Here is a 115,343-nt window from a genome sequence, read left to right as displayed (position 1 = left end):
TCTACGGATGAAGTTTATGGGGAATTGGATTTTGAACCATCTACTTTTTTTACAGAAGAGACATCATTACTACCAAATAGCCCTTATAGTGCAAGTAAAGCTTCTTCTGATTGTTTAGTCCGTGCTTATTATAAAACATATGGATTACCAATGAATATTACGCGTTGTTCGAATAACTATGGACCATATCAGTTTCCAGAAAAATTAATTCCTTTAACTATTTCTCGTGTGTTAAAGGATGAAAAAATTCCTATATATGGTGACGGACAAAACATACGAGATTGGTTACATGTTTTTGATCATTGTACGGCCATTGATTTGGTGTTACATGAAGGTGTCAACGGAGAGATATATAATATTGGTGGGCATAATGAACGCACCAATTTAGAAGTTGTTCAAACAATTATCAAGACATTAGGGAAATCAGAAAAACTTATAAAGTATGTAACAGATCGTTTAGCTCATGATAAACGCTATGCCATTGACCCAACTAAAATAGAGCAATTAGGTTGGAAGCCCATATACACATTTGAAACTGGCATTGCGCAAACGATTCATTGGTATGTTGAAAACAACACATGGTGGGAGCAAATTATAAGTGGACAATATCGACAGTATTTTGAAAAGCAATATTTATGATGATGGAAGCTAGAAAAGCTCAGACGAAAATTACAATTCAAACACCTCAATTGTTGATAGCATCTAGAAAAGATTGAAGTCCAAAAAGCTTCAAAATTTAGCGAAGAGAACTTGGCTCATAATTCATGACATAAGATGAAATAAATGATTATTGCTAAATAGATATTATTTCTGTATAAAGCTTGCGGGATTCATAGACAGAGAAGAAAGAAAACGAATACTTTATTCTGTTAAAGAAAATCGATTTTTATTACAATATCGAAATAATAATAACCATATAATCACTAGTGTTTTGTGTAAAATAATAGGCTTTCGCGCAACTATGGCTATTTTCAAAGCGCGTATTATTAGTAAAAGAAAAATGAAAAGGGAGACAACCATTTGATATTAGTTATCGGTGGAGCGGGATATATAGGTAGTCATCTTGTAAAAGAGTTAGTGAAGAAAGAAGCAGTTATTGTATTGGATAATCTTTCAACTGGTCACCGGGAGTCGATTGATGAAAAGGCGATTTTTGTGCAGGGGGATTTAGGAAAAAGAAGCGATTTGGAGCACGTTTTTTCGCAATATTCCTTTAAAGCAGTAATGCACTTTGCTGCGAGTAGTCTAGTCGGTGAATCTGTAGTAAATCCGCAGAAATATTATGAGAACAACGTTATATCTACGTTAACTTTATTAAGTGTAATGTTAAAGTATAACGTGAAAAATATTATATTTTCGTCAACTGCTGCGACATATGGGGTTCCTAACCTAAACATGATTGATGAAACAATTGTGCCAAATCCAATAAATCCTTATGGAAGATCAAAGCTTATGATTGAACAAGTTCTCATGGATTATGCAACAGCCTATGATTTACGTTACGTAGTTTTAAGATATTTTAACGCAGCCGGGGCCTATGAAACAGCGGAAATTGGCGAAAGCCATAACCCAGAAACGCATCTTATTCCAATTGTATTGCAACATTTGGCTGGTGATAGGGAGAAGGTGTGTATTTATGGTACAGACTATAAAACACCCGATGGCACATGCATTCGTGATTATATACACGTTACAGATTTAGCAATAGCACATATTTTTGCCTTGAATTCATTACTTGAGAATAAAAATAAAGAGGCAATTTATAACTTAGGGAATGGTCGTGGCTATACAGTAAAAGAAGTAATAGAAACTTGCGAGGCAGTAACAGGTAAAAAGGCAAATATTGAACTCTCTGAAAGACGTGAAGGAGATCCTGCTAGACTTATTGCTTCATCTAAAAAGATTTTTGATGAACTTGGGTGGAGGGCAGAAAAAAGCTTAGTGGAAATTATTGAAGATGCTTGGAAATGGCATAACAATCAAAGATACTGAAGGGCTTAGAACTTAATTTGAAATGTGATTGACTAAAATATTCATCGTTATAACAAAAGTGCTGAATTTTACCTAAAACCAGGTGTAAAAGTTAGCACTTTTATATTTTTCACCAATTAGTCAATTTGTTTACTTTTGAATAACAATTGAAAGTTCTTCACCATGTATAAAGAGAAATTCACCTTCATATAAGTAGTAAATAGCAAAGTGTTTGTACAAACGAGGCTAAGTTTTTCATATACAAATTGAAAAGCATATTCTTATAGTTACCGGAATTTTTCCACCAATCGTGGAATTTCGCAATAGAATGATGTCAGCATTTTAATTTGATAGTTTTTGGTTTTCGTGACCAATCTTTTTAATAAGAAAGAAAAGGATAGCCATAAATTTCATCAGTGGGATCATGACTAATGGGGATGTGTATAATGAAGGATCTAATTTCAGTAATAATGAGTACTTATAATGAAAAGATGGAATGGTTAAAAGCGAGTATTGAATCGATTTTGAATCAAACATATTCAAAAATTGAATTTATTATTGTATTAGATAATCCAGATAATACTATGATTAAAAGAGTTGTATCTGATTATGCAAATAGAGATGAGCGTATAATCGTTGTTGAAAATGATAAAAACATCGGACTAACCAATAGTTTAAATAAAGCTTTAGAATATTGTAAGGGTGAATATATAGCAAGAATGGATGCGGATGACATCTCAGATAATAACAGACTAGAAAAGCAATTGCTTTATTTGAAAAAGTATAACTATGACTTAATTGGATCGAAAATTAGAAGTATTGATGAGAGTGGGAATGTTATACAAAAATCTTCTAATCATCCCGTTTCAAATAATATTATTAATAGTATTTTGAAATATGATAATTGTATTCCTCATCCAACATGGTTTGTCAAAAGAGAAGTATATACTCACTTAAATGGATATCGGAATTTACACACCTGTGAAGATTATGATTTTTTATTGCGGTGCTCCCCAAAATATCGGATTGGTAATTGTAATGATGTAACGCTTACTTATAGGCTCAATTCTATTAGTATTTCAAGATCGAATGCTTTAAAACAATTTTTATCTGCGAAGTATTTACAAAAAAACTATAAAAATATTGATCTAATTAACCAATCAGAAATTGATAAGTATGTAAATAAGAGGACTACACAAAATAAGGTGGAAAATTTTGATAAAACACAGCTCTATTTTAAGAAAGCATTAGTTTATAAAGAAGAAGGCGAATTCTTTAAAATGGTATTAAATTTAATTCTCGCCTTAAAAATCTCAAAATATTTCCTTGAAAGGTGTAAAAACATGTTATTTATCAGAACTATTAGACTATTTAAAAGGTGATAGTAATTGCCAAGTTATACACATTACGCATGCGCGGTTGATGAGAGAGGACGAGTGCTCCGAGGCAATCAAGAGCAGGTTTCGATGCTTTTTACGAAAGATTATTTGCTATGTGCTGCGTATGAAAATTGCGACGTGTTAGTCGGTTTTCAACCTACTGGCATTATAAAGAAATGGTGGCAGATTCTTGACCTGAAAAAGCACTATTAGTTTGCACTCTTAAAGAGGGGTAGTAAGGGGAGAGAAAAGTGATTTACGAAAAAAAAAGAATTTCAAATAATTATTTTCTAATATTTATTTTAGTATTCAGTGTTTTTTTAGGTAATCTGAATGTAAACATTGGTTTTTCGTTAAAACCACATATGGTATTAATGGTCGTAATTTTTATGCTTACCCTTAGTAAAATTGTTTTTCATAAGCCTCAAATTCATGAAACCTTTATGATTTTCTTCTATGTTTTCTACTGTTTTACTGGAGTATTTTCTACATATCCGTTGGCAAGTATTCGTTTGACTATTGCTATTTTAATCGGCCTTTTTTCATACTTTATATATAAATTTTTATTTTCTAATATTACATTAAAAGAATTTGAACGAATAATTGGGACAGTAGGAATACTATATAACGTAATTTCATTATTGTTTTATCTATTTGGTTTAATTTCTAATAAATTTAATTTTTATGGGAATGGCATTAGAGTTTATGGCTTAATGCTAGATAGAAATATGCCCCGATTAATCGGTATTTTATCAGACCCTAATATATTTGTTGTATCCAATTCGTTCTTCTTGTTCTTTTTCCTAGTAAATATGAAAGACAATAAAGGGAAGATTGGATTTGTTTTAGCTTTAATTACAACTTTACTAACTTTTTCAAGGGGGGGCATATTAGCAACCTTAATAGGGGTTGTGATTACTATCGCTTTTTTTACTGTAAAAACAAAAATAAAAATTTTTTTTGTCGTACCTGTAATTACATGGATAAGTTACTTTACCTTATTAAAAGTGACGCATATCGATATCTATCAGATTTTGATAAAAAGAATGGAATCTGTTGGTAAGGATGGCGGTAGTGGCAGATTTGAAATATGGAACAATGGTTTGTCACTCTTTTCAAACCATCCTGTACAAGGAATTGGTATTTATAATTTTAGGGATTATAGTGCGGAATTTTTTGGTGAAGGAATTTATATGCACAATACTTTTTTAGAAATATTAGTTGAGTCGGGTGTAATTGGCTTTGGATTATTCTTTATATTTTGGACACTTTTATTTTTTAGAATAATGTTCATTGTAAGGATGGATAAATCAAAGGTATTTCTCCTAGGGACTTATGTTTCAATTTCAATTTCTTTAATGTTCCTTTCACTAATTGCGAGTGAATATCTATTTTTATTTCTAGCGCTTATTTGGCGATACAGTATTACAGAAAAAGAATATCTGTACCGTGAACAGATTAAGTTTGAATAAAAAAATTATAAAATTGGGGGAAACTATGAAGTTAGTCAGTGTAATTATTCCAATTTATAATGTAGAGCAATACTTACAAAAATGTGTACAATCAGTTCAAAATCAAACGTATACAAATCTAGAAATATTTTTAGTCAATGATGGTTCAGCGGATAATTGTGGAAAGGTAGTGGATGAATTAGCTGTTGAAGATTCAAGGATTAAAGTAATTCATAAGCCGAACGGGGGCCTGTCTTCTGCAAGAAATGCTGCATTAGATAAGGTCAGTGGAACTTATATCATATTCGTGGATGCTGATGATTGGATAGAGTTGAATATGATTGAATCCATGGTACATGAAATGGAACAGCATGAAGCAGAATTAGTAGTATGTGATTATACGAAAGTATACGAAGAAAAAATAGAGAAGAATTTTTTAGAAATTAAGCATGAGACAATCGATATTGGGAAGTTAGGTTTAAAAGGATACCTATATGAATACTTCTTTAACTACAAACATGGGGATGAAGTTTGTAATAAATTGTATAAAAATACGATTATTAAAGAACACCATATACGATTTGAACCAAATAGTGAGATATTCTCAGAAGATAAGCTATTTAATCTATATTACTTAGTGCATATAAAAAAAATAATAAGTATCGATTCATCTTTTTATAATTATTTGCAACGAAATGGTTCGCTCATGCAACAACCTAAACCTGAAATTATAGAACAGTACTTAAACTTGGCGGAAAAGTACATCGATTATTTAAAAAGGAATAATTTGGATATGACGAGTATATACTCTATCTTAGTATTCCATTTGTTTAATAGTTCACTAAAAAACTATGTCAAATCGGGTGCAAGCATTTCACAAATAACAGCGGCTATTGATAAAACGCAAAATAGAGAAATAATGCAATTAATGGCTATTTTGAAAACAAATAAAGAAGTAATAGCATACTGTCAGAGTAATCGAACAAAATTATTGACACCTTTATTCGTCAAGATGTATGCAGTTTGTTATACATTAAAGTTTAATTTGATCCTCGCATATACATTTAAAAATATTATGAAATAGGATGGTTTATTGCATAAAAATAACTTTCTAGTTTCAATTATTATGCCTGTTTACAATGCGGATAAGTATGTTGGCCAATCCATTGAATCTGTTCTAAATCAAACGTACAAAAATTGGGAATTGATAATTATTAATGACAAGTCAACAGACAATAGTCAGCAAATACTACTAGGATATAAGGATAGTCGAATAAAAATTATTAATTTGACACAAAACGGTGGTGTTGCGAATGCTAGAAATGCTGGTATTGAAAAAGCAAAAGGACAATTTTTAGCTTTTCTTGATAGTGATGATTTATGGCATCCTGAAAAATTATCCAAACAACTCGATTTCATGCAAGAACTTGATGTGGCATTTTCCTATACACAATATCAAGAAATAACAGAAAATAATAAACGAACACGAAAAATTGTTAAGGTATGCAAAAAACCAGTGGATTATAAAAAATTATTGCGTGTTAATTACATTGGATGTTTAACAGTTGTATTAGATACACGTAAAATAGCTAAACCATTTTTCAAGGAGACTAAGCATGAAGATTATGTTCTTTGGCTAGATATTTTAAAAGATTATGAGATAAAGGCATATGGAATGGATGAAGTATTAGCTTATTATCGAATTACACCAGGTTCCATAAGCAGAAATAAATTCAAAGGTATAACGTGGAACTGGAAAATTTATAAAAATCATCTTGGTATGACGACAATTCAATCTGTCTACCGGATGTGTATTTTCTTGCTTAATATTTCGATAAAATACGTTTCAACTAGATTGACAGGTTAAGAATGGTGAAAAGGCTCTTGAACAGATATAAAAGCATTTGAGGTATAAGGCTAAATGCAATTAGAGGTAAAGAATTTTATGATTCAGAAAAATATCAAGAACATGACTTAAAGATAGAATTTATTAAACCAACGATAACCCCTTACGACCAATAAAGAAAATGATTTTATACCGAGCCTTTCCGCTATTGATGCCATGATGTTTAACGATATAAAAAGTTAGCACATACGAATTAGTAAAGTAAGTGATGAACACGTCTTAGGTATGGGGGGATATGGATGAAAGGAATTATATTAGCAGGAGGTTCAGGGACGCGGCTTTATCCGCTGACAAAGTCGGTTTCAAAACAAATATTGCCGGTTTATGACAAACCTATGATTTATTATCCACTGTCTGTATTAATGCTTGCTGGTATTACAGAGGTACTTATTATATCAACACCTCGTGATGTGACTGGATTTAGAGAGCTTTTAGGTGACGGTCAAGACTTGGGTATGTCTATTGATTATGCCATTCAAGAGTATCCGAATGGTTTAGCCGAGGCTTTCATTATCGGAGAGTCATTTATTGGAGATTCGTCGGTCGCTTTAGTGTTAGGCGATAATATTTTCTACGGTTCCAATTTCAGTGTTCTATTACAAGAAGCGGCTACATTAAAGACTGGGAGTATAATTTTTGGTTGTTATGTCAACGATCCAAGAGCCTATGGAGTCGTTGAAGTGGATGAGCAAATGAATGCTATTTCAATAGAAGAAAAACCTGCATTTCCGAAATCTTCTTATGCTGTACCGGGTTTGTATTTTTTTGATAATAATGTAGTGGCCATCGCCAAAAATGTAAAACCGTCAGCGCGAGGAGAATTAGAGATTACATCGATTATTGGAGAATATTTACTCAAAGGCGAATTAAAGGTGGAACTTACCGGACGTGGGTTGGCGTGGTTAGATACTGGAACGCATGAGTCATTACTAGAAGCATCAAATTTTGTGGAAGCTATTCAAAAAAGGCAAGGGTTGTACATTGCTTGTATAGAAGAAATTGCTTTCAGAAAAGGGTATATTACAAAACAACAGTTAATTGAACTTGCGAAACCGCTGATGAAAACAGACTATGGGAAATATTTAATGGAAGTTTCTCAATCATTTAAGCAATCTCATATTTTCGTGTAGCGGTTTTATAGTGGGAATTGTTAAAGCGAAGGTGAAATGGTGGACAAAAAATGTGCTTGTCACGGGTGAAGCGGGATTTATTGGAGGCAATGAAACTTTGCTCTGTAGCGGAAGGTGAATGTTGTTAGCTACACTGGTTAACCCTTCATTCCAATTACCCAGTATTTTAATATTAAAATATCTCTTTGCCAGATGTCATTCTCGAGTTTTGGTGACGAGCCAGTATTAATGAGAATGAAAAGTGCTATCTTTTGTAATGTTTGCTGCATAAGGTAGCACTTTTATAATTACTAACTAAAATTGGAAAAGACAATTACATATTTGAATAAAAAGTAATCGTTATTAATATATTAAAAAGTAAATTAAATCGTGATCGTGAATTAATAAATTAACAACATGCCATAGGAGAGGACAGCCTTACACGAAGGGAGATTAAATGAAAAAAATACGTAAAGCCATTATACCCGCAGCAGGATTAGGTACGCGTTTTTTGCCAGCTACCAAAGCAATGCCGAAGGAAATGTTGCCGATTGTTGATAAACCGACTATTCAATATATCGTTGAAGAGGCAGTAGCTTCAGGTATTGAGGATATCATTATTGTAACAGGTAAAAATAAAAGGGCAATTGAGGATCATTTTGATAATGCGTTTGAGCTCGAGGCAAATTTACTAGAAAAAGGGAAGTTCGATATGCTCGAGAAAGTAAAGGCCTCCTCTAAAGTAGATATACACTATATTCGTCAGAAGGAACCTCTAGGCCTTGGTCATGCGATATGGTGTGCACGTAAGTTTATTGGGGAAGAACCTTTTGCGGTACTTTTAGGGGATGATATTGTGAAAAATGAGATTCCGTGTCTGAAACAATTAATCGAGCAATATGATCAAACGTATTCGAGTATTATAGGTGTGCAAAAGGTTCCAGATGTAGATGTTCATCGTTATGGAATCATTGACCCGATTTCAACAGAAAATCGTTTGATGGAAGTAAGGGAATTTATCGAGAAGCCTGCTTTCGGAGATGCCCCCTCAAATTTTGCAATCATAGGAAGGTATATTTTAACTCCAGAAATTTTCACCTTTTTAGATGAACAAAAAAAAGGTAAGGGCGGTGAAATTCAATTAACAGATGCGATTGAAGCATTAAATAGTTGTCAGCGTGTATTTGCATTTGAAATAGAAGGAAGCCGCTATGATGTTGGAGAGCATATTGGCTTTATTAATACAATTATTGATTTTGCGTTGGATCGTGATGAGTTACATGAAGCGATTACCAATTTACTGTTGAATAAAGTGAAGCAACTTAGGGAGAGTCACTTCGAATTAAAATGATTTACGTCAGTAGGAATTCCAAATTATAGGATTGGACGAGATGATTTGACGATTCGTACTATTCAAATGAGCATTTTCAATTTTGAAATGACTAAGCAAGATTGGTCAATATATGAGGCGGAAGTAGAGTGGATTCACCGTCATTTAGCGGAGAGTAGCGAGATGTTAACGGGTTGGTTACATGTACCTCTTGAAGATCAGCGTGCTTTATTGCAACGTATTGAGGATACTAAGCGAGAAATTCATGCGTATGCAGATGTACTTGTTGTTATTGGCGTGGGGGGATCATTTTTAGGGGCACGTGCCATCCAAGATGCGTTGTCACCTTATTTTACTCGTCCTACTGATGGTATTGAAGTGATATATGTTGGACAAAATATGAGTGGTTCCTATATTGATAGTTTGCTTCAATATTTAGCGAATAAAAGTGTGTATGTGAACGTCATTTCGAAGTCTGGGGAAACGATGGAACCAGCACTCGCATTTCGTGTGTTGCGACAGTTTATGGAAAAACGTTACGGGGAAGAGGCTGTTGACAGAATTATTGTGACGACTGATGCGGAAAACGGACGTTTGAAACAGATAGCAGATCGCATAGGTTATAGACAATTTACCATTCCAGCCGATATTGGTGGTCGCTATTCGGTGTTAACTCCGGTTGGGCTATTACCAGCAGCGGTTGCGGGTGTTGATATTCGGATGCTTATGGCAGGTGCTAGGGATGCTGCGTTAACATTGCAAGATACAGCGCTAGAGCGAAATGAAGCCTATCAATATGCAGTGTTGCGACATGTGATGTTTAACCGAGGGTATAGAGTGGAGCTGCTCGCTTCATTTGAACCTGCATTATGTAAGTTCCATGAATGGTGGATGCAGTTGTTTGGTGAAAGTGAAGGGAAACAGCGAAAAGGTCTATTTCCTACGACAGTTAATTATTCAACTGATTTACATGCTATAGGTCAGTTTATTCAAGAAGGAAGTCCGATCCTATTTGAAACATTACTGCATTTTAAGGAAATAGAAAATGATTGTAAAGTGCCATATGATGTACGAGATGAGGATGGTTTGAATTATCTATCGAAACGAACATTCAATGAAATTAATGGGCTTTCCATGAATGGGACAGCACTTGCTCATGCAGAGGGTGGTGTACCTGTTATTCAATTGATGCTCCCAAAACTAGATGCCTATCACATAGGTTATTTAATCTATTTCTTTATGAAGGCATGTGCAATGAGTGCAAGTCTTCTAGGAGTGAATCCGTTTGATCAGCCAGGTGTAGAAGCGTATAAACGAAAGACGTTAGAACTATTACAAACATTTAATAATTCCATCAAGATAGATTCATTAGGCATGGAACTACCAAAAAGTAGCGTTTATATTCGAAATGAATAATCTATTGAAATTATGATTAAATGTGCTTTAGTGATAATTAAAAAAGTTGCGACTCCAGCGGGAACAGCAATGTTTTTCTACGACTATGTGTAGCGTCAGTATACAAGTTGAAAGCCCTGAAGAAAAGCGTCAACCCATAGTTGTATATACGATCCAGTACATGTTTTGGTGAAGAATCGAAGTAAATGGAACTTTTAAAGTGATGCCGAACAATATGAAAGATAAATATAATCGTTTAGTTGATTCATCGACAATGGTTTGGCGAGGGAGGGAATTTAGGTGGAAGAACTAATTGACTTGAAAAAATTATTTAAAATATTGCGTAAGCGTATATACCTTATTCTAAGTCTTACTATTGTTGCGATTGGCATTACAGCTACTCTAAGTTACTTTGTAATTACGCCTATCTATCAAGCACAAACGCAATTTTTAGTGAATCAAAAAGTTAATGATCAAGAAGCGTATGCCCAGGCACAACAGCTAGAGACGGATTTACAATTAATCAATACGTATAATGTTATTATTAAGAGTCCTGCTATTTTAAACAAAGTTATTGATAAGCTTGAACTAAACATTACAACAGAAATGTTGGCAGAGCAAATAACCGTTTCTAGCGAAAGTAACTCCAAAGTGGTTAATATTAAAGTTTTAGATACAGATTTAGAAAAAGCGGTTACCATCTCGAATACAGTTGCCACTATATTTAAAAAAGAAATACCGAAACTAATGAATGTTGATAACATAAATATTTTATCAGAGGCAAAAATAAGTAAAGATTCTAGCCCAGTGAAACCAAATAAACTACTTAATATTGTCATGGGTGCCGTAATTGGGTTTGTAATTAGTGTAGGGATTGCTCTATTGTTGGAGTTTTTAGATACAACAATAAAGACGGAGTCGGATATTGAAGATTTAGCATTGCCTATTATGGGGTTGGTTGGTGCTTTTCCCACCGAAAAAAATTATAAATCCCGTAAAGCTAGGAGGACATAGAAATGCTTCGTTCCAAAAAGAAAAAGAACCAGAAACTGTTAACAAAACCGCGTCAACTTATTACAGTTTTGGATGCGAAATCAATGATTTCTGAGCAATTTAAGACCATTCGTACGAATATTAAGTTTGCTATGCCAAAGCAAGGTCTTAAAACGATAGTAGTTACGTCTTCTATACCAGGTGAAGGAAAGTCAACAAATGCTGCCAATCTTGGTGTTGTTTTTGCACAAGAAGGAAAACGGGTATTGCTCGTAGATGCTGATATGCGTAAACCGACGTTGCATAATATATTTAATATTATCAATTTATTTGGGTTATCATCAATATTAGAAAGAAAATGTCAATATGATGAAGTATTACAGGACACATCTGTGGAAGGGTTGTTTATCATTACAAGTGGACCAATCCCAACGAATCCAGCGGAATTACTGTTATCCTATACTATGGATAGATTTTTAGAAGAGGTGAATCAAAAATTTGATCTTATCATTTTTGATACCCCTCCGCTATTACCTGTAGCTGATGCTCAAATTTTATCTAATAAATGCGATGGTTCGCTATTAATCGTCGGTGCGGGTATTGCAGAAAAAGAGGATGTAGGAAAAGCGAAAACACTCTTAGCTGCTTCGAAAGCCAATATTATTGGTGTTGTGTTAAATAAATATAGCATGCCAAAAAGCCAATATTATTATCAATATACAGATAATTAAAATTTAATAACTTTCTTAGTCGCAAATCCAGGATGGGTTTGCGTTTTATTTTGCGATTTACTAGGGGTAGATGGTAAACTAAAAGATGCTAATTAAAGAAAGAGTGGTCTTGCAAATGAAAGTACTATTTATTGGGGATATCGTCGGTTCAATCGGCCGCGATGCAGTGGAAAAATATTTACCACGCTTAAAGAGAAAATATAACACAGACGTTATTATTGCCAATGGTGAAAATGCAGCAGCAGGTCGCGGCATTACACGAAATATTTATAATGATCTATTGCAAATGGGTGTAGATGTTATCACAATGGGCAATCATACTTGGGATAATAAAGATATTTTTGATTTTATTGATGATGCAGAGTATTTAATACGCCCGGCGAACTTTTCAAATGATGCACCAGGTAAAGGAATGGTGCAAATTTCAAAAAACGGTGTAACACTATCTGTTATTAATTTACATGGACGAGTATTTTTACCTCCTCATGAGGATCCGTTTGCGATGGCAGAGAAATTAATCGAAGAAGCACATAAAACGTCACCGCTTGTATTCGTGGATTTTCATGCAGAAGCGACTAGTGAAAAAATTGCACTTGGATGGCACTTAGATGGTAAGGCCTCAGCAGTCGTTGGTACACATACGCATGTGCAAACAGCTGATGCACGTATTTATCCAAATGGAACAGCCTATATTACGGACGTTGGTATGACAGGTCCATACGATGAAATTTTAGGGATGACGAAGGAAAGTGTCATTTATAAATTCCAAACAAACATGCCATCTCGTTTTGAAGTGCCTAAAAAAGGACGCGATGTGTTAAGTGGTTTCTTTGTAGAGATTGATGATAAAACAGGAAAAGCACTACGTTGCGAGCGAATTTATATAAACGAAGATTATCCGTTCCAAGCATAAGAAGAGAAACTATTGTGTATTAATAAATGCGCAATAGTTTTTTTGTGTTGAAAAACTGTTATGTCAATGAAATTAAAGCATCTATTAAATATAATAAGGCTCTTCGGCAAAACGAGGGTTGATTTCCGTTCCGACTGGGCGCTTTCCTGGGGGCGTCCGATGAGCCGCTTCACTCGCGCTGCTCGCTCCAGGGTCTCGGGCCAACACGATGTTGGTCACGAAGGCGTTATCACAGGACGTGATGGTTTTAGCCTTCGTTCCCCTATCGCTAATCCTCAAGGAGTCGTCCAGTCTCCACTACAATCAACCACTTCACTTAGCATGTTTATCTAATTTATAGTGATAAAACAACGCCTCAACAAGATGTGTTTTTTGTGCGAAAGCGAAGCGATAGCAACAATATATATCAAACGCCTTAACTATATTTCTTTATTCTGATGTGTAACCATTACGTTCACTTTTGAAATACTTTTTTTAAAAAGTTCTACACTATTGTTGATTGGAGTGGAAGGCTACTGACTCCCGTGGGAAAGCGAGACAGGCGAGACCCTGCACGGGAAGCGGCTCGACGCTCGCCCACAGGAAGCTCTGCTCTGCGCGAAAGCGAAGCGTCAGCGGCAAATGTTTTATCTGTGCGAAAGCGAAGCGACAGCAACAAAGCGAGTAGCCTGGAACGGAAATCACCCTCACGTTTTGATGAGCCCCACTATTTTTAATATGATATCTTTATTTCATCGATCCAGTAAATTTTCCACATGAAATTTTCAGTCTTTTTTGATTGTTTCAATATATAAGAAATGAAAATAGTCTATTTCCTTCTCGCCGAGCATAAAATGACCTATCGACAATAACTTAAGGTCCAAACAAGGGGGACATGAGTTGTTGAGCGTAAACACTATTCGCGAAACGGGGAGGAATAATTGTGGATTCATTAAAAGTATCATCACGCTCTAATCCAAATTCAGTTGCAGGTGCATTAGTCGCGGTAATCAGAGAAAAAGGGCAAGCAGAAATGCAGGCAGTTGGGGCAGGGGCACTTAACCAAGCCGTGAAAGCAGTGGCCATTGCACGCGGATTTGTAGCGCCAAGTGGCACGGATTTAATTTGCGCACCGGCGTTTGCCGATATTTTAATTGCTGGTGAGGAACGTACAGCCTTAAAGCTTCTTGTGGAAAAACGTGTTCGATAAAAAGTAATAAAGTAAAATGCCTTGCACATAATAAGCTGCAAGGCATTTTTTTGTTTATAAGACAATCGGGATTTGAGGAAGAGAATCCCCCATGCTCTACATACTAATATGTTAAATGTCACTTGAAATCCGCAAATTAATTTTTTAAACTTAATTGATTTTAAAATTACAACTTTATGAACGCTATTTTCAGTCAAAGGTCTGAATTTCTTTTAAATCGAGGAATAACAATAGTGCAGACCGTTTCTTCGTGTTAAACTTATGAAGGAAAAATAATAGTATATACATTGGATCTAAGGAGTTGTTGACATGTTACATCAGCTTTCATGGAAAGTCGGTGGGCAACAGGGTGAAGGGATTGAAAGTACAGGCGAAATTTTCTCAACGGCAATGAATCGTTTAGGTTACTTCCTGTACGGTTATCGTCATTTCTCTTCTCGAATTAAAGGTGGCCATACGAATAATAAAATTACAGTTCGTCCAACAGAAGTACGTTCAATTGCGGATGATTTAGATATTTTAGTAGCGTTCGATCAAGAAACAATCGACGTCAATTATAAAGAATTAACAGAAACAGGCATTATTTTAGCGGATTCAAAATTTACTCCAGTGAAGCCAGAAGATTCAAAAGCGCCATTATTTGTAGTACCTTTTACAGAGGTAGCGGCAGAGCTTGGTACTTCGTTGATGAAAAATATGGTGGCGATCGGAGCAACAGCTTCATTGCTAAATCTAGAGGACGAAGTGTTCCAAAATGTTGTTGATGATATTTTTGGCAAAAAAGGTGAAGAAGTTGTTCAAAAAAATATGGAGGCCATTGCACGCGGTCATGAATTAATGAATGAGCTGTTAGGCGATCGTGTAGGTGACTGGGCTTTAGCACCAGCAGACGGTAAACGCCGTATGTTCATGATAGGAAACGATGCAGTAGCACTTGGTGCACTTGCAGCTGGGACACGCTTTATGGCAGCTTACCCAATTACACCAGCTTCTGAGATTATGGAATATCTTATTAAAAAATTACCGAAATTCGGTGGTGCGGTTATTCAAACAGAAGACGAAATTGCTGCAGCGACAATGGCAATTGGGGCAAACTTTGGTGGTGTTCGTGCCTTTACAGCTTCTGCTGGCCCTGGTCTTTCATTAATGATGGAAGCACTTGGTCTTTCAGGTATGACAGAGCAGCCACTAGTTGTTGTTGACACACAACGTGGTGGTCCATCTACAGGATTACCAACAAAACAAGAGCAATCAGATTTAATGGCGATGTTATATGGTACACATGGTGAAATTCCAAAAGTAGTCATTGCACCATCTACAATGGAAGAAGCATTCTTTGACACAATCCAAGCATTTAACATTGCAGAGGAATTACAATTACCAGTTATTTTAATGACTGACTTGCAATTATCTCTTGGTAAACAATCTGTAGAGCCATTCGATTACAATAAAATTGAAATTCGTCGTGGTAAAATTGTTACAGGCGACATTGAAGAAGCAGCTGATAAAGCATACTTCAAACGTTATGAAGATACGGAAGATGGTATTTCACCACGTGTGCTACCTGGTACGATGAATGGTATTCACCATGTAACAGGGGTTGAGCATGATGAAACAGGTAAACCATCTGAAGCATCAGGTAACCGTCAAGTACAAATGGATAAACGTTTCCGTAAGCTAGCGGCATTGAAATTTGATCAACCAGTATATTCAAATGCGCCACACGAAGAAGCTGATGTTTTATTAGTGGGCTTTAACTCAACACGTGGAGCTATTGAAGAAGTACAAGAACGCTTAAATGTTCAAGGTATGAAGGTGAACCATGCACATATTCGTTTAATTCACCCATTCCCATCTGCTGAGGTGGCACCACTTGTAGCAAAAGCGAAAAAAGTAATCGTTGTAGAAAATAACTACACAGGTCAATTGGCAAATATTATGAAGATGAATGTTGGTGGTCACGATAAAATCGAGACTATTACGAAATATGATGGTACACCATTCTTGCCAGGTGAATTAGAAAATCGTGTGAAGGAGTTGACTCGCTAATGGCAACATTTAAGGATTTTCGTAATACAGTGAAACCAAACTGGTGCCCAGGCTGTGGTGACTTCTCTGTACAAGCAGCGATTCAGCGCGCCGCGGCTAACGTTGGAATTGAACCAAACGAACTAGCTGTTATCTCTGGGATTGGCTGTTCTGGTCGTATTTCAGGATACATTAATTCTTACGGTTTCCACGGTATTCATGGTCGTGCATTACCGATTGCACAAGGTTTAAAAATGGCTAACCGTGAGTTAAACGTTATTGCTTCTGGTGGTGACGGGGATGGCTTTGCGATTGGTATGGGTCATACAATTCATTCCATCCGTCGTAATATTGACATCACATACGTTGTTATGGATAACCAAATTTATGGTTTAACAAAGGGGCAAACATCTCCACGTTCTGCAGCTGGATTTATTACAAAATCTACGCCAGGTGGTGCGATTGAGCCTTCATTAAAACCATTAGAAGTAGCTTTAACAAGTGGAGCTACATTTGTCGCACAAGGTTTCTCAACAGATATTAAAGAGTTAACAGCATTAATTGAAGCAGGCATTAATCATAAAGGCTTCTCATTCATCAACGTATTCTCACCTTGTGTTACGTATAACAAAGTGAACACGTACGATTGGTTTAAAGAAAACTTAACGAAGCTTGCTGATATTGAAGGCTATGACAATTCTGACCGTAGTATGGCAATGCGTACAGTGATGGAGCATGAAGGTTTAGTAACAGGTATTATTTATCAAGATACTGAAACAGCTTCATATCAAGAAAAAGTACCAGGCTATTCAGAGCTACCATTAACGGATATTGATATTAAAATGAGCGAAAATGATTTTAATGAATTAGTGAAAGAATTTATGTAAAAATGATAAAATCAAAGCATTTGGAATGATGACATTCCAAATGCTTTTTTTTGTGTAATTCGCGTGGAACGACGTAGCAGGTATTCGCTATTGAACCATGAGTAAGGCATAGCATGTAACGCTGATAGTGATCATGAAAATGACTTTGTAACGATACAAAGTAAAATATCAAAATAATTTACTTGTTTCTATAGCTTCCTGAATTAAATGAATCCCTTCGCCAATTTTATTTTCTGGGATACTAGTTGTGTTCAGCTTAAGAAATTTATGATTATGTTTATATCCAGCTATATAATTTTTTTTGTAATCATCTACTAAAACTTGTCGTTTGGCTAATTCTTCGTGAAGCTTATTCATATTTATTTGTTTCGGAAGCTTGATTACCGTATGCATTTGATGATTATCATTAAATTGATAGTCAGAAAAGTAAGTTCTTAGTACCTCACGCAGAGTGTTTGCTTTCTGTTGATGTCTGAACACGATTTTATCCTTATGGTGTGCATATAACCCACTTTCCATAAACGTCTGCATAATAACTTGACTTAAAGAATTCGTATGGATATCAATAACCTCTTTAAAGCTTCGAAAGGTCTCGATCATGTCCTCGGGCAGAACAATGATACCTAACCTCTGACCAGGAAACATAATTTTAGAAAAGCTCTTTAAATAAATTACGCACTGATTCGTATCCATTTCATAAAGTGTTTTGTAGCTATTGCTTCCTTCAAAATCACCCAAATAATCATCTTCTATTATATAAAAATGGTACTTTTTCGCATAATCTAAAAGCATACATTTTTCCTGTTCATCCATGGTAGTACCAAGTGGATTATGAAGCCGTGGCATTAAATAGACATAGTTGGGACGCTTGATTTTAATCATTTCTTCTAATTCTTTTAAATCTATCTTGTCAAAATCTCGATAGCAGGTAATATAATCCAAATGGAGACGTTCAATCAGATTTATGATCTGATGATAGGTTGGCTGCTCTATCAGAATGGATTCTTTTTTGGTCATCATTATTAAAGCCAGAATATGCAAAGCTTGCTGTGTACCGCTTGTTATCATGATTTGTTCTTTTTTAGAGAAAATCTGATCTTCTGCTAATAATTTTTGAAATAAGCTTTTCAGTTCCTCATTACCGGTTGTTGCTCCATAGGTGAATAATTCTGATTTTCCATTTTGAATAGCTGTTTCCAAACATTGCGAATAACTGTCCAATGGAAAGTCCGTCCAGGAAGTAGAGGCAGTGGAAAAGTCGTATATTCCATTAAAAGAAGCAACTTTTCCTTTTTTTGAAATAATAAAATAGCCTACATTTGGCTTAGCGTATATTCTATTCATTCCAACCAAATGTTGCAGTGCTTGTGTTATCGTGACTTGACTCACTCCAAAAGTATCCATCAATTTCCTTACAGATGGGAGACGCTCATTATATTTTCCCTGCTCAATATCTTGCAGTATGCTATTTGCAATCAGTTGATGTTTCCGCATGCTATCCCTCCCATAACAATAGATTACCATGAATTTATTCTAGCTATGCTTGATTATGCCTTGTCCGTATCGATACAGAGATAAAAAGAAATTCAATGTATACAACATTCTTCCTTTATTCTAAAAAAGAAGGAGGGAGGAAATCGTGAGAAAAAATAGTGCATTAGTGGCAGCCGTTGTTTTTTCCATTATTATTGGATTTTCCTTTATGTTTATCAAAATTGCCTTAACATATGAAGGACAATTACTAATATTAGCGCAACGATTTACATTTGCCTTTTTAGGATTGCTTCTATTACTAGCCATAAGACCGATTAACTTAAGGTTAAATCGGAAGGAAGTTATGTTGGTGTTGGTTATTTCGCTGATTTATCCGATTCTGTTTTTTAGCAGCCAGATACTTGGACTTAATCAGACAACTGTTACAGAAGCAGGAATCATCCAAGCTATTGCTCCTGCCATAACGGTTCTATTGGCACGATTATTTTTGAAAGAACAGATTCAAAGAATACAAGGAATAGGAATCTCTTTGAGCGTTGCAGGAGTCGTTTTTTTACAGCTGATGAATAACTCGGGAGGATATGAATTTCATCTAATCGGTAACCTGTTGATTATATTATCTATTTTGGCAATGGCCATTTGGCAAGTGATGTCTAGAAGCGCAACAAAAACAGTGGCTCCAATCCAAATTACGATATATATCATGTTCAGTGGCTTTCTATTCTTTAATGCCATGTACTTTATAAACGGTGGATCTGTCAATGAATATGTGGATTCCGTAAAGGAGATTCCTTATTTGTTATCGATTTTATTTTTAGGAGTTCTATCTACACTCGGTACGTCATTATTGTCTATTTACGCCGTATCCAAATTACCGGTTATTCAAGTGAGTGTGTTTAACAATGTTACTACTTTGATAACAATTCTTTCGGGCGTATTGTTTTTAAGCGAGTCGTTCCATTATTACCATGTTATCGGTGCGATGGTAATTATTTTAGGAGTTATTTTGGTGAACGCTAAGAAGAAACCGGATTGCTCTAATGCAACATAAAAATGCCATTCAAGAATTTGATGAAATAAGAAAAAACTCAATGTTTTGGAAGGAAGGATTTATGAGGATATTCAGCGCGGTGTATCATCGTATGGTTTTGAAAAATCTATTTTGCGACTACGAGAATCGCAGTAACTGTTATGCAAAAAAAGGTGGAGGGAAGTAGCTCAATCCCGCCTACTGAAAGCATTCGCCCAAAGAGGAAATTAACAGCTTTACTTCATACAAAGACTGTAGATAAACTCTCAAATTTTCTCGAGTTTATCTACAGTCTGATGCATTCGTATCGATACAAATGCATTATTTTTTAGAACACAATGTCAAAACTTCTATCATAATGAGGATTAACAGACTGATTAGGAGTGATAGATGCTTAATTGAAAAGTGCTGGAGCAGTACCAAGGATTGTATTTTGATAATAGTTTATTTACGGGAGGTATATAAATGGTTCATATTAATGGTATAAAATCAGAAGTAAAAACAATTACTGTACTTGGTACAGGAATTATAGGTGCTCCTGTGGCTGCAAATTTACAAAAACATAAGTTTGATATTACACGTGCCGAATTACAAAGGTTTCAACGTGCGGTTGATAAAGGACATGGTGACAAAGATATGGTAGCTTCCGGGTTAGCAGGGAAAAAAGGTGAATAAATCGATTAGAATAGACAATCAAGAAGCATTACACACCGAAAAACTCCCAATATGGAATCTCATCGCACTATCAGTTGCCAGTTTTCTTGCCATTATGACAGAAACGATACCTGCCGGCTTACTTCCGCAAATCAGTCAAGGGCTTGATATTTCAGAGGCATTGGCAGGTCAGTTTGTCACACTTTTTGCAATTGGATCGGTTGTAGCAGCTATCCCACTTGTTGCATTAACACAAAGATGGTACCGGAAAAAAGTGTTGTTAATGGCACTATGTATTTTGTTTTTTGCCAATACATTAACAGCACTTTCACCGTATTATGTGCTTACCTTGGTATTACGTTTTATTGCAGGAATGGCTACTGGATTGCTCTGGGGACTGGTAGCAGGATATGCGCGTCGTATGGTAGCACCGCCTTTACAAGGTCGTGCACTAGCTATCGCAGGAACAGGACAGCCGATTGCATTGTCACTGGGTGTACCAATTGGAACTTGGTTGGGGATGTATCTGGAATGGCAAGCCATCTTTTTAATTATCAGCGGGGGGACACTCCTTTTAATGATATGGATTTATACGAAAGTACCAGATTATCCTGGACAAACTACCGGACAGCGTCAATCTATTTATGAGATCCTCAGATTGCCTGGTGTACGTCCAATACTGTGTGTTGTATTGGTATGGATCTTGGGTCATAATATTCTCTACACCTATATTGCCCCATACATGACTCATGTCGGCAATCATGTAGGTTTTGCTTTATTTACTTTTGGTATTACGTCGGTAGTAGGCATTTGGATCATTGGTATATATATTGATCATCATTTACGCTTGATGACAATAATTAGTCTGGGAGCTTTTGCAATTAGTTCCTTGGTGTTAGGAATCGCAAATGGGATGACACTGCTCATTTTTCTTTCCATAGCTGCTTGGGGACTAACTTTTGGCGGAGCACCAACGTTATTGCAAACAGCCATGGCAGATGCTACCGGAGAAGGTGCAGATGTTGCACAATCTATTTTTGTAACGATATTCAACCTTTCCGTAGCTGGTGGTGGATTTGTAGGTGGATTAATGTTAAATCAAATGGGAGCAGGTTCTTTTCCTTGGATACTTTTATTATTAAGTTTAATTGGTTTATTGATAGTATACAGAAAAAAAGAACAAGCATTTAAGCCTCGTCGGCAGTAAATAGTAGTATATTAAAATTTTATTAGAGTCATTAAATGTTTATCTCAGTGAATATGTCGAAACTTTGATAAAAGAAACACCATTTACATTTCTGCTTGTTCAATGAAAATAAAACAAGCAGGAATGTTTTGTTTTTTTGTGAAATCCCACTTAATCCAAATATCATTCAGCTTCAGATTGATAAATGCTAATCGTACTTCACTAAAATTTAAAAACTAAAATAGACTGCATTAGTAAACAATCGTGCATATCTTCATCCATGCCTCAATAGGAATTTTCTTGTTCATCCCGAAGTTTTCGTATGGAAATCTCCGCTAATGGCTGGCATAGTGTTAGCCTTTGTATTTTTTCGTTTTATAACAAGAGATACACGATAAGTGAAGTGGTTGATTGGAGTGGAGACTGAGCGACTCCTTGGGGATTAGCGATAGGGGAACGAAGGCTAAAACCATCACGTCCTGTGATAACGCCTTCGTGACCAACATCGTGTTGGCCCGAGACCCTGGAGCGAGCAGCGCGAGTGAAGCGGCTCATCGGACGCCCCCAGGAAAGCGCTCAGTCGGAACGGAAATCAACCCCTCGCTTTGCCGAAGCTATAATCTATCATTGTTTTCTAAGTAATTCTCCACAAAAAATTTCGATATCCTTATAAAATCCTTATAATCATTTCCTACACTATAGTCATCGAAAGGAAGATGATTATAGATGGAAGATATTATTTTACAAACAGAAAATCTTAGTAAAAGCTTTAAGGGGCAAAAAATTGTAGAGGACTTGTCGTTAACGATACCTCGCAATACTGTTTACGGTTTACTTGGTCCAAATGGTGCTGGGAAATCAACAGCGTTAAAAATGATAACAGGGATGCTGCGTCCGAATGCAGGAAAGATTCTTTTGAATGGACGTGAATGGAATCGAAATGATTTAAAAGACATTGGTGTATTAATTGAAACACCACCGCTTTATGAAAATTTAACGGCAAGAGAAAATCTAAAGGTTCGAACGATTGCCCTCGGATTGCCACAGTCACGTATTGATGAAGTATTAAGAATTGTTGACTTAACCAATACAGGAAAAAAACGAGCAGGACAGTTTTCGTTAGGAATGAAACAACGCCTAGGAATAGCTATTGCGTTATTAAACTATCCAAAGCTTTTAATACTTGATGAGCCAACGAATGGCCTCGATCCAATCGGCATTCAAGAGCTTCGGAAACTGATTCGCTCTTTTCCAGAGCAAGGGATTACTGTCATTTTATCTAGCCATATCCTGTCAGAGGTAGAGCAGGTCGTTGATGAAATTGGCATTATAGCGGGAGGAAAATTAGGTTATCAGGGAGTTGCGCCACAAGGACAGGAATTAGAATCATTATTTATGCAAGTAGTGTCTACCAATAGAAAGGCAGGCATGTAACATGATATCAATTATGAAGGCTGAAAGATTAAAATGGAAAAAGACTTTTATTGTTAAATTAGTTTGGCTAGCACCCATAGTGGGGATAGTACTAACTGCATTATTAATGGGAGGAAGCTATTTTCAAAAGGGTGCTTATAATTGGTGGTATACAATGCTCTTACCAGGTGCTCTGACGATATGTTGTGCAATAGTGGTGGAAAAAGATGCTAAATTGAAATATCATAGTATTCTCGCAATGCCGATTGATCTGAAGAAGATTTGGTTTGGCAAAATACTTGCATGTAGTGCCTGGTTGTTATTAATTTCACTTATTTTCTTTGCAGGAATTACTGCTGGTGGAATACTTTTTGGTAATAGCTTTTCTTTCATAAATAGTCTTACAGGTAGTTTGTTAATTTTCGTAACGTTTTTATGGCAAATTCCACTTTGTTTATTCCTTACGGCAAAATTAGGAACTTATATGGCTATTTTTATAAATTTAGTCGGCAATCTTGCTGGTATGATTGCATTTGCTATTGGGGATTTTTGGTATAGTGTTCCTTACGCCATTACAGCAAGACTAATATGTCCAACATTAGAGATTTTACCAAATGGTCTGCCAGTGCCTGAGGGTAGCCCTTTATTGAGCATGTCGGTTATAGTTCCAGGTATATTAATTGCTTTAGCATGGTTTGCATTACTTAGCTTCTTTACTGCACGTTGGTTTCAAAAAAGGGAGGCGAAATAGTGTATGGTAATGTTAAGATTACTTAGAGCAGAGTTTCTTAAAACAAAAAGAACGCCATTTTTGCTCACACATCTAATTGTACCTATTATTATTTCAGGGATATTTTTAGCATACTATACTTACTCACCATGGGGTTTTACTGATAGGGTAACGGCTTATCTTCAAGGAGTTGCATGCGGGTTTCCAATTATTATTGGATTAGTTTGTGCAATGGTAGCTGAGCAAGAAGCAATTGCAGGACATTTTCAGGAGATGCTAACAGCTACTAAAACAAAAATAGTTGCCTATTTAAGCAAGTTACTATTGTTATTATTATATAGTTTTGGAGCAATATTACTGTCTGTCGGTATTTTTAGTGTTGGTTTTATTGACCTTTTGCATGAAGATACTTTTGGTTATCAATTTTATTTTATAGCTGGATGTATTCTATTTGTAAGCTTTGCATTTTTATATATTTTACATTTTTTTGTTAGTCTTCATTTTGGTAAAGGCGCCTCAATCGGGTTAGGGATTGTGGAATCACTTTTAGTAGCCTTACTGCTTACTGGACTAGGTGATGGTATTTGGTCATTTATACCTTATGGTTGGGGTGGTCACTTTGTTACATTATGGACAATGAAGGCGTCAGGGCTTGACCTATCAACGGTGGAAGTAGGACTACGGGAAGGTATTATTGCTTCAGTTTGTGGAACATTGCTAGTGTTAGTCCTATCTTGTTTATGGTTTTGGAAATGGGAAGGAAGAAAAACAGAAGGTTAGGGAAAATGATGAGGGTAGAAATATGGCAAAAATATTAGCAGTAGATGATGAAAAAGGTATTTTAGTATTGATAAAAAATGCATTACTAAAAGACGAGCATTTAGTAACGGCAGTCTCTGATGCAACAGAAGTAAGTAAAATGAATCTTGGTGCCTTTGATTTAATTTTATTGGATGTGATGATGCCCGAAATTGATGGATTTACTTTATGTGGCCAAATACGTCATGCTGTAGATTGTCCTATCCTTTTTTTAACGGCTAAATCGTTGGAGGAGGATCTAATGTATGGACTAGGTCTTGGCGCAGATGATTATATTATCAAGCCGTTTGGAATCGGAGAGCTACGTGCGAGAGTGAATGCACATTTGAGACGCGAAAAAAGAGAGAGACGTAGTATTCTTTTTGTAGATAATGTTCACTTCAATCTATCGGGCAAAGAGCTGTTTGTAAATGAAGAGAAGGTAATGCTGACAAAAAGTGAATACGAAATATGCGAATATCTAGCTCGAAATAGAGGACAGGTGTTTTCTAAAGAAAAGATTTATGAAACTATTTTTGGATTTGATGGGAAAAGTGACAGTACTGCTATTACTGAGCATATTAAAAATATTCGTTCAAAGCTACATGCTTTTAATGTTGACGCCATTGACACTGTTTGGGGGATCGGATATAAATGGAGACAATAAAGCCTACTAAAGGCACAAGACTACATACTTTTTTTCTTCGTTATCTCCTTTTCCTAAGTTTAGGCACCATTCTGTTAGTAGTACTACTAATCGGTTTAACGTTGTTTGCCCTTTCTACCAACATTGTATTACCAGCAAATTATGCAGAAACTCAAATTTCATTATCAAGGGATCGTATTGCGTCTAGTAGTTCAGTTACAGCTGATATGATCCCAGACCTTGTTGATTACGCAGTCTTCTCTAAAGAAGGTGAACTTCTTGCAGGAAATCTTTCAGAGAAGGAAGCTTTTAAAGCTTGGGATGCAATGAAAAAAGAACAATCTCAAAGTATCGCCCAATTTTACTCGTTTATAGAGCGAGAAAATGAGATTTGTATATTACGGTATGATTTAGTGCCACAGTATCGTTCGGCTATTATGAGGAAGTATTTACCTAATCCACAACTGTTAGATATTCTATTGTTTATTATAGGGGTTATAACTATAGCAACTGGCCTTGCGATCCATTTCGGAAGAAAGCTTAAGAAAAAAATGTTTGGCTTGCAGGAAGCGATTGAAAAAATACAAAATCAAAATTTGGATTTTACGATAAGCCCTTCTGGAATACGTGAAATAGATGAAATATCCATTTCTCTTGAGCAAATGAGAGAGGCTCTAAACATCTCCTTAAAACAACAATGGGAATCAGAACAGGCACGTAGAGAACAAATTTCTTCTCTTGCCCACGATCTGAAAACACCTCTTACAATTATTCGAGGGAATGCAGAGCTCTTACAGGACACTGCTCAAGATGATATACAAAGAGAATATAATGACTATATTTTAAAAAATACAATGGAAATAGAAAAATTCACGAAAGAGCTAATTGATTTATCGAAAATGGAGAAAAATATCGTTCGGGAAAAAACGAATGTTAAAACGGATGCATTGATGACAGAAGTAGAAGATCAAATGAGAGCTCTTTCGTTGGAAAAAAGGCTTCAAGTGGATGTTCAAAAGGAAATGCTTCCTGCATTTATATTGATTGATGAAGAGCGGTTCTATCGGGCGATTTTAAATGTCATTGCCAATGCTGTAGAGCACACACCTGAAAACGGAAAGGTGACATTAACTGTTCAAAGCGCTTCTGACTTTATTCAGTTTACCGTTACCGATAGCGGCCGTGGATTTTCTCCGAGAGATTTAAATGAGGCTACCAAACAATTTTATCGCGGAGATCCAAGCAGAAATGCAGGAGATCACCATGGGATGGGACTTTATATTGCCCAATCAATTGTTCAGAGTCATGGTGGAAAACTGCTAATTTCCAATAATTCATCAGCTGGTGGGGGTAAAGTGACCATAACAATCCCAATCCCGATCCTAATCAAAGAAGCGCCCAGCCAGAACGGAAATCAATCTCACTCTATGATGACGAGCCTTTAATTAATGGCTTTGTTAAATTTAAATGTTGATTTTTTTAAATAGTAATTAGGGGAACCTTCATTTGTTGAGGTTCCCCGTTTTTTTGAACGCACCTGTTAGCTTAGGTGAGTCTCTTCACAATATTATTATAAGTGACATATTTATAAAGTTCGTGTAGTCTCATCGTCAATTATTTTAAAATGAATGTCAAAGGACGTTCCTCCTTCAATATGCTTTGGAACATCTGAGACATCGAGTAATTCATTCAATTGGATAGATTTTTTATGATTCGCTTCAATAGTAATGCTATATGGTCCAGCTAAATTCATGAGTGATTCCATTCGTATTCCATCCATGAAATATGAATCTAAAAATTCTAACTCAAGTGAGACAACTTCATTGCTATGATTATGTAATACAAAATTACACTCTCCTTTTAATAAATCTTCACTAACAGAATCAAAATTGCACTTGCCATTGCCATCATATGAAATTGCGATAATGCCACTCGCTAAAGTTTCTTGGTAGAATGTAATGAGAATTTGTGGTAATAATCCATATACTATTGCAACGATTAATACAGTTCGAAAGTGGTATTTCTTTAAGCCAATAATGAGTAAAATCATGGCAATTACAAACAAAGCTGAACCAATTATACCAAGCACAATATATCCATCTTGATTGCGGATTGGAAACGTCATGAATGTAGACAATGAGCCTAACATTACATTATCAGGAAATGGGAAAAATAAATACGTACATATGCATAAAATAATAGCTGAACTAATAAGTGCTACTTTACTTCTTATCACCTTATTCATCTCCTTAAATAAGTCCTTTATCGTATTAACCTGCGTCGATAGTTTAATAAGTACTAAATAGCAAATTTCGATAAACGTAAACTCTGATACGTTTCAGTCACTTCAAAAACAAATGAAGTCAATAGAAACTCTTTGATGTTGTGCTTCGTGCTTTCGTTACTATGACTATCTGACAAATAAAAGCCAAGCATCAAGGTATTTAGTAGCCACACCTTTGAAACGGTTTATCCACTGTTTTAGTCGTGAATGAAGTCCGTTTACATTTTGGATATGGTACAAACCTCTAATAACGTATCTCCAACAATAACATTATCCGTTGACAATTTAGACCCAATCATAGAATCAACCTTAGTTTTCACAACATGTCCCATACACGCTACCTTTGAAACAGTGGATTTAGTTCGGTCTCTTGCGACAAGAACACAGACTTGTACTTTGCTTATTCCTCTATGCTTAGATTTTCCGCCTCGCTTACGAGGTTTGCGTTCCGTGATATTACGTCGTCCTTTTTCAGAGTATAGGAAAAAGTCTCGTCAATTTCAACAATACCGTCAAATTTTTCAAAATCCATTTGTTTAAGGGCTGTTAATAGCTTGTGTCTCCAATACCCAAGTAACTCCTACGATTTCCGCAGGGAATACCCTTTAAACATACATTCAACAAAAGTAATCCACTCATTTCCTTTTCGAGTTCGGAACAGAATTGTATTTGTGGTATCCGTAAACGTTTTACGACAAGCCTTACAGTGATAGCGTTGGCGACCATTAGCTTTGCCAAATCTATTAATGTGTTCAGAAGTACAATGAGGGCATTCAAAGCCTTCTTTAAAACGTGCTTCTCGCATTTCATCGATTAGACGACCACCAACAGTAGAGGAAGGTTTATTCTTTAACAGAGCCTAATTAATAAAAATGGTTGGTTAACACACCTGATAAAATATCATTCTTTTTGTTTTTGTTGGAAAGGGAAAAAATGGGGAGCGTGTTCGGGCAATAGTATTGTAAAAAATGCTACAATAAAAGAAAAAAAGAAGAGGCGATGCACGTGGATAACGTCATTGATTTTATTGCAAAGAAAAGAGAACGTGAAGAAAGACAACGTGCCCAGGAATTAGAAAGGTATGTTGCGACACAATGTAATTTTCAGCAACCAGAAAATATTGATGCACTTGTTGATGGAAAAGTAATTGAGGTCAAGGACCATACGTTGTTTTTAGGTTTTCTCTCGATCTTAAAAGATGAAAAAATTGAACCACTTGATATTTTTCAGGATGTTTTTACATTAGAACCTGCCTACTTTGAGATGTCCTACAATATGAGATGGTGGTCAGTTGTACAGCTTGCCTTTACATTTTTAACAATTTTAAAGGAAAACGAGCCGCATACATATGCAGATTTTCTTGGTTTATAAACTGAATCTAGAGTGTGTGCACGTCTTGGAAAGTTACATAAACGTGCACATACAGAACTAGATTCCTCTTACTCCTCTAAAACTTTTACAATCCCCCTTCAATTAATAATTGTTCATAGATTTTCATAATTCCTTAATAATTTTTACTGAATATTTTAACGTCCTCCATACTTGCTTAATGTTTGTTTTCTAACATAAGTGTTGTAAGGCAAATGAAAACAAACATAAACAAATGGAGGTTCCAACTCATGGCAATTCAAAAGTTGTGGAAGAAAGGTCTAATCGGAGCATTAGCAATTTCAATGTTGGCAGCTTGTTCTGACGGTTCATCTAGTGCGAATGAAGTGAAAAGTGATTTGACACTTGAAGAGATGACGAAAAAAGCACAAGAAGAAGGCACTGTAAATTCGGTCGGTATGCCAGATACTTGGGCTAACTGGGTAGAGACTTGGGATGATCTTGGTACTGAATATAGCCTTAAGCATAAGGATACAGACATGTCGAGTGCTGAAGAGCTAGCGAAGTTTGAGGCGGAAAAGGATGATGCCACTGCGGATATTGGTGACGTCGGAATTGCCTTTGGACCGATTGCTAAGGACAAAGGTTTAACATTACCGTACAAAACATCTTATTGGGATGAAATACCTGACTGGGCAAAGGATGATGAAGGACATTGGATCGTGGGTTACACTGGAACCATTTCATTTTTAACTGATAAAAACAACGTCAAAAATGCCCCGAAATCTTGGGAGGACATTAAAAACGGAGATTACACTGTCAGCATTGGTGATGCTTTAACAGCGAATCAAGCACAGTTTGCTATTTTAGCAGCTGCAATGGCATTTGGTGGCGATGAATCGAATATTCAACCTGGAATAGACTTTTTTGCAGACTTAGCAAAACAAGGGCGTTTAAAAGGAGATCCGACTGTAGCGAATTTAGAAAAAGGCGAAATTGACGTAGCCATCTTATGGGATTTTAATGCACTTGGCTATCGACACCAAATTGATGAGAAACGTTTTGATGTCGTTATTCCATCAGAAGGTTCTGTAACATCAGGCTATGCAACAATCATTAATAAATACGCTAAAAATCCTTATGCAGCAATGTTAGCTCGTGAATACATTTTATCAGATGCAGGGCAAGAAAATTTAGCGAAGGGTTATGCTCGTCCAATTCGTGACAAAGTTCAATTGTCTCAAGATGTTCAGAAGTTATTACTGCCTGAGGAAATGTACAAAAATGCACAGCCAGTAAAAGACCAAAAGAAATGGGAAGAAACAACAAAGCAAATTCCACAACTATATCAGGAGCAGGTATTAATTCATGGGAAATAATAAAGTTGTCTTAATTGTTGTCGATGCACTTCGCTTTGATACAGCCTGTACCCATATGGGATTTATGCACCATTTAGTTGAACGTAAGATTGCAGCACGCTACAAGGTTTGCTCAGAGGTCCCGTCACTATCAAGACCTTTATATGAAACGATTTTAACGGGGACACCCCCCATTGTACATGGAGTAACGAGCAATATGACAGTGCGTTTATCCACGCAAAATAGTTTATTTCATTTAGCGAAAGAAAACGGTCTAACTACAGCAGCAGCTGCCTATTATTGGGTAAGTGAGCTATATAATCGTGCACCATTTGTGCATATGGAGGACAGGCTACAATTAGATACTCAATTGCCAATTGAGAATGGACTGTTCTACTTTGAGGATCACTATCCAGACAGTCATCTATTTGCTGAAGCTGCTTGGCTAATGGATCAAAAGCAACCAGATTTCTTATATATTCATCCGATGAATGTAGATGATGACGGTCATAAATTTACGGCTGACTCTGCGCAATATCGAAATCGTGTTTTAGCAGTTGATGCATTATTATCTTTATTTATCCCAAAATGTCTTGCACAAGGCTATGAAGTGATTGTGACGGCAGATCATGGGATGACGAGTGATGGTAATCATGGAGGCACAACAGCTGAAGATCGCCATGTACCGATGTTTGTTATTTCGAATTATGTTAAAGCGGGCGTTAAGGATGAGGTTGTATCACAGTTACAAATTGCTCCGCTATGCTGTCATTTATTGAATATCGAACCATCTGATGAAATGGTTCCGCTGTTAATAGAGGGGATGCATTCTTTAAAAAAGGTTTAATTATCATTATTTATTCAAGTGTGTAATTGATTCATTATCGAAGTTTGGTAATGACATTTTTAAAACATATGCCTTGTATTAGTTGATTGGAGTGGAGACTGGGCGACTCCTTGGGGATCAGCGTCACAGATGAGACCCTGCAGCGAAGCGAAGCGGCTCACCGGACGCCCCCAGGAAAGCGTCCAGTCGGAACGGAAATTAACCCCACGCTATGGTGATAATTCTTCTAATTGATAAAAGTGATTAAATCAACATTAATCTAAATGGCCGCTATTAAATAAAGAAAGAAGTGATTGTTTTGATTTCGAAGCGGCAAACAGTTGCCTGGCTTTCTCCTTTTCTAGTACTTGTCTTGTTATTTTTCTTAGTACCGTTACTGTATATGCTCATCACAAGCTTTCAAAATAGTGATGGTTTTACACTCGCACAATATCAATCTGTACTAACGAATGATTACATTTTACAAGGCTTTACAAATAGTATTACACTGTCCGTTATTTCGGCAGTCATTGCCTTAATTGTTACCCTATTTGCTGTTTATGCGATTATGAGATTTTCTGAGCCAGTGCGCGAGAAAATTTTAATACTGACAAACTTAACATCAAATTTTTCAGGTATTCCGTTAGCTTTTGCGTTTATCGTATTACTTGGTAATAGTGGGCTTTTTACATTGCTATTCGATAAATGGGGTATCGGCACATTATCATCATTTTCTCTTTATAGCTGGGGTGGCTTGTTACTGATTTATATTTATTTTCAGCTACCATTAGCTTTAATGCTTTTATACCCAATCTATGATGGAATTCAGCAACAATGGAAGGACGCAGCAGCATTACTGGGAGCTTCTACTTGGCAGTTTTGGATGAAGATTGGGATCCCTGTTATGCTTCCAGGGATTGTTGGAACATTTAGCGTATTGTTTGCCAATGCAATGGGTGCGTATGCCTCAGCCTATGCGCTAACTAGCAGTAATTACAATTTAGTAGCCATTCGTATTGGCTCTCTTATTAAGGGAGATATTTTTGCTCAACCAGAGCTGGCAAGTGCTATTGCTGTAATACTAGCAGTAACGATGGTGACGGCGATGCTGTTAAGTGAATGGAGCATTTCAAAAACAAGGAGGAAGTTATAGTGAAAAAAAGAGGCTTTGCTGATTTATTTTTCCTCCTGTTAGTGGTGTATTTAGTGTTGCCAGTTGCTGCAACAATGCTTTACGCCTTTGCGACAAAATGGAATAAGACCATTTTGCCAGAAGGATTAACATTTAAATGGCTTGCTACATTATTTCAGGATGCAGAATTTATACAGGCGTTTGGACGTTCTGTTTTATTGTCGAGTGGGGCTGTAGTGGTTGCATTGCTCGTTATCGTACCGGCTATTTTTGTGATCGTGTTGTATTTTCCAAAATACGAAAAATGGATTCAGATGGCTGTTGTGATGGTGTATTCATTTCCTGGAATTATTTTAGCAGTTGGGCTCATTCGTGTTTACAGCAAATTTGGTGTGCCGATGATTCTCGTTGTTTTAGGGGCATATGTTATCGGTATCCTACCTTACATTTATCAGGGGACACGCAATAGTTTACGGAATGTAGATGCACGGCAGCTTTTAGATGCAGCACAATTACTGGGAGCATCGAAAGTGCAGGCATTTACTAAAATATTATTACCTACTGTTTACCCAGGCTTATTTGCAGGTGCATTATTATCGTTTTCCGTACTTTTTGGAGAATTTGTACTGATTAATCTTGTTGTCGGTTCTCGCTTTGAAACAGTACAAATTTATTTAATGAAGAAGCTTAGTACAAGTGGACATATTGCTAGTGCAGTTGTCTTTATTTATATCGTTCTTATGGGCTTATTAACGTTCGCTATTGCAACATTAACGAAACGATCGAAAGGTGCTACAAATCTATGAGTTATATTGTGATTGAAGGACTTCATAAAAAATATGGATCAACAACGGTTTTATCAAATATAAATATGAAGATTGAAAAAGGTGAATTTATAACTCTTTTAGGTCCGAGTGGCTGTGGTAAGAGTACAATCCTACGTATATTAGCGGGCTTAACAGATGCATCTGCGGGAAAAATTATCATAGAAGACAAGGATATGAATGGTGTTCAATCAAAGGATCGCCAAGTTGGTATGGTGTTTCAATCATATGCGTTATTTCCAAATATGACAGTGAAAGAAAATGTAGCCTTCGGTTTACGCATGCAAAAAGTAAATACTGCTGAAGTGGATCAACGTGTTCAAGAAATGCTTGAAATCGTGCATTTAAGTGAAAAAGCGAATGCATATCCGAAAGAATTATCTGGAGGTCAGCAACAGCGTGTTGCCCTTGCTCGAGCGCTAATTGTACGTCCAAAAGTATTGCTGTTAGATGAGCCGCTCAGTGCGTTAGATGCCCAAATTCGTAAGAAACTTCAAGCAGACTTACGAGCGATTCAACAAAAGCTAGGTATAACGATGATTTTAGTGACGCATGACCAAGAGGAAGCAATGGCTGTTTCTGACAGAATATTTGTGATGAATAATGGGATGATTGCACAAAGTGGAACACCTACTGCGATTTATACAAGCCCTGAAAGTGAATTTATCGCTAATTTTATCGGACATTACAATGTTTTTACGCGTCAAGCCCTTGAGAAAATGATTGGCGAGACATTGCCAAAAGAATACTCGAAATTTGCGATTCGACCAGAAGCCATACATCTCAATCAGAGGCAGGGGGATGTTTGTATGACTGGAGAGGCGAAGCAGTCATTAATGAGCGGCAATGTTATTCGGACAACGTTAGAGGGTGAAAGTCTCTTTACGATGGAACAGCTACACCAACGAGGGCATTCGTTTGAACTTGGTAAGCAATATGTGTGCTATGTGGCGAGGGAAGATGTGATTGCATTATCATGACATATGCAAAAATTGAACGTTTTGAATTTATTTTAAAACAATTAGAGGCTGATGAAAAAATTATTGTTGCCAATATTGCAGAAGAATTACAAGTGGCACCAGAAACGATTCGTAGGGATTTTGATGAGCTAGAGCAACAGCATTTATTAACGAGAGTACACGGAGGAGCTGTAAAGTATACGAACGTTAGAAATGAACCAGCATTTTTGCGCAAGCTTCAAATGCAAAAAGAGGCAAAGCGCGATATAGCTCGTTTAGCAGCTAGTCGTATATGTGATGGGGATACTATCGCGGTGGATACAGGGACAACGACTGTGCATATTGCAGATTTTTTATTGGCAGTCAACGATATAACTGTCGTAACCAATTCAATCGCTGCAGCTGTACAATTTAATTTGGCTATAGAAGAGCGGCGGATGACGGGGAAAGTTATATTACTTGGAGGAACGACCAATCCAAGGCAATCCTCAGTAACAGGAGCTATGACATTAGAATTATTAGGAAATATGAATTTTGATAAAGCATTTATATCGTGTGGTGGTATAAGTGATGGTATCGTGTACGATTATGATTTGGATGAATCGTTAATTTCTAAAAAAATGCTTGACCGTAGCAAGATGAACTTATTATTAGCGGATGCATCTAAAATAAATGGTAAGTCCTTTTATCAAATTTGTCACATTGAAGAGTACTCAGAAATTCTTTGTGATATATCTTGCCCATTAGAGTGGCAAATGTATGAGGGAAAGTGGACTGTATGCAATGGAGGGAAATCGGATGATTGATTATCATGTACATTTAGAGGAGGGGCCATATTCATTTCGATGGCTGGAGCGTACTTCTCAGGCAATTAGATTTTTTAATGAAGATGAAGGAGCAACAAAAGGTTCTAAAGCATTTATAGAGCTACAAATGCAGCAGTTATCAAAGCGTTTACAGAATGGGTGCTATAGTGAAGAATGGTTAGATTTATATTTACAACAAGCAAAGCAGCTTGGTTTGCGCGAGGTTGGGATTGTCGACCATCTCTATCGTTTCAAGGAGACGCGACCATACTTTGAGCGATATATGCAATTAGATGACAATGAAGTTGGTAGAATTCAGCGTTACTGGCTTGATCGTGTGATGACGGAAAGCATGGATGATTTTGTGTCAGCTATTAATCGAGCAAAGGAAAAGTGGAGTCGCCATGGTATTTCCTTAAAGCTTGGCATCGAGGTAGATTATTTTGTCGATGGTGAGGAAGAATTAGCATCATTATTAGAAGGTTACCCGTGGGATTATGTCATCGGATCTGTCCATTTTGTCGATGGCTGGGGCTTTGATAATCCTCAAACACAATACATATTTGAGGACATGGATGTAGCAGCCTTACAGGAAAACTTTGCACGATTTTTTGCTACAGTAGAAAAAATGATCATCTCGAATATGTTTGATTTTGTGGCGCATTTAGACAACTTTAAAGTGTTCGACTATCAAGTGAAGGACACGGCTTTTCTTGATTCTTGGTATGAAAGAATTGCAAAGGCACTTGTGACCACACAAACTACCACTGAAATAAATGCCGGTTTATATTATCGCTATCCAGTAAAGGAAATGTGCCCTGGCCCCCGTTTCTTGCAAATTTTAATTGAACACGGTGTAGCCTTTACAGTTTCCTCAGATGCGCATTTCCCGGACGATTTAGGCAAACATACATTTGCCAATGTAGATTTGCTTAAGAGCTTCGGCGTTCAATCGATTGTTGGATTTGATCAACGCGAAAAACAATATATAGAACTATAATAAACGTCGCCGTTGATGAATATCTTCGGTGATTTTTTGTTTTTAGGAAGGGTGGTGGATGGGCTTCGGTGAGGTGATGGATAGGTTGAGCAAAGCGACGGATATAATCATTAAAGTGAAGGATGGAGTCAGCGAAATGATGGATAGATTGATCAGAGCGACAGAAAGAACCGGCAGAGCGACGGATAGAAAAGGCAAAGCGACAGAAGGAACTGCCGAAGAGACGGATAGAAATCAAAGCGACGGAAAGAACCGGCGAAGTGACGGAAGGAATCGTCCAAGCGACGGAAAGAACTGACGAAATGACGGAAAGAACCGGTAGAGCGACGGATAGAAAAGGCAAAGTCGTGGATAGAAAGGTCAAAATCGTGGATAGAACCGTCAATAACATGGATAGAATCATTAAAATCGTGGATAGAACCGTCAAAATGATGGATAAAACCGACGAAGCAACGGTAGGAACTATAGAAGTGACGGATAGAAGTCAAAGCGACGGAAAGAACTGTCAAAGTGACGGATAGAAGTTAAAGCGACGGAAAGAACTGTCAAAGTGACGGATAGAAGTTAAAGCGACGGAAAGAACCGACGAAGCGACGGAAAGAACCGGCGAAGTGACGGAAGGAATTGTCCAAGCGACGGAAGGAACTGCCGAAGAGACGGATAGAAGTCCAAGCGACGGAAAGAACTGGCGAAGTGACGGAAGGAATCGTCCAAGCGACGGAAAGAACTGCCGAAGAGACGGATAGAAATCAAAGCGACGGAAAGAACCGGCAGAGCGACGGATAGAAAAGGCAAAGTCGTGGATAGAAAGGTCAAAATCGTGGATAGAACCGTCAATTACGTGGATAGAATCATCCAGCGACGGAAAGAACTGCCGAAGCGACGGAAGTAATCATCCAAGCGACGGAAAGAACTGCCGAAATGACGGATAGAAATCAAAGCGACGGAAAGAACCGACGAAGCGACGGAAGGAATTGTCCAAGCGACGGAAAGAACCGGCAGAGCGACGGATAGAAAAGTCAAAATCGTGGATAGAACCATCAAAATCGTGGATAGAACCATCAAAATGATGGATAGAAGCGCCAAAGCGACGGATAGCCCCTGCCCCCGCAAATCTGACGAATCCCCCTGCAACCTAACAAAAATATTCATCTAGCTAAGCGTAATTAAGTCTAAACCGCGACATTTAGTACGCAAACCTTGTAGGATGTTGCCATTATTCAGTATAATAGTAAAATGGGAATTCAAATGTATGGAATTCGTTTGAAAGGAGTTACCTGATTGCAATGAATGAAGAACAACGCTTAGCAAATCAACAAGTCAATCAACCAAAAAAAGAAGATAAGCCTGAAAAGGATTATAGTAAATATTTTGAAACGGTCTTTACGGCACCTTCATTAAAAGATGCTAAAAAACGTGGGAAAGAAGAAGTTAAGTACCATAAGGACTTTAACATTGCAGAAGAGTTTGCAGGTATGGGTACGGGGCGTACTTTTTATATTCGTACGTATGGCTGCCAAATGAACGAGCATGATACGGAAGTGATGGCTGGGATTTTTATGCAGCTAGGTTATACGCCTACAGATGTGATTGATGAAGCTGATGTAGTGCTACTGAATACGTGTGCTATCCGTGAAAATGCAGAAAACAAAGTATTTGGAGAACTGGGCTTCCTACTAAAATATAAACGTAAAAATCCAGAAATGCTTATTGGGGTTTGTGGCTGTATGTCACAGGAAGAATCCGTTGTAAATAAAATTTTAAGAAGTTATCCACATGTCGATATGGTGTTTGGTACACATAATATTCACCGTTTACCGAACATTTTAAAAGAAGCATATATGTCTAAGGAAATGGTCATTGAGGTTTGGTCTAAAGAAGGCGATGTTATTGAGAATCTGCCGAAAAAACGTCTTGGTTCCATTAAAGCTTGGGTAAATATTATGTACGGCTGTGATAAATTCTGTACGTATTGTATTGTACCTTATACGCGTGGTAAGGAGCGTAGTCGCCGTTCAGAGGAGATTATTGCTGAAGTTCGTGAATTAGCGGCTGCGGGCTATAAAGAAATTATGCTGCTGGGGCAAAATGTCAACGCTTACGGCAAGGATTTTGAGGATATTGAATATCGACTTGGTGATTTAATGGATGAATTACGAAAAATTGATATTCCACGCATTCGTTTTACAACGAGTCATCCACGTGACTTCGATGATCATTTAATCGAAGTTCTTACAAAACGTGGTAACTTAGTTGAACATATTCATTTACCAGTACAATCTGGTTCAAATGATGTGCTAAAAATTATGGCGCGTAAGTATACACGTGAGCATTTCCTTGGATTAGTAGCGAAAATTAAAGCGGCTATTCCGGAAGTAACACTAACGACTGATATTATCGTAGGCTACCCTAATGAAACAGAGGAGCAATTTGAGGAGACATTATCCTTGTACCGTGAAGTAGGCTTTGAAATGGCCTTTACTTATATTTATTCTCCTCGAGAGGGTACACCTGCTGCCAAAATGGTGGATAATGTACCTGAAGAAGTGAAAAAAGAACGTCTCCACCGTTTAAATGAAGTTGTAGGAGAATACTCTCGCAAAGCATTAGAGGGCTTGAAAGGTGAAGTAGTAGAAGTCTTAGTCGAAGGTACAAGTAAAAAACGCGAGGATGTGTTAGCTGGCTATACGCGTAAAAATCGTCTTGTAAACTTTAAAGCGCCAGCAGATCTAATTGGTCAATTAGTGAAGGTAAAAATAGTTGAGGCTACTTCTTATTCACTAAGTGGTGAGTTCGTAGAAGTAGTAAAAAATGAAAAGGTGGAAGCGTAAATGTCACAAGTATTATATACAAAAGATGATTTAATCAAGAAGTCACACGAAATTGCGCATATGATTGCCAATACGCCAGAAGTTGAATTTTTCAAAAAGGCTGAAGCGCAAATTAATGAAAACCAACAAGTACGTGAGCGTATTGCAGGCCTAAAAAGCCTACAGAAGCAAGCTGTTAACTTCCAACACTTAGGGAAAGAAAAAGCGCTTAAATTAATTGAAGATAAAATCGAAAAAATTGAAGAAGAAATCAACTCAATCCCAGTGGTTCAACAATTTAAAGAATCTCAAGTTGATGTCAATGATTTATTGCAATTAGTTTCGAACACAATTGCTAACAATGTTACAAATGAAATTGTCCGCTCAACTGGTGGGGATTTACTTCGTGGAGAAACTGGCTCATACGTAGCCAATACAACACCAGGCAGCTGCTCATAAACATAATAGAAGTAATAGCTCGAATGCTGGCATTCGGGCTATTTTTATGGGTTTAATACTCGTAGAAATTAGCGCAATTCAGACAAAAAAGTATGAAAAAGTCAGTAATTTGATTCTATAAAAATATATGTTCACCCAATAGGCGCTACCTGCATATGATGGAGTGAAAAGAGTCAAAGGAGGAATTGCGCTGAAACGTTTACGACAAATCGTGACGAGAGCAGTAGTTGCCAAAGGGAAGAAGAGAACGGAAGAACGTGTAACATTAAGTCCATCGAATAAACCGACGAGTATACTCGGGTGCTGGGTTATCAATCATACTTGCTCCGCGAAAAAAGTCGGTAAGTTTGTAGAAGTATCAGGGAAGTTTGATGTCAATGTATGGTATGCCTATAGTAGTCATTCGAAAACAGCAGTGTTTTCTGAAACGGTGCACTATAAAGACAAAGTGAAGCTTTCATTTAGAGAAGGCGAAGTGAGTACTGGTGATGATGTTCGTGTACGTGTCGTTCAAGAGCCAAACTGCATAGAGGCAATCATCTCTCCATGTGGTACGAAGTTTGAAATCGTAGTAGAACGTGAAGTTGTAGTAGAGGTAATGGGAGAAACGACGATTTGCATTAGTGTACATCCACTAGATTTCGAAGAGGAATGGAACTTTGATGAGAGCTCATCTTCGTCTTCATCTAGCTCCAGTTCCAGCTCATCGTCTAGCTCGAGTGAAGAAGGTAGGTATGTTTTAGAGTCCTCATCGTTTCCTGATGAACGACCAAGATAATACTGAAGATTTTATACATGCGAAGCGCTAGCATCTTAAAAAAAGGTGAATTAAGCGTTTCGCATGTATCTTTTGTTATAATAAAAATATCTATATGGTTAGAGCGAGGTAAATTTTAAAATGACAACATATACACCAATGATGCAACAGTATTTGCAGGTAAAGGAAGATTACAAGGATGCCTTTTTATTTTTTAGATTAGGCGATTTTTACGAGATGTTTTTTGAGGACGCTATTAATGCCTCTCAGCTTTTAGAAATTACATTAACGAGCCGGGACGCGGGTGCAAAAGAGCGTATTCCAATGTGTGGCGTTCCGCATCATTCGGCAAAAAATTATATTGAAACTCTTGTGCAAAAGGGTTATAAGGTTGCAGTTTGTGAGCAAACAGAAGATCCAAAGCAAGCAAAGGGTGTAGTGAAGCGTGAAGTTGTACAGCTTATTACACCAGGTACGATCATGGAAGGTAAGGCGCTTGATGGTAAAACCAATCATTTTATTGGTGCTGCGGAGCAATTCGACGATATGACATTTGGCTACGCTTATTTAGACTTATCTACAGGTGAAGCAGTAGCCTCCTCGATTGAGGGCGACGGTAAAGCACTTTTATTGCAAATGCAGGCATACGGTATTCGTGAACTAATTGTAACGGAAAGTTTGCAGCTTCTTTTAGCAGAGCATGCAGTAAACGCAGGTATCGTCCTTTCTATTGGAACAGATGAAATGACAATGGATAAAGCCGCGCATTATTTAGATGCGGTGCCAAATGATTTGCAAATTGCGTGCCTTCGTTTGCTCGCTTATATCGATAAAACACAAATGCGTTCTTTATCACATATTCAAGCATTTACTTACAATGAAATGAAAAATTATTTACGTATTGACTCTAGCTCAAAGCGTAATTTAGAGCTTATTCAGTCTATTCGAGGTGGCGATCAAAAGGGCACACTTTTATGGTTGTTAGATGATACAGTGACAGCAATGGGTGGACGTAAGTTAAAACAATGGTTACACCAACCTCTTGCTTCACGTGCTGCCATAGAAGAAAGACTAGCAAACGTCACTGATTTATTAGAGGAATACTTTGTAAGAACAGAGCTTCAGGCCTCTTTAAAACAAGTATATGATTTAGAGCGTTTAGCTGGGCGTGTAGCTTTTGGTAATGTTGGTGGACGAGATTTAGCGCAGCTACGTGATTCATTGCGTCAAGTACCTGCTATTCAGCAGCAATTACTTGGTACCGATAAAGAAACATTGAAAAAGCTAGGTGCAGCGCTTGATATGTGTGCAGATGTAGAGGCACTATTAGCTCGTGCTATTACAGACAATCCACCAATTACAATTAAAGAGGGTGACGTCATTCGCGATGGCTATGATGCGCGCTTAGATGAACTACGCTATGCTTCTCGTAATGGGAAAGATTGGATTGCACAGCTAGAGCAAGAGGAACGGGTGAAAACTGGCATTAAAAACTTAAAAATCGGCTACAATCGAATTTTCGGTTATTATATTGAAATTACGAAATCTAATATCCATTTAGCAGATTTAACACGTTATGAACGTAAGCAAACGTTGGCAAATGCCGAGCGTTATATTACACAAGAGCTTAAAGAAAAAGAAGCGTTAATTTTAAATGCTGAGGAAGAAAGTTTAACGTTAGAGTATAACTTATTTGTGGCAATACGTGATGAATTAAAGGTATTTATTCCACGTGTCCAAGCATTAGCGTCAAGCATTAGTGAGCTAGATGTACTATTAAGCTTTGCGAGTGTTTCAGAGAAATACCGTTTTACGAAGCCGGAGTTTCATGGCGGACGTTCGCTAGAAATTATTGAAGGGCGCCATCCGGTTGTTGAGAAAATGCTTAATAAGCAAATGTATGTACCAAATGATTGTGTACTTGAGGAAAACAACAATATGATGCTTATTACAGGTCCGAATATGTCCGGTAAAAGTACGTATATGCGTCAAGTTGCACTAATTGTTGTCATGGCGCAAATGGGCTGTTATGTGCCTGCTGAAAAAGCTAGATTACCAATTACAGATCAAATCTTTACACGCATCGGTGCAGCAGATGATTTAGCTGCGGGACAATCAACATTTATGGTGGAGATGTTAGAATCTCAGCACGCCATTACGCATGCTACAAAAAATAGTTTAATGTTGTTTGATGAAATTGGTCGTGGGACATCTACTTATGATGGTATGAGTCTTGCTCAATCCATGATGGAATACATCCATGACAAAATTGGAGCAAACACGCTGTTTTCAACTCACTATCATGAATTAACGGCACTCGAAAAGGAGCTTTCTCGACTGCAAAATGTACACGTATCGGCTACTGAAAAAAACGGCACGGTTGTCTTTTTGCATAAGGTGAAAAAGGGCGCTGCCGATAAATCTTACGGAATTCATGTAGCACAGCTTGCACAATTGCCAGAGGAAATTTTAGCAAGAGCACAAGTGCTACTTGAAAACTTCGAGGCCGGAAACGAAGCTGGAAACGAAGTCAGAAACGAAGTAGCCGTCTTACAAAAAGTTGATGAAAAGCCAGTTGTTGAACAGCCAGAGCAAATGTCACTATTTACGGAGGAAGAAGCAATCTCACCAGCAGAGACAGAGGTGCTTAAAAACCTAGAAAAAGTAAATATTCTGGGCACTTCACCGATGCAAGCGATGAATATTTTATACGAATTACAGCAGCAACTAGTAAACGCAAAAAAGTAAAGGAGTGATGCGCTATGGGAAAAATACAAATTATGGACGAGTGGCTGTCCAATAAAATCGCAGCAGGGGAAGTAGTTGAAAGACCAGCCTCTGTAGTAAAAGAGCTTGTTGAAAATGCCATTGATGCAGGAAGTACGTCCATTGATGTTTTTTTACTAGAAGCGGGCCTCACTTCAATTCAAATAATTGATAATGGTAGTGGTATGGATGAAGAGGATGCATTAATATCATTCTCTCGCCATGCGACAAGTAAAATTCATCAAGAACACGATTTATTTCGTATTCGTACCCTTGGCTTCCGTGGTGAGGCCTTAGCTTCCATTGCATCGGTGTCAAAAATGACACTAATTACATCTAATGGTGAATCAGGAACGTATTTAGAGCTTGAGGGTGGGCATATTGCTACACATAAACCTGGCCCTTTGCGCAAGGGAACAGATATTACAGTGGCACAGCTATTTTTCAATACACCTGCTCGATTAAAATATATGAAAACAATACAGACCGAGCTTGGACATACAATTGATCTGATGAACCGTCTTGCACTCGGAAATCCACAAATTGCGTTTAGATTATTGCATAATGGCCAGCAATTGTTACAAACAAATGGACGAGGAGATGTACAGCAAGTATTAGCTGCCATTTACGGTGTGCATAATGCTAAAAAAATGGTGGCATTCAATGGAGAGTCACATGATTATAAAATTTCCGGTTTCGTATCATTACCAGAGGTGACTCGTGCTTCGAAAAACTATATGTCGTTGTTTGTGAATGGTCGCTGGGTGAAGCATTATTTGGTACAAAAAGCGATTGTAGACGCTTATCATACGTATTTGCCTATTGAACGTTTTCCAATTGTAGCGCTCTATATAGAGGGGGATCCTTATTTAACAGATGTCAATGTTCATCCTGCCAAACATCAAATTCGTTTAAGTAAGGAGCCTGAGCTTCTTAAGTTAATTGAAGAAACAATACGAGAGAAAATCCGCAACGTTATTCGAGTACCGCTAATGGAAAAGAAGGAGAAAGTGGTAAAGCCTGCGACGGAGCAGTTAAATATTTGGAAACCAGCACCAAAGCTTAATGTGGAGAAAATGAATGCCATTGTAGAAAAACTTTATGATGTGCAAACAGTGCAGGAATCGAACACATTAGACCCTATAGTGCCACAACCTGAAGCCGTCCCTACTACCATTGAAGATAGCTGGCAACCGGCACCAGTGATGGAAGTGAATTTTCCTGAAGAAGTGAATCTTGTGAATCCTCCTGAAGAATTGAAGCTAGAGGAGCCAGTGGAAATTCTAGAGGATGAGCCAGCTAAAGAACCATTTCCTGCGCTTGAAGTGGTAGGGCAAATTCACGGCACGTATATTGTTGCACAAATGGAGGATGGCTTTTATTTAATTGATCAGCACGCTGCTCAGGAGCGTATTAAATATGAATTTTTCCGTGAAAAGGTCGGTCAGGTGAACCCAAATGAGCGTCAGGCTTTATTGCTTCCATTGACCTTCCATTATGCTGCTGACGAGGCTCTTATATTAAGAGAAAATAGACAGGAGTTAGAAGCTGTTGGCGTATTTTTAGAGGAATTTGGACAGGCTTCATTTGTAGTGAGAGAGCATCCTAGCTGGTTCCCTAAGGGAGAAGAACAAGAAATTATTGAGGACTTAATTGAACAGGTATTGACAACTAAAAAGGCGGACGTCAAAAAATTACGTGAGGCAGCAGCAATTATGATGAGCTGTAAAAAGTCGATAAAGGCCAATCATTATTTAACGAAAGAGCAAATGGATACGTTACTGCAAGATTTACGCAACGCCGACAATCCATTTACTTGCCCACACGGACGTCCAGTGCTGATACATTTTACAACGTATGAAGTGGAAAAAATGTTTAAACGGGTAATGTAGATGAAACGCCTGACAATAATCATGAACAACATGAATAGTCCATGCTGCATAAAGGAATTTTATAGGTAAAGCATAATACAAATGACTCATCACCAAAAGTTGTGGATGCCATTTGTTAAAACGTATGCCATAAGTTGATTGGAGTGGAGACTGGGCGACTCCTTGGGGATTAGCGATATAGAGGAACGAAGGCTAAAAGCATCACGTCCTGTGATAACGCCTTCGTGACCAACATCCTGTTGGCCCGAGACCCTGCAGCGAAGCGAAGCGGCTCATCGGACTCCCCCAGGAAGCTCTGCTCTGCGCGAAAGCGAAGCGTCAGCGGCAAATGTTTTATCTGTGCGAAAGCGAAGCGACAGCAACAATTGGTTTCTGTAGCGAAAGCAAAGCGGCAGCTACAAAGCGCCCAGTCAGAACGGAAATCAACCACACGTTATGGTGATGAACTATACAAATGACATTAGAATTTCTATGCTTAAAGTTATTGCTAGTTATACAGGCTGTCATACGCAATAGAGGTTACACATATTTTCAAATTATAGCTAATGGGGGAAAAAAGTTATGTTTTCATTTGAACATCGTCCTAAAATTATGCATTTTTTAGAGCAATATAGCTTTGATGTTTTAGTCATTGGTGGCGGCATTACTGGTGCTGGCATTGCGCTTGATGCAGCATCTAGAGGGCTATCGGTCGCTTTGATTGAGAAGCAGGATTTTTCTGCTGGCACATCAAGCCGTTCAACAAAGCTTATTCATGGTGGGCTTCGTTATTTAAAGCAACTTGAAGTTGGTGTAGTAGCCGAGGTTGGGCGTGAGCGTGAAATTGTTTATGACAATGCTGTTCACGTGACAACTCCTGAAAAAATGCTACTACCATTATATAAGAAGGGCTCACTTGGACCATTTACAACATCAATGGCACTGAAGGTATATGATCGATTAGCAGGTGTTAAAAAGCATGAACGTAGAACAATGTTAAACGCTCAGGAAACGGCAGCGCTAGAGCCTTTACTCAATCAAGATGAACTTATTGGTGGTGGCTATTACGTTGAATATCGTACGGATGATGCCCGTCTGACAATTGAAGTGCTGAAAAAAGCTGTAGAATATGGGGCGCTTTGTTTAAATTATGCGGAGATGACAGAATTTTTATATGAGAAGAAAAAGCTTGTTGGGGTACAAGTGAAGGATCATGTTACAGGGAAAACGATTGAAGTACATGCTGCGCAAATCGTTAATGCAACTGGACCTTGGGTGGACGAGGTTCGCCAAAAGGATAAAGTAGCAGACAAAAAGCAATTACGTCTCACGAAAGGAGTTCATATTGTCTTTGATCAAAAGGATTTTCCATTACGACAAGCAGTGTACTTTGATATAGTAGATGGGCGTATGGCCTTTGCAATTCCACGTGATGGTAAAGCCTATGTAGGGACAACAGATACAGTTTACGAGGGAGACCCTGTACATCCTGTCGCTACCCAAGAAGATGTTGACTATTTAATTGCTGCTGCAAAAACTGTCTTTCCAACGGCAAATATTTCAAGAGATACAATAGAATCGTCGTGGGCAGGTGTGCGTCCACTTATTTTTGAAAAAGGAAAGGATCCATCCGAAATTTCACGCAAAGATGAGATATGGACGGCTCCGAGTGGACTAATGACGATTGCGGGTGGCAAACTAACGGGCTACCGTCAAATGGCAGAAACAATCGTTGATAAAATTGTGAAAACCCATAAATATAAGCACGCAAGTCCATGTGTAACACGTGAATTATCACTTTCGGGTGCAAAAGGCATTAATGCCATTAATTTCACTGATTATAGTACGTATAAAGCTAAAGAGGGCGTTCAGTATGGTCTAAATTATGATGAAGCAAAACAGCTTGTACAAAAATATGGCACGAATGTCGATGCATTATATAACCAGGTGAAATATTTGCATGAACATGGAAGTTCGATGCCCCTGGCCCTACATGCAATGCTACTTTATGGCATAGAAGCGGAAATGGTGTACACACCAAGTGATTTCTTTATCCGTCGAACAGGCTTATTATACTTCGATATTGATGCGGTAAAATGTTATAAACAGCAGGTCATTCAAGTTATGCAACAACATTTTAACTATACAGAGTCACAAAGAAATACTTATGTCGCTCAACTAGAGCAAGCTCTTGTAAATGCAACAAATTTTGCGGAGGAAGGAGTGTAGGCAATGCGTTATATTGAAATGTCAGATGGCCATTTTCTGTTTACTCGCACATTAAAGCCATCGAAGCCATGTATTGGCCATATTCATATTTTACATGGTATGGCGGAGCATAGTGGACGTTATGTTAAATTTGCCAATAGCCTAAATGAAGCTGGCTATGCAGTGACAATGCATGATCATCGAGGGCATGGAGAAACAGCAGCTTATAATGGCACACTAGGTTTTTTTGCTGAAGAAAATGGGTTTGATCGCGTCGTAGAGGATGCACATGAAGTAGTTACAATATTGCATGAACAATTTACAGATGTACCTTTGATTTTATTTGGTCATAGTATGGGATCGTTCATTACTAGAAGATATATTCAATTGTACAGCGATCAAGTGGATAATGTGATTCTTTGTGGAACAGGAAGCGTTACAACATTGCATACGATGGGGAATCTAGTAGCAAAAGTAATGGCCAAACAGCTTGGTAAAGATACGGAGAGCAAGTTATTAAATAAGCTGAGCTTTGGTAGCTTTAATAAACAGTTCCCAAATTCGAAGACTGCGTATGACTGGATATGTTCAGCAGAAGATGAGGTGCAAAAATATATCGATGATCCGTATTGCGGCTTTATTCCAACAAATCAATTTTTTGTCGATTTAACAACAGGTTTTATGTCGTTAAATCGTAAAAAAGAGATAGCCAAAACAAAAAAAGACTTACCTATATTATTGATAAGTGGTAGTAAGGATCCAGTCGGAGAACAAGGCCAAGGTGTATACGCTGTAGCACAACAATTGGCGGAAGCGGGCATACAGGATGTAACGGTTTACTTATTTGAGGATAAGCGCCATGAAATCCTAAACGAAGACAATCAAGATTCAGTCTATCAAGTTTTATTACGGTGGTTAGAAAAATATGATACAAGATAAATTACAGCAGGCAGAGGTCGTAGCAATCGTAGGGCCTACTGCTTCTGGGAAAACAGCACTAAGCATTGAGTTAGCAAAAAAATATAATGGCGAAATCATCAACGGTGACTCCATGCAAATCTATCAAGGCTTAGATATTGGTACAGCGAAAATTACTGAGGAAGAGATGGAGGGTGTACCCCATCATTTACTAAGCTTCAAAGAGCCGACAGAGTCCTTTTCAGTAGCAGACTATCAAAAATTAGTGCGAGCTAAAATTGCAGAAATTCAAGCGAGTGGTAAGCTACCGATTATTGTAGGAGGCTCAGGTTTATATGTGCAGGCAGTACTCTTTGATTTTCAATTTACAGAGGAGCAGGTAGATGAAGAGGCACGAAAAGCCTATTATGCAGAACTGGAGAAATTAGGTCCAGAGGCAATGCATGCTAAGCTTAAAAAACTTGATCCACAAACAGCTGAGACAATTCATCCAAATAATACTCGCCGTGTTATACGTGCGTTAGAGATGATTGAGCTTAGTGGCGTTTCAAAGGCATCCGAAGCCCAAAATCGTGGAGAAGTTCCACTTTACAATCATGTGATTATAGGGCTTGGGCAAAATATGTCACGTGAAGTGCTCTATGATCGTATTAACCGTCGTGTCGATATAATGATGGAAAAAGGGCTTTTAGAAGAAGTAAAAGGCTTATGGCAGCAAAATATACGAGGTGTACAGTCAATACAAGCAATCGGCTACAAGGAATTATATGATTACCTAGATGGAAAATGTTCTTTAGATGAAGCTATTGACAGCTTAAAGCAAAATTCTCGCCGCTATGCGAAAAGACAACTAACTTACTTCCGAAACAAAATGGATGTATATTTTGTTAATAATGACGAAAAACTTTAACTAATTCTTAAAAATCACTAATTGCTAAATTGGTAGAACGTGCTAATATAGGAATGAAGAGGTAGAAAGAGAGCATAGGGAGGCATATTTGATGAAATCAATTAACTTGCAAGATACATTCTTAAACCATCTACGTAAAAACAATGTTTTTGTCACTGTGTTTTTGTTAAACGGATTTCAGTTAAAAGGAACTGTGAAATCCTATGATAATTTTACAATTTTATTACTAGATGCTGAAAGCAAGCAACATCTTATTTACAAACACGCTATTTCTACATTTGTTCCAGCAAAGCAAGTAGATTTTTTAGAAACAGAAGAATAGAAACATTAGAAGTAAAACAGTTAGTGTTCATGACACTAGCTGTTTTTTTGCCTTCAGGCTATAATGTAAGAGGAAATCGACATATTGGAGGACTACACAGATGAAAACTATGGATACAACAGAAATATTAGAACTATTAGATGCGAACGAAGATCTATACATTATTGATGTTCGTGAAGATGATGAGGTAGCACAAGGCATGATCCCTGGTGCGCAACACATTGCTCTTGGGACAATCCCTGAGCGCTTAAATGAATTAAATGCTTCTAAGCCATACATTATCGTTTGTAAGGCAGGCGGTCGTTCAGCAAATGCTTGTGCATACCTAGAAGCTCAAGGCTTTGACGTAACAAACCTTGAAGGCGGCATGCTTGCTTATGATGGAGAGTTAGAATTTAAATAATTGTCGTTTAAAACCCTCGTTTAGGCGAGGGTTTTTCTTATACATTCGAGTTGATATAAGATTGAAGCAATTCATTATCGTTTGGTAAAATGTGTTATAATTGCAACATGTAAGGAGGGATTAGTATGTATCGAACAATAGCACCCCCAACAATGTCTTTACAGTAGAATCTGCTGTTTAGGCATTCAATAAAAGCTTGCTAATTCTCAATAGATTCTACTGTATATAAAGACTATATACATGTAGAAAGTAGGAATTAGAAATGAGCGGGAAACTATCTTTTATTTTATCAATGATTATTTTTGGAGCTGTCGGTGTTTTTGCAAAATATATTAAGTTACCTTCAAGTGAAATAGCCTTTTGGATGAGTCTCATTGGCTCTTGTTTTTTACTTTTGATTTTCCTATCAAAAAAAGAAAGGTTTACGAAAACAACTATTTTGCAAAATAAATGGCCATTGGTACTTTCGAGCTTTGCCTTATGCGGAAATTGGATTTTCCTTTTCCAAGCGTACAAGGAAACAACTATCGCAAATGCAGCTCTAAGCTACTATTTTGCGCCAGTACTAGTGATTTGTTTGTCACCTATAGTTTTGAAAGAGAAAATAATATTAAGAAAAATTTTTTATGTTTGTGTTGCGCTTGTAGGTCTGTATTTTATCGTTCAAAGCCAAACTACCGAAACGAGCGAACATTATATCGGTATTGTATATGGGCTTATTGCAGCTTGTTTCTATACAATAGTTACATTCACCAATAAGTATATTCATGGATTAAAAGAGCCCGATAATACGATTATTCAACTTGCTTTAGCAGCGTTATTCCTTGCTCTTTACCTTTTTGGGACTAATGGGTTCCAAATAATGAAAATCGATATAAAATCAATTAGTTTACTTATAGCGTTGGGCATTGTCCATGCTGGAATAGGCTTCTATCTGTTCTTTTTGGGAATGCGTCATCTAAAAGGGCAAAGTATAGCTATTTTAAGCTATATTGATCCACTGACATCATTAGTAATTTCGACGATGATTATAGGAGAGAAAATGGCGACCCTACAAATACTAGGCGCTATCCTTTTACTCGGCGCAACATTTCTGAGTGAAATAGATAAAACAAAGTTGATATCACAGCAATAAACGGACAGAAAGCTCCCAAAAGCCTATTTGGCATTAGGGAGCTTTTTCTAGCATAGGGAATAGAATTATGAAGAATAAAGAAGTGAACTACTCGCCACTTAGCAAAGCTTGATGTTGTAGCTTCTCAGTTCCACGACGTTAGCAACCTTGATCTTTTTCTGTAATAGAAGCACTTTGAATATATTCTGCATAATTTATTAATTTTCTTTAATATTGTGCCAAGCACCATTCTTTAGTTTCTTGGTCGGCAAAGGATGCTTCTACACTATTTATATAAATTTGTCGATAATCTTCTTCGCTTAGATTAAATTCATTGTTAACTAAATGGATTTCTTTTGCCATTGTAGTATCAGATACTGTTCTGTTATCCGTATTAAATGTCACTTTTATTCCATCTTTATGAAACTTATAAATCGGATGTTCAGAATAATGATGAACAGCTTTCGTTTGGACATTACTAGTTGGACACATTTCAAGCACTACCTGTCTTTCTTTCACAATCTTATATGCCTCGGCACAATCTTTAATAAATACTCCGTGTCCTATTCTTTCAGCACCCAACAGTTCAACAGCCTCTAGAACATTTTTACCAATTCCTGTTTCACCGGCATGAATAGTGACTCTGTAGCCATATTCTTTGGCTAAAGCAATTGGATCTACGAATTTTTCACAAAAGCCTTCTTCTTCGGATGCACATAGGTCAATTGCCACCACACCTTTTCCAAGGAACTTTTTCCCCTTTTCAACCACCTCAAATGCGCTTTCTACAGACATAGTCCTCATGCAAGACAGGATTATATTTCCCTTTATTTCGTAGCAGCTTTCGGCGTCTCTCATCCCATCTATAACAGCTTGAATAACTTCTTCAACACCAAGACCTTGTAATGTGTGAAGTAACGGGGCAAATCTGACTTCTAAATATTTCACATTTTCCCTTGTTGCATTCTCAAATAGCTCAAAAGTAATTCTTCTTAAGTTCTCCTTAGACTGCATTACTAAATTAGGAAGAGAAAATCTTTTTAAATATTCGTCAAGGGATTCACATTCTAACGGAGCAATCAGCTCCTTTTGCAGTACATCCTTATCAAAAGAGGGTAACTGAATGCCTTCCTTCTGTGCAATATCGATAATAGTTTCAGCCCTAAGGCTTCCATCCAAATGACAGTGTAGTTCAATTTTGGGCAATGCTAAAAAGTTCATTTTTGACCTCCTGAAATAAATTTTTAGATTAAAATACAAAAAAATTCCTGACTACAAAGAAAATACAAGTTTTGTACTTTCTTCGTAATCAGGAATTTCGGTTCCTGGTAGAGACCCCCAAACCATATTATTGGGGTTATACGAAATATATTATTGAATTCATTTGTGATTTTCAATATGATAATAGAAAAATTTCGGATTGTCAACATGGTCCATACCTTTTTCAACAAAACTGCTTCGTTCGTTTAAGTACATTTCTTCAAATAGTTATTTGTTGTTATTAAGAGGAAAAGGCTCTTTTGATTTACATTTCGGAGTACCGAATGCCAACATTCATTATTATCTCTTACACCTAATGATCCTTATATCGATAGACCACTCGCCCAAATCCCTTTAAAACCGACTTCCTCTACAACTTTTGCGGAAAGACCGTTATGGGATTCCATTAAAAATTCAAGTTTGTCTGAATATATTTTTTTAAAAAAATTCGTCCTTTTTTTCAATATCTCCCATCTCCCCATACTCGACATGTCTATATGACTAAAAGTAAAGATTAGCAGGGCAAATATATTAGAAGCTAATGATTTTGAAATCAATAAAATGGATGCATTGAGAACAATCATAATGCTACTTTTCTAGTGTAGAAAATTTATTATGACTCTAACAGAAAAATAGGAGATATTAGTCGCGTTACCAAGTCTCACTCACCCATGCAAGATAAATCTATTTACATACAATACAGTAACCTCCATAAGTGGGGAGGACTACACTATTAATACAAAAGAAATAAAAATATCTAACTAAATGAGGTGAGTTTATTGAAAAATGGACTTGGAAAATGGGAACAATTCTTACTTTTAAAACAAAATCCTTTAACAACTGACTGCATTCCAGAAACAACACTTTACAGTCTAGAAAATCTAATCTATTTATTAAATAGGTATGAGTATGTTTATGTGAAACATAATAGCGCTGGACAAGGAAGAGCAATTTATAAAGTCTGCAAAAGAAAAGATGGACACTATTGTTTTAACGGATTTACCATGCAAGGTGAAGAAATAAGTAAATGTGTGGCAGCAATTGAGGATTTCCACCAAGTTCTACATCCATATGAGAAACACGGTAGATTAAGCGGAATTTATATTATACAGGAGGGGGTTAAAAGTCTAACCCCTGATGGGGATTCAATATCCATTCGTGTTCATGTTCAAAATCTAAAGGGAAAATGGATAATTGGTGGAATTTACGGAAGGCTTGCAACTGAGGATCATGGGATTGTCAATTCAAATCGGGGTTCTCAAGCAATATCGATTGAAGAATTATTATCAGGTTATTTGATGATGGATAATACAAAGAAAGATCAAACAATAGACTCTCTAAAAGAAGATTCAATTTTAGCATCTGAAGTAATAGCATCCCACTTTCCTTGTAGAGAATATGGCATTGATTTTGGAATAAATCTTGAAGGAAAACCTATATTATTTGAAGTAAATACAACGCCAAGCATACGTAGTTTTGCCAAAGTTGATAGGGCGATCTGGAAGAATATTGTTGAGATTAGGAAAATGCAAAATGAAGGCTAAGTTTGAAATGTAGTTATTTTTCATGTTAGTCATCAGCATATTTCTATTCAATAGACTTACATCAAAAAATTACTTTCCCTACTATAATTTTAGGAAAGAAGAAACTTAATTGCATCCGTTACTTGTGAACGAATAGGGATTTACCTAGAAAAAATGGATTATGGTTGGGTAGGCGCGATATGAATCAATTTTCGAAGGAATGCCTGGAACAATTTTCCGTTTAATCAAATATATTGACACAAAAACCACTTTGACGTAGATTTAAAGTAATTGCATAAAAGCATTAGGTGCCCATTGCGGGAGAATAGGGAATAAAGTGAAAAGCTTTAGCGGTCCCACCACTGTAAAAGGGAGTTTCATAGAGAATGCCACTAGCGTCTTGCTGGGAAGGTTCTATGAAATGTTGAAATTGAGCCAGGAGACCTGCCTATCTGCTTCGGTTATATAGACGATGGAAAAGTCTGTAGTTTATTTGTTATGGAATAAACTACAGGCTTTTTATTTTTTTCTCTAAATCATTCTTCGAGTGACAAGGGCAAAAAAGAAAGGGGAAATTTTCATGCAATTATTACAACAGACGATTCAAAACATTCAAAGTGCTGACAACAAAATGATGGAGAAGGCAAGGGAACGCATAGATGCACTTTGCAAGCCTCCTGGAAGCTTGGGGAAACTGGAGGCTCTTGCTGTACAACTATCTGGAATTACAGGAGACCTATTTCCTGCGATTGATAAAAAGGCGATAATTGTCTGTGCAGCAGACCATGGTGTTTGTGATGAAGGGGTAACACCTAATCCACAAAATGTGACGGTCTTTCAAACATTAAATTTTCCTAGAGGAGGAACAGGTGTCTGTGCTATCGCAAAAATCACAGATGCAAAAATTGTTACAGTAGACGTTGGTGTAAAAGAGGATATTCCACATGATGCTGGTGTTATCATGAAAAAAATTAAATATGGCACGGACAATATGGCAAAAGGTCCTGCTATGTCAAGGGAAGAAGCCATTCAATCCATTGAAGTAGGAATTGAGGTAGCAACGGAAGAAATTAAAAAAGGAATCAATGTACTCGGGACAGGCGAAATGGGGATCGGTAATACGACTCCAAGTGCTGCAATATTATCGGTTCTTCACGAATGTCATCCAAATGAAGTGACAGGCTTTGGTGCAGGAGTAGGACCAGGGGGGATAGCACATAAAGTAGAAGTCATTCACAATGCTATTGCATTAAATAAACCAAATCGCGATGATGCTATTGATATTCTTGCAAAGGTCGGTGGATTAGAAATAGGCGCTATGGCTGGAGTAATACTTGCCGCCGCCGCACATCGTAAACCTGTTGTTATTGATGGTTTTATTTCTACCATCGCTGCCCTTATCGCATACGAACTCGAACCAAACGTAAAAGACTATATCATTCCATCTCATGCCTCTGAAGAACCAGGTGCAAAAATTGCTGCTGAAATGCTCGGAGTTGAACCGATGTTGCAGATGAATATGCGATTGGGTGAGGGCTCTGGTGCAGCTTTAGCCTTTCCTATTTTAGACGCAGCATGCTCTATGATGAAAAATATGGCTACTTTAGAAGAAGCTATGTTGCTGTTGAAAAATTAACTTTAGCCGCTGCTGTGGATGCACGGAGTTTGTGATAAATAAGGAATTTATAAATTCAAAAAAGCCCAAATCTGATATTTGGGCTTTTTAATTATGCAACAGTATAACTATGCTCGATTCAACCTCCGTAACGGTAAACGCCATTTCTTCATGTATGAAAGTATTCTTAGTACTGTGATCACTCCAAATAATACATATAAAAAGATATCCCCTGAAAATAGTTGAAGTCCGATGATAAGCCCGGCTAGCGCTGCCCAAACACCATAGATTTCATCACGAAGAACTAACGGTTTACGTCTAGCTAATAAATCACGAACAATTCCACCACCTGACCCTGTTAAGACAGCAGCTACAATAACGGCACTAATAGGCATGTCGAGCTTCACAGCATAAAGGGCACCTTGAATCGCAAATGCCGATAATCCGATAGCATCAGTGAAATTGCCCCAGCGATGCCAATGCTGAATGAGACGATGTGGAAATAAGAAAAAAATTGTAATGGCTGCAATGGCAATTTGAAACATCATATCTTGCCCCCACAATGTTGTTACAGGTAAACCTATGAGTAGATTTCGTATAGCTCCACCGCCGAAAGCAGTTACGATACCGAGTATATATACACCGAATAAATCGTATTCTTCCTCCATTGCTATTATTGCCCCAGAAATTGCGAAGGCAATTGTTCCGATGATACTAAAAACCTCCCAAGCCAACCCTTTCACCCCTTATGTGAATAAATCATTTCATGTTGTTGTAGATTAGTTACTAGAAAATATTAAAGTTACCTTTTTTTGTATCTAGAAGTTTTTGCAAAGAAAAGCATCGACTTTTGATTCGGAATTATCAGATATCAAATACCTTATTATAACAGAATTAAATAGATTTAGTTGGTCATTTAACTTAGTGCCTAATGAAATTAGCAAGCTTTGCAGGCAAGCTCACAAATTGATAAGATAAGATTTGAACAAATGTGAAATGGAGAAGAACATAATGACTTTTACAACCAATTTATCAGAAGAAACACTAGCATTAGCTGCTAAAATAGAAGAAAAGGTACGCCCTTTTCATGCAAAGGTAGAAGACATGGCATTCTTCAATCAACAAAAAGTGCTTGCTGCGTTCCGAAAGCATCAAGTTAGTGATTATCATCTGCACCCGTCTAATGGTTATGGCTATGATGATGAGGGGCGTGACAATCTAGAACGAGTTTATGCAGAGGTCTTTGGAGCGGAGGCTGCCATTGTACGTCCGCAAATTATTTCTGGTACACATGCAATTACACTTAGCTTATTCGGAGTACTACGTCCAGGTGATGAATTACTTTATATTTCGGGTCAGCCGTATGATACATTGCAATCAATAGTTGATGGTGGCGATAAGGATACTGGCTCGTTAAAAGATTATAAAATCGGTTATAGCCATGTGGATTTAATCGATAATCAAGAGATCGATTGGGAAGGTGTTGCAGCTGCAATTACACCAAACACAAAAATGATTGCTATCCAACGTTCGAAAGGCTATGCAACACGCCCATCCTTTACCATTTCGCAAATTACAGAAATGTGTGCAAAAATCCGTGAATTAGCACCAAATGCGGTTATTTTCGTTGATAATTGCTACGGTGAATTTGTTGAGGCACAGGAACCGACCGAGGTTGGGGCTGATTTAATAGCAGGCTCGCTCATTAAAAATCCTGGCGGAGGCTTAGCGAAAATTGGTGGTTACATTGCGGGGCGTGCAGATTTAGTAGAAAAATGTGCTTATCGAATGACATCACCAGGTATTGGTGCTGAAGCAGGAGCAACATTAAATACGCTTGGTGACTTCTATCAAGGATTTTTCCTTGCACCACATGTTGTATCTCAAGCGTTAAAAGGTGCCATTTTCACAGCTGCTATGCTAGGGGAAATTGGCATGAATACATCACCAAGCTATGATGCTAATCGTACAGATTTAATTCAATCGGTTTCTTTCCAAACCGCGGAACAAATGATTGCTTTTTGCCGTGAAATTCAAGCGAACTCACCAATTAATGCGCATTATGCACCAGAACCGGCGTATATGCCTGGCTATGAGGATGATGTCATCATGGCAGCTGGAACATTCATTCAAGGTTCAAGTATTGAGCTGACAGCAGACGGTCCTATTCGTCCGCCATTTACAGCATTTATTCAAGGTGGGTTAACATACGAGCACGTAAAATTTGCAATTTGTAGTGCTGTTCAAAAAATCCAAAAATAGGTAACGAAAAACTATTCAAAACTTCCATTTTGAATAGTTTTTTTATTGATGGACGAAAAGTTGAAGGTGACCTTTGTTAAAACGTATATTAGCAGAAATCACTCCTACGTTAGGATCATAAACTTAGTTTTTTACAATTTTTCGTCAGTTCAAAAAAATTATTTTATCTCATGTTAGGAAACCTTACATGAGTGGTTGACAGTGTAAATTTTTCGTTATATTATTAGCAGGTATTGGAGGGGACTTAAATGAGTCGTGAAATTAGACGAACTATGCCGTTATTATCTATGAATATCGTAATGCAATTGACAGAGCTTTCGGCACGTCAGATTCGTTATTATGAAGAACACCATTTAATTGAGCCGCACCGAACAGAAGGCAACCGTCGAATGTTTTCATTAAATGACGTCGATACACTGCTGGAAATTAAAGATTATTTGGATCAGGGTATGAACATGGCGAAAATTAAAAAGCTGTTCGCTAAAAAGAATGAACCTGTTTCAACAGATGAACGTGATTTAAGTGACTCAGAATTACGTCACATCATGCGTGAAGAAGTGCGTCAAGCGCAGCGCATGCAAAAATCATCCATCCGACGTGGGGATTTATCTCGATTCTATTAATAAAAAGCAACATCATTCATTTCTTTATTAATAGAGTAGGGTAATAATAAAAAGCTAGACAATTTATAGGAGTGTGGAAAACTGTGGGTAAATACACTAAAGAGGACATTAAACGTCTAATCGAAGAAAAAAACGTAAGCTTTATACGTCTACAATTTACAGATATTCTTGGCACAATCAAAAACGTTGAGATTCCTGTAAGCCAACTAGACAAAGCACTAGAAAACAAAATGATGTTTGATGGCTCATCCATTGAAGGCTTCGTACGTATCGAAGAATCAGATATGTATTTATATCCTGATCTAGATTCTTTCGTAGTGTTCCCTTGGACTTCTGAAAAAGGGAAAGTAGCACGTTTCATCTGTGATGTATACACTGCTAAAGGCGAGCCATTTGCTGGTGACCCACGAAACAACTTAAAACGTATCCTTAAGAAAATGGAAGATATGGGATTCTCAAGCTTCAATTTAGGACCTGAGCCAGAATTCTTCTTATTTAAATTAGATGCAAAAGGTGAACCGACATTAGAAGTGAACGACCACGGTGGTTACTTCGACTTAGCACCAACTGATCTTGGCGAAAACTGCCGTCGTGATATCGTATTAGAGCTAGAAGAAATGGGCTTTGAAATTGAAGCGTCTCACCATGAGGTAGCTCCTGGACAACATGAAATCGACTTCAAATATGCAAACGCAATCACAGCTTGTGACAATATTCAAACGTTCAAATTAGTTGTTAAAACAATTGCACGTAAACACGGTCTACATGCTACATTCATGCCGAAGCCATTATTCGGTGAAGCGGGTTCTGGTATGCACTTTAATGTTTCGTTATTTAAAGGTAAAGAGAATGCATTCTACGATGAATCTACTGAATTAGGCCTTTCTGAAACAGCAATGCAATTCATGGCAGGTGTGCTTGGCCACGTTCAAGGCTTCACAGCTGTGACAAATCCAACAGTTAACTCTTATAAACGTCTTGTACCAGGTTATGAAGCGCCATGTTATGTAGCATGGTCAGCTCAAAACCGTTCACCACTTATCCGTATCCCATCAGCACGTGGTCTTTCAACTCGTGTAGAAGTACGCTCTGTGGACCCATCTGCTAATCCGTATTTAGCGATGGCTGTTATTTTAGAAGCTGGTCTTGAAGGGATCCGTCGAAACTTAACACCACCAGCTGCTATTAATCGAAACATCTACGTGATGTCTGATGAAGAGCGTAAAGCGAATGGTATCGCAAACTTACCACCAGCACTTGATGATGCTTTAGCATTACTTGCTAAAGATGAAGTAGCTCAAGCAGCTTTAGGTGAGCATATTTATGCAAACTTTAAAGAAGCAAAAGAAATCGAGTTTGACATGTATCGTACAACAGTACACCAATGGGAACGCGATCAATATTTAAAAATGTACTAAAAATATTAACCGAGTGCCTAGTATAGGTGCTCGGTTTTTCTTATGAAATTAAGAGATCGATAGTAAAGATAGAAATAGGTATTTTCATAGGAGTATGCTATAAAAAAATGAAGCGATGAGGTATTACTAACCTCATCGCATATTTTTTAATAGCCCATATGATGATGACCCATATGATGATCCATAGGATGGCACATATGATGACCCATATGATGATGGCCCATGTGATGGTGCCCCATATGATGATGTCCCATATGATGATGTGGCATATGGCAAGGCTCAGGTGGCATCTCGCAAAGTGTATGAGTTTCGCAACATTCTTCCACTACACATTCAGTGCAAGGGAAATGATATTGATGATCAATTATATGTTTGTTAACTGTTGTAATATGTGCTGGTTGTACATGAGGTACGACCGTATGGATGTAATTAGTGCGTACATATTCCTCTGGTGGACAACAATGTGGTTGTTCAAATTGAGTTGGGCAATGCTGCGGTGGACAACAATGTGGACCTGCGTGATGATGATGATGATGCATACGTCTATGCATGGTAAAACCTCCTGTTTTGATAAGTTGTGGTTCATAATTAACATATGAGATGAAAGACAGTATGGTCTATTTGTATGCCTATTAAGGGCTAGTTAAATCTCTTAGGCAATCAAAATAGGTATGATTAATGGAGAGTTTCACCAAGCTTTAACTTCTCTCAGCGGATGTTTAGACACCTGCTGAGAGAAGTTAAAGCCTCCGGATGCAATTATGCAAGGCTTAATTGATCTTTGTCGAAAGATAATGATACTAAGAAGAAGTGTGGATAATTAGAAGAGAATTATAACAATAACAAATTTTTATGGATTGAATAAAAATGCATTTTGTTGTAGAATTAACCGATGTATTGTTGGTTTATGATATTTTATAGCTATGACTTAATGAATAGAGATTTTGCATTGCGGATGTTAATTATAAAAAAGTATGTTTGGGCATTCCTTTATTACTTTTTAGAGGGATGTTTTTTTATTTTATCCGTATTCTATCTTTATCTCGCATTAACGACAGTAATTGATCTGTATCAAAAGCGAAGTGTCAGGTACAAGAATCCCGCATCGAAATTCAGCGAAAGTAAAGAATATAGGTGGGAGATTAACGGCTCGTAAATGCCTGAGAGGTAAAGATTAATGATCAGTGAGGAATCAAGAAATTCCCGCTGATTAAAGTATAGATATACATTTCTTGGTGGTTTAAAAGGACATAACTAACAAGCTTGATGTATAAAACTTCGAAAAAACCTAGAGAAATGAGGCTTTAAATGATGAAAAAATATCCTTTTTCTACATACTTTTTCTTCATAATTCCGTCTCTTATTGGTGTCCTGTTATTTATGACACCAGTCTTAACGGAAGATGGATGGAAAGTTCCAATTGCTATTTTAGCAAATTTACTAGCAGGTTTTGTTGCTCCGGTTATTAGTTATTTTACTATAATTATATTCGCGATTTCGGCAATTGGTTCACTTATTGCCAAATTTATTCCACGAAATAATTCAAAAGAGCCTAGTATTTTAGAGACATTATTTTATGTAAATTGGTTTTGGACAATTATAAGAGTCATTGGTTTAGTATTTGCCTCAATGGTTGTCTTTGATTTTGGACCATCGGCGATTAATAATGAAAATACTGGTGGATTATTAATGAACCCAGACGATGGTTTAGTAACATTTTTATTCACGATTTTCTTATTTGCAGGCATTCTATTACCATTTTTAACAAACTTCGGCCTGCTTGAATTTTTCGGAACGATGATGGTAAAAATCATGCGTCCTCTCTTTAAAAGCCCTGGTCGCTCATCGGTTGATGCACTTACATCGTGGGTTGGAGATGGAACAATTGGTGTTCTTATGACGAGTAAGCAATATGAAATGGGGAACTACACGAAAAAAGAGTCTGCCATTATTGCAACGAGCTTTTCGGTAGTATCCATCACATTCTGCATCGTAGTGTTAGATACAGTGCATTTGTCACGCTATTTTATTCCATATTACTTAACGGTTGTCCTTTGTGGTCTTGTATTAGCGATAGTAATGCCACGAATTTTCCCACTTTCTAACAAAGAAGATACTTATATCGACGGTACACCAGTAGATCCATCACGTGAGGAATTACCAGAAGGCTATAATTCTGTGTCTCATGGCTTAGAAAATGCTTTAGCCGTTGCGCACGCCAATCGTGACCCACGCCAATTTTTGAAAGATGGAACTAGAAATGTCTTGGATTTATGGGTTGGTGTAGCACCGATTGTTATGGCATTTGGTACGGTTGCTCTAATGCTTGCTGAATTCACTAATATTTTTGCATTTTTAGGAAAGCCGTTTGAACCTATTTTAACAGTACTTGGTTTACCAGAAGCAGCTGAGGCAGCACAAACGATGGTTGTTGGCTTTGCTGACATGTTCCTACCTTCAATTTTAGGGGCAGGAATTGAGGCTGACTCTACTCGATTTGTAATTGCTGTCGTTTCTGTGACACAGCTTATTTATATGTCTGAAGTCGGTGGACTTATTTTAGGTACAAAGATTCCACTTAAATTTTTAGATCTAATTGTAATTTTCTTAATACGTACGATTATTTCACTACCAATCGCAGCATTAGTTGCACATATACTCTTTTAGACTAAAAAGGCAATTGTTCGAATTTACTAACGCGAACAATTGCTTTTTTCTTTATCTAAATGCGTGTTAAAAGAATAAATTGAATAGAATACAACTTGACACATAATTTCATTGAGTTGGGAAAAACTACACTTAAAGTGATACTGAGGTGATAAAATGGACAGAATTTTTTCTCTCTGCTTAAGTTCCTGTTATTTATTATTTTCTCAACCAAGTGATGCCTATATCAATGATTCGCTCAGTCCTTATGAAGAAATTTATCCTGAAATAGGCTATAAAACGGTTGAAGCAGCTGCCTCCGATTTTGAACGGCACTATCATCAAGGGCTAAAGCTACCACTTCGAGTACCTTCTATTAGTTTTACACATCATTTTGGTCGGTTTAATGATCTTGATGGTGACATGAACGATTTTTTTGAAGCGACATTTATTAATCATCAACTTCCTGAGCATCATTATAAAATAACGGTTCGACCTATTCAGTTTAAGTATCCATCTAAAAAAGAAAATATAGTAAAGACATACAAGTTGAAAAACGGAACGACTTCAAATTATATGGAAATTTCAGGTTTCAATGTACTTGCATTTAAAAGAGAAGATTGGCAATATATGCTGTGGATTGATAAAAGGGTTTCAAATAAGGTAACACCTGAAGTTTTAGTTGACATAGCCAATTCTATTGACTACACAACGCAAGAGGATGAACATGGATAATATAAAAATGCCAAGACCTTTACTTCAAGATGTGATTTTACTCAATAAACTTAAAAACATCGAAAAAGCATTGGCTATTGATTTCCCAATGCTTTTTATTTGGTGTTACAAATTATATAAAATTAGGCGATACTTTTTAATGGTATTTGACAAAAACATCTAGCAATAAGGCCTTCTCCTACTTGTTAAGTCAAATGCTCATACTTTTTATATACCATACACTTTTTCATCTATAATTTGATAATCATAGCCTTTGAGAGGTATTTTTGAATTAATATGAATGATTACTCCAAATATTAGGGAGATTAACCCCCATATCAAACAAATAAAGTGTACGTATACACTTGGGATGGAATAGATGAACGCCATACTGAGGCACACACCCACCATCACCATAATGAAATATAGATACTCTAGATGAACCCAACAAAGAATGATTAAATGTGTGGCGTTAATAATGCAAAGGATTGGCAATATCTTTGTCGAATCTAATTGATTAACTAATAACAGTACTGGAAAACAACAAACAGTTATCGCTGAAGCAAATCCGACCAATGATGTATACTGGCTTGGATTTGCTTTCATTTTCAACAATTTATAAAATAGGCTTCCTATTATCGGGACTAATAAACCACCCCATATGTAAACCTTGGTTAATAAAGTTTCATCAAGAACGTAAGTTAATGCAAATGCCAACAGCCAATATATAGAACCAGCTATGAGCATAAAACCACCGCCGCGATATTGCTGTATAAAATCGAACCTATCCCTATGAACCATAACATTATTAGGTACAAATGGTATCCTCATATTATTGTCTCCTTCTTAAAGTAATATAAATTCTCATAGTATAACAGCTTATAGTTATCGTAATAAACAGCATTGCCGAAATGCTTCTAGAATTATGCTGCTGGATTGACCGAAGCATTTCGGATTGCCATTGTTATGATTGAGTAAAGTAATATACTAAAAATTAATAAACTACTTAATAAAGTAAAGGTAGATATATTTGATAGTAGGTCAAACAAAGAAGAATACCACTTGAAGATAATTGTAACAATGGGAATTAAGACTAGTAACCCGATAAAACTGTAACCACCAACAGTTCCTAAGCGATAAAAGACAACATTCAATAAAAGACCAGCTGTTAGGAAGAAGAGCAGTAAAACAGTATCCAATGCCATCGTTTGTAAAAATGATGGGGAATTATTAAAAAATAAAATAGGATGAATAATGAATATGTTAGAAACGAAAGTAATTATTTTTTGTGTACAACCAATTATGAAGGCACCTACTAAGCTCCAGTAAATGAAAAAGAGCCCCACATTGAACATAAATTGCAAGCGACATAAACCAAGCCTTAAAAAATAAGACAAGGTTTTATTTAGTAACTTTGCTGCCATGACACTGGAAAAGATATAAACAGGTATAGAAATCATGATGAAAAAAGAATACATATGAAGTTCAAAAAAAGTATCTATGAAAAGCGAAAATAGGACGATTGAAAATAAAATGCACCAAAAAGTTATAATTTGTTTTTTATAGCTTTGAAATAATACATACAAACTACCCTTTACTGTATTCATTTAATAGCCCTCGCTTTCTGCTGTTTACTTAAATACACCAACATATCCTGTAATGAAACACGTTCAAGCATAATATTCTGTCCTTCAATGGATTGACCATCAGCGAATACAATTGCAGTTAGCTCCTGCATAAATGTATGTTTGTAAATAACTTCTAGACCACGTATTGCTTGCTCGACATCAGAAGCACTACCTTTTACTGCAACAATATGCTCATGCCATTCTTCGGATGTTTTCTGAAGCAGTAATTGTCCTTCGTGTAAAATAAGTATTTCTTCAAATAGCTTACTTGCCTCATCAATTAAATGTGTAGACAAAATAAAAAGTCTTGGATTTTCGGTTTGTTGTTCAATCAATAAATCATAAAAAGTATTTCTGGCAGCTACATCAAGTCCTATATATGGTTCATCGAAGATCGTAATATCTGCATTACTCGCAAAACCTGTAATTATGCCTAACGCAGACACCATTCCTTTTGATAAACTGCGAACCTTATCTTTTGGATTTAGAGCAAAAACTTCTAGTAGCTCCGTTGCAAGATTCTCATCCCATTTTGGATAAAAGAAGCTATTCGCCTTTAACGTTTGTGCAATGCTCATTTCCTCTTGAAAGTTTCCACTCTCTGCAACAAAACAAATATCACGTAGAGTTAAAGGTACATTAAATACATTTTCTCCATTAACAGTGATGTTCCCGTTAGTTGTAGCAATGAGTCCTGATAATAAATTTAAGAATGTAGTTTTGCCAGCGCCATTATGGCCCAAAAACCCAATGATTTTAGGTCCTTCAATTGTAAAAGAGATATTTTTTAAAGCTTCCTTATGTCTATATGATTTACTAACATTTCTCACTTCAATTTTCATACGTTAACTCCTTTGTAACATATTTTGTAATTCTACATCTGAAATACCTAATCTTATTGCTTCTTTCTTTAATGGCTCTATATGTTGATTAAAAAAATTTTCTCTACGCTCCGCAATTAATATTTCGCGAGCGTCAGCACTAACAAACATGCCGACGCCTCTTTTTTTATAAATTACGCCTTTGTCCACTAATTCGTTCACGCCCTTTCCAGCTGTTGCGGGATTAATTTGATATTCCTTTGCAAACTCATTTGTAGATGGAATGCGATCTTCTGGTTGTAGGTGGCCATCTAAAATCCCATCCTCTATTCGTTCGCGTATTTGCTGGAAAATGGGCTTTTCGCTATTTAAAGAGTGAATTACAATCCACCTCCTTGTGTTAACTGGTTAATTACTTATGTAACTAACCATATAACGATAGGATATTTTTGTCAATGCCAAATTATGAAAAATTTAGTTGACGGAATGCATTCATTAAGTTAATATTACTAGCGAATAAGAAAGAGGTTCATAGCGCATACCCTCTATAAAAAACTATGGATGACGTCATTTACGCCATATCCCAAAAATGCGGATATGGCGTTTTTTTTTATTAGATTTAATGCGTAATGGACTTCTCACAACTTGAGGAGGCATTTTTATGGCAGGAAGAAATGAAGAACAAGGATTACAGGATTTAACCCTACTTGGTAACCAAAACACAAAGTATTTATTTGAATACTCTCCGGAGATACTTGAGGCAGTTGACAATTTACATACGAAAAATGATTTCTTTGTGAAATTTAATTGCCCAGAATTCACGAGCCTATGTCCTATGACAGGGCAGCCTGATTTTGCGACAATGTATATATCTTTTATTCCAGATAAAAAACTAGTAGAGAGTAAATCTTTAAAGCTCTATTTATTTAGCTTCCGTAATCACGGGGATTTCCATGAGGATTGTGTTAACATCATCATGAATGATTTAATTAAGCTGATCGAGCCACGCTATATTGAAGTATGGGGCAAGTTTACGCCACGTGGTGGCCTATCCATTGATCCATGGTGTAACTATGGTCGCCCGGGCACAAAATATGAAAAAATGGCGGAGCATCGTTTGATGAACCACGATTTGTATCCTGAAAAGGTAGATAATCGCTGATGCTTTACTATTTAAATGGATTGTTTGTAGGGTTTTTAATTTTAGCAAATGTTTTAGCTGTTAAAGTGTTTAGTATAGGCGAATGGATAATGCTTCCCGCAGCAGCGATTTTAATTATTTTTACGTATCCTCTTATTGATGTAATTTGTGAAGTATATGGCAAGGAAGCGGGCGGTCGCACGGTAAGAACAGGGCTTATGGCACAGGTGTTTGCGGCATGCTTTATCGCGATTGCCATTGCACTACCACCTGCAGAAGCCTTTGGTCATCAACAGGAGTTTGAGACAATTCTCGGCGGCAGTATGCGCGTCATTATTGCAAGTCTTATAGCCTATACGGTCAGTGTTAATTTGGATGTAGTGATATTTAATAAATTTAAGGAAAAGCATGGAAATGGTAAGCTTTGGCTTCGAAACAATGCTTCTACGATGTTAAGCCAACTCATCGATACGGCATTATTTATTGCGATAGCCTTTTATGGAATAATGCCAATTAAAGTGTTACTGACATTATTTATAACACAGTATTTGTTTAAATTTTTTGCGTCCATTGTAGCAACACCACTTGTTTATGGGTTAGTTTTCGTTGCGCGAAGATTTGATAAACGTAAAGGCTTTGAACCATCTCATTATTGAGATGATTCAAAGTGATGAAAAACAAAAATGGGGATATAAGACGTGTTGTGTCGCTTACACTTCGTAACTCTCTGCTTTAGCAATAACAGCGCCCAGTCGGAACGAAAATCAACCCCTCGTTTTGCCGAAGAGCTATACTTAATTTCATTAACATAATAGATTTTCAACAACTCGAAGCCATCTCATTCCTGAGGTGGCTTTTTAATGTATACTTTGCGAAAACTAGCGTTGCAAATTTGTACTTCATAATATTTGTGGTATAAAAATCCCTCTTATTCTACGTTTATAGCTCCATTTTTGCATATGTGCAGTAATGCGGCGGAGCATATACTGTGTATGAGAAGGGAGGAGGTGAGTATATATGAGAATTAACTGGATGATCCGTTTTCAGCATAAACCATTTTTACTTGCGCTATTTTCGTTGATTTTATTACTCGCACAACAAGTAGCAGCTATTTTTGGCTACGATTTAACGAGTGCAATGAGTGATCAGGCAATGACCATCTTAAATATCGTATTATCAATTTTCGTTTTATTAGGAGTTGTTGTAGATCCAACAACGCGGGGAACCAGTGATAGTCAACGTGCTTTAATGTATCGAAGACCTAGATAAACAGGGGAGTAAAAATAAATCAAAAGTGTAATTTTACAATAAGGATAAATATGTTATAATGTTAAAAAATTGATAATGCAGGGAGGATGATTGAATGTCGCTTGAAATGGAGCGGAGGGTTGCCACGCTCGAGCAGGAAATGATGGATCTACGGCAGGAATTAGAGGGCTTAAAGCGTCAGCAATCTGTTGCTAAAACAAGTACATTGGACGCCAGAAAATCCATTATTGAACAATCTACGCCAAAACTAGCACAAAACCTAAAGCCAAATTCAAACTTGGAACCAAAGCCAAAAACAATGCCAGCCCCAGAAAAAAAGATGGAGCCACAGCGAACGTTGGAAGAGCGTATTATGTGGGCACTTCCAAAAGTATTTATGGTAATTTTAGTGATGGGGGTGCTTTGGGGCCTTAAGCTTGTGAGTGATTATGGCTATTTATCGAACGAGGTTAAAATCATCCTCGCCTACGCATTATCGCTTGCTTTAGCAGCAACAGCTTATGTGTTGGAGCATAAAAAAATAGGATCCTCAGCCATCACGATATCTTTATACGGTGGGGCGTTTATTGTTGGCATATTAACTACAGCGGCTAGTGCGATATTGTATGAAATCATCGGTTTAACGATGGCATTTGTTATTGCCGTCGTTTATATCGGATACGGTATTGCTATTAGCTATTTAAAGAAAAACGAAGTACTAACAATATTTGTAGCGTTTACCTCGTTATTACTACCTTATTTACTAGAATATATGGATTTTAGTCCTATAATTATTTTAATCTATGTGGTTACCCTATTTACGATGCTGCAATTTGTCATTCATCAACACAAGCAGAAATTGGCGCTCTATATAGCAACCTTTTTCTCAGTGCTAGCGGTCAGCATTATAGCGTTTATGAATCATGACAATCGAGCTGTTTTTGCAATAGGTTTCCTTGTTGTTTTATCTATTTTTTACACGAGTTGGTGCCGTTTATATAATGCAGAGTCTAAATTGAAATATATTCACGTTGGACTTCAATTTAGCCTAGGAGCCTTTAGTTTATTGCTCTTGAACTTTATCATTAGTCCTATTGAATATAGTGAAGCACTATTACTCATATTAGTTTTCTTGTTTGCAGCTTTAGCGGGTTATGGCTATAAGCAAAAATGGCAGGAGGCATTTGATAGTGCCGTAACACTCGCATTTATTACACTATGTAATACGCTACTAGTTATGAATTTCCCGGAGAAAGTAGATCATTTGCTCATCCCGTTCATTACCTTTGCAGGCGTAATGATGAGTTTACGATTACGAGTTAGTATGATGAAGGTTGTCAGCTCATTTTCATTTATGATTACACTCGCTTTAAGTTTTATAATTCATGAGCCAACACCATTCTTCAGCATAGACCATATTAGCTTGATTATGCCGGGAATATATCTCCTAATTATTTATCTATATGCAAGACGTCCAAAAGAGACACAGACTGCATTTGAAAAGGTAATGAAGGAACTATATGTGATTGATTTTTTAGCAGTAATAACGACTGGTTATTTCTTAGCTTATATCGGAAAGCTGGATGGAACGTACTTTGCAGGTGCTGGTAATATTCCGCATCTAATGTGTATGATCCTCGCTTTACTTTTCGTGGGATCACTTTTAGTACCAACAAAATACAAAGGGCGCGCATTAACGCCAGTCCTTAGTGTATTTTTCATTCTCTTCACAATAATGCTTGAAATAATTCCGTACAATATGCAAGGTGTTGAGTGGTTAAATATAGTAACAAGAATCGTATATATTGCTGTTATCGTAGCAATTATGATCGATTTACTGATGAAAGGGCGCATTTATCAAAGCTATCAAGAGCAAATAGAGAAACTTCTTGATCCAATTGTAAGTGCAGGTGTGGTGCTTACGATGATATCTGTTTGGGGTCTCATATCCCAACTTTCCTACAACAGTTTGCTTGATTGGAAGCTAAGCATCGCCTTCTCAACGATTACATTATTCCTGACAGCAAGTATCTCGCTTTGGCTTAGCAATGTGCGCAACTTACGAACATTACGCATAACAGGTTTTATCATCTTAGTTATTGCGTTTATTAAGCTTATATTCTTTGATTTGTCCGCGTTAGACTTACTAATTCGAGCTGTCCTGTTTATTACAATTGGTGGGATTGGGTTGCTGTTGTCGGGTAGGTTGTTGAGGAAATGAATAAATTATTTAGACACTAAGTATGTTTTCACAAAAAACGTTTACCTTAATTTGGGGTAAACGTTTTTTTTACATCGTATTGCTTTTTATTGTAATTTGAACGTAGTTCGCTTTACATATTATTGGGAATGGAAAATTTTGAAAAATATATATATTCATATGAAGAAGTGGTCTTGTAAATATTGTTTATATATGGAATAGTGTAATTATCATAAAATAGTATTTAATTAAATAACTAGGAAACTTTAGTTACTGTAAGCACTGTTATTATAGTGTTTAAGACTAATAGACTTTTATTGATATCTTATATAAATAAAAGTATTATCGGCAGAAGGAGGGCGGAAATGAAGCGTAAAAATAGAGAATTATTTAACAGTCAAGGGGGATTCACTTTAATTGAGGTTATTGCTTCTTTAGTTATAATAACTATCATCTTATTATCCTTTTTTGGCTTACTCATTCAATCGAATAAAACAGGAAAAAGCTCTGAACAAATTATTGATGCAACCTATTTAGCGCAAAAGGAAATGGAGAAAATGTATAACTACTTCAAATCCACCAAAATCGAAACTTGGGAATCTGATTTTCCATACGAAAAGGATGAAGAGAAATCGAGCGGTAATACAACTCAGTATAAAGTAACACCCGTAAATGCTAAAAATAAGGAAATCATAATAGTGAAAGCTGAAGATATGTCGCCGGAAAAAACAGTTAGGATTACTATCGAAGTCTATGATTCAAGAGGGAAGATATTAAAAGCAAAAGTGCAAAATATCTTTAGCTTATAAGGAAAGAGGTGGTGCGTATGTCTAAATTTCATAATGAGAGAGGCGTGACCTTACTAGAAGTTTTGGCTGTTACCATAATAGTTACGCTCGTTTCTATTGTTCTAATGTCGATCTTAACGAATGGGATGAATACTAGCGATAAACAAATGAAATCGAGTGTACAATTATCTGATGCAACCTATATTTTGAAAGTTGTCACTAAAGATACTCGTAAGTCTACAGAAATTATTACGAAAGACTTTGATGATTGTACAGAATATATATTAACGAATAATCAAAATAATCAAAAATATAACTACGTATTTCATCGAAATAATCAGACAATTGCAAGGGATGATGAAATAATTGCAGTGAATGTACTTGATTTTAAAATTAAAGATAAACGGAGTCATATAATTATTGATATTACAACGCCAAATAATAAGCCCTTTTCATCAACTATATATTTCAGAGGAGGTAGCTAGATGTTTAAATATCTAAAACAAGAAAATGGGTATTCGTTACTTTTAGCAATTTTGGCAATTGCTTTACTATCAGTTCTTGGAATTATGCTTTTAACACTTACTGCAAATTCATTAAAGATTTCTACTAGTGAGCGAGATGACCAATCTGTATTTTTCATTGCAGAAGGTGGTTTAAACAGTACAAAAAGCAAAGTAGAACAATTAGCTAAAATTACATATGATCAAAATAGAAAGGATTTCAATAAGCTACCTCTTGATAAAAGAAAGCCGGAAAAATTTAAGTTAGATTTTATAGATGCATTTGAAAGTAGCTTAAAAAAAATCTTTGAAGAGAATACTCAATCATCATATACTGCTACAGTCACCTTTGATGAACAATTTAAAGAAAAGCCTATTGCGAATGTAACAATTGTTCAAGAAAATACAGAACCTTTGCAATATAAAATAACATCTGTTGGTTATATTGGAAAGAAAACAAGAACCGTAGTGCAAACAATTACATTTAATTTAGGAAGTGGAACGGAAACTGGCCCTACTTTTTCAAATGCCGCTGCTATCCACGCTATTGAAAACATCGAACTTGGGGGCGGTAAGTTTAATGGGGATGTTGTATCTGAAAGTGGGAATATTGATATTACACAAGATGAAACAAAAATTAATGGAAAAATTGGAACAACTTCAGATAAGTTTTCAAAACCAGACTGGATCAATATTACAAATGAGATTATAGGGAATGTTGCATTTCCTGAAGATATATTACCACCTTTCCCAGATAATCAATTTACTAATTTAAGCACAAGACCCTATACGAATTCAATACAAGTTACAATCGATGGGGAGCAAAGACAACTCTCATTAGATAAAAATTCAATTAAGATTGATGGGGATAGAAAGATAAATGGTACTCCAAATTTCAGTGGTATTCTTCCGATTTCTCAGGATATGTACGTAAAGACGCTTATGGTTGCTTCGAATAATACATTAACGATTGATGTCGGTAATTCAGACAAAAATTTATTTATAGATAACTTTGACTTCTCTCAAGGTCATTTAAATATTATAGGAAGTGGTAAATTAACTTTGTACATAAAGAATGCTTTTGATTTAGAGGGGGATTCAAGTATGAATAATACAGGGGACATAGGCCAATTAAGTATATATTATGCAGGCACTTCGTCGATGAATTTTACTGGTAATACAAGAACAAAAGCCTCTATATATGCTAAATCAGCCAATATAGAAATTGATGGTTCTGGTAGTGTACAAGGAAATATATATGCAGGTGGAACAAATATCACTATTGAAGGAGGGTCTTATAATCACAACTTATATATATATGCCCCTAACGCAAGAGTCTTATTGGGGGGATCAGGAACAGTTATAGGCGGAATAATGGCTCATACAGTAAAGACTAGTGGAGATCCAGCTGTTACTTACAAACAGAAAACGATTGAAGATACAATATCAAATGGTGGCTTAATTTTTGAAGAAAATAACAATTTAACAATTTCTAATGGTATGCTTGAAGTAGACTAAATATCACGTATAAATAAACGCGCATTAAGCCTAACTGTATAGCTTTTAAAAAACTTATACTCTTCGATTTGTCAGGACTGTTCTTGAGGAAATATTGGAAAAGGGTTGTTTAAAATGACTGTGTGAAATCAGACTTTCTAAACAACCCTTATTTTAATAACGATTAATTGTCTCGGGTTCGTTCAATTCAGTAATAAATTCTTCTTCTTCATCACGTTTAAAGGATGTGTATTGAGCTATTAAATTTTCGTCATAGGTTATTTTCAATCTGGAATTCCTTTTAGGTACTTCAACACCATTTGTAATAACGGTTTCTTTTTGGTTTTTAGAGCTTTCATAAGTATAGTTTTGACTATTACCACGTACTGCAGTTAGAATTGTTCGTCTTGCTGAAATTCCTCCATACAAGTTAATATTCGAGCCAACGCCATACATAATCATATTTTGTTTTGAATAGAAAAAGCCTTTAAGCATACTAGGCGTAGCACTATCAACAGAAATATTACTAATTGAAATGTCCCCTGTTGCGAAAATAAAGAGGGTGCTATTTGAATTTATTCCATTTAAAGTACTATCCTTAATATCAACGTTACCATTTACATATAGCATGGCATCGCTACGTAAATTAGTATTGTTTACAATGAAATCTCCATTAATAAAATAGGTGCCCGACAAATTTAAGGTTTTTCCACTTCCATTAATATTAAAATTTCCTCTATCGAGGGTTTTCTTGCATCCAAATAAACCCCAAGTATTACATTCTTCTTTTTCTCCATGTATGAAAATGATATTGTCTCTATTAAATTTAGATGTTTCGTGATTTGTGTTCGAGACACTTAAGCCAGTAGGATAGTTTTTATTATAATTTTTATTTGTATACAAAGGTATAACTTTCTCTGTTATTTCAAGATTATCTCCTGGTAGGCTTTTTGTTACAAGGGATACATTTTTCGTTAAAAACAAACGATTCTGTAATTCGCTTTTTGTAGCAGGATTTGAAGGGGTGAATTTTATATATTTAGAACCGTTTAAATAGTTTGTATTGCCAGATATGTGTGAAGGATAATCAACAGTATTATTTACATAATATATATTTTTTTCTGATTCCCTCATAATTATTTTTGGGGTAACACTTTTAGAGTCTGGAATTATTCTGGGAAAAACGCTATCTGGCCATTGTGCAATATTATTTTTTAGCCAATGGGCTTTTTCAGAGATAATTAAATGACCATCTGTTTTAATATCTCCCTGAATTTCAACACCACCATGTAAATAAAGATTCCCCTCGTCATTCGTTGAAACAGCGTAGCGTAATTGATCTGGAATTGCATCTGTACCGATAATAATCTGTGAATATGTAATATGCTCTTTACTATTTACTTTTCCAGTACTTTTAAATGTTACTAGGCGTTTATAACGATCCTTCTCTTCATTTGAAATTAGTTCTACTTTCTCGATGCAGACGTTTGTTTGATTAGCATTTTCTGCAGGGATGTTAATGCCTTGCGAGCAACTTAGCTTTGTAGCAGTCAAGGTAGTAACGAGGAAGGTTTCGAATGCAGTCTTTCCCATTGGTTTATCTTTAATTTCTTTTTTTAGAACAGCTTGAATATCATTAACGGCATAGTCTATCCCTTTATCTGATAAATCTTGAGCTTGTACTACTTCCTCTCGAGTGTTGTTTTTTGTAATACCGCTTGACGTTAAAGTGATAAGACTCAAACCGAGTATAGTGAAGATGATGATGACTGCAAATGTTATTAACAATGAATAGCCATTTTCATTTTGCCGGAAAATTTTCATATGACAATCTCCTTTATTTAAACTATTTTGAGCTTACAATAGGTTGAATCTGATTTTTAAATTCCATAGTTTTTGTTTGGTCATTACCTGAACGTTTTTTTATAATCTCAAGCTTTAAATTGATTGTGTAAATGGATTCAACTGCAGGGTTTCCTATTATTTCTGAATTTTTAGAAATTTCAATGTTGCTGTTTTGAACTTTATATTTCTCCTTTTTAAAATAGATATAGGTAGTGCTATTTTCAGTTTTAAATCCTATAGGCTCAAGAGTCTTTTCGCATTCGCTAGTAATAGTCCATTTACCATCATCGTTTTTTTTACATTTAGACAGATCATTGGTTACTTCAATATATTGATTACTGATATTCCTTACAATATGACTTTGGTTTGTTGTATAGAGGGTTTTAATAAATTTACTTATGATTATATCTGCTTCATCTCTAAGCATAGTTTCTTGTTGAATATTTTGATTAGTTTCTAAAGTTTTCACAAGGATTGAAAAGATAAGGGTGGAGACGATTGCTAGAATAACAATCGTTGCGAGTAATTCAATTAGTGTTAAACCATTTTGATTCTTAATATATTTATTCAATTGAAACATATCCTTCCGACGAGCCTTTTGTTTTTCCATTTTGAGAAGTTACTGTTACAACTACTTTTATTAGATTTAAATCTTTTTCTGTGAAATCTGAATTTACATATTTATTAGAATTTTGACTAGGGGTATATGTAATTGTATATGTTTTTCCGTTTAAATCTATCTCGAGAGGTGGGTTTTTCTTTTTGGCATCTGGTGGTTCACCGGTATCTTTAAAATAATCATTTAAGTCTTTTGTAGCTATTTTGGTAAGTGGGTCAGATTTTAATTTAGCTAATGCAGCATCGGCTAAATTTACAGTGACTAATTTTTCGGTATTTACTGTGGCTGTTTTATTAGTAGATATAAATATTTGGGCAAAGGATATGAGAATAATGGATATTAATACAAGTGATGCAACTACTTCGATTAAAGAAAATCCTCTCTGTGATTTTATCAACATAAAAAACTAACCTCCGATCTAATAGTTTTTTTTATCTAGAAAAGTTGATTTAATAGGCTTGATTCGGAAATATGTAGGTAAATATAACCTCATTATATAGGGTGTTTACCTTATTGACAATGTATTATTAATGATTTTAATTACACATTAATAATTTTTAGTTCATAAAATTTTAACTTTTTTTAGTTAAAAAGACTCATTAAATAATATCTAGTATGCTGTATGGTAAAAATATGAATAAAAAGTAATGGAGATATATGAGTAATTAGGCATTTTATTTTTGGGTATATTTGTAAAGGTGGTAAGGCTATGAAATTACATTTGAAGATAGGTTCAGCAGTAGCTGTTCTAATCATTTTATTAACAGTCTGGGTACCAAATTTAATTATTGATAGAGTATTAGCTAAAGGTGATGAATCTACAATCGGTGGAATATCAGTTAAGGACTTAGAAGATGATGCTATTGAAAATGCTTTACGAGAGGCCATAAATACTTGGCAAGAGGCTCCTATCGATGTAGAAGGTGCTAAGGTTATGATTTCACTTGACCCTAAACTGTTTGTATTTGATGTAGAGAGTACGATGGCTGAATATCATAGTTTAACTGACAGGTCTTGGCTTGCTTTCTGGAAGCAAAGACAAGTAGTACATATACCCTTACATGTGGTAGTTGATGATCAAGTGAAGAAACAGCTTGAGGCTACTGGTGTATGGGAAGTTGAAAAGACTTTAAATACGATTATCACCGAAGCTTCCAATTTAAAAAGTCACGAAGTCGCTGCAACAGTTGCAGATACTCATTTAATAGAATCGGAGCGTTTAGCTCTATCAATTGAGGAAATCCCTACAAATGCAAGGGGTGTTGATAAATTAGCGAATTTGTTAAATGAATCTATTGTTTTACCGAATGAACCGTTTTCTTTTTTAGCAATGATAGAAGAAAAATATGAAGAATCAGATAGTGAAGCGATTAATTTCGTAGCCTCTATGCTTTATCATGTTGCTCTTCAAACCGATTATGAGATTTCAGAGAGACATTCCCAAGGAGAGAAGCCAAATTATTTACAGCAAGGTTTGGATGCGAGGGTAAATCGAGCGTTAGATAAGGATCTGCAATTTATAAACCATTCGGATCAACCGAATAAATTAAAACTCACAGTAGAAGGCGATTCTTTAAAAATGGAATTACTAGCTCAAAAGAAAGAAAAAGAAATCTCAGTTCGCGTTAGTAAAGATAAAATCATTCAACCTAGAGTGATTACTCGTTATTCTAAAGATTTACCAATAGGTAGGGAAGAAGTTATTCAAAAAGGTCAAGAAGGCGTACGGGTCGAAGTTTATCGCTCGATTTCAGAAAATGGTAGCACTACGGATGAACTTGTTAGCCGTGACTATTATCCACCAGTTAATAAAATTATTGTGAAATCGTCAAGACAGCCCGTTGTTACTGAAAATAGTAGCGGAAACTCCGACTCGAGTGATCCAGACTTACAAATGGATTTAGACGGAGATGGATTACCGGATACACAATCTGAAAATAAAAAATCCGGCAATAATGCGAAAACGAATAAAGATACATCTACAGATAGTACAAATACTTCAACAGACCCGAATGACCCTGAAATTGTATACGGCTACTACGATAAAGGTGGGAATTTTATACAAACTAGCCCGTAAAGAGAGGAGCAAACGCGAATGGTCGTAAAAACTGGACGAAAACGCTTAGGTGATTTACTTGTCGAATCTGGTGTTATTACAAATGTGCAATTAGAATTTGCTCTTACAAATAAAACAAAAGAAGAGAAATTAGGAGATTTTCTTATAAAAGAAAATATTCTAACCGAACAACAGTTAATCGAAGTACTAGAGTTTCAGCTAGGAATTCCACATATTCATTTGAATCAATATTCAATCAGCCCAGATTTGCTTCAACTAGTTCCGGCTGAACTCGCTAAACGAACAAATATTATTCCGATTCGTCGTGAAAAAAATAAACTGTTCATAGCGATGGCTGACCCGATGGATTATTTTGCAATTGAAGAAGTACGTATGGCGACGGGCTGCCAAATCGAAACAAGTATTGCGGCTAAGGATGATTTATATCGTACGCTAACGAAATACTATGATCTGCAAGAATCTATGGATGCTGCATTGCTCGATATAGGTGCGACAGTTGCTGAAACTCAGGAGGAAATTGAACGAGAGGATTCTCCAATTGTTCGCCTAGTTAACCAGATCATCGCAAACGGAGTTGCCCAACGTGCGAGCGATATCCACTTTGACCCACAGGAGACGGAGTTAAGGGTTCGTTATCGAGTGGATGGCGTTTTGAGAACAGAGCGCTCGTTACCGAAACATATGCAAAATATAGTGTTAGCACGTATTAAGATTATGGGGAATTTAAATATTACGGAAAATCGAATTCCTCAAGATGGACGTATTAAAACGAATGTTAATTTCAGGCCAGTAGATATTCGACTTTCGACACTTCCAACTGTTTATGGAGAAAAAGTGGTAATGCGTATTTTAGACTTAAGTAGTGTTGCCAATTCTATTGATAAGCTTGGTTTTACAGAGCAAAACGAGGTCCTTTTCCGAAACATGATTGCCAATCCGAATGGGATTCTGCTCATTACCGGCCCTACAGGATCAGGGAAATCATCAACATTATATGCTGCCTTAACTAACTTGAATGAAGAGGGTGTCAACATTATTACAGTTGAGGATCCGGTTGAATATCAGCTTGATGGGATAAACCAAATTCAAGTGAAAGAAGAAGTAGGCTTAACTTTTGCCACTGGATTGCGTTCAATTTTGCGCCAGGATCCAGATATTGTAATGATAGGTGAAGTTAGGGATTTCGAAACGGCGCAAATAGCAGTACGTGCTTCGTTAACAGGGCATTTAGTCTTAAGTACTTTACATACAAATAGTGCAGTCGAGTCGATTTCTCGACTTCAGGATATGGGGGTAGAGCCATTTTTATTATCCTCCTCACTTGTAGGAATTATGGCACAGCGCTTAGTACGACGAATTTGTCGAGATTGTGGAGAAGATTATACTTTTACTAACCATGAATTAGAAATAATGCGTAATAACGGCATTGAAGGTTTCACACATGGTAGACGCGGAAGAGGCTGCCCTTCGTGTAATCAAACAGGGTATCGTGGACGGATGGCTATTCATGAAATTTTACCAATCGACCGCAATATTAAAGAAATGATTTTAAGTCGAAGTAGCGATAGTGTGATCCGTGATTATATGAAACAAGAAGGCTATTACACATTACTAGTAGATGGGTTGTTAAAAGTAGTAGAAGGACTAACAACTACTTCAGAAGTATTGCGTGTAGCAAATGTAGATTAGGATGTGAATTGTTCATGACAACATGTAGAAATATTGATGAGCTATTAACGCGTGCATTTGAAGTAAAAGCGTCTGACCTTCATTTAACTAATGGGATCCCGCCTGTTTATCGTATCCATGGACAACTAGAACATTATGGGAGTGAATTACTAAATTCCGAAGAATTACATACTATGGTGAAAACTATTTTACCTGAGCATAAATTACAAGAATTTCACGATAAAGGGGAAACTGATTTCAACTATTCATTGCCCGGGAAATGTCGTTTTCGTGTAAATGCATATCATCAACGCAATGAAGTGACAATAGCTGCCCGTTTAATAGAAGCAAAAATTCCTTCCATTGAATCGTTAAATATGCCACAGGTACTGTATCAATTAGCAGAAAAACCACAGGGACTTATTTTAGTGACTGGTCCAACAGGTTCGGGAAAATCTACAACGCTTGCTGCAATGATTGATCATATTAATGAAACAAAATCAAAGCATATTATCACGCTTGAGGACCCGATTGAATATTTACATACACACAAAAAGTCAATTATCAATCAACGTGAAGTAGGGGTTGATACTCAGAGCTTTTCCAATGGTTTGCGTGCTGCTCTTCGTCAGGACCCCGACATTATTTTAGTAGGTGAGATGCGGGACTATGAAACGATTTCAACAGCCATTACAGCGGCAGAAACGGGCCATTTAGTGATGGCGACATTACATACAAGTAGTGCTCCGACTACGATTGATCGTATTATAGATGTTTTTCCACCACATCAGCAAGGACAAATTCGTGTACAACTAGCAAATGTTTTAGTGGGCATTATTTCACAGCGTTTATTTGTACGTAAGGATGCCAAGGGACGTATTGCTGCAACTGAAATATTAGTACAAGCACCATCTATATCAAATTTAATTCGAAATGAAAAAGTTCACCAAATTCCTACTGTTATGCAGACGAGTAAAGCTTTAGGTATGCATACTTTGGAATCTTCTATGCAGCAGCTAATAGCAATGGGGAAAATTTCTTTGGAAGACGCAAGGCCTTATATGAATGCGGGGGATTATAATTGACCGTTTTTCGATATAGTGGACGCACAAAAACTGGTGCACACAAAAAAGGAATCATTGACGCGACTAACAAAAAAGTAGCACTTGAAAAATTAAGAGCACAAGGTATTAATGCTCGTGAACTTGAAGAGTCTAAAAGCATTTTACACAGAGACTTAAATATTGGCGGTAAAGTAAAGCACCAGGATTTCGTTATTTACTGTCGCCAATATGCAACACTAATCCGTGCTGGAGTTTCAATTGTAGAGGCAACACATATTTTAAGTGGTCAAACGAAAAGTAAAGCATTGAAAAAAGCGTTAGAACAAGTGGAAGAGGATATACGTGGGGGGACAGCGTTTTCAGACGCAGCGGCCAAACATCCAAAGGTTTTTCCTGTAATGTTTGTTAATATGATGCGTTCAGGTGAGGCAACAGGGAATATCGATGAGACTTTAGAGCGTTTAGCAGGGACACTGGAAAAACAATTTAAAATTAAGAAGAAAGTACAATCAGCATTGGCATATCCGGCTATTTTATCGGTGCTGACAATCGCAGTAGGTATGTTTCTAATGGTATTTATCGTTCCGACATTTATGGCTACTTTTAATGAAATGGACATAGAAATGCCGATCTTAACTGTCATTGTTGTCAGTATTTCGGATTGGTTAATAGCATACTGGTATTTTGCAATTGGGATTCTCTTATTATCCATTCTTCTATTTAGATTTTTCTATAAAAATAATAAGCAATTTCATTACAATGTAAATTATGTATTATTAAGAATGCCTGTATTTGGTATTTTAATGCAAAAAAATGTAATTGCTCGTATGACTAGAACCTTATCTTCTTTGTTCAGTAGTTCAGTGCCAATTCTACAGGCACTTACAATTGTCGAAAAGGTTGTAGGGAATCCAGTTGTAGGGAAAGTTGTACTGGAGGCAAGAGATAACCTAGAAAAAGGCGGTACCTTATCTGAGCCATTAGAAAAAAGTTGGCTATTTCCTCCGTTAGTAACCCAAATGACATCTATCGGGGAAAAAACAGGTTCTCTTGATTATATGCTCGAGAAGATCGCCGATTTCTATGAGGATGAGGTAGATCGTTCCGTTGATACATTAAAATCGCTCATTGAACCATTGATGATACTAGTTTTAGCAGCGGTTGTTGGTGTAATTGTCGCAGCAATTTTCCTACCAATGTTCGCATTATACGAAAATATGTAAGCGTACTAACTTTAAAGGGGGTGGTATAGAAAAGACTGCAGTAGTAATAGGTGTACATGTTTTCGGACTAATCATAACAATTTATAAGGAGGAACAGTGATGTTCAAAAAAATCTTAAACAAAAAATTATTAAAAAATCAAAAAGGTTTAACGCTTATCGAGTTATTAGCTGTAATTGTTATCCTAGCAATAATTGCAGCTATAGCAATTCCTGCGATTGGGAATATTATTAATAATTCTCGAGACAAAGCAATAATTTCAGAGGGATTAAATATTATCTCAGGAGCAAAAATTGCTAAAATGGATGGCGTTTGTGATGGTACTGCAACTAACCCTTGTGATCAAACAAAAATAGCAGATTATGTAGATGGAGTTACTGGAGGAGCTAGTGTAGCATATTCAGTCACTTATGATGGAAAAGAATGGAAATTAGCATCATTCAATAAATTCGATAAAATTAAGGGAACTAAATATCAAATAAAAGATACTGAAAAAACAGAGGAAAAATTGAAAGAAAAACTAGAGGGTAAGTAACCCTCCCAACCTACTCAGAAGCGCAGTTTAATTTACGCTTCTGGTTGGGAAATGGATGGTTAATTATTAGAGCTTAAGTTCAAAAGGAGGCATCTTTTCATATGTTTACAAAAAAGAAAAAATCGCATGTGTCGATTGAAATAAAAGATTATATATTGCGTGCGATTGTGGCAAAAGGTGCTGATCCGTCGCAATGGAAAGGCTATGAAATGCCGTTAGCACAGGGAATTGTTGAAGGATCTGTTATTCATGATGAAATGGAATTGTTTGATGTAATGAAAAATGATGTGGCAAAATGGGCTGGTAAAAAGCAAAATGCGCGTATTTTTGTACCGGATACTTCCGTTTTGTTAAAGAGCTTTGAGCATCCTGATGATATAGAGTGGAATGAATTAAAAGGTTATGTAGAGATGGAACTTGGTCATTCCATTCATCTTCCATTTCAAGAGCCTCTTATTGATGTGTATGACCCAAATCCTAGTGATGGACAGGCCATGCTATTTGCAGCACCTTCAGAAGAAGTTTCTAAAATGATTGGACTTTTACTCGATGCTACATTAGAACCACAAGCAGCTGATATTCGAGCATTGTGTAATATTCGTCTGTTAGAGTATTTGCAGTTAATAAAGGACAATCGAACTTATTTAATAGCGGATTGGTCAATCAATGAATTGTCGATAAGTATTTTTTCATTTGGTCAACTGGAGTTTTTACGATACCAATCATTTGATACAGATTTATCGGAATGGAAGCATGAAGAGATTGAAGAGTATCGTTTTTCTTATCATTCAGAAGTCGAAGATGAGTATCGTATGATTCTTACCGATCAAATGCTTGAAATCGATCGTATTATGAATTTTTTTAAGTTTTCCTTACATAAAGGTGAGAAAAGTGTAGATGAGATTATCATTTTAGGAGATAATCCACTACTTCCTACCATTAAAGAGTTTTTAGAAAATAATTTTTCGACACCAATTATTATGTTAAATGATTCAGTTATTCAAAAATCTTTCCCTCAATTTTCAGAGAAATTTGCAAGCTTAATTGGACTTGCATTAAAGGAGGTTAACTGATGGTACCAGAAATTAACCTCTTGCCGAATTTGGAGAAGAAGCATTCAACACCTACTTTAATATATGTAGTATTTATTATTCTTATTGGTATGATAGTAGGATATATGATTTTCTTGTTTTTCCAAGCAAAAAGTGATCTTACAAAATTAAGTGCACAGGAAGTGGAGCTTTCATCGCAACGAGAACAAATTCAAATGGAGTTAGATGGTAAGCAAAATGCGAACCAAGGCTCATTGGAGCAATCCGTACAATTTGTGGAAAATGTATCCTATCCTGTGACACCTTTAATGGATGAAACACAAGTATTATTACCAGAGCAAACGTATTTAAGGAACTATGTATTTGGTGAGAAAAAGGTTGAAATTACAGCTGATTTTGAAACGATGTCAGCTATATCATCTTATTTAGAAAAGCTAACTGCAAGCCTCTATTTCAATGATATACAGGTTGATACTATTTCTAATTTTGATGTTGCTATTGGAAACCAAGAGGAAAAAAGTGCAAAGAACAAGTTTAAGGACGTACCACGTTATTCGGCAACTATTACATTAGGAATTGATTTTAAATTTCTTGCTGGAGGTAGAGAATCATGACAAGTAGTAAAAATTCAACGATTCTTATCTTAACAGCATTCATTGCAGCCATTTTATTTGCGTTATATTACTATATAGTAACACCTCAATTAGAAGAAGTAGATGCGAAAGAAAGCTCAAATAATGCCATTCAACAAGAAATATCTACTATTCAGGAGCAGATTGCTTTACTTGAAAAGAATGGCAAATCTAATAGTACAAGTAACTTAACATTGCGTAAAAAAGTACCTCAAACTCGAGCTATTGATGAAGTCATTCGAAATATTGAAGAGATAGAAGTGGTGACGGGAACACGGGTAGAAGCTATGGACTTTAATAATTATGATTCCCTCGTAGCGGATTCTACTATTACAGATCCCAACTCGACAAATTCTGAGGAACAGGCTGATACAGAGCAATCTGCGACTGAAGCGGATGAACAAGCTGTTGCTAAGAATGATGAAACTCCTGAAGTGAAAGATAAAATACCAACTGCTACTTTTACTAAAGATTCCTTACCAACGGAATTAAAACTAGTAACATTTGATATTGATGTTGTCGCAATGGATAATAAAGCAATGGTTGAGTTTATAAAAGAGATTGAAAAAATTGATCGTGTGATGAAAATTGATGCGATCGATTTCACATTAACGGGTGAAGAAGCGAAATTCAAGGAGGACGCTGATTCAACCTTAAAAGCAACCATACAAGTAACGACGTTCTATTATGAAGGACAACAATAATCTAAATGGCGCGCATACTTAAATGTATGGGCGTCTATTAGTATAGGAGGACATAAAATGGAAATTGCTTATACAATTACAGTTTTAATATTTGGGCTTGTTCTTGGCTCATTTTTTAATGTGGTTGGCTTACGGGTGCCTTTGAAGGAGTCCATTGTGCGTCCACCCTCGCATTGCACTTCTTGTAAGAGACAGTTGACGGCGCTTGATTTGGTGCCTGTTTTTTCTTATTTATTTTTAGGTGGAAAATGCCGTAGCTGTGGGCAAAAAATTTCTTGGATTTATCCACTGATGGAACTTATAACAGGCCTATTATTTGCTTTCGCTTATTGGAAATTAGGCTTTAGTGCAGAATTTTTTGTAGCGCTATTATTTATTTCATTATTAGTCATTATTGTTGTGTCGGATTTTGCGTATATGCTTATTCCCGATAAGGTGCTATTATTCTTTTTACCATTGCTAGTTTTTGGACGCGTGATATCTCCTTTGTCACCGTGGTGGGACAGTATAGTTGGTGCTGTCGTAGGTTTTGGCATATTATATTGTATAGCTGTTCTATCAAGAGGTGGAATGGGTGGTGGTGATATTAAATTATTCTTTTTACTTGGTCTCGTACTCGGGACAATACATACAATTCTGACGCTATTTGTAGCGGCGGTAATTGGCATGATTGTTGGCATAATTGTATTAAAGGTACGCGGACAGGGAAGGAAAACGCCTATACCATTCGGACCTTCTATTGCTCTTGCAGCTATTATCATCTATTTCTATGGGGATGCGTTGATGAATTGGTATCTTGGGTTTTGGTAATTAATCAGTGATGGATTCCTTCAATGATTAATAGTCTTCACCAATTTGGCTTTTACAGGCAGTTATTGCAAGATAAAGATCATGGAGGGGATAGGGTGAAACCAATTATCGGAATAACGGCTTTTGCGGAGGATGATTTGTCCTCAAGATTAAATGCTGCATATAGCAAAAGTATAATTGAAGCAGGGGGAGTTCCACTTATAATTCCACTTGGCGTTGAAGAGGATGTAGCACAAATTTTATCATTGACGGACGGATTATTACTTTCGGGTGGCTATGATATACATCCATTCCTCTTTGACGCAGAACCTACACCGAAATTAGGGAAGGTTCATCCTGAACGAGATTCAGTGGAGCTTGCTTTAATTAATGCAGCCAATATTCGGAAAATGCCGATTCTCGGAATCTGTCGAGGGCTTCAAATACTAAATGTTGCGTTTGGAGGCACAGTCTATCAGGATATTGAAAGTGAGTATCATAGTAAAAAATTAATAAAGCATGTGCAACAAGCAGCGCGAGGTGTTGCAACACATTATGTAAATTTAACACCGGATACATTATTAAAAACGATTATTGAGGAAGAAAAAATTGCTGTGAATTCATTTCATCATCAGGCAATAAATGTAGTAGCAGAAAAGTTGAAAGTGGTAGCAAAATCAAGTGATGGTATCATTGAAGCGGTAGAGCATGTTGATTTACCATTTTGTCTAGCAGTACAATGGCATCCTGAAGAGCTAGCCATTGCAGGAGATGAAGTATCAAAGAAACTATTTGCTGCATTTGTAAAGGCAAGTTTAAAGTTTAAAGTAGAGGCATAAAACTTTATAAGCATTATTTTTTATCCAAGGCTAAGATAACCTTCGTGATGAACATGAATACAATGCTAGGTGTAAGGAATCCATTGTAAAGTGGGTTCTTTTTTAGTGTATAAAATAGCACTCAAAACATAAGAAAAAGAGGTATATGCTCATTTGTGAACATAATATCCTCTTTTTATATTTTAAAATTGAGATACTTTTAATGTACACGACGGTATAGACCTACAACATGTCCCAAAATAGAAACTTGATCTACGATAATTGGCTCCATTGTTGAGTTTTCAGGCTGTAAACGAAAATGACTTTTTTCCTTAAAGAAACGTTTTACGGTTGCTTCATTCTCTTCAGTCATTGCTACGACAATATCACCATTATCAGCTGTTGCTTTTTGTTTAACAATTACTAAATCTCCGTCTAAAATGCCAGCTTCAATCATTGATTCACCCATAATTTCTAGCATAAATAATTGATCTTCACTTGTACCATAAATATCTGGTAGTGGGAAATATTCATCGATATTTTCAACAGCAGTTATTGGAGAACCTGCAGTAACCTTCCCAACTAATGGGACATGAATAACATGTTGCTTTTGAATAGAATCCTCTGGCTCTAAAATTTCAATAGCACGTGGTTTAGTTGGATCGCGTCGAATCAAGCCTTTTTGTTCTAAACGAGCTAAATGCCCATGAACTGTTGAGCTTGAAGCAAGTCCAACTGCCTCACCAATCTCACGTACAGAAGGTGGATACCCCTTTGCTCGTACTTCTTCTTTAATGAAATCTAATATGGCCTCTTGTCTTTTCGAAACTTTTTTCATAATGGCTCACCTCTTTTTTTAATCATTCTACTTATTAATAGTATAACAGAATGCGAACACTTAAGCAAACATAGGTTCGAAAAGTGTTTGACAAAAACGTTTGTTCGTATTAATATGAGAACATATATTCCGAACAAACATTCTAGAAAAGGGGTTTTAAACATGAACTGGTTAAAGAAAAATCCACATATTACAACTTTATTAGGAGCTTGTCTACTTTTTGCGGCATACCTTTTTATAACAGACCCAGGCGATGTAACGTACACAGAAATTGAAATCGCACATGGTGATAGCTTATGGTCGTTAGCCGATCAATACCGTGGTAAAATGAAAACGGATGAATGGATTAAGCTTGTGAAAACAGAAAATGAATTATCGAACATACAAATTATTGCAGGCAAATCCCTAGTGATTCCAGTAGTGGGTGACCAATCCTATCCTATAAATTCAATTGAAATTGCGAGAAACGAAAAATGATGATGAATCAACAATCGGCTGTTGTCTATTGCCGTGTGAGTACAGAAAAAGAGACACAAAGTTCCTCGTTGGAGCGTCAGCAAGAGGAGTTGATGCGCTATGCTAAAGAACAGGGCTACGAAGTCAAGCATGTTTTTAAGGACAAGCATAGCGGTTATGATGTGGAACGTGAAGGTTTACTAGAAATGCTCGATTTCATTAAAGAAAAAGAGATAGAAGCATTATTTGTACAGGATGAAACACGCTTAGGACGTGGGAATGCTCGAATGGCAGTATTGCATTTATTGCAGAAAACTGAAACTGATGTTTTTTCTATGCGAGACGAGGGGCCAATACAATTAAATGAAATGGATACGATGCTCCTAGAAATCTTAGCAATCGTGGAGGAGTACCAGCGCAGAATCCATAATGCTAAAATACGTCGTGGCATGCGTCGTGCCGTTGAAAATGGCTATCGCCCAGAAAACAATTTATCTAATCGTGGAAATCCAAATGGTCAAGAACGTAAGGAAGTCCCTGTAGACGAAATTGTCAACCTACGTAATCGAGGCTTCACCTTTGAGGAAATCGCTATGACTCTTAGAGGTCTAGGCTTTGAAGTAAGCAAAGCTACAGTCCATAGGAGATATCGGGAACATCAAGAGGGAAGCGGGCAAAATAAAGTGACGTTTTAATCAGTGGGAGTTTTATCGTCCCGCTGTTTTTTTTTAAGGCACTAGATGTTGGTGAAGGGCCGAGAAGTGATGGATAGAATTGGAGAAGAGGTGGATAGAATCCGAAGTGACGGATACAGCCACCGAAGTAAAGGATAGAAGAACCGTAGAGACGGGTTTTACCATCAAAATGATAGGTACAAGGAAAAACTAAGTTCCATCTATCCTTAAGTAATAAATTAATACAAACTTTCAATAGTCACATTGTCTGGTAGTTTGAATGGATTTTCTTTATTTATTCTGTCATAAAACATGATCCCATTTAAATGATCTATTTCATGTTGCATTAAGATTGAACCGTATCCATTAAATTGAAATATGGCTTCTTGCCCATGTATATCGTATGCTTTGACTTTAATTCTCTCATATCTTGGAACAAATCCACTAACTCTTCTATTAACCGAAAGACATCCTTCCCCCTCAGGTAAATAAATCATGTTTAAAGAGTGACTAATGATTTTTGGGTTAATTAACATATATTCATGACTTTTATCTCCATCTTGAAAAAATGCAGCAAACATTCGTTTATTTAGACCAATTTGATTAGCCGATAACCCTGATCCAGGACGCAATTTGTGTTTTTTGGAAAGATCCGGATCTTGGCTATTTTTCAAGTATTGAAGCATGCATAATAAACTATCTTTATCATCTTCTGATACAGGTAACGTAACCTCTTGGGTATTCTTACGTAATATTGCAGCACTCTCTTTAACGAAATCTTTCATTGTTATCATATATGCTGGACGGAACTTACTCATATATAAACACCTCATCTACTTTTCTATTAAGAGCTTTAGCAATTTTAAAGGCTAATTCAAGAGTAGGGTCATACTTATCATTTTCAATACAATTAATGGTTTGTCTTACGACGCCACACTCCCTTGCTAGTGCCTCTTGAGTCATTCCTAATTTTTTTCTTAAAGCTTTAATAATGTTTTTCAGATTTATCCCTCTTTTATCTAAAGTATTGGACACCATTATAAGAAATAAATTCACAAATGTCCAACATATTGGACATTTTGGGAATGAAAGAAGAGAAGTAGCGAATTCTACTTCTCTTCCTCATAAATTCTCTATAATGTTGAAAAACATTTATATCATCTATTACTATAACTAAGTTTTCATTTTAATTAGCTCTATTTCGTTATTCCAGGTACCAATTTTCATCAAAAGGGAGATGGAGGGCTTTACCCACAGTAATGCCAAACTTTATAAAACCTCTACCTCTCGCAGTTATTATGTTGCCGTCTTGTACAACTAGTTCTTCAGAGAAATGATTAAAATCAAAGAAACCTAACTTATCCATACCTTCTGGTGATAATCCTACAGTATATTTTTTGTTCTTTAATACTCCAGCTTTTGCTAAAAGAGTTGGGCTGCTAGAGATGCTTGCAATGATCGCACCTTTGGCATTTGCATTTCCAATAAAATCAATTAATTTTTGCTCATGTATTAGTAAAGCTATATCCATACACCCAGGTAATATCAGGCTATCGATATCGTCAAGATTAACTTCACTTATTTGTTTATCGGCTATACAAGATAAACCAGATTCTCCTTTAATTTTTTCACCGTTTAATCCAACAGTTACAATAGGTTTATTTCCTTGCATTAATATAGATAATGCCACACTCAATTCATATTCACTAAATTGGGGATACAATAATACAGCGGTCTTTTTCATATAAATCTCTCCTCTAGAAATCGAAATAGACATAGTAGTAAAGGTTGATTTTTTAATCCCTAAAAGGATCTTATGCCCATTCCTCATCTAAGACAGCATAATAGTATTCGTCCCACCACTCATCTCCGTTTGGTATGCATTTTTTAAAATAACCCTCGCGCCTCATGCCGATTTTCTCCATTACTCGATAGGATGGGATGTTTTCTGGTTGGCATGTTGCAATAATTCTATGAAGTTTCATTTCTTTAAATCCGTAATCCAGTACAGCTTTTGCTGCTTCAGAGGCATATCCATTATTGTAATAGTTCGGATTCAATACCCAGCCAATTTCATATGTATGGTCACCAAAATATTGATGGAAAACAATATGACCAATAACAATATTTTCGCTTACTAAAATAATAGGGAAGTATTTTGCTTTTTCACCTCTATTTTCTGAAACGAACTTTTTAGCTTCTTCCTCATTAAAAACGCCCTCGGGAATATACTCCATCACATTTGGATTCGAAGTATATTCATAGACAGCTTGCCAATCTTGGACCTCAAATTCTCTTATTAATAGTCTTTTTGTTTTGATAAACATTTCATTTTTCCCCCAAGTCAAGAAATTTCACATTTGTTTTACTTTCTATTTATTTATCAGCTCATCAATCTTTTTATTCATTTTTTTTACTTCTGATTTGTTATATAGATAAAATAACAGCCAAATTAGAGTAAATAGCAAAACACTAAAGAATAGCATTAACATAGTTATTCCTATAGATGATGTAGGAAGCCAATTTAAAAATAGTGCAACAACAATAAAAGTACCTAAAGAAATTGCAAAATGGATAGCTGTTTGTAGTAAAAACGTTAAACGTTCTACTTGATAAATATATGATGGTAATACACAAGCAAGCCCCACAATAATTGAACCTAGAGATTGTTGTATAAAGTCTGCCGTAATAGCTTCTAAAAAAATATCTCCAAAAATCCAAGAACCAAAAAGATTAATAAAAACAAAAACTGTACAGCCCATACTTACGCCAAACGCTACATTTTTTAAAAAATGCACCTATATTAAACCCCCAAACGGTTTTTAAATTGCTTTCGATAATTACGAGAAATTACTTCTTTAATGCCTAAAACTAACTCAATTTCCATTGTTCCATTAAATGAGGCTTCAATATTTTTAACTTTTGTTAGATTTATAATTGCGGATTTAGAAATCCGTATAAAATCATTCCCTAATTGTCGCTCTAATTCATATAAAGGTTTATTCAATATGAGACGATTATTATCTACATCATATAAAGCTAATTCTCTTCCTTCCGTTCGAATAACAATTATTGAATTTGGATCAATGATATATGTTTTATTATTTGCTATCCCTGTTAAAATTTGTTCTTCTTGCTCTTGTTGTAATAAAGAAATAGCAGCTTGTATCGTAGGAGTAAGTTTTGCTGTACAAATTGTTATATGTGGCTCTTCATACTCTGAATTTATTTTCACCTCTATTTTCAGCTTTATCACCTCTCAAAAAATTATAGCATATACATCGTTTTGGAAAATGCAGGTCATTCTTTGAAAAAGGCATCTTACACAATCATAACAACATGTTACTCCAAACGTATTGTTGGGGTACATTTCGTTCGATATATTGAGTTCAGGTAAAAGGGGGCTATGGATATTATGAATGAATTAACTACTTCAAGTGAAAGAAATAAAACTGGTTGGATATTAGCAAGTATTTCAACTATGCTCACAGCGAGTATATTCCTTTGGTTCTATAATAATCCTGAAGGTTTTATTGAAAATGGAATTGGCTTTAGGACAGATGTATTTTCGAATATATTTATTTGGATTTTTACGCTTTTTATCATAACGGGATACATTGCTTATACACTCATTGCAATACCTTTTGTAAAAGCTCATTTATTGACTATTTCTTGGCTTAAGGTAATTGGAATATGGGTTGCCATTGTGACAGGAATAGTAGAAGAAGTTGTTTTCAGACATTTACTTATGGAATACTTATTAACTCTTGCATTGTCAGACGTGACACAAATACTAATTTCAGGGATACTCTTTGGAATTGCTCATGGTGTATGGGTACTTTTGAAAGGGGATTGGAAGTTTGCATTACCTGCTATTATAAGTACCACAATATTAGGAAGTCTTCTCGCAACGCTTTATATTGTAGCTGGACGAAGTACCTTTGCACCAATTGTAGCTCATATTTTAATTAATATGTTTATTGAACCATGGCTAATGTTATCTGCAGTTTCTGGAAAATGGGATGGTAAATAAAGAATAAATTGATTTTGTATGTATTATATCAAGGTTTCTAGCTTGTTTTATTAGTAGTTGCTGAAAAGATCGAAATATTGCGCGAACGAGGTATGGCATGAACTAATATTAAAATAAAGAAACTAGTGATCATAGATACTACTTACAAGTTATTAAGCTACCAAAATAACCAGGCGTTCATGAGTGGTGGGCACCTGTTTTTTTTGTGTTTATTCACCTTATAATCTTAAAAGACTCTTTTGCATAGTATATTCAAGAATTTTATTCATAATCAAAATGTGGAAATTATAATATCATCTGAATCTTTTATATGTCTTTATAAATACTTTTTGGCTGCTTATCTTCTGTTAAATCATCTTGTGAATATAAATTTTAGTTTTGGGTATATTTTATTACTATGGACTTTTTCTAAATCGCTAAACCAAATTCTATTCCCTCCAATGACTAACACCTTTTCCCGTTATCTAAGTTCTTTTTTAAAAATTAGTTCCCAGGTTCAATTCGGACGAAAAATGAACGAGATCTGGTTGTTGAAGCATTGGATCATGCTGTACAAGGATATAAAATCCGGCTCCAGGATTGATCATCATACCGATTAAAAAGAGATTGCAGCATTAACCCCAATCTTTTATCTTACACATTCTGGCACACGCTCGTCGTATGTATTAGCCCCAAATCAGCCCACTAGCCCCAAAAATAAGCTTTTTTTGCACTATCTTAAAGAATAAACTAGTGCTAGAAAGGTTGGTATAACTGCATTTCAAGGGAAAACATGCTATACTTTGCATACCATATTCATTAAGATATGTATTGAAAGGTGTGTAACTATGTTATCAAAAGAAAAAATTAACCGAATCAATGAACTTTCTGCTAAGGCTAAAAGTGGTACATTAACAGAGGCAGAAGCTAAGGAACGATCAGCGCTTCGTAAAGAATATCTAGATACATTTAGATCAACAATGCGTGATACAATTGAAAACGTAAAAGTGGTAGATGCTGAAGGAAATGATGTAACACCAGAAAAAGTTAAACAAGCGAAAAAAAATAAATTTCTAAATTAATGTGTCACATTTCTATAAAGTATGTAATAAAACGTTAATAGTATAACAAAACCATTGTTTTCTGAAGTAATGTTGACTAAACTGTATAAGAACAATATATAGGACGAGAAAGGATGTCACAAAATAATGACTCAACATGCGGATCAACTAGCGATTAATGCTATCCGAACTTTGTCAATCGATGCAATTGAAAAAGCAAACTCAGGTCACCCAGGTTTACCGATGGGGGCAGCGCCAATGGCTTATACGCTTTGGACAAAACAACTTCGCCATAATCCGGCTAATCCAAAATGGTTTAACCGCGATCGTTTTGTACTTTCTGCAGGTCATGGCTCTATGCTTTTATATAGCCTACTTCATCTAGGTGGCTACGGCTTACCAATGGAAGAAATTCAAAACTTCCGTCAATGGGATTCATTAACTCCAGGACATCCTGAATACGGTCATACTGTTGGGGTAGAGGCAACAACAGGTCCTCTAGGTCAAGGTATTGCTATGACAGTTGGTATGGCAATGGCTGAACGCCATTTAGCAGCTACTTACAATAAACCAGGACATGACATCGTTGATCACTATACATTTGCACTTTGTGGCGATGGCGATTTAATGGAAGGTGTAGCAGCTGAAGCTATCTCTTTAGCAGGTCACTTAAAACTTGAAAAGTTAATCGTTTTATATGATTCAAACGATATTTCTTTAGATGGCGATTTAGAAAAATCATTCTCAGAAAATGTTCAAAAACGTTTTGAATCTTATGGCTGGAACTATTTAAAAGTTGCAGATGGTACAGATGTTGCATCAATTAACGCAGCAATCGAAGAAGCTAAAAAATCAACTGGCAAGCCAACACTTATTGAAGTGAAAACTGTTATCGGTTTTGGTTCACCAAACAAATCAGGTAAAGCTGCTTCTCACGGCGCACCACTTGGTCAAGATGAAGTCGTTTTAACAAAAGCAGCATATGAATGGGCGCACGAGCCATTCCAAATTCCTGCTGAAGCATATGATACATTCGCAGCAGCTGCTGAAGTTCAAGGGGCACAACCTGAAGAAGCTTGGAATGCTAAGTTTGAAGCATATAAGCAAGAGTTCCCAGAATTAGCAGCACAATTTGAAAACGCAATGAATGGTCAATTACCAGAGGATTTCGCTTCAGAATTACCAGTTTATGAAGCAGGTAAATCAGTAGCAACTCGTTCATCTTCTGGAGATGCAATCAATGCCATTGCGAAGAAAACTCCATCATTCTTCGGTGGTTCAGCTGACCTTGCTGGCTCAAATAAAACAACGATGAAAGACGCTGGAGATTTCTCAGCTGACGATTATGCTGGCCGTAATATTTGGTTCGGTGTACGTGAGTTTGCAATGGGTGCTGCTATGAACGGTATGGCACTACACGGTGGTGTTAACGTATTCGGTGGTACATTCTTCGTATTCTCTGACTATGTTCGTCCAGCTGTACGTCTTTCTGCACTAATGGGTCTTCCTGTTACTTATGTATTTACACATGACTCAATTGCTGTAGGGGAAGATGGTCCGACACATGAACCAATCGAACACCTTTCATCTTTACGTGCAATGCCAAATTTATCTGTTGTTCGCCCAGCTGATGCAAATGAATCAGCAGTTGCATGGGAACTAGCAGTAGCATCTGAAAAAACACCAACTGTTTTAGTATTATCTCGTCAAAACTTACCTGTGCTTGACGCATCTATTGATACAGTACGTGAAGGTGTTACTAAAGGTGCTTATACAGTATCTCCTGCTACAAAAGAAGTGGCAGATGCCATTTTAATTGCAACAGGCTCTGAGGTTTCACTTGCAGTAGAAGCACAAAAAGCATTAAAAGCTGATGGTGTAGATGTGGCAGTTGTTTCAATGCCTTCTATGGATCGCTTCGAAAAACAAGATGCAGCTTACAAAGAATCTGTTCTTCCAAAAGCTGTAACAAAACGTCTTGCAATCGAAATGGGCTCATCATTCGGCTGGCATAAATACACTGGTTTTGAAGGGGACGTTCTTGCAATTGACAAGTTCGGCGCTTCTGCACCAGGTGAATTAGTAATGGAAAAATACGGATTCACAGTAGAAAATGTTGTAGCGAAGGTAAAAGCGCTATAATTTATAAAATACCGCAATACTCAGTAGGTTAAATCTCCTCTGAGTACTGCGGTATTTTTTCATGTTTAGAGGACTTCAATAAAGAAATCCAAATAGCTGCACAATGAATTAGTAGCATAATGACAAAACAGTAAAAGCCCTTGGTACCTCCTCCTAGGTTTAGCTCATCAGCTATAATGCCACTAAACCAAAGAAGCTGACCTGTGACAATTACTGAGAGGCTTGCAAAAAGTATACAAAACCAAATAGATACTTTTTTTACAATCACAATAATAAGTAGTAAAACAGCAAAAAGTAGGGTAGCTTCAAAAATCGGATCAAGAAGTGAAAACGTATTTTCATTTACGAAATGCTTATAAGTAAATTGAGTATCCACACAACCCCTCCTTAAAATTAATAACGTTTTTGGTAATAAAAGGTTTCTCAAAACTCATCTAGTATTAATTTCCATTTGATATACAATAATAAATGTAGGCATCGACCTAGAAATGTTGTGGGGTATTTAAATGAATTCACAAGCTATACTTACACAAGTAAAGAAAACTTTCTCGCAATTAGATTGTACAGGTGGCGGAGTTATTATTAATAAGCATGGTCAAACCGTACTAGAAGAATATTTTGGTGTGCAAGGACAACAAAAAGACGCCAAAAGTGTAGGACCACATACTCTTTTTCATCTTGCTTCTGTTCGTAAAACATATGTAGGATTTGCTGTAGCATATGCGCTTTATCATAACTATATTGCTTCAATAGATGATAAACTAAGTGATTATTTAGAGAATGAAAAAATATTTGCTGATGTATCAATTAGACATCTACTCACCCATTCTCACGGTTTACGTAGGCAAAATGAAAAAGTAATGAAGGAATTCAAAGCAGGATATAACTGGGCATACCGAGATATCAATGTAGAACTACTTGCTAAAGTCATTTTTTAAGCAACTGGAAAAACTATTGCAGAAATTGTGGATGAGCAAATATTTCAGCCATTGTCTATTACTGAAACAAATTGGTTCAGTGAAAAAAACGAACAGCATATTGAAGTAATACATAATGATAGTCCATTTTGGTATGAAAGCGACGTATGTGATGGCAGCAAAATGAATATGTATAGCACCTTAAGAGAGCTAGCCAAGTGGGGACAAGTGCATCTTGATAAAGGGAGATTACACGGAAAACAAATAATACCTGAAGAAATCATACAGTTATTAACGACAATTCAATCCCCGAATACTAAACCAAAGAACTTGCCAACTAATGGTTTTTTCTGGTTTGTTCAGCCACAACAGAGAGAAGGGATTACAGAGTTAAGCCCAATATTACCACAAGGAAGCTTTCAACTACTTGGTTTCACAAGTGTTGCTCTATTGGTAATTCCTAAAGAAAATATTGTGGCAGTTCATGGATTTAATAGCTTTGGTTCACCTGAAGGGTTTGATTACATCAAGGATATTCATGATTTTGGTTCTAGCGTATATCAATCAATTCAATAAAGGGATAATAAAAAAGGAGCTAGTGATGAAAAAGTATAGCGTAGTGTTATTTGATTTAGACGGTACAATATCTGATCCTAAAATAGGGATAACGAAATCTGTTCAATATGCTTTGGAAAAAATCGGTATAGTTGAAGAAGACCTAGATCATCTTGAAACATTTATTGGGCCACCGCTGCAAGTATCATTTAGAGAAATATATGGAATGGATGATGTTCAAATACAGCAAGCGATTGCTGATTACCGTGAACGGTTTATCCAAACCGGCATGTATGAGAATAAATTGTATCAAAATATATCATCTTTATTAGAGTATTTACAAAAGGAGGGTTATCAGTTAGCAATAGCCACATCTAAGCCAACTGTATTTGCAGAACAAATTATACAATATTTCAACCTTGAACATTTTTTTGACTTTGTCGCTGGTAGTAATTTAGATGGTACACGGTCAGCTAAAGGAGAAGTTATCACATTTGCACGTGAACATTATAATGAGGTTAATATCGATCAATTTATAATGATTGGAGATCGTAAATACGATATTGTTGGAGCACATGAAAATCAAATTGATTCTATCGGTGTTACTTATGGTTATGGCTCACTCGAAGAATTAAAGGATGCACAAGCAACATACATAGTGAACAGTGTAAACGAGCTGCAAGAACTTTTTAATAGATTAGGTTAAACAAATACGAAGCTGCATTTCTATCAATGCAGTTTCGTATTTTTTTTGGAAAACAGATAGAATCGCTGATAAAAGTGCAAAAATCGCTGATAGCCCGGGTAGAATCGCTGATAAAAGCGCGAAAATCGCTGATAGCCCGGGTAAAATCGCTGATAAACCCAGCAAAATCGCTGATAAACCAAACGACTCAAGAAAAACTACTTCGCCAGCCCGTTTTGAAAAGCGTAGACAACTGCTTGTGTGCGATCTTGAACATCGAGCTTCGCTAAAATGTTGCTGACATGTGTTTTCACGGTTTTTAATGCAATGTATAAATCGTCGGCAATTTCCTGATTTGCTTTGCCTTTAGCCATTAGCAATAATACTTCCATTTCACGCTCGGTAAGTTGCTCATACAGTGGTGTACTATTGCCGTGGCGCATGCGATGCATCATTTTTGATGTTACTTCTGGCTCTAAAACAGTTTCACCGCCCATTGTTTTACGAATGGCATCAGCGATTTGCTTTGCATTTGATGTTTTTAAAATATAGCTGACTGCACCAGCCTCTAATGCAGGGTAAACTTTATCATCATCTAAAAAACTTGTTACCATCATAATTTTTGCTTCTGGCCATGCTGCTAAAATTTCAGCTGTCGCTTCAGCTCCTGTCATGACTGGCATTACATTGTCCATTAAAATAATGTCAGGACGCAGCTCAAGAGCACGTTCCACTGCCTCTTTACCATTTTCAGCTTCACCTACAACAGTGATATCTGGTTGTGCTGATAGATAGGCAGAAACACCAATCCGCACCATTTCGTGGTCATCCACTATTAACACTTGAATCATTCACTTCAACCTCCTTTTGTAGAGGAACTTTAACCTCTACAATTGTACCTTCTCCAGGCACTGATACAATTTTGTACGTACAGCCAATCTCTACAGCACGTTCAGCAATGTTTTGCAGTCCGTAAGAAGTAGATTTATCGGCTTCGACATCAAAGCCGAGGCCATTGTCCTGAATACGTAAAATAGCTAAATCATCGCGGGCAACGAGCAGTAATTCAACATCACTCGCTTTGGCATGGCGTAGCGTATTCGATAACGCCTCCTGTGCAATACGGAATAAATGATCCTCCTCCGCTTTGGATAATGCCATTTCCTCAAGCTCATATTCAATATGAAAGAATACTTTTTGTTGTAGCTCAATAATGAGCTCCTCAAGACCTTGTGCTAGCGTTTTATTATGCAGAGCTACTGGACGTAAATGTAATAATAATGCGCGCATTTCAAGCTGTGCCTGTTGCACAATTTTTTCGACCTGCTTTAAGCTTGTAGCATTTTCATCGGTTTCGGTTAATGCGGACAGTAACATCGAAGCGGCGAATAATTGCTGTGATACAGAATCATGGAGCTCACGAGCAAGGCGTTGACGTTCAGCAATAATGCGCTCTTGAATAATTTTATCGTTAGCTTCTGCACGTTCATTGGATAAGCGCTGTAGGCTTTTTCGTTGAGTATCAATTAGCTCGCTTGTTTGAACTAAAGCTTTTTTCAAAGGCTTTGGTAAAGGCTGCTTTTTTGGTAATACAAAATCAGGTTCAACTAGCTGTTTCACGATGCGGGTTGCCTGAGCTTCTCTTGCACGGGCAGTCATACTAATCCAGCTTGCAACCAGTAAACTAATTGCAAAAAGAGTGATGACAATAAAACCACCGAGTGGGATATTATTATAATTCTGCTGCCATAATGGCTCCCATGTTTTCTCGTTTGGCTCGCCCCAAACAGCGACAAGGAGACCGAATGTAGCGCTCATCAACATAAAAAGTAAAGTAAATATTCTTGAGATAAAGGCAATCATTTACGTAGCACCTCCAAGTCCCCAAGCCATGTTGCAACGTGTATGACAAGTGTACGTTTTGCATCCTCAGGGTTCCCATCTGAAAAACTTACACTCTCATTCAGTAAGCGTTGTGGTCCAACATGTAGGCATTTTATTTCACCAAACAATGTCGTATAGTGTAAGCGGAATGGAATTTCATAGGGGATATAAATTTGTACTTTACCAATGCCTTGTCGAATCGTAATGATGCTTGTGCCGGCAGGTAAAATTGTTTGTGTTGTGTCAATCGTAATATCACCTGCAAGTCGCTGTATTTGGACATCTTGCCATTTATAGGCTTCCACTGGCGCAGGCAATGTACCGAATAATTCGTTTTTCGTAGTGGGAAGCTTTTCGAAAAGCTCCAAACCAACAACTTTTGCTGAGTTTTCTCTTTGTAAGTATTGATAGAGCATATATAAGAGAATGATGACGATAAATAAGCGTAAACTCCACATCGTAAAGAGTGCAATGGAGATAAAGAAAATTCCTGTCCATTTAAAGAAACGATTTTTTTTCGAGAAGCTTAAATAAAGAAGTCCTACTCCAATCAATAGACAAAAGGCGCCACCGTTATTAAAAATTGTGAGCTCCACAAAAACGAGTAAAAAGAAGCATAGTACCCCAAATGTGAGCTTATTAGTTGTGAAATTTTGCAAGAGGGTCAACCTTCTTTCTACAAATTGATGAGAGAAGACGAACTTCTCCTAAAATAAGATATTTCATGTAAAAGTGTTTTTGATTATCTCATTACCATAACGTAGGGTTGATTTCCGTTCCGGCTGTGCGCTTTCCTGGGGGCGTCCGATGAGCCGCTTCACTCGCGCTGCTCGCTCCAGGGTCTCATCTGTGACGCTAATCCCCAAGGAGTCGCCCAGCCTCCACTCCAATCAACTTAAATATATGGCATGCGTTTTTACAAATGTCTTCCCAATTTTTGGTGATGAGCCTTTTAATTATCTTCAAGCATTTTTATGATTGTGTCATTCATCAACGTTGAATCCAGTGTATTTGGATAATGAGCAGAGTGCTCTAAAGTGATAAACTCCTTACCATTTGGTGCATCTAATAACTCATAATATTGCTTTGCTAGTTCATAATTTGTCTGTTTATCATATTTACCTTGTATAAAATAAACGGGTATATCTATACTTTTTACAGAATCAAAAAAATTAGTAAGGATGATTTCTTTTTTTAGCTCTTGGCTTTTTATAAGGCTAAATTGTGGTCCTGAAATAAATGCTTTATACAGATCCTGTAAAGAGTAATCAGGGGAAGTAAAAGCCCCTTTTACCAATTCAAAGATATTCACTTTCTTGATCGTATCATCAAAATAATTCATGCCTTTATATTGATTGATAAGATCGCTAAATTGATCCTCATCTTTTGCTAAATAAGGACCTTTTCCTATATCTTCTAAAATTCGGAGTGTTTTTTTATCTCTATTAGCTCTAGCTTCACTCTGTAACCAATTGTATCCAAGTTCTTGGCCTTTAATAGTACTGGTTAATTGAGAAATTCCTAAGTAGGCATGGAACTTCTCAGGATAATTAGATACTAATTGAGTTCCAATGACTGTACCGAAGGACTGACCAATGACAAATATTTTTTCCTGCTGATAGTGTTCTCTAATATAATCCACTATTATATTAGCATCTTTTGTAAATTGAGAAAGGGTCAGTGTATCATTCGTTATTTTCTTGTTAAAACTTTTTCCGGAACCTCTTTGATCATAATAAACGGCAACGCAATTTTCGGTTATTTCAGGATACAATGTTCGCGCACTCACGCCATAGGGGAATGGTGATCCTGGCCCACCATGTAAGAATAAACAAAATGGTTTCTCCTTATCTTTTCCTTCTACCAATATATATTGTTTATCTCCATTTACATTGATTTCCTTTAACTCGCTAATACCACCATTTTCGATGATTTCAGCACTTTTTTGTTTAATTTGTTGTTGTACTATGAAGCGATAACCTAATAACATGAATATAAGTAATATAAGAATAAAAATTACAAAAAGACATATTTTAATCATAGGACTAAACCACTTTCTGTTTACTATTATTTTCATTATTACAATTTCCTTTATCTCTTTTTGGTCACCTTCAATAAGTGCAAAGGTTTTTCTTCAAAGAAATGGGATGCTTCAATAATTGAGGCATCCCTTATTTCTTTTATTATAACATGTTATTTTTTTCAATTAGCAGTTATTGTTATTTATTTTCAATTAGCAGTGGTGCGTCTTCTGCGACATTTTTTTCTAGCTGCGCTAGACGAGACTCGAAAGATGTTACTTCATGATCTTTGTCGATTTGGTAAGCAAGCTTATCGATATACGATTCTAAATCTTCAAAGTTGGTTTTGTTGTTTTTAGCAATCATTCCGTCCATTTGATGGTGAGCGCGTGTGACGTTTTCTTTGCCCATAAGCTGTAATTGACGCACTTTCATGTCTTTAATTTTGTGCTTCATCGTTTCAAATTTGCGTTCAAGCTCGAAGTATTCACGTGTACTAGCTTCGATACTAGCTTGTAATGTATTGTTACGTGCTGTGTAAGCAGCAACTTCATCAGAAGCAAAATCGATTAAATCTTGTTCGCCGCTAGTAGTAGCTAATGTTAGTTGAGACTCACGTTTAGCTAGTAATTCTGCATTTTGCTTAAATTCTTGCTCTAGTTTTTCTTTTAACTGACCTTGACGCTCTAATAATTTTCCAGTTTGCTCTGTTTGTTTTTCTGCTTCACGAATATATTGGTTTAACATCGCAATTGGATTTTTTTGTTCCTTCTTATCAAATAACTGATGTAAATCTGCCTCTATTGTATATTTAAAACGTTGAAATAAGTTCATGTAAATTCGCTCCTTTTATTTTGTTAAGTTAGACCACTCTTTTTCAAAGTTTGTAAATGGATCTTCTTTTTTAGCTTCAATTGTTGGGATTTTTACATCTTCGCCATTCCATTTTTTATAGATAACATAGATGACAGCGATTGCTGCTAAACCAACCATTGCAGGGATATTAGATATTGCTGATAGCACACCAATCAGACCCACTGTAAACCATAAGATTTTACCGAATGTCGATTTACTTGAAGTGTAGAAGTGCATACCGAGTGCTACAAACAATCCAGAAAATAGTAGACCTGCAAGTGGTCCAGTTAAAGCGAGTGCAACACATCCTGCGATAAAGCCTCCGATTAGTAGAAAAAATTTTCTCATATGTTTTAGCTCCTTTCGTTGATACCTTTATATTACCTATTAGAAAGCTTTGCTAAAACGGACTGGAAATTGATTTTACTCTAGGTCTTGAGGCTGAGAATATTCTAAGTACTATAGAAGAAGCTTAAAATTGTAAAAAACTTAATTAGCCATAAAGCATTTGATAGAACGGAAAGTAGAAAGTTTTCGACAAAAATAGAAGATGAATGCCTCCTTCGTTTGACAAATTAAAAAGTTTGGATGAGCTATACTTATGAAAAAGAAATGAGCGAAGGAGGATTTCTAGTGAGAACCTATTCCATATATAAAATAAAAGAAGAGCATTTAACGTTTATTTTCGGCAGAGAGCGTAAGTTATTAGAAATGATGCAGGGCTGTGAAGACGCTAACGAGAAATCCTTAAAAGAGCTTGCATATATATGTGAAACCGTACGCTTCGATGAGATTGCTACGATGCTTGAGGCGCAACTAGATTCTAAGTATGCACATTTAGAGAGAGCTCGTAATGCTTTATTTTTAGAACATCCTATAAAAGGAAAAATGGCTATTTATTTAGTGGAACGCAAAATTTGTGTTTATTGTGAGGGTTCACGAATGCTTGATTTGGATCTATTCCAAATGCTTGCGAAGATGAGCGAGCGCTTTATTGCATTTAATAAACAAGATAATGAGTGTGGGTGGCTAAAGCCAATGAAGTATACAATGCATTAGGAATTTTCACTACAATATATAGTAACACGCTAATATTTGGTGTATAATGGAGCGTGGAGAGTTTTTTTCTCGGTATATATTGTAGTGGAGGAGGTTGGTTGTATGCCTACATGGGGCTGGATTATTATCGTAATTATCGCATTAGCAGCGGGCGCAGCACTTGGTTTCTTTTTAGCTCGTCAAGCTATGATGAAATATTTAAAAGAAAACCCACCAATTAACGAACAAATGATTCGTATGATGATGGCGCAAATGGGTCGTACTCCGTCTGAAAAGCAAGTACGTCAAATGATGTCACAAATGAATAAATTCCAAAAATAATTGGAATTTTTAAAGAACAACTAGTCCAAGCCGGGCTGGTTGTTTTTTTACTTCTTATAGCAATTGTTTACTGTGCGAAAGCGAAGCGACAGCAACAACAATTACGCCAATGTAAAATTGAATTTTATAAATTATTTGAATAATTTATAAAAAGCATATAAATCTATCGGAAAACTCGTTATAATAAAAATATTCTATATAAAGGAGTTGTTTGTATTGCAGAAAGAAAAAACAAATGTTGAAAGTTTTGATTTAGATCATACGAAAGTAAAAGCGCCATATGTACGTTTAGCAGGTGTTAAAACAGGAAAAAAAGGCGATGAAGTGTACAAATATGATATTCGATTTAAACAGCCAAATAAAGAGCATATGGAAATGCCTGCATTACATTCCTTAGAGCATTTATCGGCAGACATTATTCGCAATTACTCTGATCATATTGTTGATTTCAGTCCAATGGGTTGCCAAACAGGCTTCTATGTATCGCTAATAAATCACAATGATTATGAAGACTTATTAAATATTTTAGAAAAAACATTTATGGATGTAACAAAGGCCACTGCAGTCCCTGCGTGCAATGAAGTACAATGCGGCTGGGCAGCTAGCCATAGTCTAGAAGGTGCACAAGCGTTAGCTAAAGAATTTTTAGCAAAACGTGATGAATGGCATATCGTTTTTGCAGAATAAAAAATTTAAAAACCTTGCGTATCGAGCTGCACCCAATTGTTAACACCATCTAACAATTGGAAGTGTAGTTCAGTATTGCAAGGTTTTTTATGTTATCTGTGAGAGTCGTGCCACTTTGCTTTTCCACAGATACATTTTGAGGAAGAGCCATACTTTATTTAATATGCCACTTTCATTTCATTGAAAAATAAAATGGTCAAGGAAATTTTTATGAATGTTATGGAGCTTAAAATGAGGGTGAATTCAATCCTAGGCTACTCGCTTTCCGTCTTTTATGATGCCGCTGACATGTCAGAAGGTACATGCTATGTGAATTGGTTGATTGGAGTGGAGACTGGGCGACTCCTTGGGAAATAGCGCTAGGGGAACGAAGGCTAAAACCATCACGTCCTGTGATAACGCCTTCGTGACCAACATCGTGTTGGTCTAAGCGACTCATCGGACGCCCCCAGGAAACTTTGCTCTGTGCGAAAGCAACAAATGTTTTCTGTAGCGAAAGCAAAGCGTCAGCGGCAAAGCGCCCAGTCGGAACGGAAATCAACCCCTCGTTTTGCAGAAGAGCTACATTTTATTTAATGTTGACACATTGTTTTCATTTGTCCTAAAAATGAAATGGAATGACATTAGATGAAGAAGAATCACGATTAATTTTTTGATAGATGAAGTTTTCTAAAAAGTCATGGATTAAATCCTCATATTCAGCCATATTTTCATTAAAGGACTGTGCATGAGCACCTTTATCAAAAAGCTTCAGTTTCTTAGGACCACTTTTTTTATTGTATAAATCCAGTGACATGGAAGCTGGGATAAATGTGTCAGGTATACTATGGATAAAAAGCACAGGCTTTTCGATATTTGTCACAGCCTCAGAAGGTGTCACGCTTTTAAACGAATAACCGTCTCGTAAGCGGACAAAAAAATCTGCAAAACGAATTGGAATAATCGAGCCGTATTTAAATTCCGTCTTCGCAATTTGTTTCAGCAGCATTGAAAAATCAGAAAACGCGCAATCAGAAATATAGAAATCTGCACCATCCTCTACAGTTCCTGCATATAGTAGCATTGTTGCGGCACCCATCGATTCACCGTGAATACCAAGAATGGCGTCTTCTCCAATCATTGCCTTTATCGTTTTGACTACTGCGTCAAGGTCATTTTTTTCATAATAGCCGTAGCTAGTCGTTTTTCCACCTGTCTCCCCATGTCTACGATGGTCAAAAATAACGGAATTGTAGCCAAGTCGTTCAAAAAGTCGAGCATATTTGACGGAGTTGATTTTATTTTCTGTTACGCCATGGCAAATAATGATGGTATTATTTGTTTCCAATGGCTGAAACATAATGCCGCGAATCGTATAGCCATTTGGCGAGTCAATATTTAATTCACATTTTAAATTTTTATTGTACCAAGCTTCATCAAAACGTTTAGCAGTGGTTTCACGTTCACGAACAAATTCAGGATCCTTTTGCTTAATGTACATTAATTTATTGGAGAGCGCGAAGCCGAATAGACCAGTTGCTGCTGCGGCAATCGTCGTTGTTATACCTGAAAATAAAAGCATTTTCTTTTTCATTATTAGCACCTCCACGTCCTGTTTCTTTTGTTGTCTTGGCATACAAGCGACATCTTTTGTATGTATGCACTTTTCTTAATTGTAATGTTCCCAACTGAGATTGTTTAAAACACGTCAACATTTTACATTATCTTTAGCAAAACTGCGATTATTTCTATTATCGAAAATCGTCAAAATATTTGTTAAAATAGATATATCTGCTAGTAGCATATGCATGCAGTGTTCATTTTTGAACGGGGAAAAGGGGAGAATGTTTATGACGAAAGAAGTAGTAATAGTAAGTGCTGTACGTACAGCTATTGGTTCATTCCAAGGAACATTAAAGGACGTACCAGCGACAAAATTAGGGAGTATTGTTATTAAAGAAGCATTAGCACGTGCTGGTGTAGCAGGTGAACAAGTTGACGAGGTTATTATGGGGAATGTTTTATCAGCTGGACTTGGACAAAATCCAGCTCGTCAAGCAGCGATTGCAGCAGGCTTGCCACATGAAGTATCTGCATTAACGATTAATAAAGTTTGTGGATCAGGACTAAAATCGGTTCACTTAGCGACACAAGCCATTTTAGCAGGTGATGCGGATATTGTCGTTGCAGGTGGCTTTGAAAATATGAGCCAAGCACCGTATGTATTAAGAAATGCACGAGAAGGCTTCCGCATGGGAGATCAAAAAGTAGTCGATACGATGATTCATGACGGATTATGGTGTGCATTCAATGACTATCATATGGGCGTTACAGCTGAAAATTTATGTGATGCCTATGAGATTTCCCGAGAGGAACAAGATGCCTTTGCAGCACGTTCACAACAGCGCGCAGAAGCGGCAATGGCAGCAGGGAAGTTTAACGAGGAAATCGTTGCGGTGGAAATTCCTCAACGTAAGGGCGATCCTATTATTTTTGATAAAGATGAATTCCCGCGTCAAGGCGTTACAGCTGAGTCGCTATCAAAACTACGACCTGCCTTTAAAAAGGATGGCTCCGTAACAGCAGCAAACGCATCAGGCATCAACGATGGTGCAGCGGCTGTCGTTGTTATGTCGAAAGAAAAAGCGGACGAGTTAGGCATTCGACCTCTCGCACTAATTACAGCGAATGCAAGCGCGGGTGTTGACCCAGCTATAATGGGAACTGGCCCTGTAACGGCCGTAAAGAAAGCATTGGCAAAAGCTGATGTAACGTTAGATAATATAGATTTAATTGAAGCAAATGAAGCTTTTGCAGCTCAATCAATCGCTGTAGATCGCGAACTAGGCTTTAATCATGATAAACTAAATGTGAACGGGGGCGCAATTGCCCTTGGCCACCCGATTGGTGCAAGTGGAGCACGTATTTTAGTAACACTTTTACATGAGATGGAAAAGCGTGATGCAAAGACAGGTCTCGCAACACTATGTATCGGTGGTGGACAAGGTGTAGCAACTGTAGTCAAGCGCCCTTGAAGTGAATAAGAAGGTGAATTGCAATGGGAAAGAAACGAAAACAACAGCAACACGTGGATAGTAGCGTAACAGCTAGTCTACCAAAGCAGGAGGCAGTTACATTAGCCGATCAGCTAGGCGGTGACGTGCTTGCCAAATTAAAAGCGGCCAAGCAAGATTTAACAGCGAAAGAGCAGGCCGCAGAAGAAGAGCGCCAAGCAAAACTAGCCTTTGAGCGCAAACAACGCGAAAAAAACAAATCGTTTGAGGAACTACTAAACGAATACGGCGATAAAGGCTCAAAATTTTAAAGAGAAACAGTGAATCCAAATGTGGATTCACTGTTTTTTATGTTTTATCGGAAAGATTTCGAGATTTATCGGAACAATTAGAAAAAAAATTGTTGCCAAATACTATTTTTAAAAACAGTTTTTTTATTATTTAATTTGAGAATCGTGAAAACTACCAAATAGATTTGTCTTACTCACGAGGATAAAAGATTTGATTTTATATATTCTTCTGTATTGTGAAATAATAAACGTTTCGATTAATAATTCCGTTTAAAATAAACAAAATGTAATTATTGATGAAAAAAAATAACTAAAAAATGATTTTATTTAACATTTTAAGTTGACAAAAAGTATTCTGAATAATATGATTATTTGAAATTGATGCTTAGTCGAGAGTTTCATATCATTTTTTAATAGAAAAGGGGGATTTTCATGAAAAGATTTGGAGTCTCGTTGATGTTGCTTGTGGGAATACTTGTTTTGGCAGCTTGTAGTAACAATAGCGGAAATAATGCTAAAAGTGACACAAACGAAATTATTGAAGGTGTTCCTGAAGGTGTACAAAACGGTAAAAAAATTGCTGTATTACGTAATCTAGCATCAGATGATCATACGAAACAATTTTTAGATGGTGCACGTAAGGAAGGCGAAGCGCTGGGGTTCAAAGTGGATACGCAGATAGTTGAAAATAATGATGCTAAGTTCCAAGAATTAGTTTCGCAAATTATACAGCAAGACTATGACGGTATTATTATTTCACACGGTAAAGAAGATTATTCATATGACATGATTAAGCCTGCTGTTGATAAAGGGATTAAAGTGACATTATTTGATACTGTCGCTAAAAAGAATGGTCAGAGTTTAGATGGTGTTACTGCTACATTCCAAGATGATTATGAGTTAGCACGTTTATCTCTTCAAGAAATTGCGGATTTAAGTAAGGAGCCTGTAAAGGTTATTAAACTATGGTTTGGGGGATTATCTCCTTTAGATAGACGTCAGGAAATATATAAAGAGTTTGAAGATAAAGGTGAAATTGTCACTTTAGAAACAATTGGACCTACTAATTTCCAAGATATTCAAGGTGATATTGCTGCAAAAGTGAATGCCGTTTTAGCAAAATATCCAGAAGGTACAGTAGATGCTATTTGGGGTTCATGGGATGAGTTAGCAAAAGGGGCTTATAAATCATTAGTAGATAACAATCGTTCAGACATTAAATTGGTTTCAATCGATGTATCAAATCAAGATATTAACTTAATGAAAGAAAATAATAGTCAATGGATTTCCACAGCTGCTGTAGACCCAGCGCTAATCGGTCGTATGAATATGCGTTTAATGGCGAAAAAATTAGCGGGTGAAGAAACTCCAGCAGAGTATGATTTAGAAGCAAAGCTAATTAAACAAAGTGATTTAAAAGATAATACAACGATGCTCAATTTAAATGAAATTATTGATGGTTGGGGCGTATCTACTGATTTTGATGAGGAATGGATGAAAACATTACGTGAACACTATTCAAAATAATACAAAGATGACGTCTTGTTTTCAATAAGACGTTTTCTTTTACCTAAAAGTGAAAGGCGTGTTAGCTATGAAAGCCAAGACAGTCATTGAGATGAAAAAAATTTCAATCGAATTTCCCGGTGTGAAAGCCTTAAGTGATGTCGATTTTCAACTAGAATCAGGCACAATTCACGCTGTCATTGGTGCTAATGGGGCTGGTAAATCGACTCTAATGAAAATTCTTTCAGGAGCCTATCCGCATTATACGGGTGATATTTTTATAAACGATGAACTAGTTTCTATTACTGATGCGAAAAAATCAAAGGAATTAGGTATAGATATTGTTTATCAAGAAGTAGATACAGCGTTAATACCCTATTTAAGTGTTGCAGAGAATATTATGCTAGATCAACTGATATTCGATAAAAAGTCAATTATCAATTGGCGAAAAATCCGTCAGAGTACAAAAGATGTGTTAGATCGGATTGGTATTAAGTTAAATATTGAAAAAAAGGTGCAGGATATTTCTTTAGCGGATAAACAAATGGTGTTAATAGCGCGGGCATTAATTCATGAGAGAAAATTTCTTATATTAGATGAACCTACCGCCCCTTTAAGCCAAGCAGAAACTGAGAAATTGTTTTCTCTAGTTCGAGATTTAGTTAAAAATCATCATCTTGGAATTGTCTTTATCTCTCACCGATTACCAGAGCTATTTGAAATCTGCGAAAAAATTACCATTATGAAAGACGGCAAAATTGTAAAAGAAAGCTTAATTGAAGGGATTACTCAAAATCAAGTTATCGAGCAAATGCTTGGTAAAACTTTTGATTTAGTTCATCACAAACAATTAAAAGAAAAAGGACAAATAGCCTTACAGATCAACCATCTTGTCGACGATTCAGGCTTAGTAAATGACGTATCTTTTCATGTCAATAAACATGAGATTATTGGTCTGGCTGGTTTAGTTGGAGCTGGTAAAACAGAATTATGCAAAGCGATATTTGGTATGTCTAATATTAAATCTGGTTCTATGGAATTGTATGGGAAACCTATTAAAAACCTAAGTCCCTACCATGCTGTTAAAAACCGTTTCGGTTTAATTCCTGAAGAACGCCGGAAAGAAGGGATATTTGTTGAAGAGCCGATATTCAAAAATTTATCGATGGTCAATTTACGGCCATTCACACGTTTAGGTAGTTTTATTAAAGAAGCGAATGAACGAGAGGCTGCTCGATCAATGATTCAAAAAATAGGCGCTAAAACACCGAACGAACTTCAAAAGGTAGCGAATCTTTCTGGTGGTAACCAACAAAAAATCGCAATTGGTAAATGGTTAATGACCGATGCAGAAATTCTTCTTTTTGATGAACCTACAAAAGGTGTCGATGTTGGAGCTAAAAGCGATATTTTTAATCTAATTGATGAGCAGGCAAAAGAAGGAAAGAGCGTTATTTATGCGACAAGTGAATTAAGTGAAATTTTGTTAATTACCGATCGAATCTATGTGATGTACGATGGGAAAATTGTGAAAGAGTTAGTCACAAGCGAAACGACAGAAGATGAAGTTATGTTCTATGCTACTGGAGGGGAAGCGTATGCAAGAGCGTAAAAATAATCAAACGCTATTATTTATAAAGGATTGGGCAATTGTATTAGCTGTTATTTTATTGATTATTGTTTTTACTGTTTCTATCCCTAATTTTATGCAAACAAATAATGTCTTAAATATTTTAAGAAGTATTTCAATCGTTACGATTATAGCAGTTGGATTAACAGTTTCTTTATCTGTTAATGGTTTCGACTTATCGATTGGTTCGACAGCCACATTGGCGAACTCAGTTGTTGTATCTATGTTTGTATGGTTTAGCATGCCAACAAGTGTATCCATCTTGGTTGCTATTTTAGCCGTGCTTTGTGTAGCACTATTTAATGCGTTTTTAATCGTAAAAGTGAAAATACCCGATTTGTTTGCCACATTAGCAACTATGTTTATTGTTGAAGGTGTTGCTATGACATATACAGGAGGTGGTTCAATCTCTGTTGGTATGCCTCGTTTAGATGGGACACCAACAGAAGGTAGAATTTCGGATTTCTTCTTATTGTTAAGTAAGACACCTTGGATCATTTTAATCATGGTGGTCATCGTTATGTTAGTACATGTATTTTTAACATATACCAAACATGGACGTTTTTTATACGCTGTTGGAGGCAATGAAGAAGCAGCAAAATTATCGGGAATTCCTGTCAACCGTTATAAAATGTTAGCTTATATTTTCTCAGCAGTTTTAGCTGGGATTGGTGGGTTATTACTCGCATCTCAAATCGGGTCTGCGCAAATTAATGCAGGTGCAGGGTATTTAATGCCAGCTGTTGCTGCTGCTTTTATAGGGCAATCATTCGCTGGTCATGGTAAACCAAATGCCATTGGAACATTATTCGGAGCCGCATTAGTCGGTATTTTAGAAAATGGATTAGTAATGTTATCAGTTCCTTACTATTCTTTAAATATTATTAAAGGACTTGTTTTAGCATTTGCGCTAGCTTCAACGTACTACAGCAGAAAAAAATAGGAGGTTATTGTTATGTATTCCAAATATTTTTTAATGAACGAAGAAGATGTTAAAAGCTATGTACAAGCAAAAATTAAAGGTTTTAGTGGAACGCTACATAGTGACGAAATTGGTGATGGCAATTTAAATTATGTATTTCGTGTGAAAAATGAGCAAGGTGACTCTGTCATCGTCAAACAAGCTGGTCCACAAGCTCGTATCTCTGATGATTTCGTGCTCTCGACAGATCGGAATCGAATAGAAACAGAAGCTTTAATAATTGAAGGGGAACTGACACCTTCCCTTGTACCAGAAATTTTATTGTTTGATGAAGTTATGAGTTGTTGCGTAATGGAAGATTTAAAAGATTTTGAGATTATGAGAAAGCAATTGAACGAATTTAAAACGTTTGATCATTTCGCCGAGTTAATCTCTACTTTTATGGCGGAAAATCTTATTCGAACAACGGATTTTTTATTAGATCCAAAAAAGAAAAAAGAATGTCAAAAGCGATTCATCAACCCTGAGCTGTGTGAAATTACAGAACATCTAGTTTATACAGAGCCTTATATTGATTTCAAAAAGCAAAATATTCTAACGGCTGGAAATGAAGAGTGGATACATTCGTATGTATACGAGGATACAGATTTACATTTAGAAGTTGCTAAACGGAAAATACAGTTTTTAACAGAGGCACAAGCGCTTTTACATGGTGATTTGCACACAGGCTCTATTTTTATTAATGAGAAAACATTGAAGGTTATTGATCCAGAATTCGCCTTTTATGGACCTATAGGTTATGATGTGGGGAATTTAATCGCCAACCTAACATTTTCCTGGGCAAGAGGATTAGCTTACGAAGAAGACGAATTTGTTTCGTGGATTGAAGAAACATTACTATCTACTATTCAATTATTCCACAAGAAGGCACGAAATATCTTAGCAACATCAACGGAGCAGTTTGCTGTTTATGCAACCTTACTCGATGACTATATGGAACGAATCAGTCGAGATGCATTTGCAATTGCAGGGATTGAGATGAACCGTCGAATAATTGGCTTAGCCAAAGTAGCAGATATTACGACCATTGAACCAAAAGACGCTCGTATAACAGCCGAAAGACGTTGTTTAAAGATTGCGAAAGAGTGTATTTTAAATAAGGAAATCAGCCATATTCAGGGCTATATAAAGCTATTACTAAAATATAAGAATGGGGTGTTGATTTAATGGAATTAAATACAATAGAATGGAAAAAAGATACACTCATTCTACTAGATCAAACAAAATTGCCAAATGACATTGTGTATGTAGAAGTCCAAACTGTAGAAAAAGTATGGAATGCTATTCATACAATGATAGTACGAGGGGCTCCCGCCATAGGTGTAACAGCAGCTTACGGGGTATATGTGGCGATTCAGCACTATGAAGGTTCCGTTAGTGCGGCAAAGGAAGAAGTACAAAAGCAAGTACAGTATTTAGCAACGTCTCGTCCTACAGCTGTCAATTTATTCTGGGCTTTAGAAAGAATGGAACAGAAAGCTTTGCAAATAGAGACGAGTGATTTAGCAACGTTCCAAGACATTTTATTACAAGAGGCAATTGCTATTCATACTGAAGATATCGAGATTAATCGTTCCATAGGTGAACATTTATTGACGCTATTGGAAGATGGCCAAGGGGTACTAACTCATTGTAATGCCGGCGCTTTGGCTACGACAAAATATGGCACAGCAACTTCTCCTTTTTATTTGGCAAAGGAGCGGGGGATGAGTTTTAAAGTATTTGCTGACGAGACTAGACCTCGTTTCCAAGGTGCCATGCTTACCTCTTTTGAACTCTTTAATGCTGGTATTGATGTTACGTTGATTACGGATAATATGGCAGCGACGGTGATGGCACAGGGCAAAGTGCAGGGAGTCATTGTTGGCTGTGATCGTGTAGCTGCAAATGGCGATGTTGCTAACAAGATTGGTACACTCGGGGTGGCCATTTTAGCAAAATACTATAATATTCCCTTTTATGTAGCGACACCTACACCAACGATTGATTTACATTGCCCAACTGGTGCAAATATCCCGATTGAAGAGCGTAGTGTAGATGAAGTGTTAAAACCAACAGGACAATACATCGCGCCAGCTGATGTAAAGGTGTACAATCCGTCCTTTGATGTGACACCTGCTGCACTCATAACAGCGATTGTTACAGAAAAAGGGATTATCGAACACCCGACAGAAGAAAAGGTGCGTGCAATTTTTAACTAATCAAAGATAGGATGACACGCATGACAAATTCTCTTAAACGAAGACAAGATGAAATTAATAAACTAGTGAACCAAAAAAATTACGTAGAAATTTCAGATTTAAGTGAACGTTTTCAAGTGTCTGAGATGACGATTCGACGCGATTTAGAAAAGATGGAAAGTGAAGGGCTATTAATTCGTGTGTTGGGCGGTGCAAAGCCTATCCAAAAATCCTTTGTTGAAGATAATTTAAATTTACGCGCATCTGAAAATTTAGAAGCTAAGCAATTAATGGCTCAAGAAGCGGTTACAATAATTCAAGATGGGGACGTAGTGGGTATCGATGCAAGTACTTCGGCAGCAGAAGTAGGAAAATTGATAAAAGGGATTAAGAATATAACAGTTGTTACGAATAATATAAGCGTTGCCCTTGATTTAATTTCGAGTGAAGTGACGACGATTTTACTTGGCGGTTATGTACGTCCAAACTCTATTTCAACGATGGGAACGTCTTTGAAAAAATATATGGAATCTATCAATATCGATAAACTGTTCATCTCTGCAAGGGGCTTGACATTACAAGAAGGATTAACAGACTCAACAATTGATGAAGGCGAAGCTAAACAAGCAATGATTCACAAATCTAATGAGGTAATAGCACTTATTGATCAGAGCAAGGTTGGCGTCAAAAAACTATTCCAAGTCATGCCAGCCGATGCTATTTCTACAATTATCGTTGATGAAATTAAACCGTTTAACGACGAACAGCAAGAAGTCGTTAATGAATTTTTGAAAAGTAATTTAGATTTACGCATTGTGCGAAATAAATAAGCATCACCATGTTGTGATAGAGCAAAAGTGGAAGGTGGAATAAGATGAGACTACAAACAGAGCGAGAAAAAGTTGTTCATCATTGTCAATTAATGATTCGAAATGGATTAACGAAAGGTACTGGTGGGAATGTTAGTATCTATGTTCCTACTGAAAATTGCGTCGCCATCAGTCCAAGTGGTATCCCCTACGATGAGCTAACTGCTGCTGATATCGTTTTGATTGATTTAGAGGGGCATGTAATCGAGGGGCATCATAAACCTTCTAGTGAATGGGCGATGCATACAATGGTATATAAAAGGCGCCCTGAACTTGAAGCGGTTGTGCATACACATTCTATTTTTGCCAAAACACTTTCTTGTTTGCGTGAGTCCTTACCTGCAGTCTCTTATCTGGTTGCAGTAGCAGGTAAAGCAGTTCAATGCGCTGATTACGCAAGCTTTGGTACACCAGACCTCGGGGAAAATGCACTTAAAGCAATGGAAGGTTCGAAAGCAGTTTTGTTAGCTAATCATGGTTTGTTAGCAGCGGGTGCGAATGTGGAAGAAGCCTTTAATATCGCTGAAGAAATAGAACTATGTGCAGAAGTATATGTTCGTGCTAGATCTATTGGCACACCAGTTATTTTAGATGATCAAGAAATGACATATATGTTAGAACGATTCACAACTTACGGGAAACCAGTAGAAAATAAATAATCATATAAACCCTCCTCAAATTATCAACTTTTCGAGGAGGGATATTTTATTTATCGGAAAGATTTCGAGATTTATCGGAATGATTTATGTTTTTATCGGAACAATAATAGTGAAGAAGAATTTATTTACATTATATTCCTCGGATGATAAAATTAATCACCTTTAAATACAAGGGTAGAAGAGTGCTATCCTTTATTTAAAAATAAAAAACGGGAGACGCTGCCAATACATATATCTCTTAATAATAGTTTAGTTACAATCTATGATAGGAGAGAAAAAATGATTGAATTAAGCACTAAAAAATTAAGATTAATCCCATTAAATGCAAAATGTTTAGACTTACTAATCAATGATGAAAAGTCATTGAAAATAGAGTTGTCAGTTAGTAGTAAAGAAGTTTATCTTGATGAGGAACTAAGACAAGCTTTGAAGTTTAGATTATCAAAAGTATTAGATGATGAAAAAAATTATTTTTGGCATACAAATTGGTTAATCGTATCGAAAGAAACAAATAGTATTGTTGGTGGCATTATGCTAAAAGGTCTACCGAATGAGCAGGGCGATGTCGTAATCGGGTACTATACATTTCCACTATATCAGGGAAAGGGATACATGACGGAAGCTGTTAGGATGATGAAAGATTGGTTACTACGTCAATCTAACGTTAAGTATGTAATTGCCGATACGGATAAAAATAATATTGCCTCACATAAAGTATTACAAAAAGCAGGAGCAATTTTATATTTAGAATCTAAAGAACTATATTTTTGGAGATTCGAATAAGATTATAAAAAACAAAGGGAACACTTTAAATTTTTTTAAAAAGAGTCAAAGTAATACACTTAATAGATCAGTATCCTATATAC

General features: G+C 36.5%; 116 protein-coding genes, 2 pseudogenes and 2 riboswitches (1 of these 120 running past the window's edge). Of the genes and pseudogenes, 87 read left to right on the top strand and 31 right to left on the bottom strand.

Translation table 11 applies throughout. From position 1 onward, the window contains the following. The 15 genes from rfbB to ACMZ42_RS05905 form a co-directional block, all read left to right on the top strand. Positions 1 to 639, top strand: partial view of a dTDP-glucose 4,6-dehydratase gene (rfbB, locus tag ACMZ42_RS05975; RefSeq protein ID WP_402868071.1) — the 3' portion only. 378 nt of this gene lie to the left of the window's left edge; the window shows 639 of its 1,017 coding nt (coding positions 379-1,017); the start codon falls outside the window, past its left edge; it ends in the stop codon at positions 637 to 639. A gap of 381 nt (positions 640 to 1,020) precedes the next feature. Continuing rightward, the gene (gene galE / locus ACMZ42_RS05970) at positions 1,021 to 1,992 is read left to right on the top strand and encodes a UDP-glucose 4-epimerase GalE (RefSeq protein WP_415730905.1); all 972 of its coding nucleotides are present in this window, start codon (positions 1,021 to 1,023) and stop codon (positions 1,990 to 1,992) included. Positions 1,993 to 2,417: 425 nt separating this feature from the next. Then, positions 2,418 to 3,353 carry a glycosyltransferase family 2 protein gene (locus ACMZ42_RS05965; RefSeq protein ID WP_415730904.1) on the top strand — a complete coding sequence of 312 codons (936 nt, stop codon included), beginning with the start codon at positions 2,418 to 2,420 and terminating at the stop codon, positions 3,351 to 3,353. Positions 3,354 to 3,601: 248 nt separating this feature from the next. Then, positions 3,602 to 4,822, top strand: a complete 1,221-nt coding sequence (locus ACMZ42_RS05960) for an O-antigen ligase family protein (protein ID WP_415730903.1) — start codon at positions 3,602 to 3,604, stop codon at positions 4,820 to 4,822. Positions 4,823 to 4,847: 25 nt separating this feature from the next. Beyond that, on the top strand, positions 4,848 to 5,885 hold the full coding sequence (locus ACMZ42_RS05955; RefSeq protein WP_415730902.1) for a glycosyltransferase family 2 protein: 1,038 nt from the start codon (positions 4,848 to 4,850) through the stop codon (positions 5,883 to 5,885). A 9-nt stretch (positions 5,886 to 5,894) separates the two neighbouring features. Continuing rightward, positions 5,895 to 6,668: a glycosyltransferase family 2 protein gene (locus ACMZ42_RS05950; protein ID WP_370075153.1), complete on the top strand. Its 774-nt coding sequence runs from the start codon at positions 5,895 to 5,897 to the stop codon at positions 6,666 to 6,668. Between the two features lie 278 nt (positions 6,669 to 6,946). Beyond that, positions 6,947 to 7,837 (top strand): glucose-1-phosphate thymidylyltransferase RfbA, encoded by an 891-nt coding sequence (gene rfbA / locus ACMZ42_RS05945; RefSeq protein WP_370075152.1) that lies wholly within the window; start codon positions 6,947 to 6,949, stop codon positions 7,835 to 7,837. A 436-nt stretch (positions 7,838 to 8,273) separates the two neighbouring features. Further along, positions 8,274 to 9,167, top strand: coding sequence for a UTP--glucose-1-phosphate uridylyltransferase GalU (gene galU, locus ACMZ42_RS05940; protein ID WP_402868064.1), 894 nt, complete (start codon positions 8,274 to 8,276; stop codon positions 9,165 to 9,167). A 45-nt stretch (positions 9,168 to 9,212) separates the two neighbouring features. After that, positions 9,213 to 10,562, top strand: a complete 1,350-nt coding sequence (locus ACMZ42_RS05935) for a glucose-6-phosphate isomerase (RefSeq protein WP_415730901.1) — start codon at positions 9,213 to 9,215, stop codon at positions 10,560 to 10,562. Between the two features lie 279 nt (positions 10,563 to 10,841). After that, positions 10,842 to 11,555 carry a YveK family protein gene (locus tag ACMZ42_RS05930; protein WP_415730900.1) on the top strand — a complete coding sequence of 238 codons (714 nt, stop codon included), beginning with the start codon at positions 10,842 to 10,844 and terminating at the stop codon, positions 11,553 to 11,555. 2 nt (positions 11,556 to 11,557) lie between these two features. Then, positions 11,558 to 12,265, top strand: a complete 708-nt coding sequence (locus tag ACMZ42_RS05925; RefSeq protein WP_370075148.1) for a CpsD/CapB family tyrosine-protein kinase — start codon at positions 11,558 to 11,560, stop codon at positions 12,263 to 12,265. Between the two features lie 115 nt (positions 12,266 to 12,380). Next, positions 12,381 to 13,178, top strand: coding sequence for a TIGR00282 family metallophosphoesterase (locus ACMZ42_RS05920; protein ID WP_370075147.1), 798 nt, complete (start codon positions 12,381 to 12,383; stop codon positions 13,176 to 13,178). Positions 13,179 to 14,100: 922 nt separating this feature from the next. Beyond that, positions 14,101 to 14,367, top strand: coding sequence for a stage V sporulation protein S (locus ACMZ42_RS05915; RefSeq protein WP_010858535.1), 267 nt, complete (start codon positions 14,101 to 14,103; stop codon positions 14,365 to 14,367). A 309-nt stretch (positions 14,368 to 14,676) separates the two neighbouring features. After that, positions 14,677 to 16,416, top strand: coding sequence for a 2-oxoacid:acceptor oxidoreductase subunit alpha (locus ACMZ42_RS05910; protein WP_415730899.1), 1,740 nt, complete (start codon positions 14,677 to 14,679; stop codon positions 16,414 to 16,416). Next, entirely contained in the window at positions 16,416 to 17,282 is an 867-nt protein-coding gene (locus ACMZ42_RS05905) for a 2-oxoacid:ferredoxin oxidoreductase subunit beta (RefSeq protein ID WP_415730898.1), read from the top strand. Before ACMZ42_RS05910 ends, ACMZ42_RS05905 begins: the two co-directional genes overlap by 1 nt. 168 nt (positions 17,283 to 17,450) lie before the next feature. Here the strand turns inward: ACMZ42_RS05905 and ACMZ42_RS05900 are convergent, their stop codons facing one another. Then, positions 17,451 to 18,776, bottom strand: coding sequence for a PLP-dependent aminotransferase family protein (locus ACMZ42_RS05900; RefSeq protein ID WP_415730897.1), 1,326 nt, complete (start codon positions 18,774 to 18,776; stop codon positions 17,451 to 17,453). Positions 18,777 to 18,921: 145 nt separating this feature from the next. Between ACMZ42_RS05900 and ACMZ42_RS05895 the strand changes: the two genes are divergently transcribed. The 8 genes from ACMZ42_RS05895 to ACMZ42_RS05860 all read left to right on the top strand — a co-directional run bounded on the left by ACMZ42_RS05895 (position 18,922) and on the right by ACMZ42_RS05860 (position 26,678). Next, on the top strand, positions 18,922 to 19,827 hold the full coding sequence (locus ACMZ42_RS05895) for a DMT family transporter (protein ID WP_415730896.1): 906 nt from the start codon (positions 18,922 to 18,924) through the stop codon (positions 19,825 to 19,827). A gap of 444 nt (positions 19,828 to 20,271) precedes the next feature. Then, complete coding sequence (locus ACMZ42_RS05890; RefSeq protein WP_402868046.1) at positions 20,272 to 20,481, top strand: hypothetical protein; 210 nt, start codon at positions 20,272 to 20,274, stop codon at positions 20,479 to 20,481. Continuing rightward, a complete protein-coding gene (locus ACMZ42_RS05885; protein WP_415730895.1) occupies positions 20,474 to 21,667 on the top strand; it encodes an MFS transporter in 1,194 nt (397 codons plus the stop codon). The genes ACMZ42_RS05890 and ACMZ42_RS05885 overlap by 8 nt, the downstream gene beginning before the upstream one ends. Before the next feature lie 705 nt (positions 21,668 to 22,372). Further along, positions 22,373 to 23,080: a lantibiotic protection ABC transporter ATP-binding protein gene (locus tag ACMZ42_RS05880; protein ID WP_370075139.1), complete on the top strand. Its 708-nt coding sequence runs from the start codon at positions 22,373 to 22,375 to the stop codon at positions 23,078 to 23,080. A gap of 1 nt (position 23,081) precedes the next feature. Further along, positions 23,082 to 23,810 carry a lantibiotic immunity ABC transporter MutE/EpiE family permease subunit gene (locus ACMZ42_RS05875; protein WP_370075138.1) on the top strand — a complete coding sequence of 243 codons (729 nt, stop codon included), beginning with the start codon at positions 23,082 to 23,084 and terminating at the stop codon, positions 23,808 to 23,810. A 3-nt stretch (positions 23,811 to 23,813) separates the two neighbouring features. Next, entirely contained in the window at positions 23,814 to 24,569 is a 756-nt protein-coding gene (locus ACMZ42_RS05870) for a lantibiotic immunity ABC transporter MutG family permease subunit (protein WP_415730894.1), read from the top strand. 22 nt (positions 24,570 to 24,591) lie between these two features. Continuing rightward, on the top strand, positions 24,592 to 25,254 hold the full coding sequence (locus ACMZ42_RS05865; protein ID WP_415730893.1) for a response regulator transcription factor: 663 nt from the start codon (positions 24,592 to 24,594) through the stop codon (positions 25,252 to 25,254). Beyond that, on the top strand, positions 25,242 to 26,678 hold the full coding sequence (locus ACMZ42_RS05860; RefSeq protein WP_415730892.1) for a sensor histidine kinase: 1,437 nt from the start codon (positions 25,242 to 25,244) through the stop codon (positions 26,676 to 26,678). The genes ACMZ42_RS05865 and ACMZ42_RS05860 overlap by 13 nt, the downstream gene beginning before the upstream one ends. A 140-nt stretch (positions 26,679 to 26,818) precedes the next feature. On the opposite strand, the gene ACMZ42_RS05855 is transcribed toward ACMZ42_RS05860, so the two are convergent. Together ACMZ42_RS05855 and ACMZ42_RS05850 are read right to left on the bottom strand one after the other, a co-directional pair. Continuing rightward, complete coding sequence (locus ACMZ42_RS05855) at positions 26,819 to 27,478, bottom strand: hypothetical protein (RefSeq protein ID WP_415730891.1); 660 nt, start codon at positions 27,476 to 27,478, stop codon at positions 26,819 to 26,821. Between the two features lie 53 nt (positions 27,479 to 27,531). Further along, positions 27,532 to 28,373 (bottom strand): annotated as a pseudogene (locus tag ACMZ42_RS05850) (IS1595 family transposase). 143 nt (positions 28,374 to 28,516) lie between these two features. Between ACMZ42_RS05850 and ACMZ42_RS05845 the strand changes: the two are divergent. From ACMZ42_RS05845 to ACMZ42_RS05810, 8 genes are all read left to right on the top strand, one after another. Then, a complete protein-coding gene (locus ACMZ42_RS05845) occupies positions 28,517 to 28,888 on the top strand; it encodes a 2-oxoglutarate ferredoxin oxidoreductase subunit beta (protein WP_415730890.1) in 372 nt (123 codons plus the stop codon). 248 nt (positions 28,889 to 29,136) lie between these two features. Next, positions 29,137 to 30,225, top strand: a complete 1,089-nt coding sequence (locus ACMZ42_RS05840; RefSeq protein WP_415730889.1) for an ABC transporter substrate-binding protein — start codon at positions 29,137 to 29,139, stop codon at positions 30,223 to 30,225. Beyond that, positions 30,215 to 31,051, top strand: a complete 837-nt coding sequence (locus ACMZ42_RS05835; RefSeq protein WP_415730888.1) for an alkaline phosphatase family protein — start codon at positions 30,215 to 30,217, stop codon at positions 31,049 to 31,051. Before ACMZ42_RS05840 ends, ACMZ42_RS05835 begins: the two co-directional genes overlap by 11 nt. 289 nt (positions 31,052 to 31,340) lie before the next feature. Beyond that, positions 31,341 to 32,183 (top strand): ABC transporter permease, encoded by an 843-nt coding sequence (locus ACMZ42_RS05830; RefSeq protein WP_415730887.1) that lies wholly within the window; start codon positions 31,341 to 31,343, stop codon positions 32,181 to 32,183. Continuing rightward, positions 32,183 to 32,968: an ABC transporter permease gene (locus ACMZ42_RS05825; protein ID WP_370075130.1), complete on the top strand. Its 786-nt coding sequence runs from the start codon at positions 32,183 to 32,185 to the stop codon at positions 32,966 to 32,968. Before ACMZ42_RS05830 ends, ACMZ42_RS05825 begins: the two co-directional genes overlap by 1 nt. Beyond that, positions 32,965 to 33,966, top strand: a complete 1,002-nt coding sequence (locus ACMZ42_RS05820) for an ABC transporter ATP-binding protein (protein ID WP_370075129.1) — start codon at positions 32,965 to 32,967, stop codon at positions 33,964 to 33,966. The genes ACMZ42_RS05825 and ACMZ42_RS05820 overlap by 4 nt, the downstream gene beginning before the upstream one ends. Beyond that, positions 33,963 to 34,751 (top strand): DeoR/GlpR family DNA-binding transcription regulator, encoded by a 789-nt coding sequence (locus ACMZ42_RS05815; protein ID WP_370075128.1) that lies wholly within the window; start codon positions 33,963 to 33,965, stop codon positions 34,749 to 34,751. Before ACMZ42_RS05820 ends, ACMZ42_RS05815 begins: the two co-directional genes overlap by 4 nt. After that, positions 34,744 to 35,751 carry a histidinol phosphate phosphatase domain-containing protein gene (locus tag ACMZ42_RS05810; protein WP_415730886.1) on the top strand — a complete coding sequence of 336 codons (1,008 nt, stop codon included), beginning with the start codon at positions 34,744 to 34,746 and terminating at the stop codon, positions 35,749 to 35,751. Before ACMZ42_RS05815 ends, ACMZ42_RS05810 begins: the two co-directional genes overlap by 8 nt. On the opposite strand, the gene ACMZ42_RS05805 is transcribed toward ACMZ42_RS05810, so the two are convergent. The 3 genes from ACMZ42_RS05805 to ACMZ42_RS05795 form a co-directional block, all read right to left on the bottom strand. Beyond that, positions 35,684 to 36,178: a hypothetical protein gene (locus ACMZ42_RS05805; protein ID WP_415730885.1), complete on the bottom strand. Its 495-nt coding sequence runs from the start codon at positions 36,176 to 36,178 to the stop codon at positions 35,684 to 35,686. The genes ACMZ42_RS05810 and ACMZ42_RS05805 overlap by 68 nt on opposite strands. Positions 36,179 to 36,315: 137 nt before the next feature. Further along, the gene (locus tag ACMZ42_RS05800) at positions 36,316 to 36,588 is read right to left on the bottom strand and encodes a hypothetical protein (RefSeq protein WP_415730884.1); all 273 of its coding nucleotides are present in this window, start codon (positions 36,586 to 36,588) and stop codon (positions 36,316 to 36,318) included. Next, complete coding sequence (locus ACMZ42_RS05795) at positions 36,589 to 36,864, bottom strand: hypothetical protein (protein WP_415730883.1); 276 nt, start codon at positions 36,862 to 36,864, stop codon at positions 36,589 to 36,591. A 173-nt stretch (positions 36,865 to 37,037) separates the two neighbouring features. Here ACMZ42_RS05795 and miaB point away from each other — a divergent pair, with 173 nt between their 5' ends. From miaB to ACMZ42_RS05740, 11 genes are all read left to right on the top strand, one after another. Beyond that, the gene (miaB, locus tag ACMZ42_RS05790) at positions 37,038 to 38,582 is read left to right on the top strand and encodes a tRNA (N6-isopentenyl adenosine(37)-C2)-methylthiotransferase MiaB (protein ID WP_415730882.1); all 1,545 of its coding nucleotides are present in this window, start codon (positions 37,038 to 37,040) and stop codon (positions 38,580 to 38,582) included. Next, positions 38,583 to 39,020 (top strand): RicAFT regulatory complex protein RicA family protein, encoded by a 438-nt coding sequence (locus tag ACMZ42_RS05785; RefSeq protein ID WP_370075121.1) that lies wholly within the window; start codon positions 38,583 to 38,585, stop codon positions 39,018 to 39,020. A 163-nt stretch (positions 39,021 to 39,183) separates the two neighbouring features. After that, positions 39,184 to 39,798 (top strand): outer spore coat protein CotE, encoded by a 615-nt coding sequence (gene cotE, locus ACMZ42_RS05780; RefSeq protein WP_370075120.1) that lies wholly within the window; start codon positions 39,184 to 39,186, stop codon positions 39,796 to 39,798. 120 nt (positions 39,799 to 39,918) lie between these two features. After that, positions 39,919 to 42,525 (top strand): DNA mismatch repair protein MutS, encoded by a 2,607-nt coding sequence (mutS, locus tag ACMZ42_RS05775; RefSeq protein WP_415730881.1) that lies wholly within the window; start codon positions 39,919 to 39,921, stop codon positions 42,523 to 42,525. A 14-nt stretch (positions 42,526 to 42,539) separates the two neighbouring features. Then, complete coding sequence (gene mutL, locus ACMZ42_RS05770; protein ID WP_415730880.1) at positions 42,540 to 44,435, top strand: DNA mismatch repair endonuclease MutL; 1,896 nt, start codon at positions 42,540 to 42,542, stop codon at positions 44,433 to 44,435. Between the two features lie 561 nt (positions 44,436 to 44,996). Continuing rightward, positions 44,997 to 46,643, top strand: a complete 1,647-nt coding sequence (locus ACMZ42_RS05765) for a glycerol-3-phosphate dehydrogenase/oxidase (protein WP_415730879.1) — start codon at positions 44,997 to 44,999, stop codon at positions 46,641 to 46,643. 3 nt (positions 46,644 to 46,646) lie between these two features. Continuing rightward, the gene (locus ACMZ42_RS05760; protein ID WP_415730878.1) at positions 46,647 to 47,561 is read left to right on the top strand and encodes an alpha/beta fold hydrolase; all 915 of its coding nucleotides are present in this window, start codon (positions 46,647 to 46,649) and stop codon (positions 47,559 to 47,561) included. Further along, positions 47,548 to 48,450: a tRNA (adenosine(37)-N6)-dimethylallyltransferase MiaA gene (gene miaA / locus ACMZ42_RS05755; RefSeq protein WP_370075115.1), complete on the top strand. Its 903-nt coding sequence runs from the start codon at positions 47,548 to 47,550 to the stop codon at positions 48,448 to 48,450. The genes ACMZ42_RS05760 and miaA overlap by 14 nt, the downstream gene beginning before the upstream one ends. A 91-nt stretch (positions 48,451 to 48,541) precedes the next feature. Then, complete coding sequence (gene hfq / locus ACMZ42_RS05750) at positions 48,542 to 48,772, top strand: RNA chaperone Hfq (RefSeq protein ID WP_370075114.1); 231 nt, start codon at positions 48,542 to 48,544, stop codon at positions 48,770 to 48,772. Positions 48,773 to 48,872: 100 nt separating this feature from the next. Then, positions 48,873 to 49,175: a rhodanese-like domain-containing protein gene (locus ACMZ42_RS05745; RefSeq protein ID WP_415730877.1), complete on the top strand. Its 303-nt coding sequence runs from the start codon at positions 48,873 to 48,875 to the stop codon at positions 49,173 to 49,175. Positions 49,176 to 49,437: 262 nt separating this feature from the next. Next, entirely contained in the window at positions 49,438 to 50,310 is an 873-nt protein-coding gene (locus tag ACMZ42_RS05740) for a DMT family transporter (protein ID WP_402868008.1), read from the top strand. Positions 50,311 to 50,517: 207 nt separating this feature from the next. On the opposite strand, the gene add is transcribed toward ACMZ42_RS05740, so the two are convergent. Further along, complete coding sequence (add, locus tag ACMZ42_RS05735) at positions 50,518 to 51,510, bottom strand: adenosine deaminase (protein ID WP_370075111.1); 993 nt, start codon at positions 51,508 to 51,510, stop codon at positions 50,518 to 50,520. 65 nt (positions 51,511 to 51,575) lie between these two features. After that, positions 51,576 to 51,674, bottom strand: a riboswitch (purine riboswitch). Between the two features lie 654 nt (positions 51,675 to 52,328). Here add and ACMZ42_RS05730 point away from each other — a divergent pair. Together ACMZ42_RS05730 and cobT are read left to right on the top strand one after the other, a co-directional pair. Next, the gene (locus ACMZ42_RS05730; RefSeq protein ID WP_370075110.1) at positions 52,329 to 53,093 is read left to right on the top strand and encodes a YheC/YheD family protein; all 765 of its coding nucleotides are present in this window, start codon (positions 52,329 to 52,331) and stop codon (positions 53,091 to 53,093) included. Between the two features lie 268 nt (positions 53,094 to 53,361). Further along, a riboswitch (cobalamin riboswitch) is annotated at positions 53,362 to 53,539 on the top strand. Between the two features lie 113 nt (positions 53,540 to 53,652). Beyond that, the gene (gene cobT / locus ACMZ42_RS05725) at positions 53,653 to 54,708 is read left to right on the top strand and encodes a nicotinate-nucleotide--dimethylbenzimidazole phosphoribosyltransferase (protein WP_415730876.1); all 1,056 of its coding nucleotides are present in this window, start codon (positions 53,653 to 53,655) and stop codon (positions 54,706 to 54,708) included. A 107-nt stretch (positions 54,709 to 54,815) separates the two neighbouring features. Here cobT and ACMZ42_RS05720 read toward each other — a convergent pair whose 3' ends face one another. Then, the gene (locus tag ACMZ42_RS05720; protein ID WP_370075108.1) at positions 54,816 to 55,421 is read right to left on the bottom strand and encodes a trimeric intracellular cation channel family protein; all 606 of its coding nucleotides are present in this window, start codon (positions 55,419 to 55,421) and stop codon (positions 54,816 to 54,818) included. Positions 55,422 to 55,698: 277 nt separating this feature from the next. On the opposite strand from ACMZ42_RS05720, the gene ACMZ42_RS05715 reads away from it, so the two are divergent. The 3 genes from ACMZ42_RS05715 (at position 55,699) to glnA (ending at position 58,990) form a co-directional block, all read left to right on the top strand. Continuing rightward, entirely contained in the window at positions 55,699 to 56,949 is a 1,251-nt protein-coding gene (locus ACMZ42_RS05715) for an aminotransferase class I/II-fold pyridoxal phosphate-dependent enzyme (protein ID WP_415730875.1), read from the top strand. A 248-nt stretch (positions 56,950 to 57,197) separates the two neighbouring features. Next, positions 57,198 to 57,572: a MerR family transcriptional regulator gene (locus tag ACMZ42_RS05710; protein WP_370042727.1), complete on the top strand. Its 375-nt coding sequence runs from the start codon at positions 57,198 to 57,200 to the stop codon at positions 57,570 to 57,572. 83 nt (positions 57,573 to 57,655) lie between these two features. Further along, on the top strand, positions 57,656 to 58,990 hold the full coding sequence (gene glnA, locus ACMZ42_RS05705) for a type I glutamate--ammonia ligase (RefSeq protein ID WP_370075106.1): 1,335 nt from the start codon (positions 57,656 to 57,658) through the stop codon (positions 58,988 to 58,990). A 146-nt stretch (positions 58,991 to 59,136) separates the two neighbouring features. On the opposite strand, the gene ACMZ42_RS05700 is transcribed toward glnA, so the two are convergent. Beyond that, a complete protein-coding gene (locus ACMZ42_RS05700) occupies positions 59,137 to 59,541 on the bottom strand; it encodes a hypothetical protein (RefSeq protein WP_402868004.1) in 405 nt (134 codons plus the stop codon). Positions 59,542 to 60,301: 760 nt separating this feature from the next. On the opposite strand from ACMZ42_RS05700, the gene ACMZ42_RS05695 reads away from it, so the two are divergent. The 3 genes from ACMZ42_RS05695 to ACMZ42_RS05685 all read left to right on the top strand — a co-directional run bounded on the left by ACMZ42_RS05695 (position 60,302) and on the right by ACMZ42_RS05685 (position 62,534). Beyond that, entirely contained in the window at positions 60,302 to 61,657 is a 1,356-nt protein-coding gene (locus tag ACMZ42_RS05695) for a YjiH family protein (protein ID WP_415730941.1), read from the top strand. A gap of 156 nt (positions 61,658 to 61,813) precedes the next feature. Beyond that, the gene (locus tag ACMZ42_RS05690) at positions 61,814 to 62,371 is read left to right on the top strand and encodes a hypothetical protein (protein WP_415730874.1); all 558 of its coding nucleotides are present in this window, start codon (positions 61,814 to 61,816) and stop codon (positions 62,369 to 62,371) included. Beyond that, positions 62,364 to 62,534 (top strand): hypothetical protein, encoded by a 171-nt coding sequence (locus ACMZ42_RS05685; protein WP_415730873.1) that lies wholly within the window; start codon positions 62,364 to 62,366, stop codon positions 62,532 to 62,534. The genes ACMZ42_RS05690 and ACMZ42_RS05685 overlap by 8 nt, the downstream gene beginning before the upstream one ends. A gap of 44 nt (positions 62,535 to 62,578) precedes the next feature. On the opposite strand, the gene ACMZ42_RS05680 is transcribed toward ACMZ42_RS05685, so the two are convergent. The 4 genes from ACMZ42_RS05680 to ACMZ42_RS05665 all read right to left on the bottom strand — a co-directional run bounded on the left by ACMZ42_RS05680 (position 62,579) and on the right by ACMZ42_RS05665 (position 65,141). Further along, a complete protein-coding gene (locus ACMZ42_RS05680; RefSeq protein WP_370075103.1) occupies positions 62,579 to 63,181 on the bottom strand; it encodes a DUF7010 family protein in 603 nt (200 codons plus the stop codon). Between the two features lie 92 nt (positions 63,182 to 63,273). Continuing rightward, on the bottom strand, positions 63,274 to 63,957 hold the full coding sequence (locus ACMZ42_RS05675) for a hypothetical protein (RefSeq protein WP_415730872.1): 684 nt from the start codon (positions 63,955 to 63,957) through the stop codon (positions 63,274 to 63,276). Then, positions 63,954 to 64,820, bottom strand: a complete 867-nt coding sequence (locus ACMZ42_RS05670; protein ID WP_415730871.1) for an ABC transporter ATP-binding protein — start codon at positions 64,818 to 64,820, stop codon at positions 63,954 to 63,956. Before ACMZ42_RS05670 ends, ACMZ42_RS05675 begins: the two co-directional genes overlap by 4 nt. A gap of 3 nt (positions 64,821 to 64,823) precedes the next feature. Beyond that, positions 64,824 to 65,141 (bottom strand): GntR family transcriptional regulator, encoded by a 318-nt coding sequence (locus tag ACMZ42_RS05665; protein WP_415730940.1) that lies wholly within the window; start codon positions 65,139 to 65,141, stop codon positions 64,824 to 64,826. A 319-nt stretch (positions 65,142 to 65,460) separates the two neighbouring features. On the opposite strand from ACMZ42_RS05665, the gene queF reads away from it, so the two are divergent. The 7 genes from queF to ACMZ42_RS05630 all read left to right on the top strand — a co-directional run bounded on the left by queF (position 65,461) and on the right by ACMZ42_RS05630 (position 72,197). After that, on the top strand, positions 65,461 to 65,961 hold the full coding sequence (queF, locus tag ACMZ42_RS05660) for a preQ(1) synthase (RefSeq protein ID WP_370075100.1): 501 nt from the start codon (positions 65,461 to 65,463) through the stop codon (positions 65,959 to 65,961). After that, positions 65,961 to 66,596: a queuosine precursor transporter gene (locus ACMZ42_RS05655; RefSeq protein ID WP_415730870.1), complete on the top strand. Its 636-nt coding sequence runs from the start codon at positions 65,961 to 65,963 to the stop codon at positions 66,594 to 66,596. Before queF ends, ACMZ42_RS05655 begins: the two co-directional genes overlap by 1 nt. Positions 66,597 to 66,957: 361 nt before the next feature. Further along, entirely contained in the window at positions 66,958 to 67,209 is a 252-nt protein-coding gene (locus tag ACMZ42_RS05650; protein ID WP_370075099.1) for a phage holin, read from the top strand. Between the two features lie 94 nt (positions 67,210 to 67,303). Next, the gene (locus ACMZ42_RS05645; RefSeq protein ID WP_415730869.1) at positions 67,304 to 69,409 is read left to right on the top strand and encodes a DUF2339 domain-containing protein; all 2,106 of its coding nucleotides are present in this window, start codon (positions 67,304 to 67,306) and stop codon (positions 69,407 to 69,409) included. Positions 69,410 to 69,753: 344 nt separating this feature from the next. Continuing rightward, positions 69,754 to 70,197 carry a prepilin-type N-terminal cleavage/methylation domain-containing protein gene (locus ACMZ42_RS05640; RefSeq protein ID WP_370075097.1) on the top strand — a complete coding sequence of 148 codons (444 nt, stop codon included), beginning with the start codon at positions 69,754 to 69,756 and terminating at the stop codon, positions 70,195 to 70,197. A 44-nt stretch (positions 70,198 to 70,241) separates the two neighbouring features. Next, positions 70,242 to 70,661 carry a hypothetical protein gene (locus ACMZ42_RS05635; protein WP_370075096.1) on the top strand — a complete coding sequence of 140 codons (420 nt, stop codon included), beginning with the start codon at positions 70,242 to 70,244 and terminating at the stop codon, positions 70,659 to 70,661. Beyond that, positions 70,662 to 72,197: a hypothetical protein gene (locus ACMZ42_RS05630; protein WP_415730868.1), complete on the top strand. Its 1,536-nt coding sequence runs from the start codon at positions 70,662 to 70,664 to the stop codon at positions 72,195 to 72,197. It begins immediately after the preceding gene. Between the two features lie 153 nt (positions 72,198 to 72,350). On the opposite strand, the gene ACMZ42_RS05625 is transcribed toward ACMZ42_RS05630, so the two are convergent. From ACMZ42_RS05625 to ACMZ42_RS05615, 3 genes are read right to left on the bottom strand one after another with little or no spacing between them, the layout of a single operon-like run. Next, positions 72,351 to 74,000, bottom strand: a complete 1,650-nt coding sequence (locus ACMZ42_RS05625) for a hypothetical protein (protein ID WP_370075094.1) — start codon at positions 73,998 to 74,000, stop codon at positions 72,351 to 72,353. 22 nt (positions 74,001 to 74,022) lie between these two features. Further along, the gene (locus ACMZ42_RS05620) at positions 74,023 to 74,592 is read right to left on the bottom strand and encodes a type II secretion system protein J (RefSeq protein WP_415730867.1); all 570 of its coding nucleotides are present in this window, start codon (positions 74,590 to 74,592) and stop codon (positions 74,023 to 74,025) included. Then, positions 74,585 to 75,040 carry a type IV pilus modification PilV family protein gene (locus ACMZ42_RS05615; protein WP_415730866.1) on the bottom strand — a complete coding sequence of 152 codons (456 nt, stop codon included), beginning with the start codon at positions 75,038 to 75,040 and terminating at the stop codon, positions 74,585 to 74,587. The genes ACMZ42_RS05620 and ACMZ42_RS05615 overlap by 8 nt, the downstream gene beginning before the upstream one ends. Positions 75,041 to 75,349: 309 nt before the next feature. Here ACMZ42_RS05615 and ACMZ42_RS05610 point away from each other — a divergent pair, with 309 nt between their 5' ends. From ACMZ42_RS05610 to ACMZ42_RS05565, 10 genes are all read left to right on the top strand, one after another. Beyond that, entirely contained in the window at positions 75,350 to 76,717 is a 1,368-nt protein-coding gene (locus tag ACMZ42_RS05610; RefSeq protein ID WP_415730865.1) for a VanW family protein, read from the top strand. A gap of 18 nt (positions 76,718 to 76,735) precedes the next feature. Then, entirely contained in the window at positions 76,736 to 78,406 is a 1,671-nt protein-coding gene (locus tag ACMZ42_RS05605; protein ID WP_415730864.1) for a GspE/PulE family protein, read from the top strand. 14 nt (positions 78,407 to 78,420) lie between these two features. Continuing rightward, entirely contained in the window at positions 78,421 to 79,470 is a 1,050-nt protein-coding gene (locus ACMZ42_RS05600) for a type IV pilus twitching motility protein PilT (RefSeq protein WP_415730863.1), read from the top strand. Then, positions 79,467 to 80,672: a type II secretion system F family protein gene (locus tag ACMZ42_RS05595; RefSeq protein WP_415730862.1), complete on the top strand. Its 1,206-nt coding sequence runs from the start codon at positions 79,467 to 79,469 to the stop codon at positions 80,670 to 80,672. Before ACMZ42_RS05600 ends, ACMZ42_RS05595 begins: the two co-directional genes overlap by 4 nt. A 99-nt stretch (positions 80,673 to 80,771) precedes the next feature. After that, a complete protein-coding gene (locus ACMZ42_RS05590; RefSeq protein ID WP_415730861.1) occupies positions 80,772 to 81,206 on the top strand; it encodes a prepilin-type N-terminal cleavage/methylation domain-containing protein in 435 nt (144 codons plus the stop codon). A 101-nt stretch (positions 81,207 to 81,307) separates the two neighbouring features. Further along, complete coding sequence (gene pilM, locus ACMZ42_RS05585) at positions 81,308 to 82,279, top strand: type IV pilus biogenesis protein PilM (RefSeq protein WP_402867972.1); 972 nt, start codon at positions 81,308 to 81,310, stop codon at positions 82,277 to 82,279. Then, positions 82,279 to 82,872, top strand: a complete 594-nt coding sequence (locus tag ACMZ42_RS05580; protein ID WP_415730860.1) for a PilN domain-containing protein — start codon at positions 82,279 to 82,281, stop codon at positions 82,870 to 82,872. Before pilM ends, ACMZ42_RS05580 begins: the two co-directional genes overlap by 1 nt. Beyond that, the gene (locus tag ACMZ42_RS05575) at positions 82,869 to 83,594 is read left to right on the top strand and encodes a potassium transporter (RefSeq protein WP_415730859.1); all 726 of its coding nucleotides are present in this window, start codon (positions 82,869 to 82,871) and stop codon (positions 83,592 to 83,594) included. The genes ACMZ42_RS05580 and ACMZ42_RS05575 overlap by 4 nt, the downstream gene beginning before the upstream one ends. A 57-nt stretch (positions 83,595 to 83,651) precedes the next feature. Beyond that, positions 83,652 to 84,404: a prepilin peptidase gene (locus tag ACMZ42_RS05570; RefSeq protein WP_415730858.1), complete on the top strand. Its 753-nt coding sequence runs from the start codon at positions 83,652 to 83,654 to the stop codon at positions 84,402 to 84,404. A gap of 95 nt (positions 84,405 to 84,499) precedes the next feature. Further along, positions 84,500 to 85,222, top strand: coding sequence for a gamma-glutamyl-gamma-aminobutyrate hydrolase family protein (locus ACMZ42_RS05565; protein WP_415730857.1), 723 nt, complete (start codon positions 84,500 to 84,502; stop codon positions 85,220 to 85,222). Positions 85,223 to 85,421: 199 nt separating this feature from the next. Here the strand turns inward: ACMZ42_RS05565 and lexA are convergent, their stop codons facing one another. Beyond that, positions 85,422 to 86,039 carry a transcriptional repressor LexA gene (gene lexA / locus ACMZ42_RS05560; RefSeq protein WP_402867962.1) on the bottom strand — a complete coding sequence of 206 codons (618 nt, stop codon included), beginning with the start codon at positions 86,037 to 86,039 and terminating at the stop codon, positions 85,422 to 85,424. A 162-nt stretch (positions 86,040 to 86,201) separates the two neighbouring features. Here lexA and ACMZ42_RS05555 point away from each other — a divergent pair, with 162 nt between their 5' ends. Both ACMZ42_RS05555 and ACMZ42_RS05550 read left to right on the top strand, forming a co-directional pair. Continuing rightward, positions 86,202 to 86,516: a LysM peptidoglycan-binding domain-containing protein gene (locus ACMZ42_RS05555; protein WP_370075080.1), complete on the top strand. Its 315-nt coding sequence runs from the start codon at positions 86,202 to 86,204 to the stop codon at positions 86,514 to 86,516. After that, a complete protein-coding gene (locus ACMZ42_RS05550; RefSeq protein ID WP_415730856.1) occupies positions 86,513 to 87,190 on the top strand; it encodes a recombinase family protein in 678 nt (225 codons plus the stop codon). The genes ACMZ42_RS05555 and ACMZ42_RS05550 overlap by 4 nt, the downstream gene beginning before the upstream one ends. A 218-nt stretch (positions 87,191 to 87,408) precedes the next feature. Here the strand turns inward: ACMZ42_RS05550 and def are convergent, their stop codons facing one another. The 6 genes from def to ACMZ42_RS05520 form a co-directional block, all read right to left on the bottom strand. Then, positions 87,409 to 87,987: a peptide deformylase gene (def, locus tag ACMZ42_RS05545; RefSeq protein ID WP_415730855.1), complete on the bottom strand. Its 579-nt coding sequence runs from the start codon at positions 87,985 to 87,987 to the stop codon at positions 87,409 to 87,411. Next, positions 87,980 to 88,171, bottom strand: a complete 192-nt coding sequence (locus ACMZ42_RS05540; RefSeq protein WP_053594565.1) for a helix-turn-helix transcriptional regulator — start codon at positions 88,169 to 88,171, stop codon at positions 87,980 to 87,982. Before ACMZ42_RS05540 ends, def begins: the two co-directional genes overlap by 8 nt. 202 nt (positions 88,172 to 88,373) lie before the next feature. Further along, positions 88,374 to 88,913, bottom strand: coding sequence for a DJ-1/PfpI family protein (locus tag ACMZ42_RS05535; RefSeq protein ID WP_415730854.1), 540 nt, complete (start codon positions 88,911 to 88,913; stop codon positions 88,374 to 88,376). Positions 88,914 to 88,983: 70 nt separating this feature from the next. Further along, positions 88,984 to 89,496 carry a GNAT family N-acetyltransferase gene (locus ACMZ42_RS05530; protein WP_402867953.1) on the bottom strand — a complete coding sequence of 171 codons (513 nt, stop codon included), beginning with the start codon at positions 89,494 to 89,496 and terminating at the stop codon, positions 88,984 to 88,986. A gap of 45 nt (positions 89,497 to 89,541) precedes the next feature. Further along, positions 89,542 to 89,967: a DUF3021 domain-containing protein gene (locus tag ACMZ42_RS05525; RefSeq protein WP_415730853.1), complete on the bottom strand. Its 426-nt coding sequence runs from the start codon at positions 89,965 to 89,967 to the stop codon at positions 89,542 to 89,544. A 5-nt stretch (positions 89,968 to 89,972) separates the two neighbouring features. Further along, the gene (locus ACMZ42_RS05520; RefSeq protein ID WP_415730852.1) at positions 89,973 to 90,404 is read right to left on the bottom strand and encodes a LytTR family DNA-binding domain-containing protein; all 432 of its coding nucleotides are present in this window, start codon (positions 90,402 to 90,404) and stop codon (positions 89,973 to 89,975) included. Between the two features lie 180 nt (positions 90,405 to 90,584). Here ACMZ42_RS05520 and ACMZ42_RS05515 point away from each other — a divergent pair, with 180 nt between their 5' ends. The 3 genes from ACMZ42_RS05515 to tkt all read left to right on the top strand — a co-directional run bounded on the left by ACMZ42_RS05515 (position 90,585) and on the right by tkt (position 94,384). After that, positions 90,585 to 91,202, top strand: a complete 618-nt coding sequence (locus ACMZ42_RS05515) for a CPBP family intramembrane glutamic endopeptidase (protein ID WP_415730851.1) — start codon at positions 90,585 to 90,587, stop codon at positions 91,200 to 91,202. Between the two features lie 827 nt (positions 91,203 to 92,029). Beyond that, complete coding sequence (locus tag ACMZ42_RS05510; protein ID WP_132363207.1) at positions 92,030 to 92,263, top strand: DUF896 domain-containing protein; 234 nt, start codon at positions 92,030 to 92,032, stop codon at positions 92,261 to 92,263. A 126-nt stretch (positions 92,264 to 92,389) separates the two neighbouring features. Further along, a complete protein-coding gene (gene tkt / locus ACMZ42_RS05505) occupies positions 92,390 to 94,384 on the top strand; it encodes a transketolase (RefSeq protein WP_415730850.1) in 1,995 nt (664 codons plus the stop codon). A gap of 28 nt (positions 94,385 to 94,412) precedes the next feature. On the opposite strand, the gene ACMZ42_RS05500 is transcribed toward tkt, so the two are convergent. Next, on the bottom strand, positions 94,413 to 94,760 hold the full coding sequence (locus tag ACMZ42_RS05500; RefSeq protein WP_415730849.1) for a hypothetical protein: 348 nt from the start codon (positions 94,758 to 94,760) through the stop codon (positions 94,413 to 94,415). A gap of 130 nt (positions 94,761 to 94,890) precedes the next feature. Here ACMZ42_RS05500 and ACMZ42_RS05495 point away from each other — a divergent pair. After that, a pseudogene (locus ACMZ42_RS05495) lies at positions 94,891 to 95,877 on the top strand (serine hydrolase domain-containing protein). A 25-nt stretch (positions 95,878 to 95,902) separates the two neighbouring features. Next, a complete protein-coding gene (locus ACMZ42_RS05490) occupies positions 95,903 to 96,562 on the top strand; it encodes an HAD family hydrolase (RefSeq protein ID WP_415730848.1) in 660 nt (219 codons plus the stop codon). Positions 96,563 to 96,759: 197 nt separating this feature from the next. Here the strand turns inward: ACMZ42_RS05490 and ACMZ42_RS05485 are convergent, their stop codons facing one another. The 6 genes from ACMZ42_RS05485 to ACMZ42_RS05460 form a co-directional block, all read right to left on the bottom strand. Continuing rightward, the gene (locus tag ACMZ42_RS05485; RefSeq protein ID WP_370075069.1) at positions 96,760 to 97,392 is read right to left on the bottom strand and encodes a response regulator; all 633 of its coding nucleotides are present in this window, start codon (positions 97,390 to 97,392) and stop codon (positions 96,760 to 96,762) included. Continuing rightward, on the bottom strand, positions 97,367 to 98,404 hold the full coding sequence (locus ACMZ42_RS05480; protein WP_415730847.1) for a sensor histidine kinase: 1,038 nt from the start codon (positions 98,402 to 98,404) through the stop codon (positions 97,367 to 97,369). Before ACMZ42_RS05480 ends, ACMZ42_RS05485 begins: the two co-directional genes overlap by 26 nt. Further along, positions 98,401 to 99,084 (bottom strand): cell wall-active antibiotics response protein LiaF, encoded by a 684-nt coding sequence (gene liaF / locus ACMZ42_RS05475; RefSeq protein WP_402872067.1) that lies wholly within the window; start codon positions 99,082 to 99,084, stop codon positions 98,401 to 98,403. The genes ACMZ42_RS05480 and liaF overlap by 4 nt, the downstream gene beginning before the upstream one ends. 293 nt (positions 99,085 to 99,377) lie before the next feature. Beyond that, positions 99,378 to 100,502: an alpha/beta fold hydrolase gene (locus ACMZ42_RS05470; RefSeq protein ID WP_415730846.1), complete on the bottom strand. Its 1,125-nt coding sequence runs from the start codon at positions 100,500 to 100,502 to the stop codon at positions 99,378 to 99,380. Positions 100,503 to 100,644: 142 nt separating this feature from the next. Next, complete coding sequence (locus ACMZ42_RS05465; RefSeq protein WP_370075065.1) at positions 100,645 to 101,280, bottom strand: PspA/IM30 family protein; 636 nt, start codon at positions 101,278 to 101,280, stop codon at positions 100,645 to 100,647. 15 nt (positions 101,281 to 101,295) lie between these two features. Beyond that, the gene (locus tag ACMZ42_RS05460; RefSeq protein WP_370075064.1) at positions 101,296 to 101,649 is read right to left on the bottom strand and encodes an ABC transporter permease; all 354 of its coding nucleotides are present in this window, start codon (positions 101,647 to 101,649) and stop codon (positions 101,296 to 101,298) included. Between the two features lie 285 nt (positions 101,650 to 101,934). Between ACMZ42_RS05460 and sirA the strand changes: the two genes are divergently transcribed. The 3 genes from sirA (at position 101,935) to ACMZ42_RS05445 (ending at position 103,368) form a co-directional block, all read left to right on the top strand. Next, the gene (sirA, locus tag ACMZ42_RS05455) at positions 101,935 to 102,360 is read left to right on the top strand and encodes a sporulation inhibitor of replication protein SirA (protein WP_053483154.1); all 426 of its coding nucleotides are present in this window, start codon (positions 101,935 to 101,937) and stop codon (positions 102,358 to 102,360) included. A gap of 102 nt (positions 102,361 to 102,462) precedes the next feature. Then, entirely contained in the window at positions 102,463 to 102,681 is a 219-nt protein-coding gene (locus ACMZ42_RS05450; protein WP_049668607.1) for a YneF family protein, read from the top strand. Between the two features lie 216 nt (positions 102,682 to 102,897). Further along, on the top strand, positions 102,898 to 103,368 hold the full coding sequence (locus tag ACMZ42_RS05445; protein WP_370075063.1) for an S-ribosylhomocysteine lyase: 471 nt from the start codon (positions 102,898 to 102,900) through the stop codon (positions 103,366 to 103,368). A 601-nt stretch (positions 103,369 to 103,969) separates the two neighbouring features. On the opposite strand, the gene ACMZ42_RS05440 is transcribed toward ACMZ42_RS05445, so the two are convergent. Then, entirely contained in the window at positions 103,970 to 104,941 is a 972-nt protein-coding gene (locus ACMZ42_RS05440) for an alpha/beta hydrolase (RefSeq protein WP_370075062.1), read from the bottom strand. 256 nt (positions 104,942 to 105,197) lie between these two features. On the opposite strand from ACMZ42_RS05440, the gene ACMZ42_RS05435 reads away from it, so the two are divergent. The 10 genes from ACMZ42_RS05435 (at position 105,198) to ACMZ42_RS05390 (ending at position 115,260) form a co-directional block, all read left to right on the top strand. Beyond that, positions 105,198 to 106,382: an acetyl-CoA C-acetyltransferase gene (locus ACMZ42_RS05435; protein WP_415730845.1), complete on the top strand. Its 1,185-nt coding sequence runs from the start codon at positions 105,198 to 105,200 to the stop codon at positions 106,380 to 106,382. A gap of 23 nt (positions 106,383 to 106,405) precedes the next feature. Beyond that, on the top strand, positions 106,406 to 106,672 hold the full coding sequence (locus tag ACMZ42_RS05430; protein ID WP_415730844.1) for a YqkE family protein: 267 nt from the start codon (positions 106,406 to 106,408) through the stop codon (positions 106,670 to 106,672). A gap of 411 nt (positions 106,673 to 107,083) precedes the next feature. Then, positions 107,084 to 108,178 (top strand): sugar ABC transporter substrate-binding protein, encoded by a 1,095-nt coding sequence (locus tag ACMZ42_RS05425; protein WP_415730843.1) that lies wholly within the window; start codon positions 107,084 to 107,086, stop codon positions 108,176 to 108,178. 67 nt (positions 108,179 to 108,245) lie between these two features. After that, positions 108,246 to 109,769 (top strand): sugar ABC transporter ATP-binding protein, encoded by a 1,524-nt coding sequence (locus ACMZ42_RS05420; RefSeq protein ID WP_415730842.1) that lies wholly within the window; start codon positions 108,246 to 108,248, stop codon positions 109,767 to 109,769. Further along, the gene (locus ACMZ42_RS05415; RefSeq protein ID WP_415730841.1) at positions 109,756 to 110,730 is read left to right on the top strand and encodes an ABC transporter permease; all 975 of its coding nucleotides are present in this window, start codon (positions 109,756 to 109,758) and stop codon (positions 110,728 to 110,730) included. The genes ACMZ42_RS05420 and ACMZ42_RS05415 overlap by 14 nt, the downstream gene beginning before the upstream one ends. Positions 110,731 to 110,742: 12 nt before the next feature. Continuing rightward, on the top strand, positions 110,743 to 111,936 hold the full coding sequence (mtnK, locus tag ACMZ42_RS05410) for an S-methyl-5-thioribose kinase (RefSeq protein ID WP_402872046.1): 1,194 nt from the start codon (positions 110,743 to 110,745) through the stop codon (positions 111,934 to 111,936). After that, a complete protein-coding gene (gene mtnA, locus ACMZ42_RS05405; protein ID WP_415730840.1) occupies positions 111,936 to 112,970 on the top strand; it encodes an S-methyl-5-thioribose-1-phosphate isomerase in 1,035 nt (344 codons plus the stop codon). Before mtnK ends, mtnA begins: the two co-directional genes overlap by 1 nt. Before the next feature lie 20 nt (positions 112,971 to 112,990). Further along, positions 112,991 to 113,779: a DeoR/GlpR family DNA-binding transcription regulator gene (locus ACMZ42_RS05400; RefSeq protein WP_402872040.1), complete on the top strand. Its 789-nt coding sequence runs from the start codon at positions 112,991 to 112,993 to the stop codon at positions 113,777 to 113,779. Positions 113,780 to 113,823: 44 nt separating this feature from the next. Then, positions 113,824 to 114,477, top strand: a complete 654-nt coding sequence (locus ACMZ42_RS05395) for an L-fuculose-phosphate aldolase (RefSeq protein WP_415730839.1) — start codon at positions 113,824 to 113,826, stop codon at positions 114,475 to 114,477. A 279-nt stretch (positions 114,478 to 114,756) separates the two neighbouring features. After that, positions 114,757 to 115,260, top strand: coding sequence for a GNAT family N-acetyltransferase (locus tag ACMZ42_RS05390; protein ID WP_415730838.1), 504 nt, complete (start codon positions 114,757 to 114,759; stop codon positions 115,258 to 115,260). Positions 115,261 to 115,343: the final 83 nt, after the last annotated feature.

The sequence above is a fragment of the Lysinibacillus sp. NPDC056185 genome, from assembly GCF_047737915.1.
Taxonomy (GTDB): Bacteria; Bacillota; Bacilli; order Bacillales_A; family Planococcaceae; genus Lysinibacillus.
Note: the sequence above shows the minus strand (reverse complement) of the source record. Positions and strands in the feature narration are given on the sequence as shown.

Coding starts and splice junctions, on each gene's coding strand:
- ACMZ42_RS05965 (WP_415730904.1), top strand. CDS start 2,418: ATGAAGGATCTAATTTCAGTAATAATGAGTACTTATAATGAAAAGATG.
- ACMZ42_RS05955 (WP_415730902.1), top strand. CDS start 4,848: ATGAAGTTAGTCAGTGTAATTATTCCAATTTATAATGTAGAGCAATAC.
- rfbA (WP_370075152.1), top strand. CDS start 6,947: ATGAAAGGAATTATATTAGCAGGAGGTTCAGGGACGCGGCTTTATCCG.
- galU (WP_402868064.1), top strand. CDS start 8,274: ATGAAAAAAATACGTAAAGCCATTATACCCGCAGCAGGATTAGGTACG.
- ACMZ42_RS05925 (WP_370075148.1), top strand. CDS start 11,558: ATGCTTCGTTCCAAAAAGAAAAAGAACCAGAAACTGTTAACAAAACCG.
- ACMZ42_RS05920 (WP_370075147.1), top strand. CDS start 12,381: ATGAAAGTACTATTTATTGGGGATATCGTCGGTTCAATCGGCCGCGAT.
- ACMZ42_RS05910 (WP_415730899.1), top strand. CDS start 14,677: ATGTTACATCAGCTTTCATGGAAAGTCGGTGGGCAACAGGGTGAAGGG.
- ACMZ42_RS05905 (WP_415730898.1), top strand. CDS start 16,416: ATGGCAACATTTAAGGATTTTCGTAATACAGTGAAACCAAACTGGTGC.
- ACMZ42_RS05900 (WP_415730897.1), bottom strand. CDS start 18,776: ATGCGGAAACATCAACTGATTGCAAATAGCATACTGCAAGATATTGAG.
- ACMZ42_RS05890 (WP_402868046.1), top strand. CDS start 20,272: ATGGTTCATATTAATGGTATAAAATCAGAAGTAAAAACAATTACTGTA.
- ACMZ42_RS05880 (WP_370075139.1), top strand. CDS start 22,373: ATGGAAGATATTATTTTACAAACAGAAAATCTTAGTAAAAGCTTTAAG.
- ACMZ42_RS05875 (WP_370075138.1), top strand. CDS start 23,082: ATGATATCAATTATGAAGGCTGAAAGATTAAAATGGAAAAAGACTTTT.
- ACMZ42_RS05870 (WP_415730894.1), top strand. CDS start 23,814: ATGGTAATGTTAAGATTACTTAGAGCAGAGTTTCTTAAAACAAAAAGA.
- ACMZ42_RS05865 (WP_415730893.1), top strand. CDS start 24,592: ATGGCAAAAATATTAGCAGTAGATGATGAAAAAGGTATTTTAGTATTG.
- ACMZ42_RS05860 (WP_415730892.1), top strand. CDS start 25,242: ATGGAGACAATAAAGCCTACTAAAGGCACAAGACTACATACTTTTTTT.
- ACMZ42_RS05855 (WP_415730891.1), bottom strand. CDS start 27,478: ATGAATAAGGTGATAAGAAGTAAAGTAGCACTTATTAGTTCAGCTATT.
- ACMZ42_RS05845 (WP_415730890.1), top strand. CDS start 28,517: ATGCACGTGGATAACGTCATTGATTTTATTGCAAAGAAAAGAGAACGT.
- ACMZ42_RS05840 (WP_415730889.1), top strand. CDS start 29,137: ATGGCAATTCAAAAGTTGTGGAAGAAAGGTCTAATCGGAGCATTAGCA.
- ACMZ42_RS05835 (WP_415730888.1), top strand. CDS start 30,215: ATGGGAAATAATAAAGTTGTCTTAATTGTTGTCGATGCACTTCGCTTT.
- ACMZ42_RS05820 (WP_370075129.1), top strand. CDS start 32,965: ATGAGTTATATTGTGATTGAAGGACTTCATAAAAAATATGGATCAACA.
- ACMZ42_RS05815 (WP_370075128.1), top strand. CDS start 33,963: ATGACATATGCAAAAATTGAACGTTTTGAATTTATTTTAAAACAATTA.
- ACMZ42_RS05810 (WP_415730886.1), top strand. CDS start 34,744: ATGATTGATTATCATGTACATTTAGAGGAGGGGCCATATTCATTTCGA.
- miaB (WP_415730882.1), top strand. CDS start 37,038: ATGAATGAAGAACAACGCTTAGCAAATCAACAAGTCAATCAACCAAAA.
- ACMZ42_RS05785 (WP_370075121.1), top strand. CDS start 38,583: ATGTCACAAGTATTATATACAAAAGATGATTTAATCAAGAAGTCACAC.
- mutS (WP_415730881.1), top strand. CDS start 39,919: ATGACAACATATACACCAATGATGCAACAGTATTTGCAGGTAAAGGAA.
- mutL (WP_415730880.1), top strand. CDS start 42,540: ATGGGAAAAATACAAATTATGGACGAGTGGCTGTCCAATAAAATCGCA.
- ACMZ42_RS05765 (WP_415730879.1), top strand. CDS start 44,997: ATGTTTTCATTTGAACATCGTCCTAAAATTATGCATTTTTTAGAGCAA.
- ACMZ42_RS05760 (WP_415730878.1), top strand. CDS start 46,647: ATGCGTTATATTGAAATGTCAGATGGCCATTTTCTGTTTACTCGCACA.
- miaA (WP_370075115.1), top strand. CDS start 47,548: ATGATACAAGATAAATTACAGCAGGCAGAGGTCGTAGCAATCGTAGGG.
- hfq (WP_370075114.1), top strand. CDS start 48,542: ATGAAATCAATTAACTTGCAAGATACATTCTTAAACCATCTACGTAAA.
- ACMZ42_RS05745 (WP_415730877.1), top strand. CDS start 48,873: ATGAAAACTATGGATACAACAGAAATATTAGAACTATTAGATGCGAAC.
- ACMZ42_RS05740 (WP_402868008.1), top strand. CDS start 49,438: ATGAGCGGGAAACTATCTTTTATTTTATCAATGATTATTTTTGGAGCT.
- add (WP_370075111.1), bottom strand. CDS start 51,510: ATGAACTTTTTAGCATTGCCCAAAATTGAACTACACTGTCATTTGGAT.
- cobT (WP_415730876.1), top strand. CDS start 53,653: ATGCAATTATTACAACAGACGATTCAAAACATTCAAAGTGCTGACAAC.
- ACMZ42_RS05715 (WP_415730875.1), top strand. CDS start 55,699: ATGACTTTTACAACCAATTTATCAGAAGAAACACTAGCATTAGCTGCT.
- ACMZ42_RS05710 (WP_370042727.1), top strand. CDS start 57,198: ATGAGTCGTGAAATTAGACGAACTATGCCGTTATTATCTATGAATATC.
- ACMZ42_RS05700 (WP_402868004.1), bottom strand. CDS start 59,541: ATGCATAGACGTATGCATCATCATCATCATCACGCAGGTCCACATTGT.
- ACMZ42_RS05695 (WP_415730941.1), top strand. CDS start 60,302: ATGAAAAAATATCCTTTTTCTACATACTTTTTCTTCATAATTCCGTCT.
- ACMZ42_RS05690 (WP_415730874.1), top strand. CDS start 61,814: ATGGACAGAATTTTTTCTCTCTGCTTAAGTTCCTGTTATTTATTATTT.
- ACMZ42_RS05685 (WP_415730873.1), top strand. CDS start 62,364: ATGGATAATATAAAAATGCCAAGACCTTTACTTCAAGATGTGATTTTA.
- ACMZ42_RS05680 (WP_370075103.1), bottom strand. CDS start 63,181: ATGAGGATACCATTTGTACCTAATAATGTTATGGTTCATAGGGATAGG.
- ACMZ42_RS05675 (WP_415730872.1), bottom strand. CDS start 63,957: ATGAATACAGTAAAGGGTAGTTTGTATGTATTATTTCAAAGCTATAAA.
- ACMZ42_RS05670 (WP_415730871.1), bottom strand. CDS start 64,820: ATGAAAATTGAAGTGAGAAATGTTAGTAAATCATATAGACATAAGGAA.
- queF (WP_370075100.1), top strand. CDS start 65,461: ATGGCAGGAAGAAATGAAGAACAAGGATTACAGGATTTAACCCTACTT.
- ACMZ42_RS05655 (WP_415730870.1), top strand. CDS start 65,961: ATGCTTTACTATTTAAATGGATTGTTTGTAGGGTTTTTAATTTTAGCA.
- ACMZ42_RS05650 (WP_370075099.1), top strand. CDS start 66,958: ATGAGAATTAACTGGATGATCCGTTTTCAGCATAAACCATTTTTACTT.
- ACMZ42_RS05645 (WP_415730869.1), top strand. CDS start 67,304: ATGTCGCTTGAAATGGAGCGGAGGGTTGCCACGCTCGAGCAGGAAATG.
- ACMZ42_RS05640 (WP_370075097.1), top strand. CDS start 69,754: ATGAAGCGTAAAAATAGAGAATTATTTAACAGTCAAGGGGGATTCACT.
- ACMZ42_RS05630 (WP_415730868.1), top strand. CDS start 70,662: ATGTTTAAATATCTAAAACAAGAAAATGGGTATTCGTTACTTTTAGCA.
- ACMZ42_RS05625 (WP_370075094.1), bottom strand. CDS start 74,000: ATGAAAATTTTCCGGCAAAATGAAAATGGCTATTCATTGTTAATAACA.
- ACMZ42_RS05615 (WP_415730866.1), bottom strand. CDS start 75,040: ATGTTGATAAAATCACAGAGAGGATTTTCTTTAATCGAAGTAGTTGCA.
- ACMZ42_RS05610 (WP_415730865.1), top strand. CDS start 75,350: ATGAAATTACATTTGAAGATAGGTTCAGCAGTAGCTGTTCTAATCATT.
- ACMZ42_RS05605 (WP_415730864.1), top strand. CDS start 76,736: ATGGTCGTAAAAACTGGACGAAAACGCTTAGGTGATTTACTTGTCGAA.
- ACMZ42_RS05600 (WP_415730863.1), top strand. CDS start 78,421: ATGACAACATGTAGAAATATTGATGAGCTATTAACGCGTGCATTTGAA.
- ACMZ42_RS05590 (WP_415730861.1), top strand. CDS start 80,772: ATGTTCAAAAAAATCTTAAACAAAAAATTATTAAAAAATCAAAAAGGT.
- pilM (WP_402867972.1), top strand. CDS start 81,308: ATGTTTACAAAAAAGAAAAAATCGCATGTGTCGATTGAAATAAAAGAT.
- ACMZ42_RS05580 (WP_415730860.1), top strand. CDS start 82,279: ATGGTACCAGAAATTAACCTCTTGCCGAATTTGGAGAAGAAGCATTCA.
- ACMZ42_RS05575 (WP_415730859.1), top strand. CDS start 82,869: ATGACAAGTAGTAAAAATTCAACGATTCTTATCTTAACAGCATTCATT.
- ACMZ42_RS05570 (WP_415730858.1), top strand. CDS start 83,652: ATGGAAATTGCTTATACAATTACAGTTTTAATATTTGGGCTTGTTCTT.
- lexA (WP_402867962.1), bottom strand. CDS start 86,039: ATGAAAAAAGTTTCGAAAAGACAAGAGGCCATATTAGATTTCATTAAA.
- ACMZ42_RS05555 (WP_370075080.1), top strand. CDS start 86,202: ATGAACTGGTTAAAGAAAAATCCACATATTACAACTTTATTAGGAGCT.
- ACMZ42_RS05550 (WP_415730856.1), top strand. CDS start 86,513: ATGATGATGAATCAACAATCGGCTGTTGTCTATTGCCGTGTGAGTACA.
- def (WP_415730855.1), bottom strand. CDS start 87,987: ATGAGTAAGTTCCGTCCAGCATATATGATAACAATGAAAGATTTCGTT.
- ACMZ42_RS05535 (WP_415730854.1), bottom strand. CDS start 88,913: ATGAAAAAGACCGCTGTATTATTGTATCCCCAATTTAGTGAATATGAA.
- ACMZ42_RS05530 (WP_402867953.1), bottom strand. CDS start 89,496: ATGTTTATCAAAACAAAAAGACTATTAATAAGAGAATTTGAGGTCCAA.
- ACMZ42_RS05515 (WP_415730851.1), top strand. CDS start 90,585: ATGAATGAATTAACTACTTCAAGTGAAAGAAATAAAACTGGTTGGATA.
- ACMZ42_RS05510 (WP_132363207.1), top strand. CDS start 92,030: ATGTTATCAAAAGAAAAAATTAACCGAATCAATGAACTTTCTGCTAAG.
- tkt (WP_415730850.1), top strand. CDS start 92,390: ATGACTCAACATGCGGATCAACTAGCGATTAATGCTATCCGAACTTTG.
- ACMZ42_RS05490 (WP_415730848.1), top strand. CDS start 95,903: ATGAAAAAGTATAGCGTAGTGTTATTTGATTTAGACGGTACAATATCT.
- ACMZ42_RS05485 (WP_370075069.1), bottom strand. CDS start 97,392: ATGATTCAAGTGTTAATAGTGGATGACCACGAAATGGTGCGGATTGGT.
- ACMZ42_RS05480 (WP_415730847.1), bottom strand. CDS start 98,404: ATGATTGCCTTTATCTCAAGAATATTTACTTTACTTTTTATGTTGATG.
- ACMZ42_RS05470 (WP_415730846.1), bottom strand. CDS start 100,502: ATGAAAATAATAGTAAACAGAAAGTGGTTTAGTCCTATGATTAAAATA.
- ACMZ42_RS05465 (WP_370075065.1), bottom strand. CDS start 101,280: ATGAACTTATTTCAACGTTTTAAATATACAATAGAGGCAGATTTACAT.
- ACMZ42_RS05460 (WP_370075064.1), bottom strand. CDS start 101,649: ATGAGAAAATTTTTTCTACTAATCGGAGGCTTTATCGCAGGATGTGTT.
- ACMZ42_RS05450 (WP_049668607.1), top strand. CDS start 102,463: ATGCCTACATGGGGCTGGATTATTATCGTAATTATCGCATTAGCAGCG.
- ACMZ42_RS05440 (WP_370075062.1), bottom strand. CDS start 104,941: ATGAAAAAGAAAATGCTTTTATTTTCAGGTATAACAACGACGATTGCC.
- ACMZ42_RS05435 (WP_415730845.1), top strand. CDS start 105,198: ATGACGAAAGAAGTAGTAATAGTAAGTGCTGTACGTACAGCTATTGGT.
- ACMZ42_RS05430 (WP_415730844.1), top strand. CDS start 106,406: ATGGGAAAGAAACGAAAACAACAGCAACACGTGGATAGTAGCGTAACA.
- ACMZ42_RS05425 (WP_415730843.1), top strand. CDS start 107,084: ATGAAAAGATTTGGAGTCTCGTTGATGTTGCTTGTGGGAATACTTGTT.
- ACMZ42_RS05420 (WP_415730842.1), top strand. CDS start 108,246: ATGAAAGCCAAGACAGTCATTGAGATGAAAAAAATTTCAATCGAATTT.
- ACMZ42_RS05415 (WP_415730841.1), top strand. CDS start 109,756: ATGCAAGAGCGTAAAAATAATCAAACGCTATTATTTATAAAGGATTGG.
- mtnK (WP_402872046.1), top strand. CDS start 110,743: ATGTATTCCAAATATTTTTTAATGAACGAAGAAGATGTTAAAAGCTAT.
- mtnA (WP_415730840.1), top strand. CDS start 111,936: ATGGAATTAAATACAATAGAATGGAAAAAAGATACACTCATTCTACTA.
- ACMZ42_RS05400 (WP_402872040.1), top strand. CDS start 112,991: ATGACAAATTCTCTTAAACGAAGACAAGATGAAATTAATAAACTAGTG.
- ACMZ42_RS05395 (WP_415730839.1), top strand. CDS start 113,824: ATGAGACTACAAACAGAGCGAGAAAAAGTTGTTCATCATTGTCAATTA.
- ACMZ42_RS05390 (WP_415730838.1), top strand. CDS start 114,757: ATGATTGAATTAAGCACTAAAAAATTAAGATTAATCCCATTAAATGCA.